Here is a 112549-nt window from a genome sequence, read left to right on the forward strand (position 1 = left end):
TGAAGAAGTTGGGGATACAACTCCCCAATTCTTGATGAAAATCATGTTCAGCAGCACGTTTTATGCTTTGACTGGAACATGATTTTGTAATTGATGGAAATTAGAACTTAATCAGATGTTCCTTAACATCCCCTTGCCAGTCCAGTGTGGCGTAGATTTCCAGCATCGGTTCCGATATTGGCTTGCCGGCTTCGACACGGGCGGGGATGAAGAAATACAAGCCGTCATCGAGTTCATAGTCCTTGATTTGGGAGATAAGCGCAGCGTCGTAGCGACGCCGGTACACGAATGAAGGCGCCGAGCGCCGGGAATCAGTTTCCAATTCCCGGACAGATGAAAATGGCGTGCCTTCCCAAAAATAGTGCAGTTGTATGCCACCTTCAGGCAACACGTCGATGTTGCAATGGTAAAGCGGGCCTAGCGGCTCGGAACGCGATGCTTCCCATAGTGCCTCCATCAATTGGCTGAAGCTGCCTTCATATTCTTGCGTGTCGGAAGTGAGATCGTAGATATCTGTCTTGACGCGATCCTTCTCACCCGAGGTGATTGAGCCGGAATACCCGATGAATCCACTATCGAGTTTGCAGCGTATCGTACCGGATGGCAGCGCGCCTTTGATGCTGGCTTTGAACCAGTCGCGCAGATGGGCTTCTGCTTGTTTCATGTGAGCTTTCCTTTGCAATACCGTCCAGCCAGAACTTGTACGATTCTGAAAATTAGCTATTGACGATGAGCGCGCATTTTATACCCGAGTATGCGGTTCGCCAACAGCGTTATGACAAGGTTGATATGTAAACGTTCATTTCAGTCCAATATCACCCCACCGATCCAAATCATGCAAGTCTGAACGTCCTGGAGTGTCAGCAGACATGTGCTTCCAGACGCGTGGCGTAAGCTGAAGCCTCTCCTGCGAAGAGTTTGCCATTTTTTGATTGCACATCATATCAAGAAATTTTGTGACGATATGCGGAAAGGGAGGTACATTGCAATGCGCCGTATGTGAACGCCATGCACGGCACAGATTATTTGCCCCGGGGTATTGTGAGACCCATGCGGCGCATTGCAATGCGCCCTACATCACGACGTTGATTAAAGGCCAGCGTATGCGGCCAATGGAAGCACTTGTTCGCGGCTGAAGCCGCTCCTACGAAAAGTTTACCGTTTTTGATTGAGCACCTATCAAGAAATCTTGGAGCATCATGCATCCCGCGCTACAGTAGCCAGAAGCATCACTACAATGCCATCACACCCTCATTCATTTACATCTGAAGCAATTGCAACACTGTTGCAAAATAATTTGAATTACTTTATGATCTGAAAAATGCAATTGTGTTGCAAATAGAGTTGAGATAACAAACCATGTGCGTGCCTGATGCATGGCGGATGCTGCCTGTTTGCTTGAGGTGTTGAACTGCTGAGCTGCAGTCTATATGCACGCGGTTCAGAGCCGGGAAATTGTGGAATACCAGAATGCATGCGGACTGATTTCAGTCTGTTTTTTTAAACCAATAATGCAACAAAGTTGCATTTACAAGTAGAAGCAGCGCCAGAATCTCCGCGCTTCTGCCTTTAAAAAAACTGGCCTGAATTGCGATCCTCTATCAACACTAAATAACGCATCACCAACATCACCAGCATCACAGCCTAACCAAACCCAGACACAGGACCCATCATGCCCAACCCTACGCTCTTGCCCGTCACCGTACTCTCCGGCTTTTTGGGTGCAGGTAAAACCACCCTGCTGAATCACATCCTCAATAACCGTGAAGGCAAGCGGGTGGCGGTGATTGTCAATGATATGTCAGAGGTGAATATCGATGCAGACCTGGTACGGCAAGGTGGGGCGGAGTTATCGCGGGCGGATGAAAAGCTGGTCGAGATGAGCAATGGCTGCATTTGCTGCACCTTGCGGGAAGACTTGCTGATAGAAATCCAGCGGCTCGCCAGCGAGCAGCGATTTGATTATCTGCTGATTGAATCAACCGGCATATCCGAACCCATGCCAGTGGCTGAGACCTTTACCTTCAGGGATGAAGAAGGCCGCAGCCTGTCTGATATTGCGCGGCTCGATACCATGGTCACGGTAGTGGATGCGTATAACTTCTTGCGCGACTATGCGTCGGGTGACAGCCTTAACCAGCGTGGTACATCCATGGGGGAAGAGGATGAACGCACCGTGGTCGATCTGCTGGTCGAGCAGATAGAGTTTTGCGATGTCATCGTCCTCAACAAGGCAGACATGGTCAGTGCTGCCGAATTTGAGCGACTGAGCCAGATCTTGCAGGCGCTGAACCCGCGTGCAGATATCGTGCCTTGCAGTTTTTCGAATCTGCCGCTGGAGCGGATATTGAACACAGGCCGCTTCAACTTTGAACAGGCATCTGCCGCACCAGGCTGGCTGAAGGAACTGCGCGGCGAGCATGTGCCCGAGAGTGAAGAATACGGCATACGCAGCTTTGCCTATCGCGCGCGCAGGCCGTTTCACCCGCAGCGTTTCTGGTCTTGCATACACCAGGGCTTTGCGGGTGTGGTGCGGTCAAAAGGTTATTTCTGGCTGGCGACGCGCATGGATATCGCGGGCGAATGGTCACAGGCGGGTGGCATTTGCCGTCACCATGAAGCAGGCTTGTGGTGGTCTGCTGTCAGCAAGGCAGAGTGGCCGCAGGATGCAGATTACCAGCAGCATATTTTAAGCAAATGCATAGAACCACATGGTGACCGCCGCCAGGAGTTGGTGTTCATTGGTGTGGATATGGATCAGGCAGCGATAGAAACGACGCTGGATGCCTGTCTGCTGACAAATGCGGAAATGGAGCAAGGGCAAGCAAGTTGGGCCAGCTATGACGACCCTTTCCCATCGTGGATGGAGACCGATGATGACGAAGACGACGAAGTCAACGAGAAGGTCACGCAACAAATGGAAGTAACAACATGAACAAACTGATCCCCCTCGCCCTGCTCGCTGCATTGCAAGCGACAGTAATCAACAGCAATGCCCACGAAGCCCATGTACACGGCAGCGCGACTGTCTTGCTGGCGCAGGATGGCAACAAGCTGACGCTGGAATTTGACAGCCCCCTGGATAATCTGCTGGGCTTTGAACATGCGCCGCGCACGGACAAGCAAAAACAGGCCGCCAAGGCTTTGCTTGATCTCATGCAAAAGCCGGATACCTTATTGAAACTCAATGCCGAGGCAGACTGCCAGCTAGCCACGGTGAAAGTAGTTGCGCCTGTGCTGCAAACCACAGTGGCTACGACGGCAGCCAAGGATGAACATGCAAACCTGCATGCTGAATATGAGTATGCCTGCACCAAAGTCGCCGCACTGAAGTCGCTGCAACTGAGCTTGTTTGATGCCTTCCCTGCGATACACAAGGTCGATGCGCAAATGGCAGGCGCGCGTGGGCAGGTAGCAGCAACACTGACACCAAAACAGCGCATGCTGGCATGGTGATGTCTGCAATAGAAAAAGACAGCAGCACTGCACTGAGCCTGAGCAACGTGCAGTTTCGCTGGCAGGCCGGGCAGGCAGCGTGTCTGGACATAGAAAACTTGAGCATCAGCAAGGGTGAAAGCGTATTCCTGTACGGACCCAGTGGCAGTGGCAAGAGCACGCTGTTGTCGCTGGCGGGTGGCATCATCACGCCGCAGCGTGGGCAGGTCACGGTGCTGGGTAGTGACCTGGGTGCCTTGTCTGGCGCAGCGCGTGACCGCTTCCGGGTGGATCATGCGGGATTTATTTTCCAGCAGTTCAACCTTATCCCTTATCTGTCTATGCTGGAGAATGTCTTGCTGCCTTGCCGACTTTCGGTAAGAAGGCAGCAACGTGCCAGCGCGGCGCATGGCAGCCCGCGCGAAGCGGCAGTGGCTTTGCTGGATACGTTGGGGCTGGATGTCCACCTGTATCAGCGCCATGTCACAGGACTGAGCATAGGCCAGCAACAGCGCGTGGCTGCGGCGCGTGCGTTGATAGGCCAACCAGAAATCATCATCGCTGATGAACCTACATCGGCACTGGATGCTGACAGGCAAAAAGATTTTATCGCGCTCATTTTGCAGCAATGCGCCAGCCATGGCAGCAGCCTGTTATTTGTCAGCCATGACCACAGGCTGTCCAGTCAGTTTAACCGCGAGCTGGACTTGCAAAAAATCAACCGCGTGGAGCAGCACTGATGTTTTCGCAGTTATTTTCGCAGTTACTATATTTCTTGCGACTGGCAGGCAAAAGCGCCTGGAACCGCCGCCTGACGCTAGGCCTGATGCTGTTCGTCATTAGCCTGTCGGTCTGCCTGCTGCTGGCGGTTGAGAGGTTGCGTAATGATGCGCGTGAAGGCTTTTCGCATGCCATCTCAGGCACTGACCTGGTCGTGGGTGCGCGTACCAGCCCGGTGCAACTGATGCTGTACGCGGTTTTTCGCATCGGTGCGGCGACCAATAATATTGCCTGGCAAAGTTACCAGGATTTGCTGCATGACCCGGCGGTGGCATGGGCCGTGCCGCTGTCGCTGGGTGACTCGCATCGCGGCTTTGCGGTAGTGGGTACCACGCCAGATTATTTCAGCCGTTTTCGCTATGGTGATGCGCAAAGCCTGCAACTGCGGGTGGGGCAGGCTTTTGTCGGGGATGCAGATCATTTGTTTGACGCCGTCATTGGGGCAGATGTGGCAGACAAACTGGGCTATCAGGTCGGTACAAAAATCACGCTCAGTCATGGTACTGGCGATGCTGCTTTGGCTGAACATGCCGACAAACCTTTCAAGGTAGTGGGTGTACTGGCACGCACGGGCACACCGGTCGATCACAGCGTGCATATCAGTCTGCAAGCCATGCAGGCCATCCATCTTGACTGGCAAGGCGGCGCACCCGTGCCGGGCTTTTCTATCGCCGCCGAGCATGCACGTAAGTTTGATTTGCAGCCCAAGGAAATCACTGCCGTGCTGGTGGGGCTGCACAAGCGCAGCATGGTGTTTCGTTTGCAAAGGCAGATTAATACCAAGAGTGGCGATGCCTTGCTGGCCGTGCTGCCTGGTGTGGCGCTGGATCAGTTGTGGCAAGTCATCAGCATCATTGAACGGGTCTTGCTGGCGATGTCTTCACTGCTGGTGGTGCTGGGCAGTGCAGGCTTGCTGGCGGTGATGCTGGCCAGCCTCAATGAGCGCAGGCGTGAGCTGGCGATTTTGCGTTCTGCCGGTGCCAGGCCGGGGCACCTGTTTTTGATGCTGATGGCTGAGAGCCTGGGCCTGACCATCGCCGGCGCCATCAGCGGCCTGCTCTTGCTTGATGTGCTGACGCTGGCGGGCAAGGACTGGGTACAGATGCATTACGGCATCCTCATCAAACCCTGCATTCTCAATGCGACAGAAATCCCATTGCTGGGCCTGGTGGTGCTGATGGGCATGCTGACCAGCCTGGTACCGGCCTGGCTGGCTTACCGTAATTCGCTGGCGGATGGACTTATGCCGCGCCTGTAAAAATGAGAGAACAACGATGAAACCAAAACATCAATCCCGCTTTGCTTACCAGTTCTGGCTGGGCAGCGCCTGCTGCATTTTATTCATGCTGACTGCCTGGCTGCTGATGACAGCCAAAGCGGCGGAACCCAGCGGGCAATATAAAGTCGGGGACAGGCTGCCGCAGAATAAAGCTGTAGGATCATCTGCATCAGCAGCGCCCGCCAGCAAGCCTGCACCCGCGCCTGCCGCCAGCGAAAGCTACAAGGAAATCCGCTGGGAAGCCCTGATCCCCAAGAACTGGGACCCCAGCAAGGACTTCAAGAACCTGGACATGAATTTCCTCAACGACGGTGACCCACGCGCCATGGCCGCCTTGCAAACCATGCGCGAAGCCTGGGACAAGGCACCAGTCGAAGCCAGCCTCAATGGCACGCGCATCAGGATACCCGGCTTCATCGTGCCGCTCGACGGCGAACGCGGCAAGCTGCGCGAATTTTTGCTCGTGCCTTACTTTGGCGGCTGCATCCACACCCCGCCACCGCCTGCGAACCAGATCATCGATGTGGTACTCGACAAACCCGCGAAGATACAGATGATGGACGCGGTATGGGTCAGCGGTGTGCTGGAGACGACGCGTAGTGATACGTCCATGGGTAGCGCGGGGTATCGCCTCAAGGGGATGAAGGTGGAGGTTTATGTTTATCCGAAGTAGGTTATGCGAACCGGAGCAGGTTAGGCCGGAGCGTAGGTTGGGCCGTGATGTAGGTTGGGCTACGCCTCATCAGCCCAACACTGGGCCTCAGCAAACGTATACGTCATTTAAACGCCGAGTGTTGGGCTGATGAAGCGTAGCCCAACCTACGCCCCGGCCCAACCTACGGTATTTCAACCTTTCAATCTCCGTCCCCAAATCGATTTTTCAATTTTCCCAGGAACACCCATGCACTACAAACACCTCACCCTCCTCATCGCCGCCGCATACCCCGTGCTCACCCACGCCCAGGACCAACCCCAAACCGAAGTCCTGATCAAAGCCCAAAGACAAAACTACCGCAGCATCTCCGCCACTGGTGCCACCAAGACCGATGCCTTGCTGGCTGACCTGCCGCAAAGCGTGCGGGTCTTGACGGCTGATCTGCTGAAAGACAATGGCGTCACCAGCCTCAACAATGCGCTGGACTTGACGAGCGGCATTGCGCGGCAAAGCAATCTTGGTGGTTTGTGGGACAGCTATGCCATGCGCGGTTTTACCGGCGACCCTAATTTTGGGTCTGACTATATGGTCAATGGCTTCAGTTCCAGCCGTGGTTACAATGGCTTGCGTGATACTGCGAGTACGCAATCCATCGAGATATTGAAAGGGCCATCGTCAGCCCTGTATGGCCGTGGTGAACCTGGTGGCACGGTGAATATCATGACCAAGAAACCGCGCTTCAAGCCTGAGTATGATGTTGACCTGACGCTGGCCAGCCACCAGACGTACCGCATCGCTGCCGACCTGACCGGGCCAGTCAGCGATAACTTCGCCTACCGCATCAATGCCGCAGCAGAACAGGCTAACAGCTACCGCGACACCATCAGCAGCAAGCGCAGCTTTGTCTCGCCTTCGCTGGTATGGCTGATAGGCGAGCGCACGACACTCTCGTATGAACTCGAAGCCAGTGAGCAAAAAACACCGTTTGACCGTGGCGTACTGGCCGTGAATGGCAAACTGGGCCTGATACCCAATTCCCGTTTTCTGGGTGAACCAGGCGATGGCCTGATGACGGTGAAGTCGCTGGGGCACCAGGTGTTTGTGCAGCATGACTTTAACCAGCAATGGTCGCTGCAAAGTGGCTTGTCGTATCGCGACAGTGCACTCAATGGTTACTCTACCGAGGCAAATAATCTGCTGGCAGATGAACGTACCTTGCGCCGCCAGCGCCGCTACCGTGATTTTTCTGCGACGGATAAATCTGCGCGGGTGGAACTGGTGGGCAAGTTTGACACTGCGGCCATCAAGCACCATTTCTTGCTGGGTGTGGACACCTATCAGTTTGATGACAGCCGCGTGCAGTTGCGCCGCAATCCATCGGCCACCAACGCCTATGCCATCGACATCTACAATCCTGTGTATGGCAAGACTGCCGACCCGCTGACGCTGTCTGTCAACACCCTGGAAAACCAGCGTGCACGTGGCCTCTACCTGCAAGACCAGCTTGATCTGGGCACGCAATGGAAGGCGCTGCTGGGCTTGCGCAGCGACCATTATGACCAGACCCTGACGAATTATCGCGCATCAGTCGCCAGCAGCCAGTCACTCAGTGCCACTAGCCCGCGTGCTGGCCTGGTGTATCAACCCATAGCAGGCATATCGCTGTATGCGAATGTCGCAAAAGGCTTCCGCCCAAATAGCGGCATCAGCATCAGTAACACAGCCTTCCCGGCAGAAGAAAGCCGCTCTTATGAATTGGGCCTCAAGTTTGATACGCCAGACAACAAGACCAGCGCCACCGTTGCGCTTTACCGTATCAAGAAAAGCAATGTGCTGACCACTAACCCGGTCAATACCGATTTCTCGATTGCGGCAGGTGAAGTCGGCAGCAAGGGGCTGGAGCTGGATGTGGCGGGCGACATCGCCACTGACCTGCGCCTGTCTGCCGCCTATGCCTACACCGATGCGACCGTCACCAAAGGCGACAACACCATCATCACTGGCAGCCGTTTTCCGAATGTGGCAAAGCATAGCGCCAACCTTATCCTGAGCCAGTTATTCACCATAGGCACAGCCAGGGCCAGCGTGGGTGCAGGTATCAATTATGTGGGTGAACGCCTGGGTGATGTGGCGGTGTCTTCCAGCTTTGTGCTGCCAGCTTACACAACAGTGAAACTCATGTCTTCTTACAGCCCGAGCAAAACCACGCGGGTATCGTTGAATGTGGATAACCTGTTCAACAAACGCTATTACGCCAGTTCGTATAGCCAGTTGTGGGTCGCGCCGGGAGCTGAGCGCAATGTCAGCCTCACTCTGCATCAACAGTTCTGATGGACGTGGCCGCTCAAAAAACCAGCCAGCGCATCAGCAGCATCGATGCGTTGCGCGGCCTGGCCATGATGATCATGATGTTTGACCATGTGCGCGAGACTTTCTTTTTGCATCAGCAAGTCAGCGACCCTATGGATGTGGGCCAGACTGCACCAGCATTGTTCTTTACGCGGCTGATGGCGCATCTGTGCGCACCGGTATTTGTATTCCTGACGGGCTTGTCTGCATGGCTGTATGCAAACCCGCCATCTGGCCCTCGCGATGCCGGCGGCTTTCTGATCAAGCGCGGTTTGTTGCTGGTGGCACTGGAACTGACGCTAGTCAATTTCGCCTGGGTCGGGCAATTTCCGCTTGCGACGATTTACCTGCAAGTGATCTGGGTCATCGGCCTTTGCATGATTATCCTCGGCCTGCTGCACAAACTGCCGCCGCTCTTATTGGGCATTCTGGGTTTGCTGATCGTCACTGGGCACAATGCCCTGGCTGACCTGAGTTTTGCACCCGGCACCGTGTCGCATGCCTTGTGGACCTTGCTGCTGCATCGTGGCTATCTCATCAATGATGCGGCAATCAACATCAAGGTCAGCTACCCTCTGCTGCCGTGGATAGGCATCATCTTGCTGGGTTATGTTGCTGGCCGTTTGTATGCCGCAGACATCAGTGCACAACGCCGCCAGCGCCTGCTGACTATCCTGGGCATCACTGCCCTGCTTATGTTTGCCGTGCTGCGCGGTATAAATCACTATGGTGAAACCCAGCCATGGCAAAATCATGGCAACAGCTTGCTGACGCTGATGTCTTTCTTCAACCTGACCAAGTACCCACCCTCGCTGGACTTTGCCTTGCTGACGCTGGGCATAGGCATGTGCTGTTTAGCCTTGCTGGAAAAATACCCAGGCAAGTTAAGCCGCATCGCCAGCGTGTTTGGTGGCGCACCGATGTTTTATTACCTGCTGCATCTGTATGTCTTGCTGGGTTTGCAGAAGATAATGCTTGCTGCATTCGGTGCCAACCATGGACAGAGGTTTGGTGTCGATCATGTCTGGCAAATCTGGTTGATTTCTGCTGCCTTGATACCTATATTGTATTATCCCTGCCGCGCCTTTGCGCGTTACAAGCGGCAAAGCGGGAAGGCTTGGATCAGGTATTTTTGATAGGTAGGGATCGCCCAGTAGGGTGCGCCGTGCGCACCGTCGTCGCATACAAAAACGGTGCGCATGGCGCACCCTACGAAACCCGCAAACATTGCATGTCAAGGCTGTAACCTAACCATAACGGGAGGCGCATTGTAATGCACCGCACGGATATTCAAGCTACCGTGGCAGGCAATCTTTGCTATACACAACGATGACATGCGGCGCATTGCAATGCGCCCTACCTTACGGCTACGCTTATAGCTATGATTCAGAATCTACCGGAGCAGGCGGACAAAACCACGCAAGGTCCAGCCCATCCCGCGCCATTGCGGCTTCATCGAGTATGGGGGCAAATGGCACGACAGCCTGCTGCTCCAGTCTGGCATACAGCTCTCCCGCAAAGCGGTGTGCATAGTCTTCTTTGGTGGAGCTGGTCTTGCCATCCCATCCTTCATCCGTGCTGCGTTTGTAATCGATATGATGGCCAGTCTCATGCAAGAGTGTGCGGTACAAAATCGTATTGCGCATGGCCTGGGTATCAGATGAAATTGAATAGCCCCGGCGGGTGCGGGTGATGACATGGCCATCTTGCTGCAAGCGCGCCAGCTCACGCTGGCTTTCCTGGCTCAGCGATTTTGGCCATGTATAGCCAGCAAGATTATGCGCCTCAATGACAATGGCGGCACCAGGCTGCTTGCTTATCTCAAACGAGAATATCGCCCTTCCCCAGCACGGACGCAGGATACGCTGCTTGCGCGTGGGCTGGCGCAGCACGATGAAATCAAAAGCAGATAAGGCTTCTGCCGGGCAATGCGCAAGCACCCTGCAGATATCATCGATGCTGCAGGCATAAAAACAGTCAGACCGGGTTGGTTCGACAAAGAAACGCATTTCGCGCCCGGCGATATCGCGCCTGACCAGCACATGCGTAGTGAGCTTTTCGTAAAAAATTTCGCCCCAGGCTTCGGGCACGACCATGCGGTTGTCATTGCCATGACCCTGGGATTTGGTGCCTATATTTTTATTTCTGCGGGTGGGGTTCCAGGCGCGGTGCATAGATCTTGAATGATGTAGAGAACAGCATCGATTCTAATGCAATGCGCGTGATGTCGCCGGGCAGGGTGCGCCGTGCGCACCGTTTTCCTGACACGGATATGGTGCGTCAAGACGCACCCTACGGGGTAATTTCTTCCCGACTCAATATTTGACGATATACGTCAGCGCAAAATACGGGGGCCGGTTTTCATGGGGTTGATCGCCGCCGGTTTTATCGGTGCCATTAATGGGGGTGTTATACCTGGTTTCATAGGGGAGGTCGGTGTCGTCATCACCTTCAAACGAACGGTTGTGCAAGCCAAAATTGCCGCCGTTGATGGTGTGTGAATGCGATGGCAGTTGCGCAGTAGTCAGCGTCACGGCTTCGTAGCCACCAGTTGCGCTGGTAGGATAGTTACTCAGGCCTGCGCCTTGTCCTGCACCGACAACAAAGCGGCTGCGCAGGTCTGGCAGGGCACCGTTGACCAATAATGGGTACAGGTTGGGATAAGTTGCCTGATCTACGCGCGAGCCATCGCAAAGCAACCAGCCATTCGGCGCGTTTTGCCCCAAAAAGCTGGTTACCGTGCCAACCGGCATGGCGATCAGGGCAACGACCAGGGCGGCTTCTGCGGGAGTATCGGTATCCAGTGTATATGTCATCATCCATTCCTTCTTGGGTTGAATTGCACGGCAAGGGTCTTAAGCGATATCGGGCATGAGCACAACCAGAACAGGTGCCATTAATTGGCACAAGAATAATTGTTAATTAATTAAATCTCAAGCTTAATTCGCAAATGACGTGCAAAACAGGGGAAAGATGATCATTACTATCTTCAAGGCAAGCTGTATTCAAAGCTGTAAAAATGCTGGCCTTCCTTGATGTCTATACCCATGCTGCCACTGATACCTGTCAGCTCGTCGGTACCAGAATCAGGCACGACCTGTATCGTCAATTGCGGCTGACCACGGTTCATGGTGCCGGTGTGCATGAGCACGAAGCTGCCTTTTTTGCCTGCCAGAGTGCCGCTCACCCTTTCTATGGCGACATAACCCGCTGAGCCCTTGATCTCGCCCATGGCTGACATCATCTCACCCAGGCTGTGGGCTTGCAGCTCACCATGGAATTGCTTGTCTATCGTCATGCGGCCCAGTTTTGCAGCCTCGATGCCCGTTGCGGCAGCTTGCGGGCTGAGCTTGACTTCAAATGTGCCGCTGACCTTATGCGTGTTTTGCATGCGCTGCTCCTTTACAATGGTGGATGGGGATGCTGCAGTTTGTGCCATGGACATACCAGTATACAGACAGAAAGTGCTGGCGACGACAATAGCGATAGTGCTGGATAGTATGGTTTTCATCTCTGCTCCCTATGGAAGAATACATGAACAGGATTACACCAGAGTCATCATGCACAGGATAGTAAAAACGCGACAAGAGGCACAGAGATGAACCAGCCTGCTTCGACAATCACCAGCACAGACGCCGGCCAGGCACGCGGCGTGCTACGCCCGGCCTTTAGCGAGGGTGAATTCCAGCACCATCGCCAACTACCCTCGCCCGCACTGGCCGGGCTGGTCGCGCATTACTGGTATGTGGCCTGGGATTTGCGCGGCCTGCCAGCGCAGGAGCAGGCCACCCTGCCACATCCGAATGTGCACCTGGTGGTGGAAAATGGCCAGGCGCGCATCTACGGCGTACATAGCGGGCGCTTTATGCGTACGCTACAAGGCAAGGACAGAGTATTTGGCATCAAGTTCAAGCCTGGCGGTTTTTATCCATTTTATCGGCAGGCGGTGGCGCAACTGGGCAATACATCCATTGATGTGAGCGCTTGTTTTGGCAAAGACGGTAGAGACTTTTGCGCGCAGATACTTGCCGCAGATAATGTGCAAGCCATGTGCGCTGCGGCAGAAACATTCTTGCTGCGTCACCAGCCGCCAGCCGATGCGCAAATCGACCGCATTAGCACCTGGATGACGCAAATAGAGCAAGACCGCAATATCCTCACCGTCGAAGACGTGATGGCAATCGCAGACCTGGATAAACGCAGCCTGCAAAGATTGTTCCAGAAATACGTGGGCATAGGCCCCAAGTGGGTCATACAACGCTACCGCCTGCATGAAGCCGTGGCCCAGGTGCAGACTGGCAAAATCCTGAGCTGGACAGCCCTGGCGCTGGAACTGGGTTACTTTGACCAGGCCCATTTTGTGCGGGATTTCAGGCAACTTGTGGGGATGACGCCGGGGGAATATGAAAAGAGTTTGCAAGGCATTTGAGATAGGATTGATGGGGGGGATTAATGCGGGTATTAATGCGAGGATGACTGCGAAGATGACTGCGAAGATGACTGCGAGGATGAATGTGGCAGATCAATCGGCAATCATGATTTATTTGCAAAATAATTAAGTTTACACTATCTTGAAATGACCATCCCTGTCCTGCCACAGGAGCGCACATGCAATATGACCCCAGCAAAACTGCCCTGTTCCATCCTGAATCCCAGCCTGCCCTGCTGGGCACGGCATTACCCTGGACCACCCATGCGATTTGTGCCGAGCTGGCGCGGCTGGCTTACTGGCATTATGAAAAAGGCGGGCAGGTGCTGGAACATTTCCAGGGCATATTGACGCAAGCTCAGTTTGGTGAGGCCAGCTTGTTGCTGGGTGCAAATACCCAAACCCAGGGCTTTGCTGTCATCAAGGGTGACACGGCCTATATTGCCTTCCGAGGTACGCAGCCGGATGACCCGACTGACATTCTTATCGATGGTTTGTTCTGGCCAGTGAACTGGCAGGGTGATGGCCAGGTACATGATGGTTTTTTGCGTGCCTACGACAGCATCGCCACGCAGTTGAATGACTGGCTGAAAAACTGTACGGCGAACAAAATCTATATCACCGGCCACAGCCTGGGTGCCGCCATCGCCACACTGGCCGCAGCCCTGCTGCCGGACAGTAGGCTGGTGACGTTTGGCTCGCCGCGGGTGGGCAATGCCAGCTTTGCGGCCATGTTTAAAAACCGCCAGGTCGATCGCTATGTGAATTGCGCTGATATCGTCACCATCCTGCCGCCAGAATCCGAATATTATTCCCACGTGCGTGGCATGCATTATCTTGACCGCCACGGCGCACTGATTGCTGCCGCCAGCAATCTGGACATGTTGCAAGACCAGACCATCGCCAAGGCAGATTATCTGATAGCCCACGCGTGGCGCAGTGAGAATGTCGGTTTTCGTTCAATGGCAGATCATGCACCTGTCAATTATGTGCATGCGGTGTTGGGTTTGTGAGTGTTCATTTCCTGTAGATTTCTGTAGGTTGGGCCGGGCCTCGCTAGGCTACGTTTCATCAGCCCAACACTGGGCCTATAAATACTTATATAAGGCATGCGGAATGAAGCAAATTCATGGCTTGGTCTTATATGCTAAGGTACGTTCTTTAACCGCCCAGTGTTGGGCTGATGAAACGTAGCCCAACCTACGAAACTACGTCCCTACATCACGGTTAAATTGTAGTTCGCTTGTTATCCCCAGGCCAATTCAGGCGAATACTTGTCTCACCTGTTCTCATCAAAAATGCTATCCTAAGCCATCGCATCACCCGACATCATCATGCCCGCCAGCCCGCAAAAACAATTCACCATGCTGCCCTGCCATTTACCCGGCGTAGAAGCAGTGCGGGCGCAATCCAGGCACAGCTTTGGGCGACATATGCATGAGCAGTTTGGCATAGGCGTGGTCGTGCAAGGCGCACAGAAATCCCTGAGTGGCGTCGGCATGGTCGAAGCCATGGCGGGCGATACGATTACCGTCAATCCCGGTGAAATCCATGATGGCACACCCATAGGTGATAGCGGGCGCTGCTGGCAGATGCTGTATGTGGAACCCGCACTGATTGCCAGCCTCATGGATGACATCACGGAAGGCAAGACTGCGCGGGCAGAATTTTTCCTGCCTGTCATGCGTGACAAACGTATCAGCCAGGCAGTGCAGACATTGTTTGCAACCATGACATCTCCACAGGGGACGCATGCATCAGCAGAAGAGCAGATGCTCATGCTGTTTGCCAACGTCATGCAGCCCGCAAGCCTGCTCAGCCAGGGTGTGCAGGGTGTGCCGTCAGCCATACAGCGTGCGCGCAGCCGCATTGATGATGATCCGACCGCCATCCTCAGTCTGCAAGATCTGGCGCAGCAAAGCGGCCTGAGCCGTTTCCAGCTCTTGCGTGCTTTTGCCAAAGCCACTGGCATGACGCCGCATGCGTATATCCTGCAACGCCGCCTGCACCATGCACGCCGCCTGATTGCAGCGGGCATGCCACTGGTACAAGTCGCGGTGGATAGCGGCTTTGCTGATCAGAGCCACCTGACGCGACTGTTCGTGCGTAATTTTGGGATATCACCCGGGGTATATAGCTCCAGGAGCTAGCCTGCAATTTTATTCAAGACGACGCCATTTCAAGCTGGCACGCTGTAGCCTTTCCATACAGGGTGAGGCAGGCGATGTCAGACAGATTCACAGGATATATATATTTGTCGCTGGCGATGATCGTCGTTGGCAGTACGGTAGTCGCCAGCAAAGTCATAGGCAGTGGCTTGCCGGTGTTCACCGCAACGGCGCTGCGTTTTGCCATCGCCTTTCCCTGCTTTTTATTCTTGATGCGCGTCACCGGCGCGCGACTGCCCAGGCTGGGCAAGCGCGACTGGTTCTTGCTGGTCTTGCAGGCGGGCGCTGGCAGTGTCGGCTACACCACCCTGCTCATCAGTGGCATGCACCTGACATCGGCGGCCGATGCCGCTGTGATCATCGGCACCCTGCCCATTGTCTCTGCCGCGATTGCCATCGTCTTGCTGGGTGAAAGACCGCAAGCCAGTTTATTGCTGGCTGTGTTGCTGGCGGGTGCAGGCGTGTTGTCGATCGCTGTGCGGGCGGAAGGGGCAAATGCAGGTGCTCAGCATTCACTACTGGGCAATGCCCTGATCTTTGCTGCCATTGTTTGTGAAGGCTTGTTCATCCTGCTGAATAAACGCCTGAAGACGGCAATCCCACCTTTAGCCTTATCGACCATCATGACGGGCCTGGGTCTGGCCTTGTCCATCATCCCCGCCGTGTTTGAAATGCCGTGGCAGACGCCTGTCACCAGCAAGGCAGTATGGGCCGTTGTCTATTATGCGATGGTGCCGACCGTGGCCGGTTTTTTGCTATGGTATGCAGGCGCGGCCAAAGTCAGTGGCAGCGAAGCCGCACTCTTTACGGCCCTGGCCCCGGTATCTGCCGTAGTGCTGGCAGTTGTGGTGCTCGGCGAAGTGGTCAGCAGCAGCCAGCTTACAGGCATCGCCTGCGTGTTGCTGGCGATAGGTGGGATGGCGTTGTTTGGCAACCATGGTAAGCGTGGGAAGGATGCGTAGGGTGCGCCGTGCGCACCATCAACGTGTCAAAAAAATGGTGCGCACGGCGCACCCTACTGATGTTTTCTCTCTACCCCGTTACTTGTAAAACGGTGTACATTATGCATCTGTCCAAACCAGCCAACAAAGATATCAGGAACGCGCCATGCTCATCAAAAAAGTGCTCCCGTTTTGCATCGCTTTATCCATAGGCGCATTGACATCCACTGCCAACGCGCAAAGCCTGTCACCGACTGAACAAAAAATTGTCGCTGCTGTGCAGGCCAGGTCAGAAGCCGCGCTGCAACTGCTGGAGCGCAGCGTCAACATCAACAGCGGTACACTCAATCAAGCAGGTGTACGCGATGTCGGCAAGTTATTCAGCAATGAGCTTGAGGGCCTGGGCTTCAAGACCAGCTGGTCTGAAATGCCAGCGGCCATGAACCGTGCCGGGCATTTGCTGGCAGAGCGTGAAGGCAAGCAAGGCAAGCGCGTGCTGATGATAGGCCATCTCGATACCGTGTTTGAAAAAGACAGTGCCGTGCAATTGTGGAACAGGCAGGGCAACCGCGTGCGCGGCCAGGGCGTCAATGACATGAAGGGTGGCGACGTCATCATGATAGAAGCGCTGCGCGCTCTGCATGCCGTGGGCGCACTCGACAATACCCGCATACAGGTCATTTTCAGCGGCGATGAAGAAAGCCCGGGTCACCCGCTTGCCACCGCCCGTAACGACCTTATCAACGCCGCCAAACGCAGTGACGTAGCCCTGGCCTTTGAGGGTACGGCGCTCGATAAAAACGGTAATGCCACCGGCACCGTAGGCCGCCGCGCCTCTGGCGGTTTTGTGCTGGATGTGACGGCTAAACAAGGCCATTCTGCCTCCGTGTTTGGCCACAATGGCTATGGCGCGATTTATGAAACTGCACGTATCCTCAACAGCTTTCGCGAACAATTGATCGAACCTGACCTGACCTTCAACCCCGGCAATATCGTCGGTGGCACCGAAATCAGTTACGACAACCTGAGCAGCAAGGGTACAGCCTTTGGCAAGACCAATGTCATCGCCCCCAGCGCCCAGGTACATGGCGATTTGCGTTACCTCAGTGTAGAGCAGGGCCAGCGCGCCAGAGACCGCATGAAAGACATCGTCAGCAAAAACCTGGCTGGCACCAGCGCAACGATACGCTTTAACGAAAATTACCCACCGATGTCCCCCACGCCGGGCAACTACGCCCTGCTAGACCTGTATTCCAAAGCCAGTTTTGACGCAGGTCTCGGTGAAATCAAGGCCATCCCACCGGGTGAACGCGGCGCTGGCGACATCCAATTCGTCTCGCCCTATGTCGATAGCCTGGATGGCCTCGGCGCCACAGGTAGAGGTGCGCATTCACCGGATGAAGACCTGGATATTTCTTCGATACAAAGAGCGACGATCAGGACGGCGATTTATTTGTATCGGTTGACGCGGTAAACAGGAAATAAAATTTACTGATCTTTTGTGCAGTGCCATCATCAGTATCTACTTATTTTATGAAGGCTAGGAAAGTCGATGTTTGAAGAGAAATTGAATCAATATGCTGGCTTGATCAATGCCCTGCTTGCAGAAAGTATCAAGTGCTCACCTGCTTCGTGGTCAGAAGGATTTTTGCACATGGATAGTGATGGCTTGAATATCAATTACAAACTCAAGAATGCAAAAAGTAATGACAAAGCGCAAATCAGTGGTCCTTTAAGAGATTTGTGCGAAGAAGTCTATGTCGTCATGCGGCAAAATGGGGACATCTGGCGAGATGCAACCCTACATTTTTTTAAGGCAGACCAGGGCTGGAATTATAAAATCAATTTCAATTATTCAAACAAAGCAATAAAGAAACCCTGGTGGAAATTCTTTGCAAGTTCTTTTGATGAAAGCCTTTTTGAGGGAGTGTGGTACTCACTATCCCATGATAAAAAAGGAAGACGAAAAATGATGTCACGCTCCTCTTTCGCTCTTGATGGCACTGCAACGATACATTTTAAGATCAAATCCTCAGACGGTGCAATTTATGAAGAACAAGAATCCGGCTCCTGGAATTTACATGATGGTGTCCTGGTAAGGCAGATGATAGACAACAAGTATGGCAGTGAAAGAAAAATTCAAAATCCGATGATGTCTCTTTCAAGAAGCAAGATGAAATACAAAGACTCCATCAATGGCGTTGTCTATAATTTGGAAAAGGAAAGCAGCAAATTGATAGCAAAATGGGAGGCCTTTCTTCCGTAAGAGATTTTGCTTATTTTCATTTAACGGAACTTGCACAGATGGATCCCAGCCTGCGCTGGGATGACCTGAATATTGATTGCTGATTTACAGACGAAAATGCTTCGATACGGTTATAGGAACAAGGTTTTCATGTCATTGCACGCCACCTTACCGCCATCAATTCAAGAAAACCATACTCCCCACAACCAGCATCACCATCACCAGCAAACCCCAGACAATAAATTTATTTGAATTTTTGGTCGCAGACTTTTTATGGTGTTCAATAACGATAGGCCATATCAATAGATAATCGATATAGGACTTATTGTTTCCCTTCTCGCCGCCTTTTAAAACCCGCGAGACGCGATAAAAACAAGGATAAACCCGGGCAGGAGCAAGACAATTCCAACTACGTTATAAGCATAGGGATAGGTCGATAGCCATGATAAAAAGCTTTGCATAAGATTTTCTAACTCACTCAGCACTACGGAATCTTAAGCTTAGCACCAATGGCACCGCCAGCGCATACACCAGCATCACGCTGAGCCAGATCGCCCCTGGCCATTGTGACCGCACGACAAAATACAGCGTAGAGAACATCAGCGGGCCAATGATGGACGCGAGGCTGACGGCGGATGCCAGCACGCCCTGGAATTGCCCCTGCATGCCCTCATCGACCATGCGGCTTGCCAGCGACTGCAAGGCCGGTATGCCGACGCCGCCCAGCACAAACACTGGCATGACGGCAAATACCATCCAGCCCTGTTTGGCAAAAGCCATGACGACCAGGGCCAGACAGGTACCCACAAAGCCGGTCAAAATGGTGCCGCGCTCGCCCAGCAGTTTGACTGCAGGACCGGGCAAGAAAGCTTGCGCGAGTGCCTGACACAGGCCATAGGTGCCTAGCGACAGGCCTATCCACAGACCGTTCCAGTGGATGGCATCATTGCCCCACAGTGACCAGCAGGTGCCATACACCTCGCCCGTCATGCTGAGGATGAAGAAGAGCAGGATCACGGGTAGCAGGTTTTTCATGCGCCACGTCCAGCGCAATGGGCGCAGCGGGTTGAGTGCTGCCAGGTCCAGCTTCTCGCGGCTGGGTGTGCGTGATTCTGGCAAGACAAAAAAGGCCATCAGCAGGTTGGCCGCATTCAGGATCGCTGCTGCAATGAAAGGCAGGCGCAGGCCATAGTCACCGAGCACGCCACCAAGGATGGGGCCAATGATGAAGCCTGCCCCAAACACGGCATTGAACAGGCCAAAGCGACGCGCCCGCTGGTCTTCTGGTGAGATGTCGGTGATATAGGCCATGGCCACCGACATATTGGCGCTGCTCAACCCGGCGATGGCGCGGCCCAGAAACAGCATCCAGAGTTGTGGCGCGAATGCCATGACGAGGTAATTGATGGCAGCCCCGGCCAGCGAGATCAGCAATACCGGGCGACGGCCCAACCTGTCACTCAATGCACCGAGCACGGGCGCAAAGACAAACTGCATCACCGCATATAGCGCAGTCATGATACCTATGTAGGGCGCGACATTGTCGCCATGGGTGACCTCTGCCAGCAGGCGCGGCAGGATGGGGAAGATCAGGCCTATGCCGACAGCGTCGAGACCAATGGCGGCGAAGATGACCGCCAGGGCGCGGTTATTGCCCGCCCGTGCGGCCTGTGTATGCTGGCTGCCTGTACTTGTTAATGTATTCATAAAATGAGTCTTTCTAAATATGTACTTAATATAAATATATACTGAGTACATTTAATATATGCTATGATGCCGTCCATGTCAAACCCTACCGATCTCCGCACCCGCAAACGCCTGGCCATGCGCCAGGGCATCTCTGATGCCGCCACCCTGCTCTTCCAGGAGCGCGGCTTTGATCATGTGACGGTGGATGAAATTGCAGCGGCGGCTGACGTGGGGCGCATGACGGTGTTCAATCACTTCCCACGCAAAGAAGACATGTTCTTTGACCGAGATGAAGAGGGGCGCGAAATGCTGCGCGAGGCTTTGCGCCAGCGCGACCCTGCTATTTCTCCAGTTGAAACCTTGCGCCTGCTTGCACATAAACTGGTGGCAGACGAAAGCCCTTATGTCAGGTTCGCCGCCGGTGCCAAAGGTTTTATCTCCCCAGGCAGCCAGGGCTTTATAGAAACCATAGAAGGCAGCGACACCCTGAAGGCACGCGCCAGGGCTATACGCGATGAGATAGCCCAGGTCGTGGCAGAGGCAATGGCCTTATCCGTCAAGCGCGAAGCTGGCGACACCGACGCCATACTGGCCGCCAACCTGTTGCTGGCGACATGGACGGTCGCACTGATACAGGCGCACCAAAGCTTCAGGCAAAAGCAGGATGCGGCAGAAGCGAAAGCGGTTTTTCTGGCGATAGTGGATAAAGGCAGTGCCGGGATCAAGGCGGCTTTAGCGGGGACGGTTTATGCTTGAGTTTAACTGCATGAATGCAGGAACCTGATGTTGCTGCGGCATCGTGATATCGCCCGTATCCATACTACTGAAGGCTACTCACTATCGTTGATAACGGCATTTACGCAGATGGATCCCAGCCTGCGCTGGGATGACCTGAATATGTGTTGCGGTGCTTTAAACTCCAGGGCTTCGATACGGTTATAAGAGCCGCACGTTCATTCTAAATTCGCACCCTGCTGACTGTTCCTCTGCGTTGAGTGGCCTTTACGTTTTGTCCGCACGGCTTTATCAGGCAATCATATCCCAATACTTTTGCGCCATTGCATCGTCCTGCTCTACGCCCTCGCCTTCTTCATACATGATGGCGAGTGTCTCGGCAGATTTTGGGTGCCCGGCTTCTGCGGCGCGTTTGTACCAGGCTACTGATAGTGCCATGTCTTGTTCTACATAACGACCAGTGGCATGGAAAGCACCGAGGTTGTACATGGCACGCAGTTGTCCAGCTTCGGCGGCGCGGCGCAGGCAGATGACAGCATTGTCGTCATTGACCTCTACGCCTATGCCCTGGGCATTGTAGATAAAGAGTTCAAACATGGCGTCGGCATTGCCCATGGAGGCTGCCTTGTTAAGCATTTGCGCCGATCTGACCGGGTTTTCATCGGTACCAAAGCCGTGGCAGGTGACTAGCGCTAACAGGTAGAGAGCATCGCTGTCATCCTGGTGTTGTATGCACCATCTATTGAGCAAGGCGAAGGATTGCTGCGCTTCTTCATCGCTACAGGTATCGCGTCGGTAAATCCAACGATAGTGCATCAGAGGCACAGCAGCATCTTGTTTACCTAGGGCGATCACTTCCAGCAAGACTTGTTCTGCGGCTGGAATATCGGCATCATCGGTAGGATTGCGCACCAGCCAGTCGGCCAAATGTATGCCTGCCTCTATCAGTCCAAGTTCAAAGGCCTTGCGCAAGGCCAGCGGAACCTGACGCGCTTCATCTAGTGAAAGGATGCCGATGCTGAGGTCACCGCGTTCTATCCTGCTAATCATGGCAAGAGACCATGCTTGCAGTTGATTGGCGTCTTCCGCCGTGGTGCTGGATGCTATCCATTGCGGCACATCTTTTGAATCTATGTTTTTTTGCATGTTGTCTCCATTTATTACGTGCTTGATGCGCCTGACAACAATCAAGACTTCCTCCCCTTCTCCAGCCGCCACTCCTTCTGACAATCCGCATAATTCGCAAACTCATAACTGACGCCTACTTCGCCGCGGTTGATGGCGTGGGCCTGGGCGAAGACGATGATGTTGAGGATGTTGTCGGGCAGTTCGCGTTCGGTTTTGCCATTGGCCCACAGGTAGCCGTAGCTGACCGAACCTTCTTTGAGGCCGACCATCCAGAATTGCGGGCGGCGGCTGTAGATGTCGGTTTTGACTTTGTCTTTTTTGAGGCTGGGTTTGCCGTATTGCTGTTCCAGCGCTTGCGCGATGCGGTCGGCGGCGGCTTTGATTTGTTCGCCTGTGCCACTAACGGCGGTGATGGTGCGCGATGCACCGACCTTGCAGACGCCGCTGATAGGTGCAGTGACGGCATAGTAGTCACTGAAATCATCTGCGGGTTTGGGTGGCTGACCTTCGAACAGATGCTTGGCTTTGCTGGATTTGACAAAGCCCAATTTGCTGGCGAGCTCAGTTTCGCTGATGGCCATGGCGAGGCCGAAGGGGCCAGGTTCTGTGGATGCAGGCGCGGCGTCTGGGATTGCTTCTGCGGCAGTGCTGGTTTCTATTGCGGATGCAAGCACGCTGGCGGGTTGCACTGCTACCGTGCTGGCAGTAGTGTTGGCAGTAGTGTTGGCAGTAGTGTTGGCAGTAGTGTTGGCAGTAGTGTTGGCAGTGGGGTCGGCAGTTTTTTTGCAGGCGACGAGGCTGGCTGTCGTCATCAACAGGGTAATGATGCAGAGGTGGTGGAGTTTATTTTTATGCTGCATCAGGCTGGGATGGATGTATGGATATGGTTTGCCAGGGTCGCTGCAATTTAATGATATTCGGGCATAAATTGCAATGGGTTTGATTTATTTACTTCTCACACATAAATAGGGACATGGTATCGCGTTCGTGGCTGAAGCCGCTTATGCTGGATATTTGTCTTGCGCACTGTACAGTACATCACCGTATTTGGCGTAAACACGATGAATTCCTGCCTGCGCAGGAATGACGATTTTGGGGGTATGCAAATAAGCGGGCGATGCGGTTTGTGTGAGCTTGTTTTGAGATTTTTTTGTGAGCTTTGCTGAGTACCTGAGAAGACTCTGTTAAGCGATCTATTTTCTGAGCGCGGTCTATCAATTCCCCTGCCCTATGCAAGGTCGCTCCAGCGCAGGCTGGAGTCTAGCGGCGTTGGTTGGTCTTGTTGGGCCGGGCCTCGCTAGGCTACGGTTTACCAGCCCAATACTCGGCGTTTAAATGACGTATACGTTTGCAGAGGCACAGTGTTGGGCTGATGAAGCGTAGCCCAACCTACGATATTCACGCCCTGTCCAGCGGTAATCTCGTCATCAAAAAATCCAGCAAGGCGGCCACGCGTGGGGGTATGGCTTCCTGTTTATAGAAAACTGCCCAGACTGGCTGCATCCAGGGCAGGCTGATGTCGGCCAGCACGGGTTTGAGTCTGCCGTGGGCGCGGTCGGCCATGGTCAGGAAGTCAGACAGACAGACTATGCCAGCGCCCTGCACGGCCAGGTGGCGCAGGGTTTCACCATTGCTGGCGCTGACTACGGGGTCTATGACATAGCCCTCAGCGCCTGTTGTACCATCTTGGACACCATCCGACTTGGGCAGCGGCCAGGTATTGAGGCTGACTGGGGCGGTAAAACCCAGTAGCCGGTGCTGTGCCAGATCAGCCACGGTTTGTGGTTCACCGTGGCGTGCCAGGTAATGCGGCGCGGCTACCAGTCGGATGCGGCTGCTACCGAGGCGGCGTGCGTGCAGGCTGGAATCTGTCAACTGGCCTATGCGTATGGCCAGGTCGGCGCGCTCTTCGATGAGATCGACAAAGGTTTCACCACTGACCAGTTCGAGCTTGATAAGGGGATAGGCATCCAGAAAATCTGCCACCAGCGGGGCCAGCAGATGATCTAGCGTGGGGGTGGCGGCATTTACCCGCACCAGGCCGGATGGTTGCGACAGGCGCGCTGTCAGTTGTTCTTCAGTGTCATCAATATCGCAGAGTATCTTCTTGGCTCTTTGCAAGAGCCAGTGGCCTTCTTCTGTTATCTCCAGCTTGCGGGTGGTGCGCGTCATCAGGGTCATGCCGAGCTGCGCTTCCAGACGCGAAATGCTGCGGCTGATGCCTGATGGGGTCTGCCCCAGGCGCTCGGCAGCAGCTGAGAATGAGCCAGTATCGGCCACTGCGACCAGGGCTTTCATGGTTTCCAGGCTTAGCATTATTGACTCCGAGTCATAAGTAAAGTGTAGCTTAAGCTATTTTTCTTTCTTCTGCATGGGCTCAGACTGCAGCCTGTTATTCATTCCCCCATGTATGGAGTCCTTATGCCCTTAGCCCTGTGGGCGCTGACGCTCAGCGCCTTTGCCATCGGTACGACAGAATTTGTGATTGTCGGCCTTATCCCCACCATCGCCAGCAGCCTGGCGGTGTCTGTTCCTTCTGCCGGTTTGCTGGTCAGCCTGTATGCGCTGGGTGTGGCGGTTGGCGCGCCAGTATTGACGGCGCTGACTGGCCGGGTGCCGCGCAAGCAGTTATTGCTGGGCCTGATGGCCTTGTTCACGATCGGTAACCTGGTGGCCTGGATGGCGCCCAACTATGCCTCACTGATGGCGGCGCGGGTGCTGACTGGCCTCGCGCATGGGGTGTTCTTTTCGATAGGTTCAACGATAGCCACTGGCCTAGTCGCCAAGGACAAGGCTGCCAGTGCGATTGCGTTGATGTTCAGCGGCCTGACAGTGGCGCTGGTGACGGGCGTGCCACTGGGTACCTTCATCGGCCAGCATCTGGGTTGGCAAGCGACGTTTTTGGCGGTATCGGCGCTGGGTGTGATTGCCTTTATTGGCTGTGCGATATTGATCCCTTCGACCATTGCCAGCAGCAAGCCCGCCTCTTTATTGACGCAAATGGCGGTACTCAAAAAACCGCGCCTGTTACTGGTATATGCGATGACGGCGCTGGGTTATGGCGGCAGCTTTATCGCCTTCACTTATCTGGCACCGATACTGCAAGACATCAGCGGTTTTAGCGCCAATGCGGTGGGCCTGGTCATGCTGGTGTATGGTGTCTCGGTCACTTTTGGCAATATCTGGGGCGGCAAACTGGCCGATAAAAAAGGCCCGGTGGCGGCATTGCAAATCGTGTTCGCCTTGCTTGCCCTGGTCTTGCTGGTGCTGACTTTTACTGCGCACAATAAATGGCTGGCCTTGCTGACGGTATTGGCCTGGGGCGCAGTGGCCTTTGGTAATGTGCCGGGTTTGCAGGTGTATGTGGTGCAACGTGCAGAGCAGGATGCGCCGCAGGCTATCGACGTCGCATCTGGCTTGAATATCGCTGCCTTCAATGTCGGTATTGCCTTTGGTGCCTGGGCAGGTGGCTTGATCGTCAGCCACATCGGCTTGATGCATACGCCTTGGATAGGTGCTCTGGTTGTGGTAGGCGCCTGGGGTTTGACGACGCTGGCAGGCAGGCTGGACAAGGCGGATGGAATAGATTTCGCCACAGGACAAACAAGGGTAGTTGCGATGCATTGAGGGTGTTCAGAAATGCGTCGGTTTTACTCCTCAGTAGCGACCACGTAAGTTGCGCCGTGCCTCGCCAACTACGTAGGTTGGGCCGGGCCTCGCTAGGCTGCGCCTTATCAGCCCAACACTGGGAATTTGAATGGGCGTATATGTTTGCAAAGGCCGAGTGTTGGGCTGATGAAGCGTAGCCCAACCTACAGGGTCGGCCCGCCTTACGGTCCACCCAATTTACGACCCGCCCCAACCTCCCCCACCATGCGCGCAGGACAAGATTGATGTGCATATAAAAAACCTTGGTAGAATTGCGCCTTTCTTTCCTTTGCTACGAGCGGGCAACCTTATCCATCCCCGCCTGTGCAAGCAATCCCCATACAAGCACTTTAATGAACATCTCCAGACTATCTCTGATTATTTTATTGTCCCTCGCCAGCCAGTTGCCTGCCAACAGCATTGCTGCTGGCCCCGCAAACCCTGCCAGCCTGATCGCGCCAAAACAAGTTGTCGCGGGTAAAACCCAGGGAGAATGGTCAAGTGCCTGGTGGCAGTGGGCGCGTTCATTTGATGGTGAAAACAATAGCCCGGTTGCAGACAAAACCGGTGAGTCCTGCCATTTCAAACAGCAAGGTCCGGTCTGGTTTTTGGCTGGCACGTATGGCACGCAAAGAACCATCAGGACTTGCACCGTCCCCAAGGATAAATATCTTTACTTCCCTCTGATTAATTACATGGTCAATTCAGGTGTGCCAGGCAAAATCAGTTGTAAGGGCGTCACGGAAGCTGTCAGGGAAGCCATTGATGGCATCCATATGCTGATACTGGAAATTGATGGCGTACGCGCCACAAAACTTGAAACACACAGACAAGTCAGCCCTGTTTGTTTTGACGCAGGTGCACTGACCGGCGGCAGGGTCAAACTCGACCCCTCTGCTGCTGACGGCTACTATGTCATGCTCAAGCCCTTACGCCCGGGCAAGCATACGATCAACTTTGGCGGACGTAGCAACGATATGTCGCAAGCAGTGACATATACATTGATCGTCGAATAAACCCTGGTCTCGCCTATGGTAAAAAACACCCGCGATGTGGGTGTTTTTTTAAAGGTGTCTGCCTGCAGAAATCATGCTGGCAAAGAATGGATATAGTTTCTTTTTTCCAGATCCGCTTTCGCCTTCGCAGAAACAGCGCCAGCTTCTTCACTACGTCCGGCAGCCTGCAATACCTTGATGATATTGCTAACCTCCTGAATAAACCTGTCCCTCATTCCATGCATGAAATCGTCCGTGGCAAGTTCTGGCCTGGACGCAAAGATTTTCATTGTTTCATCATGTTTTTCAAGCTTTCCATCATAGAGTGCTGGCGCATTATCAATATAAGTGGCGCAAACAAGCATGTGGGGTGAGGCCAGCAGTTCATCCCAGATGAAGTGGACGATTTCTCTGGCGAGCCTGGGGTCTGCATGATGATAAGCGATGAATTTGTCCAATACGGCTTCTTGCTGGCCAAGACAGGCACCTATAGAGGCATAGTCATGAAAATATTCCGGATTGCGTGACTGCTCCAGTGCAAGGATGCTGTACTCAAACTTTTGTTTAAGACGAATTCTGGCAGGCTCATATTCCTGGCCCAATTCCACCCATCCAAAAAGACAGTACGACAAGCGGACACCATAGAGCGAACCCTTGTCCTCATCCAGCGCATGCTCAAAAAACCATTCATAAGATGCCAGCGACGTCTCATATTCTTTTGCAGCATGCGCCTCCATCGCCTTGTCAAGAACTTGTTTTGCATGCTGGTTATGGTCGTTCATCAAGTGATTTTTCTCTGCGGTTGAGCTGCCATGTATGCCTCATGCATATGAGGCCTGCATAAGCTAAACATAAGCTAAATTATCTTCTTCTATTGTAAGAACTGCTGCTTCTTTCAGGGTCAGGCAGGCCCAGTAATTTGACTTCGATATTCTTGGCGTCTTGCGGTGGTACCTTGTCGTTGAAGTTTTGCTTCAGATAGGACCACATATCTTTTTCCAGCACTTCACATTGCAAGACAGCGCGGCTTTTACGGGTATCCCTGTGGCTATATTCGAGATCATCGACTTCTTGCGATGACTCTCTGTATTCCCTACGCTCCCTGTAAGTTCTATAACTGGTGCTGACGTTGTCGTTGGCGCGCTCTTTAATAAACTGGTTCTTCGGTATGGTGCAGTTTTCCTTGAAGTTGGTCATCAGGGTGCGATCTACGCTGACATCGCATTGACTATACCTGTGCTCCAGCACCCAGCAGCTTTTGCCGGTATCGCGGTCTTTTTGCATGGCCGTGATCTTGCGCAGTGTGGCGTCGTTTTTGACTTCGGTCGCGTTGCTGCCTATCTTGGCATTGCAGGGTTGGTCAGTAAATATCGTTTCACCGGAAGGCGTCACACATTTGCGCACCTCGGCCTGCGACAGGCTGGGCCAGGCAAAAACCAGGAAAGACAAACAGGCCAGAAATGTTTTTTTCATAATATAAAGTGACGGTGAACAGGTTTTATTGTCTTTTAATAATCAAAAGGGCAATGCACGCGCGTAAAACAAGTGCAGATTATAGCCCAGGCTACAATTGGTTACATTTGAAATTGTGATGGTATTTGCTTATCTATTTTGTCAAGTCAGCCCTGCCAACCAGGGTAACAAGCTGATATGCAGTAAAAATCTCGCCATGCTGTCCAGCCGGGCTGGCATAAAACCAGCACATTGACTGCCTGTTTTTTCTTTGTTAGGATCGCCCCATATCACTGGAAACAGTGACGTAAGCGTTTACGTTAGCCAACGCGCAAACAAATTTGTCCTGCATTTGCAAGCAGATTTGTCGCGCCATGGATAATGTATATGCGATTACTATCACGACTGCTGTCTCAGCTCCTCCGCAGATTCTCTGCCTCTATCCGCATTTTTACGAATGCACCTCTTGCCACTGCTGTTGGCCTTTTCCTTTGTTTTTTTGTCGGCTTTGCTGATGGCGTAATCATGCCGTTTTTTGCCCTGTGGGCAGAAAAAGATGCGGGCATTTCTGCCAGCCACATAGGCTTGCTGCTGGCTTGCTATTCTGGCGGTGAATTGCTGGCCACGCCTTTGGTTGGCGGCATTGCCGACCGAGTCGGGCGCCGCCCGGTCTTGCTGATCTCCACAGCAGGCGTGGGGCTGGGCTTTGCAATACTCTACTTTACCCATGGTGTATGGGCATCCGCCCTGGTGCTGATCTTGATAGGGGCGTTTGAAAGCGTCTTGCACCCCACTATCTCTGCCGTCATTGCCGATGCCATACCGGCTGAGCAACACCGTTATTACTTTTCCATCGCCCGCGTCATGTCGAGCGCAGGCCGTGTGGCTGGCCCGGCAGTGGGCTCTGTGCTGGCGCTGTTTTCGCTGGGTGCCGTGTTCCTCGGGTCTGCGCTGGCGACACTCATCAGTACGTTGATCATTGCGCTGTGGCTGCCAGAGACACTGACAAAAAATTCCATTCCCGATGATGAGGATGAAAGTTTGATCGGCATCCTGCCCGCCTTCCGGGATGCGCGTCTCGCGGGTTTGCTGCTGTGGTCCATGTGTCTGCAGATATCGGCAGGCTGGTTAAGTTCAGTCTTGCCGCTGTATGCGGTCGATGCAGGCACCCTGACACCTTCGCAGATAGGTTTGCTGTTTACTTATGCTGCGGTACTGACGGTGCTGTTCCAGTTGAAGATCAGCGCTGTTCTCGCGCATGTGTCTAATTTCAGGATGGTGATTGCCAGCGGCTGCGTGCTGGTAGGCGCTTTTATCTGCCTGCTGTTTTCATCCAGTCTGGCGGCGCTCGTACTCGGCGTGAGTTTGCTGTCGCTGTCGCAAATGCTGTTTGGCCCTTTGCTGCCCACCCTGATCATGGAGCTGGCACCTGCGCACGCACGGGCAACTTATATGGCAGCCGCATCGGTAGCGGCAGATTTGAAAGATACCGTGGGCCCGGCAGCGGGCACATCCCTGTATGCAATTGCCGTACGCCTGCCTTGGATGGTGGGGATACCTGTTGCGGTGTGCGCGACGCTGGCGCTGGCGTTTAATGTGAGGCGGTTTGGGCGAAGGATGGCTCCGTAGGTTGGGCTACGCCTCATCAGCCCAACACTCGGCCTCTGCAAACGTATACATCATTTAAAAGCACAGTGTTGGGCTGGTAAAGCGTAGCCCAACCTACACTCCGGCCAGCCCTGCACTTGGCCCAATTCACGAAAATTAATCAACACAAACCAATAATCACAAAATCAAAAACATCATGACCACAAATACCAAACACCACATCGAACGCCTGCGCTGGGAAAAACGCCGCAGAACCCTTCGCGTCATCGACGTCACACGCTTGACACCCAATATGCAGCGCATTACTTTTCAATCAGATGATCTGCAAGATTTTGCCAGCCTCGCGCATGATGATCACGTCAAAATATTGCTACCCGTCGCCGGTGACGCAGACAGCTTTGTTACACGCGAATATACGCCGCGATATTTCGACACACGGGCGCGCACGCTGGTGCTGGACTTTGCGTTGCACCAGCACGGGCCAGCCAATGCATGGGCGATGCAGGCAAAAACCGGCGACACGCTGATTGTCAGCGGGCCGGGTAAATCCATGGTCGTAGCAGATGACTTTGACTGGTATCTGCTCATCGGCGATGCCACTGCCCTGCCCGCAATCACAAGGCGTGTTGAACAATTGCGCGCAGGCGGGCATGTCACCAGCATCATCATGCTTGCTGATGCGGCAGATAAACAGGCGTGCGTGACTGCAGCCAACTGGCAAGCGCAATGGTTGATACGCGATCAGGATTCCGCCAATGATGAGCAGGCTTTGCTGGCAGCAGCCGCTGCTTTTACTTTTCCGCCTGGCGATGGTTACATGTGGATAGCTGCCGAAAAACAGGCTGCGCGGGCATTGCGTACTTATATGGTAGAACAGCGCGGGCAACCAGAAGCATGGATGAAGTCGTCAAGTTACTGGTCGCTCGAAGAATGATGTGTGTTGCAAAACGATGCTGACACCATTTTTTTGCACCCCCATTTGTAAGTTTTCTGTAACAGGGAAATCAATTTGTTTCTTACAAACTTGTCACAATCAAGTTGAGCACTAAACAGGGTTTTCTTTTTTGAGGATGGATTAAATGACTGCGGGTTCATTTGTGCATTTGCGGGACGTTTTTTGTCAGCGGATTCAATCAGCAAAATTAGCAATGGTGTTTACTGACAAAGTTCCTTGAGCATACACAAGATTCCTGCGCATTTTTTTTTGCGATCAAATCAAAACTGGGTACTTTTGCGGACACTGGCTTGAACACATCCGCCATTAACTTCCCGCTGATTACTAAATCCCCTCCCCTTCAAGGGGATGTCGTCGGGGTTTCACAAAGCATGCTTTGTGCCGACAGAATCTAAGCCGCCTATGAGCGGCGCAGTGGACAGCTTAGGGTGGGGATGGGTTTCGGTTGATTAAGCTGCAATCAAGTTTCATAAGAACCCCATCCCCATCCCAACCATCCCACCGCGCCGCTTGCAAGCGGCTTGGAAATTTGCGGCGCAAAGCATGCTTTGCGAAACCCCGCAAATCTCCCCTTGAAGGGGAAGGAGAAAAACATGTGCATCTGCATGAAGTTGCGCAATTCTCCAAACGCACAAAAACTGGAAAAGTTTCCACTCCCAAGTGCAATCCCGTGCATGCCTCAAATGGGATGCTTTCCAAAAACTGACCAATTATGTCAGCCGACTGACAAAAAATGAGATGTACCACGCCCAATTTTGGGGCAGTGCAAATGACTGATAGCTTACCTTTTTGTTAGCTATCACCTACCTTTTGGTGATTTGTTTAGTGACGCCCGCTGGCTTGCAAGTGGCATGCTGATTAGGTACTGTTGCGCTTCGACGAACCAGGAAACCCGTTCCTGGCGTTGCTCTCTTTATAGAATTCATCGCACTACCAGCGCTTCACCTGTCTGCACATGCACAGACATGCAGTACGCAATACAACAGGATGTGGACTACCTGCCACATGCAAATATAAAACGTACCAACCAGGAGTTCTTACGTGAAAAAAATATCCAACCGCATGACGGCCATCTGCCTGGCCTCATCGCTATTATGTTTACAACTGGCAGGCTGTGGTGGGTCCAGCAATGCTGATTCTGCACAGAACGGCGCGGGCGCGACGCCCATGGCTGCGCCACCGCAAGCAGCACCGGCAGAAACCGCACTGACACCTGTGACAGCGACTGCCAGTTCCGTTGAACGTGGCGACCTCTCTGCGCTGGCAGCGATAGACCATAACGATAATACGCGATGGGGCAGCGGCTTCACGGATGACCAATACCTGACGCTGGACTTTGGCAAGACAGAAACCATTACCCGCGTGCGCATACAATGGGAAAACGCCCATGCCACGCAATATCTGTTGCAGGTGTCTGACAATAATAGTGACTGGACCACGATCAAGACCGTCGATAACAGCCAGGGTGGTGTCGAGGACCTGACTGACCTGAATGGCAAAGGCCGCTACCTGCGCGTGAAGGGTATCAAGCGCTCTACCCAATATGGCTATTCCATCATAGAGATACAGGCTTTCTCTGGCACGCCGGTCACACAACCTGGTACCGATCCAACTCAGCCTGGCCAGCCCAGCCAACCAAGCAACCCTGGCCAGATCGATTTGAGCAAACCTGGTGTTGCCGTCAAGCCTGTCGCTGCGACTTCCTCTGCCGTAGAAAACCAGGCAATGTCAGCCGCCATGGCGATCGATGGCAAGGCCAATACCCGCTGGGGCAGCACTTCAGAAGACGGTGCCTGGATACAGTTTGACTTTGGCAGCAAGACACCCGTCGGCTACATGAAGCTGGTATGGGAAAACGCCTATGGCAAAGAATACGCGTTGCGCGTATCCGACGATGGCCAGACCTGGACGCAACTGCGCTATGTCAGCGGTGGCAAAGGCGGTACGGAAGAATTCTTTAACCTCGGTGCAAACGCCCGCTACATACGCCTGCAAGGCGTGGCGCGTGCGACCCAATACGGCTACTCGCTGTTTGAAGTTGAATTCAAGTCACCAGGCAGCGACAACACCCTGCCTGATGCAGCGACCACCGCTTTGAAATTCCCAAGCAGTGGCAGTGGCTGGGCACCTTTGCCTGCCGCCGCAGAACCGCTGGAAAGCCTGCAATTCACTCTGCCTGACGGCACCCTGGTCACGCGCTTTGGTGCACGCGGCCTGGCACGCCATGGCCGTGAACGTGGTGAAGAGTGGAATGAAATTGGCTACGGCCCGAATGAAACTATCGATGCTGTCACCGGCCTGCCAGTTGATAAAGGCCCGGGCAATTACCTGACCTTTGTGCCGCAATACTTCAAGAACCGTACCTGGGGTTTTGAGATCATCGACAATAGCCGTGTGGCAGGCGTGACCAAACCTGTGCTCACTGTCAATCAATACAATACTGTCGATTTTCTGCCGGGTGGCGTCGCCTTCTTCCGTGGTTTTGACCGCGTTGGTGTGACGGGTTATGGCTGGATGAATCCGGGTGAACTGGTCGATCGCAATGTCGCCATCTGCAAACCTGTACCCTACCCTGCCAACAACAAGCTCAGCAGCCCTGACGGTGTGAATGGTGCATGTACCTTGCGCGTGAAAGATTATCCTGGACATAGCGACCTGGATGCAAACGGCTTCCCGAATGGCAAGAATATCCCGGCACGTCCGCTGGTGGCAGGTGACATCATCGAAGTTTCGCCATCCATGTTCTCCACGCCTGAAGGCATGGCTGTCAAGGGCGACAACGGCGGTGTACGTTATTACTCAGCCGAATGGATTTATGTGGTCGGCTCTGGCCTCAAGCCATGGTATGGCGTGCAACCGCGCTTGAACTCGGTGCCTTTGCCGGAAGATACTTTGTCGGGTGGCCAGGGTTCGGTCTCGTACAACTATTCTGACAATGGTCTGTTCATGTTCCAGCAGCCACACAATAATGCGGGTATGCAAAACATACAGCGCTTTGTTGAAGGCCGTCGCCTCGTGCATACCAACTTTACGACCGGTGACCATAATGAGAATGGTAATGACCGTTACCAGCAAGCCGTAGGTTTGCAGGGGCCGCGTTTCAACCAGTCTGCCTGTATTGCCTGCCACGTTAACAATGGCCGCAGCCCTGCACCTACCGCCATCAACCAGCGTCTCGACAGCATGTCAGTCAGGGTAGCAGCCACTAATGCAGCAGGCCAGCAATTGCCGCATCCGCAATATGGCACTGTGGTACAGATGAATGCCTTCTCCAGCAGCGGTGTGCCGCAAAACTGGGGTACCAATGTCAACGTCGCCGGATTTGAAACCCGCACGACCAAGCTGGCCGATGGCACCACGGTAGAGTTGCGCAAACCTTCACTAGCATTTGAAGGTGCAGTACCAACCGTGTATTCGCTGCGCGCTGCCCAGCCGATGATAGGCATGGGCTTGCTTGAAGCCATACCTGAAGCAGACATCCTGGCCCGCGTGCGCTCTGCACCCGATGCTGATGGTGTCGTTGGTATTGCCAACTATGTGTTTGAACCAGAGACCGGTGCAGTACGTGTAGGCCGCTTTGGCTGGAAGGCATCCAAAGCAACCCTGCGTCACCAGGCTGCGGCTGCGCTGTTGCAGGACATGGCTGTCACTTCACCAAGCTACCCTAACCGTAGCTGCACGACAGACCCGGCTGGCTGTGCTGCCGCACCTGCGCAAAAAGGTATCTCGGAAGCTGACCTGCAATCCATCACCCGCTACCTGGGCTTGGTGGCAGTGCCTGCACAACGCAGCATCTCCAGCGGCTTCCCCAAAGGTGTAGCACCGATGGATGAGCATGTCGTCAATCCGCAGCAAGTCAGTACTGGTGCCAAGGTGTTCCAGAATATGCGTTGTTCAGCATGTCACACGGTGGAGATGAAAACTGGTTCAGGCCATTTGCTGGCGGAATTGCGCAACCAGACCATCAAGCCATACACAGACTTGCTGCTGCATGACATGGGCACAGGTCTGGCCGACAAGCTGGTAGAAGGACAGGCCCAGGGCAATATGTGGCGCACCTCGCCACTGTGGGGCATAGGCTATACCGACAAAGTCATGGGCAATAACAGCAAGGTCGGCTACCTGCACGATGGCCGCGCCCGCAACCTGACCGAGGCCGTACTCTGGCACGGTGGCGAAGCAGACAAGGCACGTCAGCGTTTTGAAGGCTTGTCTAAAGCAGATCGCGATGCAGTACTGGCTTTCCTGAAGTCTTTGTAATCACCCGGCACTAAGTGCAACGGCTGCTGAACAGATGCATGTTCAGCAGCCGTTTTTCTTTTTTGCACGAATGTAGCTACCCTGTAAGAGCGGCTTCAGCCGCGAATGCTTGAGCAGCCACATCCCATGCTACGGCCCAGTTGTTCACGGTTAAAGCCGCTCCTACAAGCCTTGCCGACTGCACGCCCGACAAGACTGTTGTATAGTTTCCACTCGCTTAATGAGAAAATTTATGAGAAAAATTCATGAGAAAAATTCGTGAGGAAAATGTATGACTAGTCTGACTGGAAAAACCGCAGTGATCACCGGTGCAGGACGCGGCCTGGGTGCTGCGCTGGCAATCTCACTGGCAGAAGCAGGCTGTAAAGTGATTTTATGTGGCCGCAAACTTGCACAGCTAACCGACACCGCCAGCACCATACAAAACCTGGGGCATGAAATGCCGGTATGTATGGAAACCGATTTGGCCGATATGCACAGCGTGCAGGCCACCATCGATACGCTGAGCAAATCGCACACCCACATCGACCTGCTGATCAACAACGGCACCATGTGGCTGGAAGCCAGGGAGCAAGCCTACACAGCAGCCGAAGTACTGGGCGTCATCAATTCTGCCGTCACTGGCACCTTCCTGCTAACCCAGGGCCTGCTGCCGCTGCTGCGATTATCAAAAGGCGCAGACATCCTCACCATAGGCTCCATCAGCGGCTTGCCAAATGCGAGGATGCAAAGCGTCTCCGTCCCCTTCTACGCCGCCAAACGCGCCCAGGCCGGCCTCGCAGACGGCTTCCGGCAAATGCTGGCAGGCACCCCGATCCGCTCCATCAGCGTACACCCACCTTATCTTGATGACGTAGCACCGCAGCAGCCGGAATGGGATGCAGTGTTTGATCGCAAGAAAGGTGAGCGTGCGACCAGCAAGGATGTGGTTGATGCTGTTCTGTTCGCGCTGACGCGGCCGCGGCATATTACTTTGTCGGTGATACTGGATGCGGATGAGGGTGGGGTGTTTGGGTGAAGTTTTGGCTACCGGCAGTTTTGGGATACCTTATAACACAACGTGCTGTCAATACGAAAAGCGCAAAATCTGACTGCTCATCACAGAGGGACAGAGAATGCTGGCCGGGAATATGCTCCTCGGCATCTCTTGGTGGCTTAACATGCATAGGATTGTGTGGCGATAATCGTACCCACCTGGACTGCCCAAAGTTTTAAAAATATATCTATCTCCATGACTAATTTTTTGCACAAAATATGCAATACTTACTGCCACATTAATGGCTTAAATGACAATTTGATTCGATTCTGGACTGGCTAAATGGGGGCGATGAAAGTGAGCACAGTAAAAATAAGGGCGATTCGATTTCATAATTTTAAGTCACTCAAAGATTATAGTGTCTCTTTTCATAGCACAAACATCCTTGTTGGCCCCAACAATGCCGGAAAATCGACCATTATCAGCGCATTACGCATATTGGAAGTCGCGTTAAAACGTGCGAAAAGCAGGAACCCCGAGAGAATTCATATAGCTGAAGGCAAATATAGCTACGGTCACTTTATTTCAGTAGCTCAGCTTGGCATTTCACTAGAAAACGTAGCGTCAGACTACAACTCTGAAGATAGCACAATAGAATTTAGGCTTTCCAATGGAAATAAACTTTGCTTATTTTTTTCCAGTGACGGCACTTGTATTTTACATTGGGAGAACGATGGACCAGCGGTTACTACTGTAGCTAGATTTCGAACTGAGTTTCCTATTTCCATTCAAGTTGTGCCTGTACTCGGACAACTAGAACACAACGAACCCATCGTTAACGAAGCCACTGTTACTGAATCGTTAAATAGTCATAGAGCCAGTCGGCACTTTAGAAATTATTGGCATTACTTTCCAGAGGGTTGGGAAGAGTATTCAACGCTAATAGCATCAACTTGGCCCGGTATGGTAATCGCGAAACCAGAAATCGACTATCAATCTAAAAAACTCACAATGTTTATTGAAGAAGATCGAATCGCACGTGAGATCTATTGGGCTGGTTTTGGATTTCAAATTTGGTGTCAGTTATTAACTCATATTTCCAGAGCTTCAAAATCAACTTTGCTAGCTATCGACGAACCAGAGATTTATTTGCATCCCGATGTACAAAGGCAACTACTCATCATTCTTCGCCAGTTGTCCACAGATGTATTACTCGCTACTCACTCAGTCGAAATTATTGGTGAAGCCGATCCGAGCGAGATTTTATTGGTACAAAAGGGAAGAAAAGCCGCACAACGACTTGAGGACGTAAGTGGAATGCAGCTTGCATTAAGGTCCATTGGTTCAGCACAAAATGTTACTTTGACTCATTTAGCACGAACAAAAAAAATTGTCTTTGTCGAAGGCTTTAATGATTTTAAGACGTTGCGACGTTTCGCGATCAAATTGGGATACGCTGAATTATCAGTTGGAAATGATCTTACTCCATTCGAATCTGGAGGATTTACGACTTGGGAAAAAGTTAGATCATTTGCATGGGGTATAAAAAGTACTATCGACGTGAGCATGAAGATTTTTGCAATTTATGATCGAGATTATTTTTGTTCTGAGCAAATAGAAGCTATGTCTGAAGAATTGAAAAAAGAACTTTCAGACGCACAGATTCTTTCGCGAAAAGAAATGGAAAATTATCTATTAAATATTGATGTTCTTCAAAGAGTTTTGACCTCACAAATTGATAAAAAAAACAAAGGAAAAGGCGCATTCGACTTTGCAGGGAAATGTACTGAGCAATACTTGCAAGAAATTACTGAAAAAGAAAAACTTGATATTCAAGCCCAGTATATTTCAAAAAAACTTGAATATCACAACAAGTCAAGCAAAGATCGAAGCACTTTAAGTAAAGAAGTTCTTCAGGAATTTGAATCTAAGTGGTCAAATATACGTGAAAGAATGAAAATAATCCCTGGAAAAACTGTTTTGCGAGAACTGAGAACACAAATAAAGGAAGACTATGGAGTAAATCTAACGGATGTACAAATAATAAGTGAATTTAAAAACGAAGAAATCCCATTTGACCTTAAAAATTTAATCTATAGACTCGACGAATTTCGGAAGGCGAGCTGATAAGTTCAAATAAACTCTTAACAAAACGCGGAAGGCGACTAGCTTTTCGCAATCGCACGCCACCGCCACTCAAAAATATTTCTGCAAATCCGCAATCTTCAATCTCGTTGCCATTTTTTTCTGGTCTGCCTTCAATTCTGCCAGGGCTGATTTCAGCTCGCTTTCTGTCGGCCTCAAGGGTTTCAAGTTGGGGCCGAGGACAGGGATGATGCGGCGCTTGACATAGCGACTGCCGGCAGTAAGCAATTGCCAGCCTATCACCAGCAAGGCGATGATGGCGCAGGCGAGAAAGATGATAGCTTCATCAAAAGGCAGGATTTTTGTTAACAATACAGGGACGATGGTAACGAGAAAAAACGAACCGAGCAGTGCCAGGCTGATGCCCGTGTCTAAGTGGGTCTGCCCTATGCGCATTTCTACCAGAGGCGACAAGAGGTGGAAGGGTGTCCTGATCATGATGGCGCGCTCTTGCGGCGTCAGCAGGGCTGGGGTTTTCATGACTTTTTCTTCGAGGTCCAGCCTGTCTTTATACACTTCCGGCAAGCTTGGGAAAGTCGTCTTCATCAGCTCAGCCAGCGACTGTTTTTTCTTGGATAGTGTCAGATACCCATCAGGATTGGCATTGAGCAGCGTTTTGCATTGCTGGCATTCGCGATCATGGCTGACCAGTTCCCCGTCGCCTGAGGTAATGTAATACACGTGGCTGGCCAGGCCAACGCGGATGAGCTTGAATACCTGCGGCCCGCGGCAAATAGGGCAAAAATCGGCAGCATAGCCAATATTTTTGCGTACATGTGTTTTCCCCCAGATGATGAGCACGGCTTCCCCTTCTTTGTTTTATTTTGTCTTGTTTGATATCAGCATCATGCTTGCATAATGTGTGCTGGCATTATATCCACGATTTATTATCCGCCAGTCAAAAATCATTGCAAAAACACAAAATAATAAGAGTCTTACATTCATATATTTCAGTGATGTGAAATATACGAATGTAAGACCCTATAACAACTTATTGATTGGACATAGAGATGCTATCGAATTATTTCGGCATTGAACTGCATGCTTGCGATCTTTTCATTTCTTGGGGACACGGTTTTGTACGATTACGCTTTGCTAATCGTACCTACGGGGGCTTCTGCACCTTGCGAATTTCCTCACTATTTCTGCTCAACAAAGTCGAGTGATATTTCGCTCAGATAAGGCTGTGCCTGGATTACTGCAGGCAGGCTAGATTTGATTTTTTGTTCGCCAAGTATGGCCTTGGGTGCATTTTTATCAGTACGTAGCTGAAAGCGGAAATGCGGGGTGCAGTCGCCAGACGGTTTTGAAAAAACGCCATCATTGAAGCTGGTGACGTGGCCGCCGTAATCCCAGCCAAAGCCGTACAGGGTGAACGGTTTGCCGTTCTGTTTTTCTACTGCCTGGATGGAATCGAGTATCTTCAAGCCTTGATAAGTCCACTGACTTTTTTCGACATTAATATTGACGGAAACAAGGCGGGTCATTGCGTCATCATCAAAGTACACTTCTACCCTGTAGGGCTTCATCAGGTTTTGGGGATAAAGCACCAGTACTTTTTGAGTTGCCCCTTCCGCGCCATCCACTTCCTGCACCGTGGTGTTTCCTGGATAGCGTTTCTTCAGGCTTTGTGCGGTATCGCCTTTCTTTACCGGATTCTGGCAGGAGAGCGCCAGGTCTGCGGGAGCAGCAGGTTTATCGGCTGCATAGGCACAGGGGGAACTGGCAAGCGCGATGGCTGTACATAAGAACACGGCTGGTTTCAATGATGGATTCATGGTGCTTATTTCTCGAAAGTTGATCACACGATGCGGTAGTCTTGCCCTTCATTACGGCTTATCAGGTATTTTCAGTTACGGCAATCTGGCAAGGTAGTAAAGTTCTGCTTAAGCGCCAGCTTGACCATGATTCTTGATACACGAAAGCCAGATGAATGATATGCCTGTTTTGTGTTTATGTGAACCAGACTAAAGTTCAGGTCGCTGGCTGTATATTGCAACGATACCCCAGAAAAGGATTCGACCTGCTGCAACACGTTCAGGCGGGTAAACGAAAAAGCATAAGACCTGAAAGCTCACCACAGAGACACAGAGACACTGAGAAATACTTGAGTCAGAAAATTTATTCCTGCCTCCGCTATGAGCCTACCGAAGTAGGGTGCGCCGTGCGCACCGCTCTCATTATCAGCAATTTTTTAGAAACAATTACTTCGCGCGCAGTGATATCTGCATGCACCTGAGATGGTGCGCATGGCGCACCCTACCAGAGAAAATCGCCTCAATCTGCTATTGCTTCAGCTTAACAGACCGCTGTCAGTACGAGCATTCACTCCCCCGCATCCAGATACCCAAACACCGCCCTCCTCACCCGCTTGCGCAAATTGGCTGCGCTGGCGGGGGATTCTGAACCAGCCCGCGCCCCTGCTGCATCGACCAGACCCTTGATGATGCCCATTAAATCGGCCATGACTTCTGCATCGTTTGCACCTTCTGGCATATCAGCCTGAGAGAGTATGTCGTGCACGGTTTTGCGCAGGCGGGCGGATTGGCGTTTGAGGTCTGCGGCGACGGGCAGGCGAAGTTCTTCTGCATCGAGTATTTTTGCCAGCGCCGGTCTTTTTAGCTGGTGGGTGATGGCGACATCGATCAAGTCTTCCAGTGCCTTGCGGCCACCCTGTTCCAGATCTATTTTCTCGGCATCTTCAACCAGTGCGGTGGTTTGCTCCAGTATCAGCGCCCTGCTGATGGCGTCTTTTGAAGGGAAGTACTGATACAGCGAGCCTATGCTGACGCCAGCCTTTCTTGCCACGGCATTGGTGGAGCAGGCACTGAGGCCTTCAGTTTCGAGAATGTGAGCAGCAGCTTGCAATATGGCTTCTACGGTAGCGACAGAGCGGGCTTGTGTGGGGCTTTTACGAGGGGCCAGCGGGGTGGCGGCCTTCTTGATGGGCTTGGTCATGAATGCGAGTTTCCAATATGAGCGATAACTCATATTATATCTCTACTTTGTTGAACACAACGAACACAATGAACTCAAGGAAGGCAAATAATCATGCAAACACAATATGAAAACGATCAACAGTTATTAAACGCCACCGTCATCGCCGTGCGTCAGGCGGCTGACCTGCTGCTCCAGCGTTTCAAGCCAGATGCACGTCCTGCAGACCTGCCGCAACTGCTGACGATGATAGAAGACAATGACACTGCCGTGACCGCGCAATTGCGTGATTCTTTACTGGCTGTGCGCCCAGGTGCACGATGGCTGGACGATGAAAAGTCCAGCGGCCCCCTGCCTGCTGGTGAATGGTGGGTGGCTGACCCGGCAGAAGGCAATGTCAACCATATCCACGGCACGACTGAATGGGCGGTGACAGCAACACTGGTACGTGACAATGTGCCTGTGCTGACGGTAGTTGCTGAGCCGCTGGCGGCAAAGCTGTATACAGCAGTGCGCGGTAGCGGTGCTTATATGAACAGCCAGCCACTGCATGTATCGCAAAAACCTAGCCTGGCAGCGGCCCTGGTCAGCACTGGCCAGGCTACCCCGGGTGAAGGCAAGCTGGCTTACAGCAAGATAGGCCAGTCTGTCACGGCCATGCTGGAACATGCCCTGCTGGTACGCATGGCTGTGCCTGCGACCATGCAACTGGTACAGGTCGCCAGCGGACAACTCGATGCATTCTGGCAGCACGGCAATGTCTTGTCCGGCCTCGTCAGCGGTGCCTTGCTGGTGACAGAAGCCGGTGGTCAGGTAACAGACTGGACAGGCCAGCCCTGGACTTTATCCAGCCCGAATTTTATTGCCAGCGCGCCTGTCATGAATGGCCAGTTGGTAGATATCTTGAAAAACATATAAACAAAATAAATCAATAAAAGAAAAGAGAATAATATGATGAAAGAATACGCAGTAGTCGGTGCCAGCAGCGGCACAGGTTTGGCCATCACCCGTTTGCTGGCCAGTCAGGGTCACACTGTGCGTGCCATTGCACGCAAACCACCCGCAGCAACAGAATTGATCAAGCCCGTCGTTGCCGATGTGGGCAAGCCGGAAGCCATAGCCGCAGCACTGGCAGGTGAGCTGGAGGCAGTGTTTTTTACGGTGGATATCCACAAGGCATTTGCGCCAAAACAGCTGATACGCTCGGTGATGTTTGATGGTTTCGTGAATGTGCTGAATGGTGTACAGCGTCACGCAAAACCACCACGCATTATCCTGTTGTCGGTCATGGGGCCGGGCAAACCTTCACTGACCTGGCTTCTGTTAAATTTGGCTAAGCGCGGCATGCAAAAGAATATAATGGACAGGGAGCAGGCACTTGTCGATAGCGACCTGCCTTATGTGATACTGCGTGCGCCACGCCTGGTTGATGTACTGGAAAATGGAATTGAAACGACCAGGCCAGCAACTGCCGCCATGCTGTCTGCCCAGGCTGATCACCGACTGGACATGAGGCGCACGATAGCAAGGCCAGACCTGGCTGCTGCCATGGTCTCCGCCGCAATTTCAGCACCAGAAAACAGTGTGTGGGATGTGTATGCCAATGATGCGGGGCCAGTGCCTACATGGTTAAGATAAGGATGCAGGCATGATGCCCATGGCGACCATTTGCTTGCGTGACTCCTGCAATTCTTCAAAGAGCCATGCACGCAAATGCAGCAAGGGTGCCCAGTTGCGCAGTGCGGGTGGATAGACGAGATAATAGCGTTGCCGCACATCGTGCCGGGCGATCACTTGCGAGACTTGCACCAGATTGCCATTTACCAGCGCATCCACCGTATAGACGCCACGGGCCAGCGCCAGCCCCAGGTCATGCTCTGCGGCCTGCAACATGAGGCCAGTCTCGGCAAAGCTGGCAACCGGCACGACCTTGCCCTTGATGCCTGCTGCATCCAGCCAGCGCTGCCATACCAGCGGGTCGCCCAGCAGGGGTTCGCGGGCGATTTGTTCTGCTGTGTAATCCTTGAGCCTGTGCGCTGCATGAGGTGAGCCGACCACCAGCAGGGGCAAGTCCAGGTCTGACAACATCTCAGCCTCCAGCCCCTGCCAATGGCCGTTACCAAAGCGTATGCCGGCATGCAGGTCTTGCGACTGCAAGTCACGGCTTTGCTGGGTAGCTTCAATACTCAGGCGGATATTCGGGTGACGTTCGCGCCAGTGGCCTATGCGTGGCAACAACCAGCGCTGGGCAAACGAGGGCACAACAGTGAGGCGCAGCACGGTGTCGGCACCGGCGCTTTCTCCAGCCCTGGCGGCCCTGGCACCGGCTTCCAGCCCATCCAGTGCTGCATCTACGCTTTGCAGGAAAATCTTGCCAGCCGCATTCAACAAAACCCGCCTGCCCTGTCTTTCAAACAAGGCAAACCCTAGCTGCTGCTCCAGCGCGCTGATCTGCTGGCTGATGGCGCTGGGTGTCAGGTTCAACAGTGAAGCAGCAGCACGCAAACTCTGCAACTGGGCAGCGGCACGAAAAGCAGGGAGGAATTGCAAAGGAATACGCATTATTGATTAGCTATGCTTACCAATTCATTAAAAATGATTGCTTTTGAGATGCACTTAATTAAATTAATCTTACCAGACCAGAGGACTTTACAGAAAACAGTATGCATCGCCGCCAGTTTTTGCTCGCCACTGCGCTGGGGATAAGTGCTGAACAATCCACAGGCCAGCCAGCACCTCAGTCTGAATATAAACAGCAAGGACCCAAAATGAAAATCACACCATGGCATGCACCATTAGACGCCTCGCAAGCAAATGACCTCATGCAAAGATTAAGCAATGCACGCTGGGCAGATGCCATTGTCGATGACTGGTCATATGGCACGTCCACGCAGCCGCTACGCCATCTGATCGATTTTTGGCAAACGCGGTATGACATCAATGAGGCGATAAGCAGGCTCAATGCGCTGCCACACTACCAGGCTGAGATAGATGGTTTTCATATTCATTTTTTATATTTCAAGGGCAGGAGTAAAACTAAAAAGCCGCAACCGCTGCTGCTGAGCAATGGCTGGCCTTCTAGCTTTGTCGAATACACCCGGCTCGCGCCCATGCTGGCTGATCCTGGCAGCTATGGAGGTAATGATGAAGATGCCTTTGATGTGATCCTCCCTGCCCATCCCGGCTTTGGTTTGTCTGAGCGCCCGTCCATACCCAAGCAGGTGCAGACCATAGACCTGTTTCACCGCCTCATGCATGAGGGGCTGGGTTACAGCACCTATATGGTATCCGGTACAGACGTTGGTGCAGGTGTGGCAACCCGCATGGCACTGAAATATCCGCAGGCCATCAAGGGCATACATCTGTCGGCAGTGGTAGAGCCACCGGGCATAGCCAGTGCCACTGACCTTAGCAAGGCAGAGCTGGCTTATATGGACAGAGTAAAACAATGGAGCGACAAGGAAGGTGCCTACCTGCATTTGCAGGCAACCAGACCGCAAACCCTGGCCTATGCGCTGAATGACTCACCGCTGGGCCTGACGAGCTGGATACTGGAAAAATTCAGGAACTGGAGCGATGCCGGTGACAATCTGTTTGAAGTTTTCCCTGAGCAGATGCTGCTGGATAACCTGCTGCTGTACTGGGCTACGCAAACCATAGGCTCGTCCATGCGGTATTACTATGAGGCGCGTCACTTTCGTCCGGCCTTGCAGTTGAGCGACAGGGTCAGCGTGCCGACGGCGGTATGCATGTGGCCGAAGGAGCTAGTAGTCGCCCCCAGAGAATGGGCAGCGCGTTTTTATAATCTTGTCCAATACACCAGCCCAGCTCGAGGAGGGCATTTCCCGGCATGGGAGCAAACGCAGGCTTATGCTGAAGACTTGCGGCAATTCAGCCGTGCCTTGAGTTAAGCATGTTAGCAAGCGTGTTTGTGATGGAACTTTATGCCTTAAAAATGGCCTGACACTCTGAAGACTTAAGTGCACAACATTAGGTGCAAACTTATCGAGAATTTTTGTTAACAGATTGCCCATGACTAAAATACTGCCCGCCCTCATCCTGACTTTTTCGCAGATCGCTGTTACAGAACTGGTGCATGCTGACACAGGCCCTAAAGCAGCAATGCCTGCGCCACAGATAGAAGCGCCGCGTGACCGGATATTTCATGGTGTCATGAAACTGGATGTGGATGCCTCGGATACGGTACACAAGATCATCCGTGTGCGGCAAAGCATACCCGTGCAAAAAAGTGGCCACATGGTCTTGCTGTATCCTGAATGGGAGACCACCAGCCATGCAGCTACGCAAACGGTCGCAGACCTGGCAGGTTTGAGCATCATGGCAGGTGATACAAAGCTGGAATGGCAACGTGATGCGGTGAACCCGTATGCTTTTCATATCACCGTGCCAAAAACTGCGCGTGAACTGAAGCTGGATTTCCAGATACTGCCAGCCAGCCGTGGTTTGTCGCCAGACATATTGAAATTGCAATGGTCAAAGCTGGCGCTGTATCCGGCGGGCTGGTATCTGCGCAATATTGCCAGCACCGCCTCCCTCACCCTGCCTGAGAATTTTCAATTCGCCACTTCGCTGGATAGCGATGCAGTCAAGGGCAAGCAGATCAGCTTCAAACAAAGCAGTGTTGACAAACTCATGGATGCGCCTGTCTATGCAGGGCGGTATTTCAAACGGGTAGAACTCACGCCTGCGGGTGCGGCTGTGCCGGTACGTTTGAATATGTTGGGCGACTCTGAGGCTGCGATTGCCATCACGCCAGAATTTTTGGCCAGGTATCAGGCCATGGTGGCGGTTGTTCCTAAACTGTTTAAGGGTCAGCCTTATCCGCATTTTGATTTTCTGGTGACGTTGTCGGATACGATATTTTCTGGCGGTGGTGCCGAGCATTCAGAATCGACAGAGATTAATCTGCCCGCTGATTTTTTCGCGAATGCCGATGCACAATTACGCATTGCCAGCCTGCATCCGCATGAATATGCCCATGCCTGGAATGGCCGCTACCGCCAGCCTGCCGATTTATGGACGCCCAACCTCAACCTGCCCATGCGCGGCAGCCTGCTGTGGATGTATGAGGGGCAGACAGAATTCTGGGGCCGCATACTGACTTCGCACCTGGGTTTCATGACGCGCCAGCAAAGTCTGGATGCACTGGCGATGGATGCCGCCTTTGTCAGCGCCCGCGTGGGCAGGCAATGGAAGTCACTGCAAGACAGCACGATAGACCCCATCTATATGGCAGGCGGCAAGGCCGCAGTGCGCTGGCGCGACTGGCAGCGCCGGGAAGATTATTACGTCGAAGGTGTGATGCTGTGGCTGGATGTAGAGATGCTGATGCGCGAACGTTCATCCGGCAAATTTGGCCTGGCTGATTTTGCTGGCAAGTTCTTTGGTGGCGGCAAGGCGAACAGTGCCATCAGCACCTATACCTTTGCGGATATCTGCAAGGGCCTGAACCAACTCGTGCCTTATGACTGGGCCACCTATTTCACCACCCGTCTGCAAGCCCATGATACCAGCCATGCACTGGATGGCCTGACACGCAGCGGCTATCGCCTGATTTACACCGATGAACCCACAGACTATTTCACGAAGATGGAAGTGGATGCAGGCGCGACGGATTTTTCTCATTCGCTGGGCCTGACCGTCAATAGCAAGGGCGTGGTCAACAGCGTGACATGGGAAGGCCCGGCCTTTCGCGCTGGCATCAGCCTGGGTGCGCGCTTGCTGAACGTGGGCAAGGAAGCGTATTCGGATACGGTATTGAAGCAGGCCATCAAGGCGGCAGCGGTATCGAAGGAGGCGATAGCGCTGACTTTCATGGCGGATGGTAAAACGCGTACTGTTGCGATCAACTATACCGGCTCGCTGCGCTACCCGCGTCTGGAGCGTATTCCTGGTACGGTAGACAAGCTCGAAGGCTTGTTGAGTTTGCCTGTTTATGTGGGTGGGTGATTGCGGGTGGGCCGGGCCTCATCAAACACGTAGGTTGGGCTACGGTTTACCAGCCCAACACTGGGCCTTTGATAAACGAATACGTAATTTATAAGCCGAGTGTTGGGCTGATGAGACGTAGCCCAACCTACGAAACTGAACGTGGTTAAGGAAGCGTTTTCGGATATTGTATTGAAACAGGCGACCAAGGCTGCTGCCGTATCAAAGGAGGCGGATAGAGCTGACTTTTATGGCGGATGGGAAAACGCGTACCGTTGCGATCAACTATACCGGCTCACTGCGCTACCCGCGTCTGGAGCGTATTCCTGGTACGGTGGACAAGCTCGAAGGTTTGTTGAGTTTGCCTGTGTATGTTGGTGTGTGATCAGCGCGCATACCGCTTTAGTTTTGAAATTGCATGTTCGAAAATGGAAAAACATATTATTGACTGACTAAGCACTCTTCTATATTATACAAAAAAATCTCAGGAAAACAGGAATGGCCAGACCAAGAAGTGAGGACAAGCGTAATGCCATCATGGTGGCAGCAACTGGTTTGATTGTCAGCCAGGGACTGAGTGCACCAACATCCATCATCGCCAAAACCGCTGGTGTATCCAATGGTTCCTTGTTCACTTATTTCGAGACCAAAGCAGATTTATTTAATGCACTCTATCTCGAATTGAAGAACGAGATGGCCACTGCTGCAATGAATGGGCTGCCTGCAACCGGGCTGCGCGATCAGGTATTTCATTTATGGACAAACTGGATGGAATGGGCAAGTGTCAACCCTGAAAAGCGACGGGCGCTGGCGCAACTGAGCGTTTCGGAAGAAATCACGCCTGCCAATCGCATCGCAGGGCATCAGGCCATGGCAGGTATCGCTGGCTTGATGGAGCAATGCCGTAGCAGAGGTTCTTTACGCTATGCGCCCATGGGCTTTTTTGTTGGAATCATGAACTCATTGGCAGATGCCACGATGGATTTCATGATCCAGGATCCTGCCAACGCAGCGACGCATAGCCAGACCGGGTTTGAAGCATTGTGGCGCGTGATCAGCTGATTTTTTTTGAATTTTTAATGACTGACTAGTCAAACATTTAAATAAAGGAACGATAATGAAAACTGTTTTAGTGACTGGTGGCAGCGGTTTTATTGCGGGCTGGACCGTTGTTGAATTATTGAAGCGCGGCTACCTTGTGCGCACAACTGTACGTAGCGCCGCCAAAGTAGCGCTTTTACGTACGCAAATATCAGATCAGCTACGGGCACAGCCTGATGGCGATACAAGGCTGACATTTTTCGTTGCGGATCTTAACAACGACGCCGGATGGGATGATGCCGTTGCTGGCTGCGACTATGTAATCCATGTTGCCGCGCCGGTGGGTGTTGATGCACCACGTGATCCAGAAGTGCTGATCGCGCCAACCCGTAATGGCGCTTTGCGCGTGCTCCGTGCCGCCTGCCAGGCAAAGGTTCGGCGCGTAGTGATGACCTCTGCCATTGAAGCTTGCAGGCCAGCGATGAACAGTGCTGATGGCATTTTCGATGAAAGCCTGTGGACTGATACAAGTGATGCCATGCTCGGACCTTACCGTCTCGCCAAAACCCTCGCAGAGCGCGCAGCATGGGATTTCATGTCTGGCCAATCCGGGCCAACAACGCTAACGACCATACTTCCGGCTGCCGTGCTTGGACCGGTTTTCAGTGCGCATTACTCACACTCACTGAATCTGATGCAACGCATGCTGAGCGGCAGCCTGCCCAGATTGCCGCAGCTGGGTTTCTGTGTCGTTGATGTCCGTGACGTAGTTGATCTGCACATCAGCGCCATGCTTGCCCCCGAGGCCGCAGGTGAGCGCTATATCGCCGCCAGCGAATGGATGTGGCTGGCCGAGATTGCCGGGGTCTTGCGGTCAAACCTCGGGAACAGCGCACAGAAAGTACCAACAAAGGCAATGGCAGATTTTTTGTTTCGCACTGTCGCGCTATTTAATCGCCCCATGCAATTTGTCACGCCATTGCTGGGTCGCAAACATGTTTTTACGTCCGACAAGGCAAAGCGCATGCTGGACTGGAATCCGCGCCCTGCGGCTACGACTATCGTCGATTCTGCCCAATGCGCGATTGCACTTGGGGTGGTATGACACATTAATTTCATACGCAAGCATTGCTGGCGCATTGAAAAACTCAGCTATCGTATTGGGTAAATGCGTAGGCGGTGCGTATCGCTTCCGCCAGCGCCATGCTCGCTGCACTGGCCCCATGCGCGGGCATGCGCAGGCTGATGGCAAACTCATCGAGCAATGGCAAGCCAGCCTCTTCGCCGAATATATCCAGCCCCGGCGGCACCGTTGATGGCAGCAAGGCTGTCACGGCCAGGTCTGCCTGCACGGTAGCGCTGATGGCTTCCATGCTGGGGTAATCGACGACATTGCGCCAGTCTATGCTGGCCCTGGCGAGTTCGCGCACTACCGTGGGTTTGAAGACGCAGGTTTCTGACACCAGGCAAATCGGCAATGGCCGTTTTTGCCAGGCACTGCCATCGCGCTTGCCTGCCCAGACTGGTCTTTCCAGTGCCAGCAGCTCTCCTTGAGCAGAGCCAGCAGGTGCTTCAATGATGGCCAGATCCAGCAGGCCGCTGTCAAAGTTTTTCATCAACTCAGTGGATGAACCTGCGAGCAGGGATATCTCTACCTGCGGATAGGCTTTGACAAAGGCAGGCAGGATATTCGGCAGGTGCATGACCATCAGGTCATGCGGCACACCGAGGCGCACTGTGCCTGCTACTTCGGCCAGCATCATTGATGCGAGGATGGCGTCATTCATTTCTACCAGGCTGCGCGCCTTTTGCAGCAAGACCTGTCCTTCCGCTGTCAGGCTGACACCAGACCTGGCCCTGTCCAGCACGCGCTTGCCGATCATGTCTTCCAGCCGCTTGATTTGCTGGCTGACAGCGCCCTGCGTCATGTGCAACCTTTGGGCGGCAAAGCTCATGCTACGGGTTTCTGCGACATGCAGGAAGGTCCTGAGCAAGCCTATGTCGAGGTTTTTCATGGGCGGCGATCAATCATTAGACTTTGTAATACCTTGCATTATGAATATTCGATTTATTAATGACTCTCTGCTCACTATAGTAGCCCAATGCAGTCTTTTGAAGGAAACCCACCATGAAATTGTTACCCCGCACTGCCCTCACTTTCATCCTGACCATCACTATAGCAAGCACTATGACCATGACTAATCCCGCTACCGCCGCTGTCCCATCCCCTGTCGATTTTCAATCCCATTACCTCAGCAGCGCTGAAGACAAACAGGCCATAGCGCGTTTGCTGAACAGCTATACGACGTCTGTCAGCACGGGTGATGGCAAGACCTTTGCCACGCTGCTACTGGATGAGCAAGTGCCTTTCATGGCGGTGCGTGGCGTCGCAGATATCGCCAATACTGGCGCTAGCATCGATACCCGCCGTTATGCGGATTTTCGCCAGAGTGTATTTTCCAGCGGGCGCAAGCTGGAGCAGGCTTTTTACAATGTCGATATCAAACAGGATGGCGCACTGGCGCAAGTGTCGCTGGATTTTGTGACCAAGGAAGCAGGCACCCAAAAAGGTGGCTTTGGCTGGAAGCTGCTGCACCTGCTGAAGATCAATGGCCACTGGAAAATCGCCAGCGAGTTTTATACCGTGCGGGCATTGCCGTCTGAATGAATAGTTCCTTAGTACTCACCATGTGCCCAATTTCCGAGATATGCATCGAAATCACACAGGCTGAGCCACTCACTCATCACAAGAACCTTGATTGGGTACCTAGGCAAGATGGGGGATTTGTAAGTATTGTGTAACAACAAAACCAATTTGTTTCCAAATATCCCGATTAAGACCCGTCATTTGCTGGACGATCCATTTTTTGTATGCGAGCACAAGCCGTTGGACGGCACTTCAATCTTCCAGTTGCTTGTGCTCTGCGTCAAATTTTTTTTGTGCTGCACGTATCTGCACGCAATGCTTCACAGACCAGATGCGCAGTTCATTGATGATGGCAGCAAGCGATATGCCTAGCGGGGTAATCTCATATTCCACCGTCACTGGCACAGTGGCATATGCGGTTCTCTCTATCAAACCGAAGCGCACGAGCTTCTTTAAAGTTTGTGCCAATACTTTTTGGCTGATGCCTCGCATGTCTCTTTTCAGCTCATTAAATCGTATGGGTGATTTGACTACACGTGCCATGACGAGCACTGACCACTTGTCAGACAACTGGTCCAGAACTTCGATGATGGGGCAATCGGCCAGGAAGGCGTCGCTCAATATTTGTTGCCGCATGGTTACCTCTTGGTGACTTGATTACAACTTGGTGGCTCCTTGAAACAAGGTTGGCAATTATGTACCGTTGCGCCTCAGCAAGTAAATAGCTGAAAGACGCATTGCTTGCATCAAGCTTCATTTGCTGTCTGCGCTCATTAAAGAACAGTGATGCCGTTTGAAAAATTGCCCTACTTAGAGTGAACCGGTCAATTTCAGTTCCGCAGTTTTTTACGCTCTTTTTTATATGTTCGCAAATCTGCTTTTGATCTATTGGTCCACTTACTTTCTGAATTCAAGAAATAGGTGAAATCATTTATCTGATTTTCTGATTGATATGCTTAGACATTAAAACATTAAGGAATGCAAAGATCGTAATGCGTTTTTATTGGCTTGTTCTTCATAGGTGCGTAGAACAAGAAATTATCTGCTGAAGTTTTACCTCATCCGTCTCAATGGCTTTAAAACGAGGAGTTCATAAGTGAAAAAAATATTATCAAGTCGAATGACGATTATCTTTCTGACTTCGCCGCTGCTGGCGTTCTATCTGGCTGGCTGTGGCTCCAGCAGCAGTTCAAACCAGGGAGACAAAGGGGGAAAAGCAGCACCTCCCCCCATCGCAGCGGGAGTGGCAAGCTCATTAGGTGGGGCCGATCTGCAATCTCTGGCAGATGCATCGCGCCTGATGCACCAGGCGACGTTCGGCCCCACGCTGAAAGGTCTGGCAGAAATCCAGCAATCAGGTGCAAGGCAATGGATTATCAATCAGTTTGGAAAGACCCCCACGCAATACACGGTCGGCAATGAATTCATCGATAAAGTATCCGGCGGTTGTGCAGGCGGTAGCAACTTCGATGAACACTTCACGGCAGATCACTGCGGACGCGACAATATGACCAGCGACCCGCTGGTGTGGGAATTCTATCGTCAGGCCATCAATGCAGATGATCAATTGCGTGGCCGGGTCGCGTTAGCACTGTCCGAAATTCTCGTTGGCATGGGTGAAGACTCTGATCACACCTATGGCATGCGCATTCATCAGCAGATTTTCCGCGACCAGGCTTTTGGCAATTACTTTGATATCTTGCGATCATTTTCGCTCAGCCCGGTCACTGGCGACTTCATCAACTCTGTCAATAATGATGGCGTGGACCCAAATCAGAATTATGGCCGTGAATTTTTACAATTGTTCTCCGTCGGCCCCTGCCTGCTGAATCATGATGGCAGCTTGCAGCAAAACAAGTGCAAGCCTACCTATACAGAAGAAATCGCATTGAACTACGCCTATGCGTTTTCTGGCCTGACCTACCCTGCGGGCGGTTACTCGCGCTACACCACCCGCAACCCCAATTCCTGGAACAATTCTTACTATGCAGGGCCTATGGTGCTCATCGATGCCAAGCACGATGATCCCGCGGCCATCTCCAGGGGTGACAAGCGTCTGCTGTTATCTGATGTAACGATACCCGCGTCGCGCAACGCGAAACAGGCCTTTGATGCGGCCCTGCAGGCAGTGCAGGCGCACCCTAACGTCAGCCCCTTCATCAGCAAGCTCCTGATACAGCGCCTGGTGACCAGCAACCCCAAGCCAGCCTATGTAAGCCGTGTGGCAGATGCATTTGATAGCGGCAAATTTGGAGATATAGGAGCAGGTAAGCGAGGTGATATGAAGGCTGTTATCGCCGCCATCTTGCTTGACCCGGAAGCACGCGACAGCGCCAGCGCCGCTGACCCTGCCTTTGGCAAGCTCAAGGAACCTATCGTCTACATGAGCTCCTTATTCCGTGCTCTGGAAGGCTCTGTCACTGATGGTCGCCAGATGGGGCGACATAGTGCAGGTGAAGATCTGGGGCAACTGGTTTTTGATTCGCCAACCGTATTCAATTTCTTTAAACCAGATGCGTCATTGCCAGGCGCCAACCTAAACAAGCTGGTCGGACCAGAGTTTGAAATCAACGGTGCCAACGAGCTTTTTGCACGCGCCAATTTTGATAATTATCTGGTCTTTGACCAGTACAACGAAGGTACAGGCATCTTGCCTGATTGCGATACCGGCCTTAAGCGCTCAAATGGCAAATGTCCTCTCGCTGCAGATGGCCAGCAGCGCTACAACTCTCCATGGGATTTGGGCACCAGGCTGGAATACAAAAGCCTGGTCGCGCAGGCAGCAGACGCAAACAGCCTGGTACGCTGGATGAACGCCGCCTTTGCTGCAGGTGGCTTGCCTGAGGCGGATATCAAAACCATCGTTGATGCCATCAGCAAATGGACGCCAGCCAGCGATACGGCCAATAACGGCAAACTCGTGAAGACCTATAAGAGCGATTATTTAACCGAGCGTGTGAAGCTGGCTCTGTATCTGATCCGCAAGTCTGGGTACTATCAAATTCAACGCTAAGGAGCATCCCTATGAATCGTAGAAATTTTTTAAAGACTGGCGTTGCTTCGACGATAGGCAGCATGGCTACCGGCGTTTCAGTATTTTCATATACCGATGCAAATGCACAGAGTAATGACTACAAGGCGCTTATTTATGTCTATATGGTGGGAGGCAATGATGGTTTCAATTGCTTTGTGCCCATGGATGAGGCAATTTATAAAATATACAACCAGTCCAGAGGAGGTGCCGACGGCGTGGCGTTGCGCCGCAATGCTGGCGATGCAGGTATTGGTGGCGATAATGGGTTGCTGATTCCACTGGATGGGCCAGAACATCTGGGCATGCATCCATCCATGAAACCATTGCAATCCTTCTGGAATGACAAGAGCATGGCCATCATCACGAATGTGGGCCCTTTGGTCAGGCCTGTTACCAAGGCTGAATATGCCGGTCTGGTCAGGGATGGTGACAGCAGCCAGATCCCGAATCAACTGTTTGACCATGGCGGACAACAGAACTGCTGGCACAATGCCATGGGTGACCCCAAGGTACAAAGTGGCTGGGGTGGCCGTGCCTTGCAAAATGCGGGCATAGGCAAATCATACTCATTTGCAGGTGACAAACGCTGGGGCCAGGCACCAAGGGTTGCGCAATTGCGTTTGTCTGGTACTGCGCTCAGTTATGACGACAATGCCATCAAACAATCTGGTGTAACGACGACATCGCGGCTGGACCTCATCAAGATGCTGGTTGGTTCAGCCACAGCTAGCACTTCAGAGTTCGTCAAGGCCTGGGGTGACCAGGAAAAATCTACCATCGATGTCAATGAAACCATCAGCCCATTATTTTCAGGTACGCCTGCAGCTGAAATTGCGGCAGGGTTTGCATCAGCCAGGGACGTAGGCTTTGTAAGGCATCTGCGACGTGCTGCCACCATAATCAGTGCCCGTTCAAAACTGGGCGGTGTACGCGACATTATCTGTGTGGGAACAGGGGATTTTGATACCCATTCCAACCAGTTGCAAAGACATCCCATTTTATTGCGCGATATGTCAGAAGCCCTGGCGGGTTTTACCAGCACCATGCGGCTGATGGGCTTGTCCGACAAGGTCACTGTCATGACGGCGTCTGACTTTGGGCGTTCGTTAAAACCAAACAGTAGCAATGGTACTGACCATGCGTGGGGTAATTGCCAGCTTGTGCTGGGAGGTGCCGTGCGTGGACAAAAATCCTACGGCACCTGGCCCGACTATGCACTCGGTGGCGCTGACGACAAAGGCAGTGGGCCAAATGCAAAAGGCCAGTTCATCCCTACAACATCGGTCAACCAATATGCGGCCACGGTACTGGACTGGTTTTTGCCCAACAGCCAGTTGGGTAGCACGCTGCCTGACCTTGCCAATTTTACGGTAAAAAATCTGGGCTTCATGAAACCGGGGGCCTAAGCTGCAGATGAGCTGCAGATACGTTGCAGATGTCTTGCACATTCAATGATCGTCAAACGGAGGAAAGGAGCGAGCAAGCAATCAGCGGTAAACATAATGACGGCAGTTGATGCTCTTAGCAAGCGGCTGATCCGTCATTGGCATTTAAAAATTTATCAGGAGTACCTATGAAAGTCATTATTAATTGCGCCGTTGTCATCGCGCTCGCCCATGGAATTTTGTTGTCACCGGCGAATGCTGGCCCGGTTCCGCCAGCACCACCAACACGTCCGGTGACAGCAACGCCACCACCGCCACCTGTACGCCCGGCATTGCCAACACCAGGCAATGCCAATGGTACGTCAAGCACCAATAATAACGTTGTTGCAGGAACTCCAGTGACGACGACCAGCAATGGCAATACCACAACGGTCAATTGCAGTTCTGGCAGTAATTGCAGCGTTTCAGGTAAATGAACGAAGCGCTGACTTCATAAAAACTGTGTATACAGTACCTCGCGGATGCACCCGGCATTTCTTTATTACGCAGGATGCATCTGTCTTTATAGACTATCGCATCCCTTGCACTGGATGTAGCAGTAGACACTAAAGCAAAAAAACTCCTTCGGATTTTTTACCACATGCTTGTAAATATAGATATTCACCCCGGCAGCAAAGAAGATGGTAGTCAGATCAATCTCAAGATACCGGTCACTACCCAGATATCAACGACCGATATAAATGTATCCAAACGAGGAAATCCAAAAAATAAGCACTCGTCCACCAGTGACGAAGTTCTAGCATGGCATGTATTGTTAAAGCAAGGTCGTGGCCAGGCTGCACTGGATGTCACGCGTATCTCTGCCATGGAAGAAATGCATGCAAATGGAGAATTTGCTGAGCTGGTACGCAGTCGTCCCTTGCTGATGTTATTGCGGCTGCAACGCTGGGATGAACTTTTTCAAGAACCTGTTGCCCAAGGCAGAAGAGGAATCGCCGCTATCTTGTATTTTTTTGCCAGAGGTGTAGCTTTTGCACGCATGGGTAATCTGGCCTGTGCAACAGATGCGATGAAAAGGCTGGAGCCCATTGCCAGCACCATCGCTGGCTCGCACGCAAAAGATGAACCACTGGACAAGACCATGTGCAACCTGGCATTGGTCACGCGTGAGCAATTGCGTGCAGAAGTGGCGCTGGCAGAGGGCAAGACGGAGGCAGCACTGCGGCACCAAAAGTCAGCAAGCATATTTGCTGAATATCTGGAGCACGCCCAGCCACCAATCTTGGCAGATAACAGCATGCTGGCACTCGCCAACATGCAGATGCGGGTACAACTATGGCCGGATGCTGAACAGACTTACCACAAATATCTCACTCAACATCCTGCATGCGGCTGGGCACTGCAAGGACTGATCCACGTCGCGACTGCGCAAGGCCGTGAGGCTGAAGTCAAGAAATTGAAACTGGATCTGAGTCGTAGTTGGTCTGAAGCCGATGCGTCGCTGTTAAACCAAGCATAATTTTTGAGAAGTCCATGGCTCTTCAAATTTTAAAAAATTAGGCACTTTCACAAGGTCAACAATGAAGAATCACATGGCAGGTAAATTACAGATATCACTACCTCATCAACTGCACAAGCTTGCAGCCAGTCTGGTCATTATTTGTGGCATGGTATTTGCCAACGCATCGCCTGCTTTGGCAACGACGACTGCAATTGATACTTCCCCAGGAATCGGTGTCAAGTTGTATGCACTGGACTGTGGCCGGGTAGAAATGACAGATATGGACTTTCTCGCTGACGATGGTTCATTGAAGGGCGTCCCCGGAAAATCAGTCGTCCCCTGCTTCGTGATCCGGCACCCGCGCGGTGACCTGATGTGGGACACAGGTTTGCCAGACAGCACCAGAGACAAGACACCGGCCCCGGGAGCAGCATTTCGCTTTACACTAAAGCAGACGCTGTCACAACAACTTGCCCTGATAGGCTTGAGCCCGGCAGGGTTCAAGTACGTATCCTTTTCACATCTGCACTTTGACCATGCGGGCAATGGCAATTTGTTTGCAGGTTCCACATGGATAGTCGACAAGAATGAATTAAAGAATGCTTTTTCCGCCACCGCAAAACAACGTGGTGAGAGCGTGCACTATGACAAACTCAAATCCACCAGGAAAATTATCATGCCTGCCCAGCGCCCCTTTGACGTATTTGGCGATGGCACGGTGACGATACATCACGCACCTGGACACACGGCAGGACATACCATCCTGCTAATAAAAACTGCGGCCAGTGGCGCCGTTCTGCTGACGGGTGACTTGTGGATCGTCAAGGAATCACAAGAACGCAGATTGATCCCCATCTATAACTTCAGCAAAACACAGACTTTGCAATCCATGGATTATGCAGAAGCCCTGGCCAGCAAGAACAAGGCGCGCATCATCAGACAGCATGTGATCGAAGATTTTGACAAACTGCCGGTGTTTCCTGCTGCGCTGGAATAACCCAAGATCAGGAATAGCGAAACATCTTGTAAAGCCAGTCAAAAGAAACCCGCTTTAGACGTCTTCAGGAAATCGTTAAAAATCTCTACCGTCCAATCTACAAAAGCACGGGTCTTTCGGGCCATATTTTTATTGGAGCTAAAGGCAATATGCACTGGCAATGCCTCACTGCTCCAATGCGGTAAGACAGGCACCAATGCACCGCTCAGCAAATGTTCACGTGCCAGGAATTCATACGTAGACAATATGCCCAAGCCTGTCAGGGCTGCAAGCAAGGCTGCATTCGAGTCGTTTACCCATAGCAGCTGCTTGCCGTCAAGGAGCAAGGTTTCATCAACCAGCGTTAACGGGTATTCTATCTCCTTATTACGAAATTGGTCATCTTGGCTATTCAATAGAACGCGGTACTTTCAATAAAGTCACAGGTGACATTACTATAGACCAGGAAAAGAAGACAGGATCTGTCGACATCACGATAGAGACCAGCAGTCTTAACTCAAACTGGGCGGAGCGCGATACCGAATTGAAAGGCAAGAACTTTTTCAACGTTGAACAATTCCCGAGCATGACTTTCAAATCCAGCAGCGTAAAATATATTGGAACAGCGATCACTACTGTCGAAGGCAAGTTGACACTATTGGGAGTGAGCAGGCCTGTCACTTTGACGGTAAGTCAGTTCAAATGCGCCCCTCATCCGCTGCTGAAGAAATTCTGGTGTGGTGCTGAAGCATCGGCTACCATCAAGCGCAGTGAATTTGGCATGACCGCTTACCTGCCGGTCTTACCTGATGAAGTGAATCTGGTGATCCCGATTGAAGCCGGGCAGATGTGATCTTGATCCGCATCCATTTTTGCCAAGTCCGCTCTGAGCAATCATGGAATGGAAAAGGTGGATGAGCAGACAGCTATCCACCTTTTAATTTCGGTCTGTAATAACAGCGATACTAGCGCGCCGCCAGTCCACTACGCGGCACGATCGCAAATTCTGGCAATGCAGTGTAATCAGGCAAGACACTGCGTTGCATGAATTTTTGCCAGGCTGCGGCACCGCCAGTAAAACCAGAATCTGCTGCATACGCCAGGGCGGGCTGCATGTTCGATGGATAGCCGGTAGCTATGCTTGAATAACCTGTCATCTCACCCACCTTCAATCCCAGCGCTTTTGCCATTTCCGGGCTATTGCAGGCCATGCCAGCCACGACAGGATTACGACTGGCCTCATACGCCTGCCCAAACGTGGTGTACAAGGGTGCAGTCGCGCTTGCCCTGAGGTTAAGGCTGTAGATGCCGCCAAAAATCCAGCAGTAATCAGGTGCCAGCATGCGGTTCACCGGGAACCTGGCTTTCCAGCTCAGTAGTGGCTGGGCCTTGCTGAAGCCCAGTTCAGCAGCACGCCCGGCTGCCGAGGTGAAGAAGTCATCCATCCACGGTGCTATACCGATATTGCTGTTGTAAACAATCGCACCCGGGCCGGTGATGGCACCAAAGATATTGGCTGTCGCATTATTGCTATAGGTGGTGTTGTAGTAATCCAGATTGTTCGACAATATCCTGGTGAACTCGGCCTTGAGTACATCGTTGTCAGGCGTAATATAGGCGGTCTCGGCCAGGTTGCGTATATCCCAGGCCTGCACACGCACGTTCGACTGGAAGATCAGGCCCTGGACATTGGCGCGATAACCGGGGTTGGTCTGGAACACATCCCACATGGCCCAGAACTGCATTTCCTCAAGGTGATAATAATCACCTGTGACCAGGTAAGGCAGGTAGCTGAAGGCTGGTGTATGCGCAGCATCTGCAATATTAGGGTTGCTGCAAGTACCGCCACAGACCGGGAAAGCCTCGCGCTGCCTGGTGGCAGGGTTGTAGGTGTCACCCGGATTACCAAGTATGGTCATGTAAGGATAATCATGCAGGCTGATGGGCTTGTCGGTCTTTTGATCGCGGTAATGGGCAGACCAGCTGCCAGCCAGGTCTGCCGTCGCCAGTGTGGCGTCTTTGGCGCGCTTGTCCATGCTTAGCAGGTACGCGGCAGACCAGCCAGGCATGAGGCCAATATCCGGCCTGCCACCAGTAGTGGGCATGCCAGGTTCCGCCAGGCCCGGCCCCATGGGCTGGAACTTGACGCCGCTCATGAGGTTTTTCATATTGTTCAACGCTGTCTCGGAAATGGCTATGCGCTGGTCATAATTGGGCACGGCCTTGCTGGCGATGAGGTAGGCCTTGTTATGGGCGATATGGGTTTGCGGTGCATTGCCCCACCAGAAAGTCTTGCGCCAGCGGGTGTGATGAAAATGCGTCAGATTGGCTTGTGAAAACACGCTCTGGCCACCGATGACAACCTCGGCATCATAAATAAAATTTTGCGGTGCAGGTTGATAGGCCCAGTCATTTTCTATCGTCATATCGACCCTGGCCTTGCTATAGCCGGTATAAGAGCGTATTGCAAAGCGCGCATGCAGATGGGGATGGGTCAAACCAGTGGAATCATACAGCGGCGCAGACACCAGCCATTCACCCGTTTGTGAACCACTGAGCCAGTCTTGCACCTTGCCACTCCTGAGCGCCTGGTCAATTGACGCGGTATACAACCTGCCCGCTATCGTGATATTCACGCTACCATTGAAACCGGCATTGAGCAAATCGGCAGGCTTGGCAACCTGGTTTGCAGGTGGTGCCAGAGGAGCCAGTTTCAATTGCAGGCTTTGCGGCGCACTCTTGCTCAGTTGCGGCAAGACCGTGCTGATAATGGCATGGCGCACCGAGCCATCGGCATGCCTGGCCTTGACATCGACCTGCAATGAAATGCCCACCCCGCTGCTGAGCTGACCTGCCAGACTGGCACCGGCTGGCACATCACCGACGGCAAAAGTCTGGCCGAAAGTGACGGGAACATTGCTCTGCACAGTATCAACCGTGCTGCTGATACTGACATCAGGAAGTGAGGTGTTTGTAACGCTACTGGTCTGGGCAAACGCAGAGGATAGCGCAAGGGCGAGCAAGCCCACGGCTGCGCATGCAACCGGAATTTTCTTTGACATGGTGAATTCACTTTCGATTGTGAAAGGGTGAGAAGAGCACAGCAACAGTGCCGCGTTGAGCCACTGAATAGTAGTCAAAAAATACAGCAGTCACATGACCGTTCATCGCCAGAAACCTACCAGTGGTGCATAAAAATGCAGAAACAAAATACAGTGCAACCAAACACACAAATGGATACAAATTGTTGCAACTTTAAAAACATCAAGCGGCTAAGATGGCCCACCCAATCTGAACTTGACTAGCATGACTTTGCCTCACACTGCTGTATCTGCAATCTCAACAAACATGCGTACGACAATATGTACGACAATGCGAACGCGCACGCTGGCGGGCCTGGGTCTGGTCTTGCTGGCTACCGCGTGCAGCAAAAATACCGACAATGCGCCCGCAACGACAGCAACCCAGCCGGTTGCCGCCAGTCAGGTACAAGTTGCGCCTGTTCCTGTTACTGCGCCCGCAGCGGCCTCTGCCCCCACAGCAAGCGGTTCAGACAAACTGCAAGATTACATCGCCTGCTATAACCAGCTCGACAGAAATGCCCATCGCAGCATTGCGCGTTACGCGAGCTGGGTCAAGAACATGGAAACTGGCCCCAGCGGAAAAGAAAACGTGGTGTATGGCCTGTATAAAATCGATGTCGATGAGATAGCCAAATGCCAGGCCAGCTTTGCCCAGGCAGGCAAGGCAGCACCGGGCAAACTTGATGTGGCGGCTACGGCTTACATCAACAGCCTGGCAGAGTTGGGCACACTGGTTGCCGATGCCGACCAGTATTACAGCCGCGACAACTACAAGGATGATGCCTTTGCCAAGGGCAAAAAAATGCATGCGCCGCTGGCAGCAGCGATGAAGCTGTTTGAAGAAAAGAGCAATGTCTTTTCTGATGAAATCGAAGCAGAGAACGACAAGGTACTCGATGCAGAAATGCAGCAACTTGAAAAAAACGAGGGCCGCCAGTTACCCTATCTGCAAATGGCCCTGATGAGCAAGGCCAAGCACCTGATACGCCTGATAGGTGAAGAGAAATTCGATGCAGCCACTGCGGCCAAGGCACTGGCCGAGTATGAAAGCCTGACTGACGAAGCGATAGCCTATGTCAAAAAGAATAGTGAAAGTGCCGCCAGCGGCTGGTCCAGCCTGGAGAGAGCCAGCGAAGAATATCGCAAAGCCGCCAAAGAACGCGTGCGCCGCATCCGTGACAAAGTGCCCTACAGTGAAGGCGACAAGATGATGCTCAAGCCAGGTTCAGCCTGGATGGTAGAAGGCAGCCAGGAAAAAGTCACCAAGGCCTACAATGAATTGATAGAAGCGAGTAACCGCATGCACCGCTAAGGTCGATTAATTATACAAAATTGAGCATAAAAATAAGCATACACAATTAAGCATTCACGATTTTTTTACTCATGCGGGATTTTTTCAAGCGCGCATCGTTACTCTGCAGACATGGAGTGCGTTTGAAGAAGCCCCACATGAACCCTACCCGGTAGTACTCCAGGTCCCCATCTGGAGTTGCTCTTTACAATGCCCTTGTAGTCTGAGGGCATTTTTTTATGGTTTTACAGGTTTGCATTGCGCGGCCTGTTTATCCACTGCGGCCTTGTCGCCAAACAGCAATTTCACCCCGCATTGCGAACCGAACATTCTTGTTTGGTCATGCCCTACGCCGTCCACATCGAGGTAATGATGGTTGCTGGCTGGCAGGGCTTTGGCGACTGGAGTTTGCTTGCCCAGGTATTGTTCATAGGCCCAGTAAGCATGGGCACGGTCATAGCGCGTTGGCCCTTCTGCCTCGGCACCGCAAGACTTGTCGAGTACGCGGTGGTTCGGATCAGTATCCAAGCTGCCAACCAGATAAGTGACCTGTCTTTGCAGGTGACGGCTGTATAAATCCAGGCCAGTCATGCCCTTGGCATAGGGCACCATGTTTTGCATGCCATAGCGGTAGTCATCATAGGCGGGGCACACTGATTTATCGTAAAGCGCAAAACCAGTGGATGCTGGTCGCTCAGGCGTGAAATACAGATACGATGAGGGATTCGCCACCACATATTGCACATCCAGCCCCCGCGCCCGCAAGGCTTCATCCACATGATTCAGGACAGCATAACGGTGTATCAATTGCCCGCCACCAGAATGCCCGGCGAAAGTGATTTTCTTTAGCTGAGGCAGACGCGACTTGTCGGCCAGTAGTTGGGCGATATCATCGATGACCTGCAATGAACTCAAACCCGCCTGCGTGCCTGTGCCCGGCAAGGCAGAGTCACCGCCAGTCCAGCCCTGCACAGACCAGACCGGCATGCCATCAAAGCCGGTATCAGGTTTGCCCGGAAAATTAGGCGCAATCACCAGCACTTCATCCCCGGAGCGGCCAGATGCCTGCAACAAGGCCATCGCCGCCGCATAATAATCATCGCCATTACGCTGTATGCCATGCTGGACGATGATGACTTCACGTATCGTATCCAGTTTTCCATCGAGCCTATGATTGGCATACACCGGAAAATCATACCCGGCCTGCTGACCAGGCACAGGAAGATGCAAACGCTGCCAGGCAGGTGCGGCACTGGCAGGCTGCACAAGACAGCAAACAACCAGCGTCGAAGATGCCAGCTTGCAAAAGAAATTAGATGCTTTCATGCCTGCCTCTGCGTTATTTGTATGGTGGGAATGATAGCATTGCCATGCGATTCAAATTTACCGCAGCCTGCCCATTTTGGAAATGAAATGTAATGAAAAGTAGCATCGTATGTATCGCCACAGCCTTGCTGCTGGTCTCAGGCAACAGCTTCGCGCAAGATACAGCCAGCAATACCCGCCGGCTTGTCTCGCTGGCCCTGGTCAATTTTCAATACACAACGGCGGATGAAATCGAGGCTTTTTGCACCCGCCTTGATCCCGCCTACAGCCCACGCTTCGCAGTAAAAAGACTGGAGTGGGACAAAAATATCAAGACCATGTACGCGATGATGTCTTTTGCAGTCGGGCGCGCAGGAACTACCGACAAGGCAACTGGTGACAAGGCCACATCAGGTTTGCGCTCACAGTTTGAAAAAGGTATGGAAATGTCTAAAGAGCGGGCCAACAGCGCCAAGCCTGAGTATGAAATCCCCGCACAGTGGAAAGAAATGAAATTGGGGAAAAATATAAAAGAAGACGTGCAACGCGCAATGTCTGGCCTGGATGAGAATGAGCAAAAGCGGCGCTGTGATTTTGTACTCACACAAAAAGGGATGCCAGCAATACCACCGAAAGAATTACCCTGATTTGGATTGATGCTCTGTAGGGTGCGCCGTGCGCACCATTGCTTCGACTAGCCTCATCACCCCGGTGCGCACGGCGCACCCTACCAAAGTCTGATCAAAGTCTGATGATTCGCTTTTCAGCATCTCAAAAAACTCATCCCGCATTACGGATGAAAACCATCCAACCGTCATGCCGGACTTGATCCGGCATCCAGCGGCTTTCGTCGAACACTTGTGCTCTTGTTCATGAATGAAAAGCTGCTCACTGTTTTCCATGAACCCCAAGGATTTTCCAGCCCGGGTTAAACGACACTGGATGCCGGATCGAGTCCGGCATGACGATTGTGGAGCCATGGGTAAAACCAGGTAAAGAGCTTTTTAGTGTCTGGATGAATGAAAATCTTGCAACCCGTACCAGACTTCATCTGATATCTGGTAGAAAATCCAGACGCTGTGTAAAAACCATCCATAAGTGCTAGCATATACCTCATGGAAGCGAGCACACCGCCATGAGCAAGAAAAACACCGACTGGATACGCCAGGCGCCAGGGTCTGCCCGGCTGGAACGTATCGAAGCTTATTTTTCAGGCAATGCCTATGCCATGCACAAACATGATACCTACGCCATAGGCAGCACGCTGGCGGGGGTGCAAAGCTTTGCCTATCGTGGCAGCAAGTGTAACAGCCTGCCTGGCGGCACCATTGTCCTGCATCCGGATGAGGCACATGATGGCCAGGCAGGCACTGGCGATGGCTTTCATTACCGCATGATCTATGTCGAGCCTGCGCTGATACAGCAAATCCTGGGCGGCCAGGCTTTACCATTTATCAAGAACGGCATTTCCACCGATCCACGCCTGTTTGCCGCCACCCTGCCACTGCTGCAAGCCATGGACAAACCCATGGATGCGCTGGAAGAACAAGACGCGCTGTTCGACCTGGCTCATGCCATGCACACCTGCTCAGACAAACTCGCTGGCGCAGCGACAAGTAAATTGCATTTTGATTACCAGGCCGCTGAACGGGCGCGTGAGTATATCCACAGCGCCATGGCCGACAACATCACCCTCGATGAACTGGCCGGGTACAGCGGCCGTGACCGCTGGAGCCTGTCACGCGATTTCCGCCTGCTGTTTGGCACCAGTCCCTATCGCTACCTGACCATGCGCCGCCTTGACCTCGTAAAAAGCCTGCTGATGCAAGGTTACACGCTGGTCAACGCCGCACTGGCTGCCGGGTTCAGCGACCAGAGTCATATGAGCAAACACTTCAGCAAGGCCTTTGGCCTGACACCTTTGCGCTGGTTGAACATGCATGGCAAAGCATCCCGGCCTTAAAACCTGACGCACAAACGTACAAGAATTGCTGTGGCAGCTTGCGTATGCTGGGGCTTTTCAAACAAAAGCCAGGGATGCCAGCCATGAATACCGTAGCAGTCAGCGACAGCAAAACCTATCACAGCATTAATTTTGCCAACAAGTTCAGCCTGTTTAGCGAACAGTGGTCACAAAAAGTCATCGCCGAGATGAATGACTATCAATTCAAAGTCGCCAGACTGCAAGGTGATTTCATCTGGCATGACCATACTGATACCGATGAAAGTTTCATCGTCCTCGAAGGCCAGTTACGCATCGATTTTCGCGATGGCCATGTACTGATATCCGCAGGTGAAATGTTTGTCGTACCCAAAGGTATGGAACATAAACCCAGTGCAGAACATGAAGTCAAACTCTTGCTGATAGAACCACGTGGCGTGGTCAATACCGGTGATGAGGGTGGTGAGCGTACCAGTGAACTGGATGTGTGGATTTGATTTTGGGGTTTTGTTCCGGGTTTTGTTCCGGTTTTTGGTGCTGGGTTTTATCGTACACCTTAAAAAAATATCCAGCTCATGCAAAACAGCAATCTAAAAGTCGTCATGCCAGACTTGATCTGGCATCAAGCGGCTTTCGTCGCATACTTGCGGTCCGGCTCATGAATAAAATGCAACACATTGATTTTGCATATGTTCCAAGAATTTTCAGGCCCGGGTTAAACGACACTGGATGCCGGATCAAGTCCGGCATGACGGGATCGGGGGTTATTTGTCTATCTTAAGCACTGCCGTCTTTGACCTTTTGAATTCACACGCACAACTTACGCAACACGATCATTCTTGGCCGAAGCTTGCAGAGTGCGCCGTACGCACACCACCTCGCAGGCAAGTCATTACTTAATTATCACGCCATTGGCGCAAGATATCGATCAAATACCTCATGCAACTTCTCCAAGTCTATATTCGCCGGAACAATTTGATCCTGCGATTTAGCTGAACCATGAAGCACTGTAAAAATCGCCCAATCCATTTTGAGCAAGTACTCATTGTCTTCTATAGCGTATATGGCAGCTTCCACCATATCATGCACTTTGCTCAATTCGGGTATCGTAACTCCGCCATTATCATGGAATTTTTTATTACTCACATTAATACTTGCAGGCCAAAGAGAAATTACCCTCTGGAACACCACATCAAAATTTTCTTCACTTGACATATAAATTCCAGTTCATCAATCACTGTTTTGCCAAATCAAAACCATTTCGGCCCGAGGATCTGAGCCTTCACAAAATGGTACCCACGTATACTCTGATTTAATACAAACGTGTATCCAGGCTTCATACGATTCCTTTAGACGGTTAGGAGCAATGCAAAGCCAGTCAAGTTTATGCCGCTTAAATATGGCATCAATATCTTCCGCGTCTCTCTCGCTAAGACCCGAACGACTATGAGCTGGCAAGAAGTAGCTGGCCAATTCATTTTCTGCTTCATATGAAGCTTCTATCGGTACAAGGTAGCCTTCTAAAGAAGGATGAAAACACGCAGTGCCAGCACATTGATGGGTGTATTCAACTCCGGTTGGGTGATGGACGATGAGATACAAACCTCTTATTTCCGGAATTTCCACATCAATCAACTTACGCTTTTCACTCTCAAGCACAATTTTACGGGCAGCAGACGTACGTGGCGAAAATGTATAAGGTGGGAAATTACTACTCTGCGACTTTGCTATAGGTTTGGTTGCAATTGGCACCTCGTCTTTGATACCCAGTAGTTTCTTTAACCAACTCATTCTGTATTCTCGTTTGAAATTGCATCTATCTTATTCTTAAGCTACTCAGAGAAGGCGATATTGCCAAGGTTGCTTAAAACAAATAATTAACATTAAAGCATGTGCTATTCCAGGTGGACAATAAATTTCTGTACGCGACATCTTCAAAATTCTGTAGTATATTACATACTACAAACTTAAAATTGCTTAAAAATAACTTTACTTATCATTTAATAACACCCAACCCAGCATGCCCATCCCCGCCAGCACAGCCCCATTAAGCCGCTCCCTCGCCCGTGAAGAGGTCTATCGCAGCCTCAAGCAATGGATCATAGAGTTGCAGCTCGCGCCTGGAGAAATCTTACGTGATCAGGAACTGGCCTTGCAGCTTGGGGTATCGCGCACGCCTGTGCGTGAGGCCTTGCGGCAACTGGAGGATGAGGGTCTGGTCATTACCAGCTTTCATAAATGGACCAAGGTCGCACCTTCAAGGCTGGAAGAAATTATCGAGCTGTACCCGGTCGTCGCCGCACTCGAAGCAACGGCGCTGGAGCTGGCAGCACCCCGGCTGGCTGAAGCTGATTTACAGGAACTTGAGACTGTCAATGCGGCGCTCGCGCAGGCTATTGCGGCACATGCGCATCAACGTGCGACTGAACTCGATGCGCAATTCCATGCCATCATCGTGCGAGCCAGCCAGAATGCGGAGATAGAAAAGCTGCTGGCGAATCTGCGTCCGCGCATTAAACGCATAGAGCTGGCGCATTTTGGTGACCAGCGCATGGCACCGCAATCGATACAAGAACATAAAACTATCATCGCTGCGCTGCGTGCTGGTGATACGCAGACAGCAGTGCAGGCCATCAAACAAAACTGGGCTCTGCCACCGGATTTATTGCAAGTGATAGCAACTACTGTCCCCACATAAATCTATAAGCCCCTTTCTAAGCCCGCTTGTCAATTTTGGAGTAAACCATGCCATCTGCCCTGCTCATCATCGATTTTCAGAATGCAGTTTTCATCGACCCGCCAGCCCATAGGGCAGACGAGGTACTGGCGCGTATCAGCGAATTGATTGCAAGGGCCCGCAAGGCCAACATACCGGTGGTGTATTTGCAGCATAATGAAGCGGGTACCGCGTGGGAAAAAGACAGCGACAGCTGGCAATTCCCTGCCGCCATCGCACCTCAGCCCGATGACTACGTTTGCGCCAAGCAGCACAGCAGCGCCTTTCAGCAAACCGGCTTTGAAGCCGGGCTTGCTGAACGTGGCATAACTGAAATTTTTGTCTGTGGTTATGCCAGCGAGTTTTGTTTAGACAGTGCAATACGGCAGGCAGCGGCGCTGGGTATCAAAACCAATGTCATTGCCGATGCCCATACCACGCGCAACCGCCCTCACCTGGATGCAGCTACCATCAGCAATCACCACAACTGGGTATGGAGCGAAATGGGGCAGATCAGCGTGATACCGGCTGCGCAACTGCCATTCTGATCAGCGTTTGGAGAGAATAACCATGACTGACATCAGTACCAGACTGGTCAAACCTGCCAGCGATATCCCGGATGGATTTGCGTCGTTGTCGCAGGGCGTATTCCATGCATCGACTATCGTCTTCCCGGATGTTGCCTCCTTCCTGCACCGACAGGCGCAGGCACATACGGGTTATAGCTACGGGCAAAATGGCACGCCCACCCACTATGCGCTGGCAAATAAATTGTCTGAGCTTGAAGGTGGTGGCCATACCGTGCTGGTGCCGACTGGCCTGGCAGCGGCAGTGCTGGTTAACAGCATGCTGCTGGGTGCGGGCGACCATATGCTGCTGCCAGACAGCATTTATGGCCCGACGCTGGAAACCACCAAAACCCTGTTTGCCAAATGGGGTGTGCGCCACAGCATTTACCCCAATGATATTGGCGCTGGCATCGTTGATTTTTTTGAAGACAATACCAAACTGGTGTGGACAGAAAGCCCTGCCACTAACAGCATGGAAATGCAGGACATACCCACCATCGTTGCGGCTGCCCATGCGCGCCAGATCAAGGTGGTGATGGACAATACCTGGGCCACGGCACTGGGCTTCAGGGCGCTGGATGCCGGTGTCGATTTCAGCATACAGGCGCTGACCAAATATGTGGGTGGGCATTCTGATTTATTGATGGGTGCAGTCAGCACACGCGATGAAGCAAGCTACCATGCCCTGCGTGATACGGCAGAACTGCTCGGTTATTACGTCGCCCCCGATGAATGCTTTCTGGCGCTACGCGGCTTGCCGACGCTGGCCTTGCGGCTAGAAAAGCAATATGCGTCTGCCCTGCGCATCGCAGAATTTTTACAGAAGCATGCAGCGATAGCCCAGCTCAATTATCCACCACTGCCGGGTGATACTTATCACCATTTATGGAAACGCGATTTCAAACTGGGCAATGGCTTGCTCTCTTTCAGCTTGAAGCAAGACAATCTGCCAGCGATAGAAAAGTTTGTCGCCGCACTACAGCTATTCACGCTGGGCAATAGCTGGGGTGGCGTACACAGCCTGATTGCTGTTGCGCCACAGCGCGCCCCAAAAACCGGCTGGCTGCTGCGCCTGCATGTGGGGGTGGAATATGTCGATGACTTGCTGGCTGATCTTGAACGGGCATTGTCTGCTTTTGCCTGAAGTGATGTCGCAGGTGAAACCCCATCATAAACTGACATCTGCAAAATAAGACTCAAACCAAACAAGACTAAAACCAGGCATGCTACAACCATGAATGAAAGCATTGACCAGTTCCCTCAAACACCTGAGCCTGTGAAAGAAGGCGCGCAACGCCTGCATTTGCAACTGCAGGTAACAGCGGATTTTTGCGCTGCCCTGGAAACAGAATTGGCAGCAATGATGCATGAACGTCTCACGGCATTTCGCCAGCGCTTCAGACGCAGTAAATTCCAGCTACGCATGCAGAGCTCATTAAAATATGTGGTCGCTTTGGGGCTATGTCTGTCAGTAGCCATGATTTACCTCGACAGTATCAGCAGACAGAGTATCAAGCTGGATATCGCTTTTTTCACCTTGTTTTCAGTCGCTTTTTTCCTGACAAGGGATATGAACAAGTTCATCGCCAAACGCGACAATATGGTTAAACCCTACTGGCGATGGCTGGCAAGAAGCAGGGCTTCCAGCATGCTCAGAATCGCAAAAAAAACCAAACCCTTCATGGCCGAATATGAATTACGCGATGATGTCGTCGTGTACTAGCGCATCACCAACACCGGCAGCAAGCTTGCCTGGACCAGAAGCCTGAAGCACTGCTACCTCAGCGGGCAACATGCGACTTTGCTCTACAAAAAAGAAACCTCGCTGTATCCTTATATACTCATCATGCACGAAGCACCGCAGGAATTGGCATTGTATCTGGATATGCTGGGACTGCAGTGTATTAACAGCACCGAAAGTATATAGATTTGTAGGGTGCGCCGCGCGCACCGGCTCACTATCAACAATGGTGCGCATGGCGCACCCTACCCAAATTACAAGTGTCGTCGCCAGCGTAATAAATTTAAGGCACCTTCCAATGCGACGTATGCAGGTAATGTACACGACGAAGATATTTCAAATATAGAAAGTCCATCATGAACCAGCACAGCAAAAAGTTCTTCATGCTCCACGAGGCGGCAATCGGGCCGCCCGGGGCAATGAGGAACTGCCATGAAAGATCTCTCTCGTGCTTTGCGCAGGCATCATGCTGCGCGCCTGAAAAAGAAACGTCAGTATTATTTTTATAGTTGGAAAGAAAAACTCAGCGCCTTGCGCCTGGGTATGGTCTTGCATACACCAACAACCTGCAGTTGCTATATGTGCGGCAATCCGCGCAAGTATTTCAAGGAACGCACCATGCAAGAAAGACGCTGGATGCAGGTAGTTGAATAAGCGAATGTTAGCGGTGTAAGTTCAGTATAACTGCTGGCAGTCATCGGACAGAAACTCAGAATGTAATCTGGGTTTCTGTCATTTCCTTGCGCTACGCGCGTACGATTACGCGATGCCATTCGCACCTACGAATTGATTTGCTTCAAAATTCTGCGTGCCTCATCATGCGTATCAGATATGACATTGTCTGATACAAGGGATATATTCAAATATTTAACTGCTTGGGCTCTACTTTGCTTTGTTCCTCTATCGATGCAAATTTTTGCCAAAGCAATTGCAGCGTCACCGTCGCCGCTATGTAGAGCTTTTAAAAACCAATAAGAAGCACGCTTTACATTGCCCAGATTACGATACCAGACACCGATATTCATAAAAGCGCAAATGTCCTTATTTTTTGCAGCCTTTTTATACCAGAGCAATGCCATATCCTTATTTTGAGGCACGCCGACACCTTCGTCCAGGAAATAGCCGATAGTGTTATACGCATAAATTTCGCCCTGATTGGCCGCTAAATTTAGTAATTCAAAAGCTTTTTCGTTTTCTCCGCGGTCCCATGCATCGTTGGCCTGGTCAAATAAACTTTGAGATGAATTCTCGTCCGCCTTAATCATCGCATTTTCTTTCAATTCAATTTAGATGACAGGTCAAGACATAAAAATATCAATCGTCATCATAAAATCATGCGTACGATTACGCTTTGCTAATCGTACCTACAAACAATGCCTCAGGACGCCGACAAAATCTCCAGCAGCCGCGCAAAACCTGCCGGAATTTCATGCGTCTGATCAGGTGAATAGAGCACATTCAAGACCTGATTCTCCGTATCAAGATCAACGACGTCAATTGCCAACCAGTCTTTGAACCAGAAATCGATCGTGCCGATTTTAGAGGATGATGACAATTCCAGTCTTTTCAAATCACCAAAATCCCCTTCCAGATATTCAGTCCAGGTCAGGACATAGGAAGCGGGGATCAGGGGTTCTACAAGTTCCTTGAAATAGGCAAGGTGTTCGTTCATATACTAGTGGACTGTAACAGTGGAAACCGGGAACACGCATCTTATCCTGAACCCATCGCCGGTGTCACAAATACGGAGTGATATTGCGCATGGTGCGCTCCACATAGTCTTCTTTCTCACCGACCGGCGCAACATAGTGGATGGCGCTTTCTGCGGCTTCTGCTCCCGCCAGGCGGGCAATGACCCAGGCTGCCAGGTATTGCGACGCCAGGCAGCCACCTGCTGTGGCGACATTGTCTTTGGCGAAGAAGGGCTGGTTCAGGACTTCAACACCTGCTGCCTGCACCCAGGGTTTGGTAGTGAGATCAGTACAGGCTGGCACGCTGCCCAGCAAACCCAGTTTGGCCAGCACCAACGTGCCGGAACATTGTGCGCCCAGGATTTTCCGCGCTGGATCAAGTTGCAGTTGCGCCATCAGGGCGGCGTCTTCCACCACTTCTCGCGTGCGTATGCCGCTGCCGATGATGACGGCGTCTGCTGCATTTGCTTCCTGCAGGGATATCTGCGACTCCAGCAAGACTCCATTCATGGAACGCACCTGCGCTGCAGGACTGGCGATAGACACGCGCCAGCCTGGTGTCTTGATGCGGTTCAAAATACCCAGGGCGATCAGGGAATCAAGTTCATTAAAACCTTCAAATGTCAGGATGGCGATGTGCATAATCTCTCTTTGGGTTTGCAATGGTGATGAGGCATAATAAGCTGGCAAAACAATACAATCAAATAATTGTCATGGATACGCTTTAGTATGTCGCTGAGCCGCTATAAACAACTCGTCGATACACTCGCCAGCGAGATACGTTCTGGCCGCCTGGCACCAGGCACACGCCTGCCCACGCACCGCAAACTTGCTGCAACACATGGCCTGGCGCTGGTCACGGCCAGCCGCGTGTATGCAGAGCTCGAAACCATGGGTCTGGTCAGTGGTGAAACCGGGCGCGGTACCTTTGTGCGGGAAACGACGCTTGCACCCGGCATGGGCATAGACCAGCATGCGACTGCGACAGGGATGACTGACCTTAATTTTAATTATCCATCCCTGCCGGGCCAGGCAGAATTATTGCGCACCGCCTTGCGCCAGCTGGCATCTTCAGGTGATATAGATGCACTGCTGCGTTACCAGCCGCATGGTGGCAGACAACATGAGCGTGCCGCCATGGCACGCCATCTTGCGAGTCGTGGTCTTGATGTCTGTGCTGAGCAAATAGCCATCGTCAGCGGTGCGCAACATGGGCTGGCCATAACCGCCATGGCCTTGCTGCAACCCGGTGATGTGGTTGCTGTAGATGCGCTGACTTATCCCGGCTTCAAAGTTGTTGCACAAGCACAGCACCTCGAATTGCTACCGATTGCAATGGGCAAAGATGGCCCCGACCTGAGCGCGCTGGAAAAACTATGCAGGCAACGCAAGGTGCGGGCGATTTATACCATGCCCACCATGCACAATCCCCTGGGCCTGGTCATGGGCCTGGCATGGCGGCAAGAGCTGGTGCGCATCGCCCGCAAACATGGTTTGCTGATCATGGAAGACGCTGCTTATGCGTTTCTGGCGACCAGGCCACCTGCGCCACTGGCGGCACTGGCACCTGAGCTGACGGTGTATATCTCAGGATTTTCCAAGAATATTTCTACCGGGCTCAGGGTGGGTTATATCGCCGCCCCGACGCAACACCTGCCCGCGATTGAACGCGCAATACGAGCCACGACCTGGAACACACCTGCACTGATGACCAGCCTGGTGTGCAACTGGCTAGGCGATGGCACGGTAGCCCGCCTTGAAAAAGAAAAGCGTGTTGATGCCAAAGCCAGGCAAGTCCTGGCTGGTAAAGTACTGGCTGGATTTAATTACATCAGCCATCCGGCATCGTATTTTATCTGGCTGCCGCTGCCAACAGAGCTGCGCGCAGATCAGATAGCCATGGCACTGGAACGCGAGCAGATCGCCGTCTCAACGGCAGAACCCTTTGCCACCACAGAACAGGTGCCGCATGCATTGCGTCTGGCACTGGGCTCGGTGGAGATGGATGTGCTCAAAGTGGCGCTGGAGAAGTTCAGGCAGGTGTTGGCGCGGTATGTGTATTGATCAGGAATGATCAGGGGATGCTGGGATGCTGACCAAGCCGCTGCCGCATGAGATCAACGAAGGCATCCAGCGTAGGTTGTGGCCCGGCACCCAGATTGGCATTCGTACCCATGTCATCAATCTCGCGCAAGACCGTGCCGCCACCCATGGAGGTTTGGCCTAATACATAGTAACGGATATGCTGGCTGGACTTGTTACGCACGATGCCCGAGAAATGCGGTGCCAGCACCCAGGTACCTGCGCTTTGCTTGACTTCTTCCAGCGACTTGCCCGTCAGATCAACCGGCGTGGCCTGGGGATAAGCCAGCACCAGCAGAGTATGGTTGGCATCAAGTTCACACTGATGCCAGCGGTATTGCGTGGCTTCTTCATGCAAGCTGGGGATTTCCTGCGCTTTGCAGCCAAGGTGGTAAAACAGGTAGTGGGAATTCTCGTCGGCTTTTTCGACAATATCAAACAATTGCGCTGCCTGGCGAAAGACATAATGCGGCAATATCTGGTAGGCGATGTTATAAGACAATTGCTCCAGCGAAGTGCGTGCGGCTGGCTTGCTTTTGAAAAAATCGAATAGTCCCATGGTATCGCCCCGGATTTTTTGTATGTTTTCTCTTTGTCTCGCAAGAGACAGGATTGCAGATGAAACCATACGGGCGGGAGTTTTGTCAATTAAGCAGATTAGGCACGTGGGCAACAGAGACAAATTCTTTGTAGGGTGCGCCGTGCGCACCGGGTTTATTGATGACAAAGACCGGTGCGCATGGCGCACCCAGCGTGTCATTTTTTCCTGTTTCTACGTGGATGTAGAAAAGCTGCGAGCCATAGGACGCATTGTAATGCGCCGCATGTGTGTGCGATAAACGGCATAGGATTTTCGCCCGGGTTGTTGTACAACCATACGGCGCATTGCAATGCGCCCTACGTCACGGCATCCATTACGCTTGTAGCATCAGGGTTAACCAAGCCTAAGCTGCATCCAAAAGAAGCAACTTGCTCAAATCCGTACTCTCTACCAGGGCTTCATCCAACCCTTCGTTCCAGTCGCCCAGGGTTTCGTCGGCAAGAAAACCAGCGACTTCCATCAATTGGTGTTCATCATATTCTTCAGCAAAACTGTCCTGCACTTCACCCATCACCGCCGCAAATTTTTTATCCTTGCGCAAGGCGTTCAGGAAAATTTCTGAGACCTGCGCATATTGCGCTTTGCCCTCGCCTGCATAGATGCGGGCGAATTCGCGTAATTGCCAGGCAGATTCAGGATGAGGCAAAATCGCCAGTGCAACGCTGACAAAATCCTCAAGCACGATTTGCCGTTTGAAGCCATGACGATAGATGGCACGCAAGACATTTTCACCACTATTCTGGCCATCGGCGCAAACACGCGCTGCCAGCAAAAACAGTGTCTGTTCTGTATAGCCGTATTTTTCAAAGAGTTTATCGATGAGCCTGTAATGATAGGTCTCATGGCCCATGTACCAGTTGAACAGGAGCCTGGCGAATTGCGGTATATAGTTTTGATCAGCCAGGGCCAGTTCTGCAATGGCATAACTGCCTCTGGGATGAAATTCATCTTGCCAGGCATGACTCTCATGATTGACCTGGCTCACATATTGCGATACCAATGATCTCAGGGCAGCAAACTTTACCGCTTCATGGAAGAAGGCACGTTCATGGACGATGGTGTCGCCATGCCTGAAGATGATCTTGTAATCACTGGACTGTTCTCCATTACCAAGATCAAGAAATTTTTCCATGTCAGATGTAGCAGCAATCAATTGCTCGCAGGCCGTTTGCAGGCCCGCCTCATCCATCTGTATATCTATGGTGAGGACCAGCCAGTCACCAAAATTTTTCCTGTCACCTGCGTGTCGCCAGCGTTGCATCTGCCATCTCCATCATGAAATCGTGGATGGATTATGCCAGAACAGCAGGATTTGTTAGAAGAAGGCACATGTGTGCGCAAAGAATGACGCAGAATTTCTGCCCGGGATATTGTGAAACCACGCGGCGCATTGCAATGCACCCTACGTCACGGCTATAGTGAAGAGCATGCATATTCCCAGTAGGGTGCGCCGTGCGCACCGCTCCGTGAAGTTTGAATAAGTTAGCAGGCGGTGCGCACGGCGCACCCTACAAAATCAAAGCGCTTCCAGCGCGCGTGCCAATATCTCCACATCCTCCTCAGTGTTCAGATAAGAAAACGAAGCCCGCGCGATGCTGTGCAAGCCACGCACCTGCATGTCCAGCGGTGTGTAGGGCACGCCGTTTGCACCTATATAAATGCGTTGCTGGGCGAGTTTGTTTTTCAGGCTCATCGCATCATGCCCTTGCAAGTTGAACGAGACTATGCCGGATCGTGCGCCGTCCCCCAGATCATGCAGGCTGATGGCCGGTATGTTTGCCAGACGTTGGCGGCAAGATGCTGCCAATGCGGCGCTGACAGCGCCCAGCTGGGCGACGCCCGTGTTCAGTGCCAGCCTGACCGATTCTGCCAGACCCAGTTGCAGGGCGATTGCGGCTTCGCTGGTTTCAAAGCGGCGGGCGTCATTGCGCAGATGTGTTTCATTTGCCGCAATGGGGGCAGACGAGACATCGACCCAGACTGGCTCCAGCTTGTCGAGAAATGATTTGCGCACATACAGCAAGGCGGTGCCGCGTGGCCCGCGTAAGTGTTTGCGGCCTGCGCTTTTTAGCACATCACATTGCAGGGCTTTGACATCAACCGCTATTTGCCCCATGGCTTGCCCGGCGTCGATGAGGTAGGGCACGCCAGCCGCGGCGGCGATATGGCCAACGGCAGCGGCGTCATTGATAAGGCCACTATTGGCGGGTAGCCAGGTCAGTGAAATCAGGCGTACATGTTTGTCGATCATTTGTGCCAGGGCATTTGCATCGACACTGCCATCTGCTTGGCTGGGGATAGTCTCTACCGTCGCACCCGCGCGCTGTGCGGCACGCTGGTAATTGGCGAGGTTGCCGCCCCACTCCTGTCGCCCTGTCAGTATTCTGTCGCCCCGCTTTAATTCTGGCATGGCGGCAAATACACTGCCAAAGGCACTGGAGCCTGAGCTCATGAGGGCGACTTCATCGCAGCTGGCATTGATCAGTGCTGCTGCATCTTCGCGCAGGCTTTGCAGTCTGTCAGCCACCAGCAGGGCAGCCTCCATGGGGCCGACCTGCGCTTCGAGATCAAGGTGGGCGTGTATGGCTTGCAGGGCAGCCCGTGGCAATAGCGAGGCACCGGCATGATTCAGGTGCGTGCCTTGATCAAGGCCGGGTGTTTGCGCACGTAACTGCGCGAGTTGTTCAGTAGTGAGCACGCTTTTGATCACGGGCTTGATCATGCGGCCACCAAAGTGACTATCGCATCGACTTCCACCGCTGCACCCGTTGGCAGGCTGGAGACGCCTATTGCCGTGCGGGCATGGCGGCCACGCTCACCGAGGACAGCAACGAAGAGATCAGATGCGCCATTGGCTACGGCGCTATGGCCATCAAAGTCATGGCTGGCGGCGACGAATACGCCCAGGCGCTGCACCTGTGCTATGCGCTCTATGTCACCACCGGTGACTGCATCAATGACGGCCAGCAGGCGCAGCGCTGCCATTTGTGCTTCTTTGTGTGCTGCCTCGACTGAACCACCCGCACCCAGCACGCCGTCTTTGGCTGTGCCTGGATTGCCTATCTGCCCGGCGATGATGAGCTGGTTGCCTTGCAGAGTGTAGCTGAGATAATTTGCTGCCGGGGCCTTGACGGGTGGCAGGGTGAGACCAAGTTCTTGCAGTTTTGTTGTGATGCTGGACATGCTGTTTCCTTAAACAAGTTGAGAATTGATGGACAATAAAAGCTTGCCTTGCGTACCGCGTTCTGCCAATGCCGTATGGGCCTGCGCCACATCTGCCAGTGCATATTCGGCATGGATGCGCAGCTTGACCGTGCCAGTGGACAGGTAATCAAACACCTTGCTGGCATGCGCCTGCAAGACCGCCGGAGTCGTCAGATAATGCGGCAAGACAGGCCGTGTCAGGGAGATGCTCTTACGCATGAGTTGCAGGACATCGACAGGATCAGGCTGGCCGCTGGCGGCACCAAATAAAATGACATGGCCGCAAGGGGCGACGACATCCAGGCTTTGGGTGAAAGTACTTTTACCGACGGAATCAAACACCACATTAACGCCACGCTCCTGGGTTTTATCGCGGATGTGGGCAACCCAGTCTTTGCCATCTTCATACGCCACTGGCTGTGCACCAACGCTGCGCAGCCAGTCTGCCTTGCTGGCGGACGATGCCGTGCCAAATACCGTCAAGCCGCGTGCCACCAGCAATTGCACCAGCCAGCCGCCAACACCGCCAGCGGCAGCGTGTACCAGTACCGATCCGGATGCTGGCAGGCGAGCGACATCGTCAGTCAGCATGATGGCAGTCAGGCCGTGCTCTATGGCGGCGCAGGCATCACGCAGGCTGACAGCATCGGGTATGCGTATCAGATGCGCGGCAGGCACGGCCACCTGGCTGGCATAAGTGCCCTGTACACCTGTGGTATAGGCTACCCTGTCGCCCGCGTGCCAGCCGCTGCCCGCCGGTGCGCTGGCGACGATGCCTGTGCCCTCTATGCCCATGGGCCAGGGCTGTTTAACGCCGGGGTAGCGGCGTTCACGCTGGTAGATATCAACAAAATTGATACCCGCCCATGCTGCATTGACGATGACCTCACTTGTGGGCGTGGGTGCAGGCACATCCTGCAAAAGCAATTGCTCAGGCCCGTCAAACTGGTTCACGATGATCGCCTGCATGGTCTTTCCTCTGTCAAGTTTCGATGGGCTAATTATTGTCGTAATATAGGCAGACAAAAAACGATACTTTCGCAATATGAAAGTGAGGAAAATTCAATATGCAAGGAAAACTGCCACCCCTGTTCACGCTGCAAGCCTTTGAGGCGGCCTCGCGCCTGGGCAGTTTTAGCAAGGCTGCCGATGAACTGAGTCTGACACCGGGTGCCATCAGCCGCCAGATACGCCAGCTTGAAGACTGGAGCAGCCTGACCCTGTTCAAGCGCCAGGGCCCCAAAGTCAGCCTGACCGATGACGGCGCAGCCCTGCTGACTCGCCTTGCCGGCCCCCTGTCTGCCTTGCACCAGGCGATTTACCCACCGGCAGATGCAGCAACAAAGACCCTGCACATCTCCACCCTGGCATCCATCGCCAAAGAATGGCTGTTGCCACGCCTGGCCAGCTTCAGTGCGGCCCACCCGCATATACGCCTGATCATTGATACCGACTACGCACTGGTGCGCCCTGCCCCGCGTGTGGCCATGGTGGCGATACGCCACGGTGCCAGGCAAAGTACAGACCAGATTTGCGAGACCTTGTTCACCGACCGCTTATTGGCAGTGACATCGCCAGAACTCAGGAGCAGGCTGGGTACAGACGCGCGCCTGTGGCCAGCATCAATGATGCTGCAACACCTGTCACTGGACCCGGCCCAATGGCTGGCTGCCGCTGGCCTGCCTGAGGACTTCAGCTTGCAAGGCCAAGCCTATAACGATGCCGATGTCTTGCTGGAAGCTGCCCAGCGCAGCCAGGGCATCGCCCTGGGCCGCCTGTCGATAGCATGGAGACGCCTGCAGGCTGGCAGCCTGATACTGGCTAACAATACCATCTGCCCTAGCTCTCGCGACAACCTGCTGGTCTTGCGGGAAGATAGTGCGGCACTGCCCGAGGTGCTGGCCTTTACCACCTGGCTACGTGAGCAGGCCAGGCTGTGGCAGATGGAAATGGACAAATTCGACAGCATGCATCAGGTCGGGCAGGGATGATAAGTATCTCAGTGTGCCCACAAAGCTATCACTGTGATGGAACTGATTGCTTTAATTGACAGATTAATGCGTGAAACAAGCAGCCAGCGCTCAACGCGATGCCCTGTGACGCTGACGAAAATCCAAATGAAGTTTACAATGGAGGAAACTTCATCTCTGCAATATGGTCTCATGTTCATACAAGCGAGATTTTACAAACGCAATTTCAGGGCCTGTTGCAGTAATCCTGATTCGATCAATTCGAGAGTGGCGTCATGAAACCAGTGAACAACACCATAGATATAGCCAGCCTGAGCGCTATTGTGGGCATTACGGCCTTGGCCGGCTTGCTGTTTTTTAATATCCATGAAACCGGGCAGGCTGCTGTCGCCGGCCTGCAGGCCAGCAATGCCGCCAAACTGGCCGCAGGCAATGCCAGACCAGCCTCGCGCCTGGTCGGCAAAGCAGAATGGTCACAATTAAGCGCAGCCCAGCAAAAGACCCTGTCCCCGCTGCTAAGCCAATGGGGCAAGCTTGACGACAAGAACAAGGCAAAGTGGATCACCATCGCCGACCGCTACCCGGGCCTGAAACCTGAAGAACAAAAACGCATACAAAAGCGCATGGAACTGTGGGCGCAACTGAGCCCAGAGCAAAAACAGATTGCCCGCCTGAACTACGCACAGGCCAAGAAAATCGAGACTGCCCAAAAAACCAGGCAATGGGAGCTGTATCAGCAATTGCCAGCAGAGAAAAAACAACTGCTGGCCAGCGGGCTACCTCTACAGCTCGCCCCCGTGCCAGCTCCCAAAACCCTGGCCGATACGATTACGGCAGCCAGTACAGAAAACGTCGCTGCATCTGCCACCGAGCAAAGCTCAGCCTCAGCCAGCCAGTCTGCTGACCTGGAGGTAACGGCGTCTCCCGCCAGCCATGGTGATTTGCCGGTTGCGAAGTAAGCTCAAAAGCCAGCACGCTGAAAATACCCCGGCCTGAGTTAATCTCATTCCGGGGTATTTTTATGAGTGCCTGCTCCATAAGGCACTTAATGGTGCCCATCTCATCCTTACCGTGCCGACTTCGCATAAGCATCAAAGATATCTATCAGCAGGCAACATGAAATTTTCAAGCAAACTATACACAGCCTTGCTCTTGTGCGCATGTGCAAGCATTAACGCCAACGCCGACAACAAGACAGCCCCGGCTTTTTGCGAACAGCTAAAAGCATTTTCAAGCGACTTGAAAATCGATCAGAGCCGCAGCATTACTTTCTTTGTCCGCCATGTCGATATCCTCTCGTATCAAAGAGTATGCAAGCAGTATAAAGCAGACGACAGAGCAGACGACAGAGCAGACGACAAAAGCAGAGCATTTTGTAACTGGTTGAGCAAAAACAGTTCGGGCGAATTCATGGCTGCCAATGTCACCAGAGCATTGTCATGCGTAACGGGGAGCACTAATTTTTTTGGCAGACCAATGGAAATTAAAGAACTCAAAGGAAAATTGACTGCCTTTGAGCCTTTTCAAGACATGCCGGACATCATCATCGACTTCAAGTACTCTTTTGATGTACTTGCAAAAGACGAAGAAAATTATTTCACGATTACGGCACGCAGAGTGAAGCTGGAAGAAGATTGAGGGTATTTTTCCCGCATCATGGCAACTGGTGTTTTGCCATGCCTGTAAATCAGGAACATGCTACTTGCATCCTCAACAGATTAATGTAATGCTAAAGCATCACACTTCCACCAGGATGCCATCATGTTTTTTTCAACTTCAGCCAGACCAGACGAAGACAGTGATCGTTTATTGGGCATGAATATGACACCCTTGATCGGCGTTATTCTGGTGCTGATAATGGTAATGCTCATTGGGGTACCAAGGCAGCGGGATATGTTGCTATGGAAACTGTCAAGCCTGGCAAATGTTAGCTGCGACGGCATGATGGAAATATCCGTGACACAAATTGCTATAGATTTTGATGACAGCATATTGTGGGACGGGCATGTGATATCTCTTGAGGAAATGCAAACCCGCTTGTCGCAGATAAATAAGACCGAAGCGTTGCCGCCAGCGGTATATTTGAAACCAAGCTTCATGACCAGCCACGCGAGCCTGGTATCGGTTACCAATGGCATACGGCGCAGCGGAATAGACAAGATACGTCTGGAGATAAGTGAGTTCAGGACGGTGTCATAAAGACGCAGGGCTTATGCCATATCTTTATTCAATAAGCATGTACCCGCATAGGCCCCAGTTTGACTATGCTTACTTTGTTCTTTTCTATGAATGCGATCATCTGCGCCTTTTTTTCTGCGCTTGCTTTTCCGAATTTAAAGCTGTAGTAGGCAACGGTGAAAGACAGGGCTATCACACCCGTGCAAGCGGCGACAAACCACCATGCGTCGCGGTCGATTGGGCTGCCGGACAATATGATCAACATAGATAAAATCGACACAATAATCACAGCACCTATCAGCAACCTCAAATATGCAAAGGCGATAGATTTGAAATTGATGGGAATACGCAGGGCATGCGTATTGTCGATCACAATATAGCTGCCCTGATAAACCAGAGGTATCAAAGAAAAATGATGGGATCGTGTCGCTATATGCAAGTGACGATCAACGGACTCAACCTGCCCAAAGAATTTGGTACCATAAAACATCCTCTACACTCCAGTGAAATTTGCGCACAGTATCAACCCGACGTTGCCGTGCCAGCCATAATTGCGATGCCGATCTTACTAGCTTTAACAAGTGCAGGCAAATGAAGTAACGGTCTGTCGCATTAATGCCGTGACCGTAGGGCGCATTGTAATGCGCCGCATGAGAGCGTTGCAAACGAGGGAGAAATATCGATGCTGTACATGCCGCGTACATGCAGGCATTGCGATACGTCTTACCTACTGCAAGGCGTATTGCAGTGTCATGGAATTGATGATCAACTCCAGGTAGGGTGCGCCATGCGCACCGGGATTTTCTTGGTGTATGCAAACAGCGGTGCGCATGGCGCACCCTACTGAACTAGGGCTTTTACGCCCACCAGGTCTGAACACTGCATGCTGCATCAATTGCCTTTATAAATCCCTGCTTCGAGCGTGTAGTCACCGCTGCGTACATAGTAGGTGGATTTATTTTCCAGTTGTTTGGTGACGGGGTTGTTGTAGCGGTAATCGACCCAGCCCTTGCCCTTGGATTTTGCGCCTTCGACGATTTCCTTGCGGAAGAGTTTACCGTCTGCATCTGGCAAGACAATCATGTTTTTGCCTACCAGCTTGGGATTGACGGGATGGGCGAGAGTGGTGCCATCCAGACTGCGCACGACGAGATAAAGATCGCCTTTGATGAATTCAGGATTTTTGTTATTGACCTCTTTAATGAGCGCTTCAATACTGTTTTTCTTGACATAGGCCAGACCTTTTTCAACCATATCGATAGCATCAGACGGGTTGTCCGCATAGGCATTCGGAAAAATCATGGAACTTAACAAAGCCAGAAAAATCAGCGCGAAACGTTTCATGGTGTCTCCCTTTATGGTATTGATATTGGTATTGGTCTTGGCTCAGTATAGGCAAGTCGCATGAGTGAGACAAGCTATATTGCAGAAAAGCCGCATGGACAATGCGACAAATGCGGGGAAAATTCAGACACTCTGATTTAGCATGTCTTTTCAGCACAGCCAGTGGAATATCCCTCAGGCTTGTTATATTTTCATGCAAACTCAGGACGCTTTCATTATGCAACTACTCTACCAAACCCATTCCCCCTATGCCCGCAAGGCATTGGTATTCGCCCATGAAGCTGGCCTGGCCGGGCAGATAGAAGTCATCCATCATGAAACCAGCCCGACCAATCGTAATGAAGCTGTGTATGCGCAAAACCCTTTGGGCAAGGTGCCAGTGTTGGCTCGGCCCGGCTTGCCGCCGCTGTTTGATTCTGACGTGATTTGTGAATATCTTGATACCCTGCACACTGGCAGGCCCTTGATCCCGCGCAAGGGTGAGGCGCACTGGCATGCCTTGCGGGTGCAGGCGGTGGCCAAGGGCATGGCAGATTCTGGCATCGCCGTGCGCTGGGAAACCTCGCGCCGCCCGGAAGCCCTGCGCTACCCGCCGCTACGTGATGGTCATACGCAAAAGCTGCTGGCCAGCTATGACTGGCTGGAGCAAGGGCTGGATGTGGATGACCAAGTCCATATCGGCCACATCGCCGTGGCAACATCCTTGAGCTGGCTGGAATTTCGTGGCTTGCCCGGGTTCAGGGATGGTCGCCCCAGGCTGGTGGCATGGTATGAAACATTCATCAACCGCCCGTCCATGCTGGCGACGCCTCTGTCAGGTGAAACCCAGGACTGAGCTGTATTTATTCAGCCTCGTCGAGTGGCACAGGGATAGTCAAACCGCGCTTGACCAGACCCAGGCTGACATTGGTGGTGAAGCGCCTGACGTTGACATTCTCTTGCATGAGGCGCGACATCAGGGCATCAAAGGCTTCCATATGGGGTGCGGTGACGATGAGGACAAAATCAACTTCGCCGGTGACGTAAAAGGCTTGCTGTATATGTTCCTGCTCATTGAGCCAGGTGCGCAGTTGCGCCAGCAGTTCTGGCCGTTCGCGCTCAACTTCGAGTGAGACGATGAAAAAATTCGGACGGCCAATTTTAAGCGGATCAACGATTGCAGCATCACGCAGGATGACACCCTGCTCACGCATGCGGCGCAGGCGTCTTTGTATGGCAGATGGTGACAGCGGCACCTGTTCAGCCAGGCGCTCAGCTGCCAGGCTGGAATCTTGCTGCACGAGATTGAGTAACTGGCGGTCGAATCTGTCAAGTTGCATGGTGAACAGGGGCTGAGGCAAAAGTCATCATGACCTCAGCCTGGCGGGAAATTGAAATCACGCCTGACAGCGGCATAGCCAGGGTAAGCAGCACTCCTGGCGAAACTCATCTCTTCTGATTGCCACAAGTGGATCATGTCATTGCCTTGCGCAAAGAACAGGTAGCCCGTTTTTGTAAAACCCAATACATCGAACTTGCGGGACCATGGCCCAGTCATATACACACTGGTCTGGCCAGTTTTGCTTATCTTGTGGATCAAGGGCCGATGTTTATCGTCCCAGTTACCACCGAAATAAATATTACCCTCGGCATCAATAGCCAAGCCGGTGGAGGGTGTCGCCAGCTTGTGGAACACTGCACCTTTGCCGCTCTGATCATACCTGCTGATCTACCCGTCATTGCATTCAACCACAAGATCATTGCCATGCGCACTGATGTAAACGGGGCGGTTGATGGCAGCCAGATCACGCACCTTGCCCTGCTGGTCTATCACTTTCAGCATATTGGCCCCGGTATCGGCGACATATAAAAGATTGTCGCTGCCAAATGCGATGCCATTGGGCCTGCCAAGGCCGGTTGCAAAGACACGCGTCCCTGTATCACTGGCAATGCGGATGGATCCTGTACCGCTGTCGGCAAAATACAGTTGATTATCGGCATCAAACGCCAGCCCGGCAGGCGCATTGGCATCGGGTCGCCATCACGCGCGTGCTTGACGTCTGAAAATCGGTTTTGACTATGCAGTTAAGTGTGCTTGAAGTACTGAATATTGTCGTCGTGTCGTTTGCCATAATGAATAAGCCAGTAAGTAGGATAGCTAAGGTTAAGGAGTGAGGGTAATTATTCTACAATCAATTACGTGGCAGGTCTGCGCCTGCAAAGATTATTTATCGGCCGCTTTATTTACGTGCTCTTGCCTTGACAGGAAAAGCCAGGTTAAACACCTGGCGCGCCAGTGGGTGCGCATCTTCTGGCAACCAGCCTTCGTAATAGGCGGCGATGGCTTCGAGTATGTCGCGGCGGGCGAGTATGGTATTGATCTGCTCGATGACTTGCTCGCCAAACGGACCTTTGGAACAGGCAGCATAACCGGACAGGAAAGCCGGTTGCTCTTGCAGCGGATAGAATTTTAGATCGACAAAATCAACACTGTCGCGGTTGTTGAGGAAATTGGCTTCATACGGGTAGCCGAGGATGAGGTTGACACGGCCCAGGGCATTCATCTGGAACAGGCTTTTTGCGGCATTTGGGGCGCTGTTCAAAAAGATATTTTTCTTGCCTTTGTAGGTCGCCAGCAGATCGTCTATCGCTGCCCCGTAGCTGCGGCCACTTTGCACACCGACAGTCAGCACTTCGTCTTCAAGCAGCTTGCTGAAATTGAGTTTATCACCGGCGAGCAGATAAGGGCGCAGTTGGGCAATTTGCGCACGCGGTATCATGGCACCGGGTGGTATCTGGGCAAAGAATGGCGTGGAGAAAACCATGGTTTTTTCACGCTCGGCATTTTTGAACAGGCCAAGCGCGCATGCATTGCCTTCATCCCTGAGCATGAGCTCGAGACGCTTGAGTGGCACGTTGATGAACTTGTGCTGGTAGCCCGGCAGGTTGGGAATAAGATGGCGTTGCAGGGCCAGATCAACAATGCCCTCCCCCTTGCCCGGCCCCTCGGGTATATACAGGGGTGGCAAGGGAAAGACGTACCAGTTGATCTCGCTGGCGGCCTGACTTGCAGCCTGACCTGCAGCCTGACTTGTACCCTGTATCATGCCACTGGCAAGCAAGCTGGCGATCAGGGCGGTGCCTTTGATCCACTTTCCTGCACGCGCTGATAGATATGAAACAAGCTGCATCCACCCTCTCCCTGGTCACCGTTACACAACAACATCGTGCCAGTATGTCACATTTTGTCAGTTTGACAAAGATAGTGGAGAGGTGCTTTTGTAGGGTGCGCCATGCGTACCGTTTTTGTTCAACATGATTCAAAGACGGTGCGCACGGCGCACCCTACTGCGATACCTGCGTTACGCAAAATCCCCATCTGTCGATACCGACAAGACCCGCCATTGCTGCAACTCTTGCTGGTGTTTTTCGAGGCTGGCACCAACAATCTCTATCGCGTCTGAACCTGCTGCATAACGTAATGGTGGTTCTGCCAGATTGCTGATGGTTACCACAGCAGCCCCCAGTTTGACAGGGTCACCGGCTTGCTGGTGATTGTAGCTGGCAAAAGTTTCACGGCTGTTGATACCATTGCTGGCATAGTCAGCGATGGCTTTATCACCATAGCGTACCGAAGTCTGATCCAGAAAATCAGTGCGGAAGAAGCCAGGTTCAACGATGGTGATGTGTATGCCAAAGCGTGCCACTTCCAGCGCCAGCGATTCTGAAAAACCTTCTATGGCGAACTTGCTGGCGCAGTACACCGATGCGCTTTCAAAACCGGCGACACCGCCTATTGATGACAGGTTAAAGATATGCCCGCGTCTTTGCTCGCGCATCACCGGCAAGGCGGCGCGGGCCATGTTCATGCTGCCATACACATTGGTGTCGAATTGCTGGCGTATCTCTGCCGTGCTGATTTCTTCAAACAGACCCAGCTGACCATAGCCCGCATTATTGACCAGCACATCGAGGCTGCCAAACTGTGTGCAGGCTGCCTTGACGGCTGCTTGTGCCTGGGCTTCATCATTGACGTCAAGTGTCAGTGCCAGCACCTTGTCACCATAGCTGGCGAACTGGCTTTGCAGTTTGTTGATATCGCGGCCAGTGACAACGACCTTGTCGCCAGCATCGAGTGCGGCTTTGGCGATGGCTGCGCCTATGCCACGGGTGGCACCAGTAATTAACCAGGTTTTTTGTTTCATGATCTGCCTTTCAAGGATGACCGCTGATTGCGGAATGTAGCCATGATAGGCAGCCTGCGTCATAAGCTAAATGCCGGAAACTTTCTGATTCTTGCCTAATCCTATTTCTGGCAGCAATTCGGCGAGCAAAGTGCCCAGGATTATTGCTATGATGAATGCCTGTTCCTCTCTGGTCATCCATAAGCAAAACACACAAGCAAGATACAAGCAAAATATAAGCAAAACATGCAAAACAAGGACGACATCAATCAGCAACTGGCCACTATGGTCGCCACCATGGCGCAGCAGGAAGGTTTTACTGCATCTGCACTCGACTATGTGCATTTCATGCGTAGCGAGCAAGCCTACAGCCGCACGCCGGTGATGTATGAACCCTGCATCTGCATCATCGTGCAGGGGCGCAAACGGGCCTATCTGGGTGAAGCGATGTACACCTATGATGCGCGGCAATACCTGGTCGTATCTGCTCCCATGCCTTTTGAAGCGGACACTGAGGCGAGCCCCGAGCAACCGATGCTGGGCATACACCTGGGCATACAACAGACGCTGGCAGCCGAACTGGCACTGGCAGTGCAGGAAGCGCAGCAGTTGCAAACCGATGTGCCTGCCAACGCCACAATTACCCCCACCTTCATGTATGCCACCGAGGTGGATGATACCCTGGCAGCCGCCGTGTTGCGCCTGTTGCAGGCACTGGCATCACCGCTGGAAGCCAGGATACTGGCACCTGCCATCGTGCGAGAAATTTATTTCCGCATCCTCATGGGTGAACAGGGTGCAGCAATGCGGGCGGCATTGAGCCAGGGCAGTCATTTTCAAAAAATCACCCGTGCCTTGCGCAAAATACACGATGGCTTTAGCGACAAGCTTGATGTCGATAGTCTGGCGCGTGAATCGGGCATGAGCCTGCCCGCCTTTCACCTGCATTTCAAGCAGGTCACAAGTACCACGCCTATCCAGTACATCAAGGCCATGCGACTGCACAAGGCGCGCCTGTTGATGATACGTTCAGGCATGAATGCCTATACCGCATCGAATACCGTGGGTTATGAAAGCAGCTCGCAGTTCAGCCGTGAATTCAAGCGCCTGTTTGGCCGCAGCCCGCTGGAAGAAGTCAGGCAAATGCGCAATGTCTTGCGCATGCATGAAGGGGCTGGCTTGTCTTAATCAAAATACAAGGTAAAATAATCCTGTCCCCGAGCCTGTCTATCTTCAGCAAGGAGTTTCCCCATGGCGATTACCATAGTCAACAATACTGGCTACGAAGCGTTTCTCACCATCAACAAAGGCGACCTTGTCATTGCGAACTGGGCGCGTACAGAGAGTGGCCACACGCTGGAGATCCCCACCCATATCATAGGCACCATCCTCGCCAAGGCCAACTTCCAGAACCGGGAATACGTGTCAGACAGGATGCAGTTGAACGACACCGCCGCTTATATCGCCCAGATCGAGCAGGACCTGGAAAACAAATCTTATGTCTTGCGCGTGGTGGAAAGCGGCAGCAGCGCACCACCATTCATGCAGTTGTACAAGACCTGTACACCGCCAGTCAGTTTCATCATCCAGATGCATGGCCTGTTCGAGCAGGAAATCACTCAGTCACGCGGCTTTATTCCCTACAATTTGCGCAGCGGGCCCGCTTATACACTGCAAGCCGTCATCAATGGCATCACCCTGCCACCTGTGCATTTCAGTGACGAGAATGCGACGATTACAGCAGAGACGGTGCAAAATGATCCCGCCGCAGGTTTTTACAGGCTGAACGTGGCGCAATCCAAAACTTGAAAGCCAGGGGCAAACCATGAGTACATCCAACGCCTGGTTTTATTGGGCCGCCCTGTCGGCGATGTTTGCAGCCATGACCGCTATTTTTGCCAAGATAGGCATACAGGGCGTGGATTCTGACCTTGCCACCCTGATCCGTACCGCTATCATCATCGTCGTGCTGTCGCTGTTTGTGGTGTATGCCGGTAAATGGGCAAACCCGCTTGAGCTGTCTGGCAAGACGTGGCTGTTTCTGACTTTGTCTGGCCTGGCTACGGGTGCCTCATGGGTATGTTATTTCCGCGCTTTGAAGCTTGGTGATGCATCCAAGGTCGCGCCCGTAGATAAATTCAGCCTGGTGCTGGTGGCGGTATTTGCTTTTGCGTTTCTGGATGAACGGCCATCCTTGCGGGAATGGGCAGGTATAGGCATGGTGGCGGGCGGGGTTTTGTTGTTGGCGTTCAAGCGGTGAGGTTGTTGCGAATCTCTGCTTCGTTGCCGGGCATTTGTAGGGTGCGCCGTGCGCACCATTAGCACGTAGGTTGAGCCGGGCCTCGTTAGTCTATTGGGTATCAGCCCAACACTTAGCATTTGCAAACGTGTACGTCATTTGGACGCCGAGTGTTGGGCTGATGAAGCTTAGCCTAGCGAGGCCCGGCCCAACCTACAACATTGGAATTACGATTTTGTAGGGTAATGCACCGTGCGCACTAGCAGCTTGTAGGTTGGGCTACGGGTTATCAGCCCAACACTGTGCCAATGGTAAACGTATACGTTAGTCAACCGCCCAGTGTTGGGCTGGTGAAGCTTAGCCTGGCGAGGCCCGGCCCAACCTACAGAATTACCGACGTTCAAATATCCCTTACTTCAAACTCGCCTTCAACTCACTACCTGCCTGCAGCATCGCTGAGCGCACTGCCGGTACTTTAGCCAGCACATTCAACAAACCAAAATCATGAATCATGCCCTTGTAGCGCACTGTCGTGACCTTGACTCCTGCGGCATCGAGTTTGCGGCCATAGGCTTCGCCTTCATCGCGCAGGACATCGAATTCTGCGGTTTGTATCAGGGCTGGTGGCAGGCCTGTCAATTGCTCATTAGTCGCACGTAATGGTGATGCGTAAATCTCCTGACGTTTGGCTGCGTCAGTCGTGTAATTGTCCCAGAACCATTTCATCATATTGCGTGTCAGGAAGTGGCCATCAGCAAACTGCTTATAGGATTCATTATTGAAGTCGGCATCTGTTACCGGCCACAACAGAATTTGTGAACGCAGTTTGGGGCCGCCCTTGTCCTTGGCCATGAGGCTGACCACCGCCGCCATATTGCCACCTACGCTGTTGCCTGCGACAGCCAGACGACTACCATCAACCTGGATTTCCTTGCCGTGTTCAGCGACCCACTTGGTAGCGGCATAAGCCTGTTGGATGGCAACGCCATAACCAGCTTCTGGTGAAGGCGTGTAGTTGACGAAGATGGCAACCGCGCCAGATTCTGCGACCAGGTCGCGCACCAGTCTTTCATGGGTAGGATAATCGCCGAGTACCCAGCCACCACCGTGAAAATACATAAAGCCGGGCAAGGTTTTTTTGATGCCAGCCGGGCGCACGATCGTCAGTTTGATGTCGCCACCATCGACCTTGATGATTTTTTCAGATACATCGGCAGCAGGCAATGTCAGCTTGACGCCAGCCTGTGCACCGACCAGTACGCCACGTGCATCAGCTACTGGCAATTGTTCCAGCGGCTTGCCGCCTCCCGCTTCCAGCGCTTGCAAGAAGGCCTGGGTAGTCAGCTCAACACCGGGGCTGCCTGCTGCAAAGGCATTGCTGATGGAGAGGCTGATGGCTGTTGCAGCGAGCAGGGATTTCAGGTGTGTCATGGTCATTTCCTTTTCATGTTATGGCAGTGTGAGTACTGCGCGGTGACTACGTTGGGGTGCTACAAACTGGTTTTCTTTCTTCTTGCTAAAATCTTTTTCCAGACTTTTCTAGCCATGAATTTAAATAATTAACTATTAAATAGTGCGCTATATATTTGCAAAACTGCTGAAGATGTAACAAACTCCCGGGCAGACAAAATCGCCCATGCTTAAAGTGCCAGTAGCTATCTCTTCAACATCAGCCATGTCTGTAATATCCCGTAGGAGCGGCTTTAGCCGCGAACATTCAGCCGTGTCGATTATTCATAGTGATCAAGCATTCGCTGCTAAAGCCGCTCCTACGCCATCAATGCAAATCAGCACAAATAAACATAACAAACTATTAAATAGCACACTATATATTTAATATTCAAAAAATCTCTGAACTACCCTCACACATTCTTCATCAATGCCGCCCTCAGGTTCAATATCTCTTGCTTGAGGTCACGCGCCTCATCGGCTGAACATTCTGTTGCACACAAGACCGAAGTTGGCAAACTGGCTGCCTGCTTGCGTAAATCACTGCCTGCTTTGGTCAGTGATATGATGACCTGGCGCTCGTCTGCTACTGACCTGACACGGGTGATCAGTTCCTGCGCTTCCATGCGTTTAAGCAAGGGCGTCAGCGTGGCTGAATCCAGTATCAGGCGCTCGCCTATGTCATTGACGATTTGCTCATCCTGTTCCCACAAGACCATCAGCACCAGGTATTGCGAATAGGTGATCCCCATTTGCTTGAGCAATTTGCGGTACAGCTTATTCATGGCCAGCGAAGTCGAATACAGGGCAAAACAAAGCTGGTCACCGAGTTGCGGCGTTGCGGCTTGCTCTGCTTTTGCTGCTGATTTGACGTTTGCGGTTTTCATGCTTTGCATTTTAAATAGCGCACTACTTATTTGCAAGCTATTTTTAAAAATATTTTTCGATGGAAATCGCAGGACTACATGCAGGCAAGCCTGAGAAATTCTTCTTTCCTCTACGCTAGCCCCGTTGTCTCCACGGCACGGCAGGGGACTCCTGCGGCCAGCGCTGGGTGACATGACACTCGCCGGCGAAACAAACACTGCTTGCAAGAATCAGGGCTCAGGTACGCACGATACGCAAGTCCGGGCGTTTGTGTGACACATGCTCGGTCACCATTGCACTGACCACCTGCAATTGCGACTTCGCCTTGTGCCCTGCGCCAGGTTTGAATCCATTACTCAGGTGCGTCAGATGGCTGGCATGCTGTTCCATTAATTTTGCAGCTGTCATGGCGGTGCCGAGCAGGATAGCGTCCTTGCGGCTGGCATAGTCGAGATCACTGACGGCATGCCTGATCTGTCTGAGGTTTGCTTCCTGTTTTTTGCCTGCGCCATCGATTCCTGCCATGAGCTTATTCGCATGCTGCAGGGCGAACAGCAACTTTTCTGCATCGGCATTGTTCTGGCTGGTCAGCCTGCCAGCGCGGTCAAGGCTTTCCCATGACTCATTGAGCAGGTTCTTGATTTCATGCACGGCACAGGCAGCGCCTTGTGCAAGGCCGCGCACTTCAGATGCGACGGTGGCAAAGTGCAGATCGCTGCCCTCAACCCGTTCTGCCACCTCAACAGCCTTGCCTTCTACCGTACTCCTGAGCACTGCGGTATCAAGCTGAAAAACAAGTTCATCTATGACCTGGATGTTGGTGTCCAGCTTGTCCCAGGCATGCCGCAATTCTGTCATGGCAGCCATTGCCCCGCTGCCCGCCTGCGCTTTTTTATTGGCAAGTTCGCTGGCTTCGTCAGCAAGCTGCATTGCCTGGCGCGCCTGCTCTGAATTCTGGCGTATAGTTGTGCTGAGGTCCCGGGCGGCCAGGCTAATCTGCGTATGCGAGGCGGACTGCTGATCCATGCGTGAGGACAGTTGCGCATTGCTACTCTGTATTTGCACGGATGTCCTGACAATGCTGCCAGTATGGAGATGCATGTCCTTGCCGATTTTTTCCAGCCCTCTTTGCAGTTGCTGCAGTGAGGCCAGCAAACTGGCATCGTCATGCACATCTGGTGTGATACTGACAGCATAATCACCATCTGCTATTTGTCTGGCTATTTGCGCTGCATAAGCAGGCTCACCGCCGAGCTGCTGGTAGATCACATGGATGAGGAAATAAGCCAGTGCTGCTGACAGCGCCAGGCCCAGGACTATGGCGGCCCACATCAGATTGCTTATCCTGGCATAGTCAGCCTCGGCGCTGCCGTATTCTTTATTGAGTGCATCAAGTTGCAGGGTGCGCAAGCTGTCCATGGCGCTGATGACGGGGCCATTGAGTTTGTCTGCAGCCTGGTTGATTTCGCGAAGGCTGGCCATGTCTGCGGCCTGCATGGCCTTGATCGCGGGCAGGGTCACGGCATGCTCAAAGCTGAGCCGTGCTGCACTGAGTTCGTCAGCTTTTTTCCTCGCATCCGTGGACATGGGGAGTGTTGCAACATCCAGCCATAACTGCTCTATGGTACGACTGTCGTGTTCTATGGTATCGGCACCCGTCCTGAGTTTTCCGGCATCCGGCTCTGCCAGCGCTGCCAGGATGGCGTGCCGGTTTGCCAATAATAATTTGTCCATATTGGCGAGTTTATAAAGGCCCAGGCTGCGCTCTTCATGGCTACTTTTCAAGCTGTCATGCGAGGCTTTCATCGCATACAGACCTGTCAGCCCCAACAACAGCATGAATGTACTCATGATACCCATCACCAGCATGAGTCTGGTTTTCAACGTCGTCTTCATTGCCCTGCCCCGGTCGCGAAACTATATAAATAAAATAGCAAAATCAAGTATCAAATGTCCTGCACGCTGAACTCTTGTCATGTTTTTATTTTTTTGACGCGATGCTTGCCGGAATTTATTTACTGCATTAGACCGAAAGGTATAAGAGAATTGCCTGATGGAAAACCGTATTTAGCAATGTTTGACCGTATGCAATATGAATTCACATTCCTGCAGAATTATCGTCGTCAGTATCTGCATAAACTGTGCTCCACGGCTTGTTCTTTCAACAAATTGGCCAGTGAAGGATCAGGTCAAGGACAAGCATGCGAGGATATATTCAAAATTGCTGTCAAAAAGTTCTTCTTATGTGTGCTATCGAACTGTTAAGAATTGCATGTGCGCGCATGCTCTGTTCTCTACTCACCCAGAAGGACAAGATAATGATTGATACTACTTCAAGTACTTACATCCCTAGTGACCCAGCCAATGGTCATAAAGGTCCAGGCCCTGAACTGATGGGTGCCAACACTCTTACGGGTAATAATGTAGTCAATCAGGCCGATGAAAATCTAGGTGACATCAAAGAAATCATGCTGGACATGCGCACTGGCCGTGTTGCCTACGCGGTCGTGGCTTTTGGTGGCATTCTGACCATAGGCGAAAAACTGTTTGCGGTACCGTGGTCTGCACTGACGCTGGACACTATCAACAAACGCTTTGTCCTGAACATAGAAAAGAGCCGTTTTGAAAATGCGCCTGGCTTTGATTCTGATCAATGGCCAGATATGGCAAACCAGGCCTGGGCAGATTCCATACACAGCTACTACGGCATGACCGTTTGACTGCATGACGAAGCGCTGCAGGCACAGATCGCAGGGGTCAGGATGACGACCCTGGTCTATGAACAGCAGCATTTCGTTTTTGTGGATGATGAATAGAATAAATGAATAGAATAAATTGGCGCTACAGGCTAAGGCTTTTGTGGCGCCATTTTCGTTAATGAATTACAAATTTTCATTGCAAGACTCATAGATTGTTTCCCACAAGGTCTCTCCTTGCTTATCTCTTTCCGGTAGTTCAAACCGGCGCTAAAAATTTATTTTCTTTGTGCGCTATCGAACTGATCACATCCATTGCCACGCACATACTGAAAGCTCCAATGCTTTGAAGGAAAAGATAATGATTGATATTAATTCCAACATTTACGATACAGGCCAAGGCAACAATGCGCATAAGGGCCCTGGCCCTGGTTTGATGGGCGCACGTACTCTGACAGGTGACAATGTCGTCAACCACGCTGATGAAAATCTGGGTGAAGTCAAAGAAATCATGCTTGATACTCATACCGGAAAGATAGCCTATGTGGTCGTTGCTCACGGCGGCTTGCTGGGTATAGGCGAAAAACTGTTTGCCATACCGTGGTCTGCGCTGGCGCTGGACACAGTCAATAAACGCTTCATCTTGAACATAGAGAAAAGCCATTTCGACAGTGCGCCTGGCTTTGATCCCGACCAATGGCCAGACATGGCAGACGAAATTTGGGTGGATTCAGTGCGCGCCCATTACAGCACGAAAACATGAAGTGATGATGAGCTAATAAGCTAACAATCAAGAGAACAGGAGAACACCATGGATTACACAGAAATGCAATTTGCCTTCAAGGTATATGAAAAAGCCCTCAACAAGCGCAGCCGTCATCTGATACGCACGCCGGAATCGGTACGCGAAGCAGAAGAAGCAAAATACACGCTGCAAATGGCCGTCAATGATGTGCTGGCCGAGACCCGTGAAGTTGCCAGCATGATCAGGAGCAGCAGGTATTAAATAACTTACTGAAGTAAAGCTGAAGCAAGTTGTTAAAGTAACTTGCTTCCTCCCAAAAAAATAACAGTCTTTTTGCAAAGACTGTTATTTTTTTATATTGATTCCTTGTATTGCAAGCTTAATTCACAGGTTCACTTTTTCGCTGTTTTGAGTAAAGCCTCACAACCGCTGGGCTGATCCGGCCCGGCACTTACCAGGGGCAGTAGCGCGGCAAATGGGGTCAGCAAGGCCAGACCTATGGCACCGCCAGCACGCAAGGCCATCACGCCCTTATCGACCGACACTTGTGGATGCAAGAATGAGCCGCGCACATATAAAGGTGCGCGCAAGGAGAACACACGCAAGCCTTTGCTATTGGGTTTGATGGTCAGGTCCAGATCTTCCTTCTGCAAATTGATACTGCCGCTGATATCGATCAAGGCTTCGTCGGTATCAATAAGGAAGCTGCGTGCATTCATTTGCCCATCGGTCACGGCAAAATCAGCAAGCATGCAATTCAGTTTGACCTGCTTGTCACCGGACAGGCGGGTCAGGATGATATTGCCTATATTCAGCCCCATTTCTTCCAGCAAGAGTTTGCTGACCGAGCCATGGTCTATCATGCTGCTGAGTTCACCATTCGAAGACCCGAGCAGGACAGCTACGGAATTGCCAGTGGCAGTCAGATTACCGTCAGCATTGATCTCGCCTACTGTCAGCTTCGATGCGGCCAGTGTGGGGATAAATTTTTGCAACTGTATATGCCTGGCAGTGAGCCGCATTTTTGCCCGTATGGCATGCGCCTTGGTCTCTTCACTGTCCTCTTCATTTACTTTGTTCTTGGCACCGCCACTGCCATCAAGGGTAATGAATGCCTGCAATTGGCCACCTGCCAATTCAAAACTCAGTGGCTGCATGGTGATGACACCATCCTTCAGTATCAACCTGGTTTGCAGTTTGTGTATCGGCAGCTCTTTCTGGCGTATCAGTTTGTTGGCGCTCAGATTGACGTCTGCATCAATACTGCGCCAGCGTTCGGTACGGAAATTTTCTACCGGCAAGATTTTGTCCGTTGGTTGGACCGCAGCCATGCCGCGCTTGGCCTTGCTGGCATTGGAGTCGGCACCGACCAGCGGTCCCAGATCGGCAGATTGCAGTACTTGGGAACTCATATTGCCTTGTAACAGGGGGCGCTGTTTGTCGGCCCTCCTGGTCTGGTAATCAAGACTGCCAGCGAGGTCGCTGGTGCCTACCTTGCCTGTGAATTTTTCATATTTCCAGTGATTGTCGATTTTGCCCAGGGTCGCACTGAGGCGGCCTGCTGTGCTGTATGCCGGGGTCTCAGGCAAGACCAAACCTGTCAGCGGATACAGGCGCGCCATGCTGTTACCGGTGATCTGCAATTGCATATCGACTGCGGCCAGCTCGCTGGGTTTGGTGACACTGCCTTCAACACTAACCTTGGTCTGGCCCATTTGCACTTGCGCCATGATGGGGAAAGGCTGAGTCTGGTGCTGCAGACTCAGGATAGCACCCGCCTTGCCGCTGCCAGTGACGGCTTCACCATATAGCTTACCCTGTAGCTTCCAACTGATACCGTAATTGGCTTCTGTGGCCAGGCTCTCTATATCGACATTGATATCAGCATGGCGGATGGCATCCACATAATGCAGCTTGCCCTTAGCAAGTACCACCCTGCGCAATTCCAGCCGCCATGGGGACGCACTGGTACTTTTTTTGAAGGTCCAGTTATTGCTGCCGTCAGCAAAGCGCTGCAGTGACAGACTGCTGTCCTGAAAGCGCAGCAAGGGTACCTCAAGACGTTTGTCGAGCAGAGCCAATGGGTTCAACGAAAACGAGACCTCATTGATCTGCGCCATGTCTTCTTCTACAGGTGTCACGGCTACGGGTTTTACGTTGTTTTTTTCTGTGACTTTTTCTGTGACTTTTTCTGTGACTTTTGCCGTGGCCTTTGATGCCGCATCCTTAGCATCCTGGCCATCTGGCGGCTGGCCTATATGGATATCTTGCGCCTGAAGATGTGGCCACGGTATTTTGCCGCGCCAGCCTGTCGCGGTCTCAGGCCCGCTGAGTTGTTTTTCCCAGCTGAGTGCCAGGTTGCCACGTATGCTGAAAGGCCGCCCCATTGCTTCACTAGCGCGCTCGTTGAGCCAGGGTTTTGCGCGGTTCCAGTCCATATTGAGCAGGATCACCACGGCAACGGCAAACACGACGACGATGCCAGAAAGTAGCCAGAGGCTGATACGCAATATTTTATTGTTGGATTTCATGGATGATCTTTTTTTTTGCCAGCCTCAAGACTACTGCAAATTGGTATCGCTCTATGTACGCCAGCGTACTGAAATCATCGTGGCACAGGCTTATAAAGTAGGCAAGGCGAAAGAATTTGCTTCAACTAGCTGTCTTTCACATCCTTAATAAACTTAATTCAAGGGTATTTCAAGCTTAATTTAACAGGAAAAACATCATGCATGAAATCAATAGCAATCTACGCAATGGCATGGACACCGCAGCCATCCGCGCAGCAGCCAGGAATCTTGATGACGGTGCAGTGACCAATGGCTATCAAGGCAATCGCGAAGAAGTCATCGCCATGCTCAATGGTGCACTGGCTACCGAACTGGTCTGCGTGCTGCGCTACAAGCGCCATTACTACACGGTGTCTGGCATACACAATGGTCCTGTCAAGGCAGAGTTCCTGGAGCATGCGGCAGAAGAACAGGCACACGCCGATTTGCTGGCAGAACGCATCGTCCAGTTGAATGGCAAACCTGACTTCAACCCGGCTTCGCTGACTGAGCGCAGCCATGCCGAATATGACGATACCGAAGACCTGGCATCAATGATCAAAGCCAACCTCATCGCCGAACGGGTCGCCATAGAATCCTATCGCCAGATGCTGGCAAAAATCGGTGACAGCGATCCGACGACAAGGCAGATGCTGGTCGGCATCATGGCAAAGGAAGAAGAACATGCAGATGACATGAGAGATCTGCTGGAGTAAACAGCAACAGGAATATGGCAGCACCCTGGCAACAAAGTGAACAAGCAGTCTCAGACACTAAACCCTTAATTCCCTCTAGATAAAGGAAACTATCATGCTCGAATCTGACTTCAAATCTGTCAACAAAGACATCAAAGTATTGCTCAAAGACGCACAAGGCCTGTTTACTGCAGCGGCTGCACTGACCGGCGAAAAAGCCGATGAAATGCGCGCACGCGGCATGAAGATGGTCGATACCGCCATGCAGATGACACAAGATGCACAGCAATCCGTGATCGCTGCTGGCAAACAGGTGGCGGTAACTACCGATAACTATGTCAAGGAACACCCATGGGGCACGCTGGGTACTGCCGCTACAGTCGGCCTGCTGGTAGGCTTGCTGTGCAGCCGCAAATCCTGAAATCCTGAACGGGCAAGCTCTGGAGATTCTCCAGAGCTTCTGATTCCCTCATCAAAAGCAGCCAGGTATCAAGGCTGCTTTTTTCTTGTCTGCGCTGCCAGCGTAATCTGTTCTACACAAAATACCCGCAATTGCTGCAAGACCTGGGCTACCGCCTGATTGCTGGCGAGCACGCCGCCATAAGCATCTTCGCTTGTCGTGGCAATGCTGATACTGAATTCACGCCAGGCAATGACCTGTTGGCTCTGGCGGTCTGACAAATGGGCGCGCAGCTTGAGCTGGACGTGGCTGGGTTTGCTGCTGAAGTCCTGTTGCAGGCTCAGCAGCTCCAGGTCCAGGCGGTAAGTCGTCAGCGTCGCATTGGGGGCCTGCAGAACAGCCTTGAACATGCCGGTCGATTCCAGAGCTGTTGCCACAAGGGGCATGAGCATCGCAGCGGGTGGTTTTTGCCACTGGCTTTGCTGGAATTCTTCTACCTGAAACGGCTGGCGCGTGTAAAGCATGCGGCTGGTATCAAAGCCGGCTGCCGCACGGATATTGCCAACCAGGATACTGGCTGTCACATTGGCGGGTGCGACTGAACTGCCGGGTGCGCTTGCCTCAAGCCGGTAAACTGCCACTGGTGGCACATTTGCAGGCTGCAGGGCCGAACAGGCCGTCAGGGCGAGCGCCAGGACAGGTATGAGGCTGCTTGCGGGTAAGTGTTTCATGGTGTCGCTCCCTTAGTTTCGCATTTAGTTTTATTTAGCTTCATTTGGTTTCGCCCGGCCCTGCCGGTGGTGCTTGCCGCCCTCTGATCAGGCTGCTGGGATTATGTTCTGTCTGCTCTATGAGACGGGTCATGGAAGCGGACAGCGTAGTCAGCTCCGCCATCAATCTTTGCAGGTCTGGCAAGGTATCGCTGCTCAACTGGCGTACACCGCCACCAAATTCATCTGCGGCTTTTCTGGTGCTGTCGCTGGCCTGGCCAGCCTTGTCGGCCATGCTGGCAAGGGCATCGGCGCTCTTGCCTACGCGCTGGAACAAGCCATCGATCTTGGCACTGGCCTGGGCGGTATTGGCAGTGGTGATGGCAGCATTGCTGATGGCCATCCGCATGGCATTTTTTTGTGAAGCCAGAGCATCCATGACGGCTGAGGTGTCATGCAGGATTTTGCCAAAGGCGGCACGGTTTTCATCATTCAGGACAGCATTGACATTGGCGGCTGTACGGTCAAGATTGGCCAGCACTGCACTCAGGACATTTTCCAATCTGGCACTCAGGGATGGTTTGGTTGGTATCTGCGGATAAGTCTGGCCTTCCCTGGCCTGCAACAGCGGCGCTGTCGGTGAGCCGCCGCTTAATTCTACATAGGCAATGCCAGTCAGGCCCTGGGTTTTGAGCACGGCCAGGGTATCAGTCTTGATAGGGGTACCGGCGATGATGGAGAAAACCAGTTGTACCTGTTGTGGATTACCAGGGTCAAGATTGATATTACGCACCTTGCCGACATTCACGCCCTGGTATTTGACTGGCGCATCCAGGTTCAGGCCTGCCACCGATTCACTGACGATGGATTGATACAAAATGGTTTGCTGGCGCTTGCCGAGCCCGACTGACAGCCACAGCACGGCAGCGATCAGCAACGCGCCCAGGGCCAGGACAAAGGCACCGACGGCGGTATAATTTACTTTGGTTTCCATGGGTTTTCCTGTGTGTGCTGATGTTGATTTTCTTGTTGATTCAGTTGCTTGTTTTCTTCATTCCTGGCATCGCCTTCATGACCTGATTTCTGCTCAGATTGCTGCTGTGCCGCCCGGCCACGGGCGCCATCAAAATAATCGCGTATGACGGGGTGCTGCAGTTGCGATAATTCTTCCATGCTGCCTACCGCGAGCACCTTGCCTTCGCCCAGCACGGCAACTCTGTGTGTGACTTGCCATAGCAAATCCAGGTCGTGGGTAATCATGACGATGGTGGGCTGGTATAGCTCATGCAAATGACGCAGCAGGCTATCAAGCCCACCGGCACTGGCCGGGTCGAGGCCAGCGGTTGGTTCATCAAGGAACAGGAGTTCCGGGTCCAGCGCCAGTGCCCTGGCCAGTGCCGCCCGCTTCAGCATGCCGCCGCTTAATTCAGCCGGATAAAGGCCGGCAGCCTCCGGCTTCAGACCACTGAGTGCCAGCTTCAGGGCGGCGACATCATTGATGCTTTTATCATCGAGCTCACTGTGTTCACGCAAAGGCAGGCCTATGTTTTCTGCAACGGTCAGGGTGCCGAACAAACCACCTTTTTGAAACATCACGCCGCAGCGCTGTCGTAAAGAGCTGGCCTGCTCATCGCTAACACCGGCAAGATCCAGGCCCAGCACTTTGACCGTGCCTGAATCAGGCTTATGCAACAAAATCATTTCACGCAGCAAAGTTGATTTGCCTGATCCGCTACCGCCAACGATAGCGAAAATCTCGCCACGGCGTATCTGCAGGTCCAGGCCTTGATGCACGATCTTGTCGCCAAAGCGGGTGCACACTTGCTCCATGTCGATGGCGTATTCATACTCTTGCGCCGGGTTGGTGGACTGGTTTGCGCTCATTAAAGTCCCAGCAAATTAAAGATGACCGAAAACACCGCATCCAGCACGATGACAATAAAAATCGCCTGCACCACACTACGGGTAGTCTGGCGGCCGACGCTGTCGGCATTGCCCTTGGTGCGGAATCCTTGATAGCAGCCAATGATGACGATGATCATCGCAAACACCAGCGATTTACCCAGGCCTATGAGCAGGGTCTTGAGCGGTATTTCGGTGGCAAAGCGATCGATAAATTCATGCATGCCGACATCAAGCTGGCTGGCCGCCATGAGCATGCCACCGATGATGCCGATAAGATCAGCAAACAGGGTCAGCAAAGGCAGCGCCAGCATCAGGGCCATCAACTTGGGCAGGACCAGCAGTTCCATGGGTTTGATGCCCAGGGTTTGCATGGCATCGATTTCTTCTGTCACGACCATGGTGCCTATTTGTGCCGCATAGGCAGAACCAGAACGCCCGGCAATAATGATAGCAGTGATCAGCGGGGCAAATTCTCGCAGCATGGCGTAACCCAGCAATTCAACGACAAAGATATTGGCGCCATAATGCTTGAGCTGGTCAGCGCCCTGGTAGGCAATGACTATACCGAGCAAAAAAGAAGTCACGCCAACGATGGGCAGCGCCTCAAAACCTGCCAGCTGGATATTGTGCAAGATAGCGCGGCCACGCCAGCGCCGCGGGTGCAGCAGCACGCCCAGCAGGCTGACAGCAGTTTCACCGATGAAGGCGAGCAGAGCCAGATTGTCCTTGAATACCTCCACCGTAGCCCTGCCGATTTTCTCTAGCCTGCCCGGTGCTTCAACGACGGGACTGGTATCCTGCGGCAGTGGGCCCAGCCCATCCAGCATTTGCTGGTATTGCGCTGGCCAGCCTTGCATGCTGATCTGCACACCGCTGTCACGTAATTTTTTCAAGCGAGCTTGCAAGACCCAGGCCGTGATGCTGTCTATCTTTTGTATTTGTTCTCCGTGCAGCTCGACGCTATCTGGATGCCGCATGAGCAGGCCATCAAGCTGGCGCATGACGTTGCCGAGCTGGCAGACTGTCCAGGTACCAGAAAATTGCAGTACGCCAGGCGCAGTTTGCAGGATGCGTGCAGGCATGCGGGCCGGATCATTGGCAGCCTCACGGCTGATGACTTTGCTTGCCACCTCAGTGACAGGTTGTATGGGACTGGTAGGAGCAGCAGGCATGATGGATTCTTTTTATTTGCACATATCCAACAGCTTGCCGTTTTGCAGAGACTTGATCTGTGCGCTGGCGTACTCAGAGAGAACAGACGATGAGCAGACGATGAGCAGGCGATGAACAAACAAGCACTTACCCAAAACCACTCCAGCGACCCATTACAGTATTTGTATGAAGATTTGCATTTTCATGCGCCTACCTTGTGGGCCACCGTTTGTGCTGGAGTGGTCTTGCGTAAATGCTCTTTTTTCATCCAGTTTATTCACTGCGCTTTTTGATCAGATTTTGTCAACAAGCTCATCAGTAAGAATTAACTGACATCATGATGGCAATTTTTCTCCCCTGCGTCCGTGCGCTGGCGAACAGACGTTGAAGTGGCCGTGCATCACGATGCAGATGTGCTTCAGACAAAAAAATAGTGAGCAAATTGTTGAGTAGCAGGAGAATCAAGAACAGCGTCAAGAAGAGCTTAAAAAAGAGCTTCAACACGCTTCAAAACAATTTGTTTATCTGTCTGGATGCAGCATTCTTAAACCCTGTGCCTGAGCATCAAGCTTGCGCACTCTTAAAGGAAAAAATCATGCTCTATACCATCGCTGTTATTTTATTGATCATGTGGCTGCTTGGCATGGTGTCGGCTTACACCATCGGTGGCTTTATTCATATCCTGCTGGTCATCGCTATCGTCATGATACTGGTTCGTGTGATCCGCGGCGAGCGACTCTGAAGCCTTTGCTCTCCACACTCGGGTCGCTGCTGAAACGTGGCATTTCCCTGCCACTGCTGTTGCCGGACATCGTCCGTATTCTGCAGCGTACCCTGAGTGAATGGCTACGCCACCGCGCCGCTAGCAAGGGCGCGGCACTGGCTTTCTACACGCTGTTTTCGATGGCGCCTATTCTGATACTGGTACTCGCCATTGCCGGTTTTTTCTATGGCCAGCAAGCAGCACAGGGACAGTTATTCCATCAGTTGCAAGGCTTGGTCGGGCACACCAGTGCCGAGGCCATACAGGCCATGCTGGCGGGTGCACGCAATGAATCCGAAGGACGGTTGGCAACCCTGATCGCCAGTGGATTATTGCTGGTGGGTGCCACCAGTGTCTTTGCCGAGCTCAAGGAAAGCCTGGATGAAATCTGGCAAGTGCCACGTAAAACCGACAGCAGCATCTGGAATTTGCTGCGTACCCGCCTGCTCTCATTTGGCCTGGTGCTGGTACTGGCATTTCTGATGCTGGTGTCACTGGTCATCAATGCCGTACTGGCGGCGCTTGAGTATTACTGGAGCGGTAGCCAGATTGCTATTTCCCTGGTGTTCCTGCCTCTGTCCGCAATGACCAGCTTTGCGGTCATTGCCAGCCTTTTTGCGGTGATCTTCAAGATGCTGCCACAAGTGCGGCTGTCGTGGAATGATGTCTGGGTGGGGGCGCTGGGCACGGCCGGCCTGTTCCATGCAGGTAAATATGCGATAGGCCTGTACATAGGCAATAGCGGTGTCGCCAACAGCTTTGGTGCAGCCGGATCAATGATCGCGATCTTGTTGTGGGTGTATTACTCGGCCCAGATTTTCTTGCTGGGTGCAGAATTTACCCGTCAGTATGCGTATGCTCTCGGCAGTTTGCAGGATCAAAAGCAAACTGCCACAGCGTAACAACATTCTATAAATACCCTGCTGTAAGAGTACCACCTGACTTATTTTGCAGTCACTCTCCAGATAATATTACCGACATCGTCTGCTACCAGCACTGCACCCGCAGTATCCACAGCGACACCAACAGGGCGGCCTCTGGCCTTGCCATCGGCAGTCAGAAAACCTGTCAGCACATCTTGCGGGGTGCCTGCCGGTTTGCCATTGACAAATGGCACGAAGATGACTTTATAGCCGCTATGCGGCTGGCGGTTCCACGAACCATGCTGGCCTATGAAGGCACCACCTGCATAACGCTCTGGCAGCATTTTTGCGTTATAGAAAGTCAGGCCAAGCGACGCCGTATGCGCACCCAGGGCATAGTCAGGGGCGATGGCTTTGGCAACCAGATCAGGCCTGGGCGGTTTCACACGTACATCCACATGCTGGCCAAAATAACTATAGGGCCAGCCATAGAATGCGCCGTCAGTCACCGAGGTCATATAGTCGGGCACGAGGTCATTGCCAAGTTCATCCCTTTCATTGACTGCAGCCCACAAAGCCCCGCTTTGCGGTTGCCAGGACAGGCCATTGGCATTGCGCAGACCGCTGGCAAATACACGCATGCGGCCAGTGGCGATATCAATCTCATGAATGGCCGCACGGCCTGCTTCCTTGTCCATGCCATTTTCGCCGACATTGCTGTTCGAACCTACCGAGACATACAGGCGCAAACCGTCGGGGCTGGCAATCAGGTCCTTGGTCCAGTGGTGATTGATTTTACCGGCGGGCAGATCAACCAGCTTGACGCCGGGCGCGGTGATCTGTGTCTGCCCGCGCTGGTAGGGATAACGCATGATGGCATCGGTATTGGCGACATACAGATAGTCACCCACCAGCGCCATGCCAAAAGGAGAATGCAGGCCTTGCAGGAACACGGTACTGGTCACGGCTTTGCCCTGACCGTCCATGCCGCGCAGCAGTGTGATGCGGTCAGCACTTTTTACCTCGGCTCCGGCAGATCCCTTGACCAGAGATTCTGCCCATTTCTTGACACGCTTGAAGCCGCTGACGGTATCGTGGACTGCTGGTGCATTGCTCTCAGCCACCAGCACATCGCCATTAGGCAAGACATGCAGCATGCGCGGGTGATCCAAGCCATATGCGTAAGCAGAGACAGCCAGGCCATCTGCGGCGACAGGTTTCTCCCCTCCTGCCCAGCCTATGGCCTTGGCAATATTCACAGTGGGCAGCAGTTTTTTATCCGGTTCAGGCAAAGTGGGCTGGCTGCCAAAACCTGGCGCGTCTGCTGCAAACACAGTTGCCAGTACGCAGCTTTGCATGCTTAAAAAAACGCAAGTACGGAGGAGGTGTGAGTGGGGACGGTGGCGCTTCATGGCATGCTCCTGGACAGAAACTGTGTTTCAACTATGCCCGGCGATGTTCAACCATGAGCAACTTTGAGCAATATAGAAACACCGACCTATCCTGGATGTCTGTTCGTCATCTCACATTGATGACATGAAGAAAAACTCCTATTGTGTAATCACAAGGCTAGGCGAGCCAGCTACGGCCGAGTCAGGAGAATTTTGCTCATCTCTCATTAAAAGTATAAAAGGAATAACAAATTACCTTTTAGTTATTGAAATTACATTACAGTTGACCAGAATCACAGCTAAATCCCGCCACTATTTGGCTTCCGACATATTTGCTTACAAATGTACATAAAGTGTCACTCAATTAATATTGTTAAACAATGTAAACTTGATAGTATTGCTGCTGGTAAATAGATTTAGAGATGGCGAGCTAGCCAGAAGCTAGGATTTGACCATTTTTTTTGCAAATGAACACAGCATTTCTACACGTAGTAAAAGACCCGGAACTGGCCAGAGATTTGAGCCGGATTGCGGATGATTTTGACATACTCGGTTTTTTCCATCACTTTGGCAGCTCCTGTTTTGGCATGTCAGCCATGCTGGCACAGATACTCACAGCTAAAGGTTATCAGGCCAAAGTACAGGGCTGCTATGGCGAGATCAGGCAGGGTAATGACGTTTTCTACTTAGGCTATCAGGGCTTTGCCCATCAGGGACAAAAAGAAGGCCATGCAGTTTGTCTGGTGGAAGATAAATACCTCATCGATTTTGGCCTGGGCTCACTCAAAAAGCACTATGCAGCCAACTTCAGGCCTGCACTGGTCAGCCCGCTGCACAGCAATGCCGGCGGGACTGGTGTGATTGCCCACCTGTCACTGGACGATGGCAGTGATATGGTCTGGCGCACCGACTGGATTTCCCCCATGGTAGAGACTGAACTGCTGTCGCAGGCAGCGGCCGTGCAAAGGGTTGTGGCGGTATTTGATGACTTTCAAAGAAACCGTGTTGCCCATCTGGTCAAAAAGCTGTTTATCGATAAAGATGCTTCTCCCGCAGACCATGAATTGCTGGTCATGCGTCATCCCCATGGAGAAGTCATCAACACACTGACACCACAGCAACGCGTCGCCTGAGCTGCTGTAAATTTCCCTCTGGACTTCCTTTTGAATTGCCAGTGCAACTCAGCACTGACTAAGCACTGGTCAAGCCATGCAGAGATGGTTAAGATCAATACAAATCATCTCTCATTAAATCAAATCTTGCCGCAAGTCACCTTTTGAAAAGGATATAGTGACAGCTTCATGTTAAATTATTGATCTCAAACGGTTTTTCATTCCAGACCCTGCCCTGTGGGAAAGCAAGATGACAGAAACGCGTGAAGACTTACCAGCACCGGCGCAAGCAGCGCCTGCGAGGTCTATACGCAGTTATTTGCTGATGCTGGTACTGGCCATCTCTTTGCCACTGCTGGTGGTGATGGCATTTGGCATTTACTACGATTTTCAGCAATCGACCAATTTCACCAAGACCACCCTGAAGACCATGACCAGCGTCATGATCAAGAACACCCACAGCAAGCTGGACCAGGCGCACAAGATCATGGCGGGGGTTGCCAGCCTGCCGCTGGTGAAGCAATTACAGTTACAGGACTGTCCTGAAAAAATGACCAACCTGGCCAGCCTCGACCCCGCCTACTCACGCCTGGCCATCGTCGATCTGCAGGGCACTATCCTGTGTAGTGCCCGCGACATCCCCGCTACCGTGGTCAAGGATATGATCAACGTTGCCGAGTTTGCAGAGACCGTCAAGAGCGGGCACCTGACTATCTCAACACCACACAAGGTACAGGCGTCGTCCCCGTGGAGTACGATCATGAGCCTGCCTGTGCATAATCAGACAGGCCAGATCATCGCCGTAGTGGTCTTGTCGCTGGATGTGAATTTCTATGATCCCGGCATTCCTGACGAGTTCTTGCCAGAAGCCAGCCGCTTTGGCTTTTTCAGGGATGATGGCATTCTGGTCTGGCGCAATTTGGACCCGGATAAGGTCATAGGCACCCGCCCAAATTCTGAAGCCGCCAGGCGTATCGTTACCACACGGAAAGGCGAATTCGAGAGCCTGGCAGTAGATGGTGTGACGCGCTTTTTCTCTGTCATGCCCATGCCTGAATATGGCATGATCGCCTTTGTCGGCGTACCGGCAGACACCATCTTTGCCCAGGCCAGGACGCGTGCTGCCGAAGCCATTTTGCTGGCTGTGATGATGATCAGCCTGCTGTGGGCCGTTGCACGCGCTTTCGGTCAGCGCATCACCAGACCCATGACCTCACTGGAAAGGGTTGCCCGTGCGGTGCAACGCGGCAACCTCAGTGCCAGGGCCAGCCTGACAGGGCCTGGCGAATTGCAGGCAGTGGCGAATGAGTTCAACCGCATGCTGGCTGCACAACAGCATAGCGATGAATTATTCCGCGCCTTTCTTGACAATAGCGCCATCGTCGCCTGGATCAAGGATGAAGAGGGCCGCTACCAGTTTGTCAGTGATAATTTCTTGCGGCGCTTTTCTTTCCAGGCAAGCCAGGTCATAGGCAAGACGGATCACGACATTTTGCCTCCACAGATTGCCGACAGCTATCGTGCCAGTGACCTTGCCCTGCTCGCCAGTGGCGAACAGAATGAAGCTATCTGGCCGTCAGATAATTCTGATGAAAGCGTCAATTGGTGGCTGGTCAACAAGTTTGTGTTTACCGGCTCGGACGGCAAACGCCAGCTTGGCGGTCTGGCGGTGGATATCACCGAACGCAAGCGCATGACCGACCTTGATGAGCTGATATTGCAAACCGCCATGGATGCATTCTGGCTGGTCGATAAGAATGGCAATCTGCAAGCTGTCAATGAAACTGCCTGCAGCATGATGGGCTACAGCCGTGAAGAAATGCTGAAACTGAATGTCGATGATGTCGATGTACTCGATGAATATGAGGGCAAACTGGTACATGACAGACTCGACAGCGTACGCCGCGCCGGTGCCCAGCAATTCGAGGCTAGGCACAGGTGCAAGGATGGTCATATCATCGATGTAGAAATCTCGGTGCGCTACCTGCCCGGCCAGGAATTGTTCCCGGCTTTTGTACGAGATATCACGACACGCAAGCAAGCCGAGCAAAGCCTGCACCTGGCAGCCACCGTGTTTGAATCGCATGAAGGCATGTTCGTCACGAGCGCCAACAAGATCATCCAGCAAGTCAACCGCGCCTTCACCGAGATTACCGGCTACAGCCGTGAAGACGCAATAGGACAAAGCCCCAAGATTCTCAATTCTGGCCGCCACGACCAGGATTTTTTTGCCGACATGGATGTGCATCTGGGCATGAGTGGGTCCTGGCAAGGCGAGATATGGAACCGCCACAAGGATGGTCATATCAGCCCGCAATGGCTGGCCATTACCGCCGTGTATGGCCGCAATAATGAATTGCTGCATTATGTCGGCACCCTGGTCGATATCTCCATGCGCAAGGCGGCAGAAGATGAAATCAAGACCCTGGCCTTTTATGACCCGTTGACCCGCCTGCCCAACCGCCGCCTGCTGACCGACCGCCTGCAACAAGCCCTGCTGGCCTGCGCCCGCAGCGACCGCAAGGGCGCGTTGATGTATATCGATCTCGACAATTTCAAAACCCTGAATGACACCCAGGGCCACTACAAGGGCGACCTGCTGTTACAACAGGTATCCGAGCGCCTGACCAATTGCGTACGCGAAGGCGACACGGTGGCGCGCATAGGCGGCGACGAGTTTGTGCTCTTGCTGGAAAACCTTAGCGAATTGTCCCATGAAGCAGCCAGCCAGATAGAAATGGTGGGCAAGAAGATACTCACTGCATTGAACCAGCCGTATGACCTCGAAGGCTATGAATGCCATAGCACGCCCAGCATAGGCGCGACCCTGATTGCCGATCACGAGAATGGCTATGAAGAGTTGATGAAGCAGGCTGACCTCGCGATGTATGCAGCCAAGACCGCAGGCCGCAATACCCTGCGCTTTTTTGACCCTGCCATGCAGGCCGTGGTCAGCTCACGTGCCCAGATGGAAAAAGAATTGCGCGATGCCTTGCGCGAACAGCAATTGCGCCTGTTTTACCAACCCCAGGTTGGCCGCGATGGAGAGTTGCTGGGAGCAGAAGCCCTGGTGCGCTGGCAACACCCGCAACGCGGCATGATCTCACCCGCAGAATTCATCCCGCTGGCTGAAGCCACCGGCCTGATCCTGCCACTGGGCCAGTGGGTCTTGCGCACCGCCTGCATGCAATTACTGGATTGGGCCAACGACCCTGCCAGTGCGAAACTGACCATTGCCGTGAATGTCAGTGCCCGCCAGTTCAGGCAGATCGATATCGTTGAACAAATCCTCGGCATATTGCATGACACCGGGGCCAACCCGCAATTGCTGAAACTGGAATTGACAGAAAGCCTGCTGGTCGATGATGTAGAAGAAACCATCATCAAGATGGAGCAACTGAAAGCCGCCGGCCTGTGCTTCTCTCTTGACGATTTTGGTACGGGCTATTCTTCCCTGACTTACCTGAAACGCCTGCCGCTGGATCAGCTCAAGATAGACCAGTCCTTCGTTCGCGATGTCCTGACTGACGCCAATGATGCTGCCATCGCCAGGACCATCGTCGCCCTGAGCCAGAGCATGGGCCTGTCCGTGATTGCCGAAGGCGTGGAAAGCGCCGAGCAGAGGGATTACCTCGCCAGCCAGGGTTGCTTTGCCTACCAGGGCTATCACTTTGGCAAACCAGTCCCTATTGCTGACTTCAACACGGCCCATCTTGATCAGCCTGGTCTGCCCTGATCTTGCGGTAATGGCTTAAGTCAATGATAAGTCAGTGAAGTGCAAATGCAACGACTGACGCGGCTGACACGATGGGCCAGGCTAAGCTGGTTTGCGTAGTGCCCGCCCTACTCCAAGGCCCAGCAAAGCAAAATTCAATACAGCAATCAGCGCCGCAAAAAATACAAACACCAGCCAGGGCAAGCCCTGCACGCTGAAGGGTGAAAACAGCGCCGCAAATTCCCTTGCATCTGAATACATGCCATTGCGCAAGGCTTCATACTGGAAGATATAGCTGGTATCACTGAAGGCCGAGTAACACATGACGATGCCCAGACATTGCAAGACCAGCCGCTGCCAGGCGTCTGAGGCACGCATCAGCATGACAGTCATCAGTATCAGGCTGATAGGCAAGATCAGGCCCAGCAAATGCGTGGCATGCCATTGCGCCAGTATGGGATAAGTGCTGCTGCTCATGAATACGGGCTTGATCATGTAATAAGCACCGCAAATAAAGAACAGCAACAGGATCAGGTATGCTATCCGCAACTTCCTGGCCCGGGTCGAAACCATCAGCAAGATGCTGCCAAACACCGCTGGCCCCAATAAACCGCCCAGCAAGACCAGGCCTTGCCAGCCACCGCTGGTAATGGCCGCACCGCCATCACCATCCATCTGGAACCAGTAAAACGAACCTCCACTGAGCAGGCTGGCCAGCCCGTGCCCCATTTCATGCACGAATACCCCCATATAGCGCAGAGGCGCAGTCAGCCAGTACAGTAAATACGCCTGGACAGGCAATAGCAGCGGCAAGACTATCCACAGCAGAAAAAACAGCGCCATCAACGACAGCAACATGCGCCTGTGCCCCAGGCCGCGGTTACTGGCACCTTGTTGCGGGTCATACGGCGTCTGCTCGGCTGCCATGGGTATTCCTGATGAAAAATATTGGCAATAGTGTAACCCAAGATACTTATTTTCCCAGTGCATCCCCGCCAAGCCATGCATGAAAATGGCAGTAGTTCAGCCAAGGCATACTGCGAGGCAATAGAAAAAGCTGCTGAACATAGTAAAATTACGTCATACCTCCTTACTGGAAATTTGCATGCCCAAGAAAAACGAACTGACCCTGCTGATGGCAAAAGTTCTTTTAAAACTCACTTCCGAATCCCCGCAAGCCTGGGATCAGTCGTATTGCCGTTTTTTAGCGCAAGATCAAACCCGGCCCGGCTTTGAGTTCGTCATACGCTGGGGCAGAACCATCTACACCTTGCCGGTACAGCCTGAATACACCGATTTGCTGGCACCGCTGATGCAATCACTGTTTGATGAAATGCAGGTCGAGACCACGCACAGACCCATACTCGCCGTGTTGACGGTAGATTCAGCAAAAGCCTATAAACTCAAACTTGAGTACAACAATCCACAGGCGCATGAAATCAGCGTGCAGGCGCTGGGGACGGCTGCTTCGTATTTTGCGAAAGATGAGGTTGATGTGCCGCCGCGGGATCAATTCAGATTTTAAAATGATGCGTCCTGGTTCAAGGCAGTTATATAGGGCGTATTGCAATGCACCTCCCGTTACGGCTACGAATAATCATTTGCTATCATCCCAATAAATCAAGTAATGCTACTATGTCATGGCAACACTTTTTATCAAGCCTGACATTCCATGAACAAGAAATTACTGATACTGGATCTGGACGAAACCCTGATCTTCGCAACGAAGAAACAACTCGCGCATAAAGCTGATTTCTGCTTCTTTTCCTATCACGTTTATCTGCGCCCGCATGTCCGGGAATTTCTTGCGTTTTGTCTTGAGCATTTTGACTGCGCCGTCTGGACATCGGCATCCGAGAGTTACGCCGCTGTCATCGTCAAACATCTGTTTGGTGAAGAGCCGCCATTAAAGTTTGTCTGGGCCAGGCAACGCTGCACGCGTGTGTTCGACCCTGAATACCAGGACTTTGAATGGGTCAAGGATTTGAACAAAGTCAGGCGGCGTGGCTATATGCTGGAGCATGTCATCATGCTGGATGACACACCCAAGAAACTGCGCCGCAATTATGGCAATCT

The 112549-nt window shown here is 52.4% G+C and carries 111 protein-coding genes and 1 pseudogene (1 of these 112 cut by a window edge); 64 read left to right on the forward strand and 48 right to left on the reverse strand.

Annotated elements, in window-relative coordinates:
- Positions 1–100 precede the first annotated feature (100 nt).
- Entirely contained in the window at positions 101–664 is a 564-nt protein-coding gene (locus ACO0LI_RS14895) for a hypothetical protein (protein ID WP_423033300.1), read from the reverse strand.
- A 1008-nt stretch (positions 665–1672) separates the two neighbouring features.
- On the opposite strand from ACO0LI_RS14895, the gene zigA reads away from it, so the two are divergent.
- The 7 genes from zigA to ACO0LI_RS14930 all read left to right on the forward strand — a co-directional run bounded on the left by zigA (position 1673) and on the right by ACO0LI_RS14930 (position 9634).
- Positions 1673–2935, forward strand: a complete 1263-nt coding sequence (gene zigA / locus ACO0LI_RS14900; RefSeq protein WP_423033302.1) for a zinc metallochaperone GTPase ZigA — start codon at positions 1673–1675, stop codon at positions 2933–2935.
- Complete coding sequence (locus ACO0LI_RS14905; protein ID WP_423033304.1) at positions 2932–3456, forward strand: DUF2796 domain-containing protein; 525 nt, start codon at positions 2932–2934, stop codon at positions 3454–3456. Before zigA ends, ACO0LI_RS14905 begins: the two co-directional genes overlap by 4 nt.
- The gene (locus ACO0LI_RS14910; RefSeq protein WP_423033306.1) at positions 3456–4175 is read left to right on the forward strand and encodes an ABC transporter ATP-binding protein; all 720 of its coding nucleotides are present in this window, start codon (positions 3456–3458) and stop codon (positions 4173–4175) included. Before ACO0LI_RS14905 ends, ACO0LI_RS14910 begins: the two co-directional genes overlap by 1 nt.
- Positions 4175–5473: an ABC transporter permease gene (locus ACO0LI_RS14915; RefSeq protein ID WP_423033308.1), complete on the forward strand. Its 1299-nt coding sequence runs from the start codon at positions 4175–4177 to the stop codon at positions 5471–5473. Before ACO0LI_RS14910 ends, ACO0LI_RS14915 begins: the two co-directional genes overlap by 1 nt.
- 16 nt (positions 5474–5489) lie before the next feature.
- Complete coding sequence (locus ACO0LI_RS14920) at positions 5490–6167, forward strand: DUF3299 domain-containing protein (protein WP_423033310.1); 678 nt, start codon at positions 5490–5492, stop codon at positions 6165–6167.
- Between the two features lie 228 nt (positions 6168–6395).
- Positions 6396–8480, forward strand: coding sequence for a TonB-dependent siderophore receptor (locus ACO0LI_RS14925; protein ID WP_423033312.1), 2085 nt, complete (start codon positions 6396–6398; stop codon positions 8478–8480).
- Complete coding sequence (locus ACO0LI_RS14930; protein ID WP_423033314.1) at positions 8480–9634, forward strand: DUF1624 domain-containing protein; 1155 nt, start codon at positions 8480–8482, stop codon at positions 9632–9634. Before ACO0LI_RS14925 ends, ACO0LI_RS14930 begins: the two co-directional genes overlap by 1 nt.
- Positions 9635–9877: 243 nt before the next feature.
- Here the strand turns inward: ACO0LI_RS14930 and ACO0LI_RS14935 are convergent, their stop codons facing one another.
- The 3 genes from ACO0LI_RS14935 to ACO0LI_RS14945 all read right to left on the reverse strand — a co-directional run bounded on the left by ACO0LI_RS14935 (position 9878) and on the right by ACO0LI_RS14945 (position 12009).
- The gene (locus ACO0LI_RS14935; RefSeq protein WP_423033316.1) at positions 9878–10672 is read right to left on the reverse strand and encodes a hypothetical protein; all 795 of its coding nucleotides are present in this window, start codon (positions 10670–10672) and stop codon (positions 9878–9880) included.
- 141 nt (positions 10673–10813) lie between these two features.
- The gene (locus ACO0LI_RS14940; RefSeq protein WP_423033318.1) at positions 10814–11314 is read right to left on the reverse strand and encodes a phage tail protein; all 501 of its coding nucleotides are present in this window, start codon (positions 11312–11314) and stop codon (positions 10814–10816) included.
- A gap of 173 nt (positions 11315–11487) precedes the next feature.
- A complete protein-coding gene (locus tag ACO0LI_RS14945; protein WP_423033320.1) occupies positions 11488–12009 on the reverse strand; it encodes a DUF3224 domain-containing protein in 522 nt (173 codons plus the stop codon).
- Positions 12010–12096: 87 nt separating this feature from the next.
- Between ACO0LI_RS14945 and ACO0LI_RS14950 the strand changes: the two genes are divergently transcribed.
- The 6 genes from ACO0LI_RS14950 (at position 12097) to ACO0LI_RS14975 (ending at position 18302) form a co-directional block, all read left to right on the forward strand.
- Positions 12097–12927: a DUF6597 domain-containing transcriptional factor gene (locus ACO0LI_RS14950; RefSeq protein ID WP_423033322.1), complete on the forward strand. Its 831-nt coding sequence runs from the start codon at positions 12097–12099 to the stop codon at positions 12925–12927.
- A gap of 179 nt (positions 12928–13106) precedes the next feature.
- A complete protein-coding gene (locus ACO0LI_RS14955; protein WP_423033324.1) occupies positions 13107–13940 on the forward strand; it encodes a lipase family protein in 834 nt (277 codons plus the stop codon).
- A gap of 321 nt (positions 13941–14261) precedes the next feature.
- Entirely contained in the window at positions 14262–15077 is an 816-nt protein-coding gene (locus ACO0LI_RS14960) for an AraC family transcriptional regulator (RefSeq protein ID WP_423033326.1), read from the forward strand.
- 74 nt (positions 15078–15151) lie between these two features.
- On the forward strand, positions 15152–16057 hold the full coding sequence (locus ACO0LI_RS14965; protein WP_423033328.1) for a DMT family transporter: 906 nt from the start codon (positions 15152–15154) through the stop codon (positions 16055–16057).
- Positions 16058–16202: 145 nt separating this feature from the next.
- Positions 16203–17510 carry a M20/M25/M40 family metallo-hydrolase gene (locus tag ACO0LI_RS14970; protein WP_423033330.1) on the forward strand — a complete coding sequence of 436 codons (1308 nt, stop codon included), beginning with the start codon at positions 16203–16205 and terminating at the stop codon, positions 17508–17510.
- A 78-nt stretch (positions 17511–17588) separates the two neighbouring features.
- Positions 17589–18302 carry a hypothetical protein gene (locus ACO0LI_RS14975; protein ID WP_423033332.1) on the forward strand — a complete coding sequence of 238 codons (714 nt, stop codon included), beginning with the start codon at positions 17589–17591 and terminating at the stop codon, positions 18300–18302.
- A 453-nt stretch (positions 18303–18755) separates the two neighbouring features.
- Here ACO0LI_RS14975 and ACO0LI_RS14980 read toward each other — a convergent pair whose 3' ends face one another.
- Positions 18756–19988, reverse strand: a complete 1233-nt coding sequence (locus tag ACO0LI_RS14980; protein ID WP_423033334.1) for a TCR/Tet family MFS transporter — start codon at positions 19986–19988, stop codon at positions 18756–18758.
- A gap of 75 nt (positions 19989–20063) precedes the next feature.
- Here ACO0LI_RS14980 and ACO0LI_RS14985 point away from each other — a divergent pair, with 75 nt between their 5' ends.
- Positions 20064–20726: a TetR/AcrR family transcriptional regulator gene (locus ACO0LI_RS14985; RefSeq protein WP_423033336.1), complete on the forward strand. Its 663-nt coding sequence runs from the start codon at positions 20064–20066 to the stop codon at positions 20724–20726.
- A 270-nt stretch (positions 20727–20996) separates the two neighbouring features.
- On the opposite strand, the gene ACO0LI_RS14990 is transcribed toward ACO0LI_RS14985, so the two are convergent.
- From ACO0LI_RS14990 to ACO0LI_RS15000, 3 genes are all read right to left on the reverse strand, one after another.
- A complete protein-coding gene (locus ACO0LI_RS14990) occupies positions 20997–21851 on the reverse strand; it encodes a tetratricopeptide repeat protein (protein ID WP_423033338.1) in 855 nt (284 codons plus the stop codon).
- A gap of 41 nt (positions 21852–21892) precedes the next feature.
- Positions 21893–22693, reverse strand: a complete 801-nt coding sequence (locus ACO0LI_RS14995; RefSeq protein WP_423033340.1) for a hypothetical protein — start codon at positions 22691–22693, stop codon at positions 21893–21895.
- A gap of 538 nt (positions 22694–23231) precedes the next feature.
- Positions 23232–24149, reverse strand: coding sequence for a LysR family transcriptional regulator (locus ACO0LI_RS15000; protein ID WP_423033342.1), 918 nt, complete (start codon positions 24147–24149; stop codon positions 23232–23234).
- 105 nt (positions 24150–24254) lie between these two features.
- Here ACO0LI_RS15000 and ACO0LI_RS15005 point away from each other — a divergent pair, with 105 nt between their 5' ends.
- Both ACO0LI_RS15005 and ACO0LI_RS15010 read left to right on the forward strand, forming a co-directional pair.
- A complete protein-coding gene (locus ACO0LI_RS15005; protein WP_422954426.1) occupies positions 24255–25460 on the forward strand; it encodes an MFS transporter in 1206 nt (401 codons plus the stop codon).
- 374 nt (positions 25461–25834) lie between these two features.
- Positions 25835–26497, forward strand: a complete 663-nt coding sequence (locus ACO0LI_RS15010) for a hypothetical protein (protein ID WP_423033344.1) — start codon at positions 25835–25837, stop codon at positions 26495–26497.
- A gap of 71 nt (positions 26498–26568) precedes the next feature.
- Here the strand turns inward: ACO0LI_RS15010 and ACO0LI_RS15015 are convergent, their stop codons facing one another.
- Entirely contained in the window at positions 26569–27213 is a 645-nt protein-coding gene (locus tag ACO0LI_RS15015; protein ID WP_423033346.1) for a hypothetical protein, read from the reverse strand.
- A gap of 124 nt (positions 27214–27337) precedes the next feature.
- The gene (locus tag ACO0LI_RS15020; RefSeq protein ID WP_423033348.1) at positions 27338–27949 is read right to left on the reverse strand and encodes a hypothetical protein; all 612 of its coding nucleotides are present in this window, start codon (positions 27947–27949) and stop codon (positions 27338–27340) included.
- 366 nt (positions 27950–28315) lie between these two features.
- On the opposite strand from ACO0LI_RS15020, the gene ACO0LI_RS15025 reads away from it, so the two are divergent.
- The 5 genes from ACO0LI_RS15025 (at position 28316) to ACO0LI_RS15045 (ending at position 37854) form a co-directional block, all read left to right on the forward strand.
- On the forward strand, positions 28316–29557 hold the full coding sequence (locus tag ACO0LI_RS15025) for an MFS transporter (RefSeq protein ID WP_423033350.1): 1242 nt from the start codon (positions 28316–28318) through the stop codon (positions 29555–29557).
- A 175-nt stretch (positions 29558–29732) separates the two neighbouring features.
- Positions 29733–30470 (forward strand): siderophore-interacting protein, encoded by a 738-nt coding sequence (locus ACO0LI_RS15030; RefSeq protein ID WP_423033352.1) that lies wholly within the window; start codon positions 29733–29735, stop codon positions 30468–30470.
- Positions 30471–31553: 1083 nt separating this feature from the next.
- Positions 31554–34751 (forward strand): di-heme oxidoredictase family protein, encoded by a 3198-nt coding sequence (locus tag ACO0LI_RS15035; RefSeq protein ID WP_423033642.1) that lies wholly within the window; start codon positions 31554–31556, stop codon positions 34749–34751.
- A gap of 271 nt (positions 34752–35022) precedes the next feature.
- Positions 35023–35769 carry an SDR family oxidoreductase gene (locus tag ACO0LI_RS15040; protein WP_423033354.1) on the forward strand — a complete coding sequence of 249 codons (747 nt, stop codon included), beginning with the start codon at positions 35023–35025 and terminating at the stop codon, positions 35767–35769.
- 300 nt (positions 35770–36069) lie between these two features.
- A complete protein-coding gene (locus ACO0LI_RS15045; protein WP_423033356.1) occupies positions 36070–37854 on the forward strand; it encodes an ATP-dependent nuclease in 1785 nt (594 codons plus the stop codon).
- Positions 37855–37923: 69 nt separating this feature from the next.
- On the opposite strand, the gene ACO0LI_RS15050 is transcribed toward ACO0LI_RS15045, so the two are convergent.
- The 3 genes from ACO0LI_RS15050 to ACO0LI_RS15060 form a co-directional block, all read right to left on the reverse strand.
- Positions 37924–38673: a hypothetical protein gene (locus tag ACO0LI_RS15050; RefSeq protein ID WP_423033358.1), complete on the reverse strand. Its 750-nt coding sequence runs from the start codon at positions 38671–38673 to the stop codon at positions 37924–37926.
- Between the two features lie 338 nt (positions 38674–39011).
- Entirely contained in the window at positions 39012–39650 is a 639-nt protein-coding gene (locus tag ACO0LI_RS15055) for a hypothetical protein (RefSeq protein WP_422952899.1), read from the reverse strand.
- A 547-nt stretch (positions 39651–40197) separates the two neighbouring features.
- Positions 40198–40863, reverse strand: a complete 666-nt coding sequence (locus ACO0LI_RS15060) for a TetR/AcrR family transcriptional regulator (RefSeq protein ID WP_423033360.1) — start codon at positions 40861–40863, stop codon at positions 40198–40200.
- Between the two features lie 60 nt (positions 40864–40923).
- Between ACO0LI_RS15060 and ACO0LI_RS15065 the strand changes: the two genes are divergently transcribed.
- Positions 40924–41727, forward strand: a complete 804-nt coding sequence (locus ACO0LI_RS15065; protein ID WP_423033362.1) for an inositol monophosphatase family protein — start codon at positions 40924–40926, stop codon at positions 41725–41727.
- A 33-nt stretch (positions 41728–41760) separates the two neighbouring features.
- Positions 41761–42447, forward strand: a complete 687-nt coding sequence (locus tag ACO0LI_RS15070; RefSeq protein ID WP_423033364.1) for an NAD(P)H-binding protein — start codon at positions 41761–41763, stop codon at positions 42445–42447.
- On the opposite strand, the gene ACO0LI_RS15075 is transcribed toward ACO0LI_RS15070, so the two are convergent.
- Positions 42439–43371 carry a LysR substrate-binding domain-containing protein gene (locus ACO0LI_RS15075; protein ID WP_423033366.1) on the reverse strand — a complete coding sequence of 311 codons (933 nt, stop codon included), beginning with the start codon at positions 43369–43371 and terminating at the stop codon, positions 42439–42441. The genes ACO0LI_RS15070 and ACO0LI_RS15075 overlap by 9 nt on opposite strands.
- 206 nt (positions 43372–43577) lie before the next feature.
- Here ACO0LI_RS15075 and ACO0LI_RS15080 point away from each other — a divergent pair, with 206 nt between their 5' ends.
- The 5 genes from ACO0LI_RS15080 (at position 43578) to ACO0LI_RS15100 (ending at position 48904) form a co-directional block, all read left to right on the forward strand.
- Positions 43578–44720 carry an epoxide hydrolase family protein gene (locus tag ACO0LI_RS15080; RefSeq protein ID WP_422952905.1) on the forward strand — a complete coding sequence of 381 codons (1143 nt, stop codon included), beginning with the start codon at positions 43578–43580 and terminating at the stop codon, positions 44718–44720.
- Positions 44721–44841: 121 nt separating this feature from the next.
- On the forward strand, positions 44842–46779 hold the full coding sequence (locus ACO0LI_RS15085; RefSeq protein WP_422952906.1) for a peptidase M61: 1938 nt from the start codon (positions 44842–44844) through the stop codon (positions 46777–46779).
- Between the two features lie 229 nt (positions 46780–47008).
- Positions 47009–47143 carry a hypothetical protein gene (locus ACO0LI_RS15090; RefSeq protein WP_422952907.1) on the forward strand — a complete coding sequence of 45 codons (135 nt, stop codon included), beginning with the start codon at positions 47009–47011 and terminating at the stop codon, positions 47141–47143.
- 113 nt (positions 47144–47256) lie between these two features.
- A complete protein-coding gene (locus ACO0LI_RS15095; protein WP_422952908.1) occupies positions 47257–47820 on the forward strand; it encodes a TetR/AcrR family transcriptional regulator in 564 nt (187 codons plus the stop codon).
- Positions 47821–47875: 55 nt separating this feature from the next.
- Positions 47876–48904, forward strand: coding sequence for an NAD-dependent epimerase/dehydratase family protein (locus tag ACO0LI_RS15100; protein ID WP_422952909.1), 1029 nt, complete (start codon positions 47876–47878; stop codon positions 48902–48904).
- A 43-nt stretch (positions 48905–48947) separates the two neighbouring features.
- Here ACO0LI_RS15100 and ACO0LI_RS15105 read toward each other — a convergent pair whose 3' ends face one another.
- Positions 48948–49814: a LysR family transcriptional regulator gene (locus ACO0LI_RS15105; protein ID WP_422952910.1), complete on the reverse strand. Its 867-nt coding sequence runs from the start codon at positions 49812–49814 to the stop codon at positions 48948–48950.
- 113 nt (positions 49815–49927) lie between these two features.
- Here ACO0LI_RS15105 and ACO0LI_RS15110 point away from each other — a divergent pair, with 113 nt between their 5' ends.
- Positions 49928–50467 carry a hypothetical protein gene (locus ACO0LI_RS15110; protein WP_423033368.1) on the forward strand — a complete coding sequence of 180 codons (540 nt, stop codon included), beginning with the start codon at positions 49928–49930 and terminating at the stop codon, positions 50465–50467.
- Between the two features lie 231 nt (positions 50468–50698).
- On the opposite strand, the gene ACO0LI_RS15115 is transcribed toward ACO0LI_RS15110, so the two are convergent.
- Entirely contained in the window at positions 50699–51082 is a 384-nt protein-coding gene (locus ACO0LI_RS15115) for a winged helix-turn-helix transcriptional regulator (protein WP_422952912.1), read from the reverse strand.
- A 484-nt stretch (positions 51083–51566) separates the two neighbouring features.
- On the opposite strand from ACO0LI_RS15115, the gene ACO0LI_RS15120 reads away from it, so the two are divergent.
- The 5 genes from ACO0LI_RS15120 (at position 51567) to ACO0LI_RS15140 (ending at position 57363) form a co-directional block, all read left to right on the forward strand.
- A complete protein-coding gene (locus tag ACO0LI_RS15120) occupies positions 51567–53459 on the forward strand; it encodes a DUF1800 family protein (RefSeq protein WP_422952913.1) in 1893 nt (630 codons plus the stop codon).
- Positions 53460–53470: 11 nt separating this feature from the next.
- A complete protein-coding gene (locus ACO0LI_RS15125; RefSeq protein WP_422952914.1) occupies positions 53471–54886 on the forward strand; it encodes a DUF1501 domain-containing protein in 1416 nt (471 codons plus the stop codon).
- Between the two features lie 167 nt (positions 54887–55053).
- The gene (locus tag ACO0LI_RS15130; protein WP_422952915.1) at positions 55054–55341 is read left to right on the forward strand and encodes a hypothetical protein; all 288 of its coding nucleotides are present in this window, start codon (positions 55054–55056) and stop codon (positions 55339–55341) included.
- 164 nt (positions 55342–55505) lie between these two features.
- Entirely contained in the window at positions 55506–56384 is an 879-nt protein-coding gene (locus ACO0LI_RS15135) for a hypothetical protein (RefSeq protein ID WP_422952916.1), read from the forward strand.
- Positions 56385–56457: 73 nt separating this feature from the next.
- Complete coding sequence (locus ACO0LI_RS15140; RefSeq protein WP_422952917.1) at positions 56458–57363, forward strand: N-acyl homoserine lactonase family protein; 906 nt, start codon at positions 56458–56460, stop codon at positions 57361–57363.
- 38 nt (positions 57364–57401) lie between these two features.
- Here the strand turns inward: ACO0LI_RS15140 and ACO0LI_RS15145 are convergent, their stop codons facing one another.
- Positions 57402–57758 (reverse strand): LysR substrate-binding domain-containing protein, encoded by a 357-nt coding sequence (locus tag ACO0LI_RS15145; protein WP_422952918.1) that lies wholly within the window; start codon positions 57756–57758, stop codon positions 57402–57404.
- Positions 57759–57793: 35 nt separating this feature from the next.
- Between ACO0LI_RS15145 and ACO0LI_RS15150 the strand changes: the two genes are divergently transcribed.
- A complete protein-coding gene (locus ACO0LI_RS15150) occupies positions 57794–58195 on the forward strand; it encodes a YceI family protein (RefSeq protein ID WP_422952994.1) in 402 nt (133 codons plus the stop codon).
- A gap of 112 nt (positions 58196–58307) precedes the next feature.
- On the opposite strand, the gene ACO0LI_RS15155 is transcribed toward ACO0LI_RS15150, so the two are convergent.
- Positions 58308–60404, reverse strand: coding sequence for a hypothetical protein (locus ACO0LI_RS15155; protein WP_422952919.1), 2097 nt, complete (start codon positions 60402–60404; stop codon positions 58308–58310).
- Between the two features lie 310 nt (positions 60405–60714).
- On the opposite strand from ACO0LI_RS15155, the gene ACO0LI_RS15160 reads away from it, so the two are divergent.
- Positions 60715–61737 (forward strand): YiiG family protein, encoded by a 1023-nt coding sequence (locus ACO0LI_RS15160; RefSeq protein WP_423033370.1) that lies wholly within the window; start codon positions 60715–60717, stop codon positions 61735–61737.
- Positions 61738–61953: 216 nt separating this feature from the next.
- On the opposite strand, the gene ACO0LI_RS15165 is transcribed toward ACO0LI_RS15160, so the two are convergent.
- Positions 61954–63042, reverse strand: coding sequence for a hypothetical protein (locus ACO0LI_RS15165; RefSeq protein WP_422952921.1), 1089 nt, complete (start codon positions 63040–63042; stop codon positions 61954–61956).
- A 92-nt stretch (positions 63043–63134) separates the two neighbouring features.
- Between ACO0LI_RS15165 and ACO0LI_RS15170 the strand changes: the two genes are divergently transcribed.
- Positions 63135–63668, forward strand: coding sequence for a hypothetical protein (locus tag ACO0LI_RS15170; protein ID WP_422952922.1), 534 nt, complete (start codon positions 63135–63137; stop codon positions 63666–63668).
- Here the strand turns inward: ACO0LI_RS15170 and ACO0LI_RS15175 are convergent.
- Positions 63660–63932 carry a hypothetical protein gene (locus tag ACO0LI_RS15175; RefSeq protein WP_422952923.1) on the reverse strand — a complete coding sequence of 91 codons (273 nt, stop codon included), beginning with the start codon at positions 63930–63932 and terminating at the stop codon, positions 63660–63662. The two genes, ACO0LI_RS15170 and ACO0LI_RS15175, sit on opposite strands and share 9 nt — an antisense overlap.
- 224 nt (positions 63933–64156) lie before the next feature.
- Here ACO0LI_RS15175 and ACO0LI_RS15180 point away from each other — a divergent pair, with 224 nt between their 5' ends.
- Both ACO0LI_RS15180 and ACO0LI_RS15185 read left to right on the forward strand, forming a co-directional pair.
- Positions 64157–64984, forward strand: a complete 828-nt coding sequence (locus ACO0LI_RS15180; RefSeq protein ID WP_422952924.1) for an AraC family transcriptional regulator — start codon at positions 64157–64159, stop codon at positions 64982–64984.
- A gap of 83 nt (positions 64985–65067) precedes the next feature.
- Positions 65068–65460, forward strand: a complete 393-nt coding sequence (locus ACO0LI_RS15185; RefSeq protein ID WP_422952925.1) for a cupin domain-containing protein — start codon at positions 65068–65070, stop codon at positions 65458–65460.
- Between the two features lie 406 nt (positions 65461–65866).
- Here ACO0LI_RS15185 and ACO0LI_RS15190 read toward each other — a convergent pair whose 3' ends face one another.
- Together ACO0LI_RS15190 and ACO0LI_RS15195 are read right to left on the reverse strand one after the other, a co-directional pair.
- The gene (locus ACO0LI_RS15190) at positions 65867–66178 is read right to left on the reverse strand and encodes a hypothetical protein (RefSeq protein WP_422952926.1); all 312 of its coding nucleotides are present in this window, start codon (positions 66176–66178) and stop codon (positions 65867–65869) included.
- A gap of 15 nt (positions 66179–66193) precedes the next feature.
- Entirely contained in the window at positions 66194–66754 is a 561-nt protein-coding gene (locus ACO0LI_RS15195; RefSeq protein WP_422952927.1) for a DUF6210 family protein, read from the reverse strand.
- A gap of 229 nt (positions 66755–66983) precedes the next feature.
- Between ACO0LI_RS15195 and ACO0LI_RS15200 the strand changes: the two genes are divergently transcribed.
- The 4 genes from ACO0LI_RS15200 (at position 66984) to ACO0LI_RS15215 (ending at position 69971) form a co-directional block, all read left to right on the forward strand.
- Entirely contained in the window at positions 66984–67661 is a 678-nt protein-coding gene (locus ACO0LI_RS15200) for a GntR family transcriptional regulator (protein WP_422952928.1), read from the forward strand.
- Positions 67662–67708: 47 nt separating this feature from the next.
- Positions 67709–68227, forward strand: coding sequence for an isochorismatase family protein (locus ACO0LI_RS15205; RefSeq protein WP_422952929.1), 519 nt, complete (start codon positions 67709–67711; stop codon positions 68225–68227).
- A gap of 22 nt (positions 68228–68249) precedes the next feature.
- The gene (locus ACO0LI_RS15210; RefSeq protein WP_422952930.1) at positions 68250–69392 is read left to right on the forward strand and encodes a trans-sulfuration enzyme family protein; all 1143 of its coding nucleotides are present in this window, start codon (positions 68250–68252) and stop codon (positions 69390–69392) included.
- Between the two features lie 90 nt (positions 69393–69482).
- The gene (locus ACO0LI_RS15215; protein ID WP_422952931.1) at positions 69483–69971 is read left to right on the forward strand and encodes a hypothetical protein; all 489 of its coding nucleotides are present in this window, start codon (positions 69483–69485) and stop codon (positions 69969–69971) included.
- Here ACO0LI_RS15215 and ACO0LI_RS15220 read toward each other — a convergent pair.
- Entirely contained in the window at positions 69945–70226 is a 282-nt protein-coding gene (locus ACO0LI_RS15220) for a hypothetical protein (RefSeq protein WP_422952932.1), read from the reverse strand. The genes ACO0LI_RS15215 and ACO0LI_RS15220 overlap by 27 nt on opposite strands.
- A 195-nt stretch (positions 70227–70421) precedes the next feature.
- Between ACO0LI_RS15220 and ACO0LI_RS15225 the strand changes: the two genes are divergently transcribed.
- Positions 70422–70643 (forward strand): hypothetical protein, encoded by a 222-nt coding sequence (locus tag ACO0LI_RS15225; protein WP_422952933.1) that lies wholly within the window; start codon positions 70422–70424, stop codon positions 70641–70643.
- A 125-nt stretch (positions 70644–70768) separates the two neighbouring features.
- Here the strand turns inward: ACO0LI_RS15225 and ACO0LI_RS15230 are convergent, their stop codons facing one another.
- From ACO0LI_RS15230 to ACO0LI_RS15240, 3 genes are all read right to left on the reverse strand, one after another.
- Positions 70769–71269 carry a tetratricopeptide repeat protein gene (locus ACO0LI_RS15230; protein WP_423033372.1) on the reverse strand — a complete coding sequence of 167 codons (501 nt, stop codon included), beginning with the start codon at positions 71267–71269 and terminating at the stop codon, positions 70769–70771.
- 98 nt (positions 71270–71367) lie between these two features.
- Positions 71368–71661 carry a hypothetical protein gene (locus tag ACO0LI_RS15235; protein WP_423033374.1) on the reverse strand — a complete coding sequence of 98 codons (294 nt, stop codon included), beginning with the start codon at positions 71659–71661 and terminating at the stop codon, positions 71368–71370.
- Between the two features lie 64 nt (positions 71662–71725).
- Positions 71726–72322 carry a DJ-1/PfpI family protein gene (locus ACO0LI_RS15240; RefSeq protein WP_423033376.1) on the reverse strand — a complete coding sequence of 199 codons (597 nt, stop codon included), beginning with the start codon at positions 72320–72322 and terminating at the stop codon, positions 71726–71728.
- Positions 72323–72409: 87 nt separating this feature from the next.
- Here ACO0LI_RS15240 and ACO0LI_RS15245 point away from each other — a divergent pair, with 87 nt between their 5' ends.
- Complete coding sequence (locus ACO0LI_RS15245) at positions 72410–73744, forward strand: PLP-dependent aminotransferase family protein (RefSeq protein WP_423033378.1); 1335 nt, start codon at positions 72410–72412, stop codon at positions 73742–73744.
- Positions 73745–73754: 10 nt separating this feature from the next.
- Here the strand turns inward: ACO0LI_RS15245 and ACO0LI_RS15250 are convergent, their stop codons facing one another.
- The 5 genes from ACO0LI_RS15250 to ACO0LI_RS15270 form a co-directional block, all read right to left on the reverse strand.
- Complete coding sequence (locus tag ACO0LI_RS15250) at positions 73755–74321, reverse strand: hypothetical protein (protein ID WP_423033380.1); 567 nt, start codon at positions 74319–74321, stop codon at positions 73755–73757.
- A gap of 385 nt (positions 74322–74706) precedes the next feature.
- A complete protein-coding gene (locus tag ACO0LI_RS15255; protein WP_423033382.1) occupies positions 74707–75624 on the reverse strand; it encodes a hypothetical protein in 918 nt (305 codons plus the stop codon).
- A gap of 255 nt (positions 75625–75879) precedes the next feature.
- On the reverse strand, positions 75880–77085 hold the full coding sequence (locus ACO0LI_RS15260; protein WP_423033384.1) for an aminotransferase class V-fold PLP-dependent enzyme: 1206 nt from the start codon (positions 77083–77085) through the stop codon (positions 75880–75882).
- Positions 77082–77546 (reverse strand): RidA family protein, encoded by a 465-nt coding sequence (locus ACO0LI_RS15265; protein WP_423033386.1) that lies wholly within the window; start codon positions 77544–77546, stop codon positions 77082–77084. The genes ACO0LI_RS15260 and ACO0LI_RS15265 overlap by 4 nt, the downstream gene beginning before the upstream one ends.
- A gap of 9 nt (positions 77547–77555) precedes the next feature.
- Positions 77556–78536 carry a quinone oxidoreductase family protein gene (locus tag ACO0LI_RS15270; protein ID WP_423033388.1) on the reverse strand — a complete coding sequence of 327 codons (981 nt, stop codon included), beginning with the start codon at positions 78534–78536 and terminating at the stop codon, positions 77556–77558.
- A 98-nt stretch (positions 78537–78634) separates the two neighbouring features.
- Between ACO0LI_RS15270 and ACO0LI_RS15275 the strand changes: the two genes are divergently transcribed.
- The 4 genes from ACO0LI_RS15275 (at position 78635) to ACO0LI_RS15290 (ending at position 81736) form a co-directional block, all read left to right on the forward strand.
- The gene (locus ACO0LI_RS15275) at positions 78635–79558 is read left to right on the forward strand and encodes a LysR family transcriptional regulator (RefSeq protein ID WP_423033390.1); all 924 of its coding nucleotides are present in this window, start codon (positions 78635–78637) and stop codon (positions 79556–79558) included.
- 254 nt (positions 79559–79812) lie between these two features.
- Positions 79813–80496, forward strand: a complete 684-nt coding sequence (locus ACO0LI_RS15280) for a DUF3106 domain-containing protein (RefSeq protein WP_422952946.1) — start codon at positions 79813–79815, stop codon at positions 80494–80496.
- A 451-nt stretch (positions 80497–80947) separates the two neighbouring features.
- Positions 80948–81175 carry a hypothetical protein gene (locus ACO0LI_RS15285; protein WP_423033392.1) on the forward strand — a complete coding sequence of 76 codons (228 nt, stop codon included), beginning with the start codon at positions 80948–80950 and terminating at the stop codon, positions 81173–81175.
- 123 nt (positions 81176–81298) lie between these two features.
- Positions 81299–81736, forward strand: coding sequence for an ExbD/TolR family protein (locus tag ACO0LI_RS15290; RefSeq protein WP_423033394.1), 438 nt, complete (start codon positions 81299–81301; stop codon positions 81734–81736).
- A 28-nt stretch (positions 81737–81764) separates the two neighbouring features.
- Here the strand turns inward: ACO0LI_RS15290 and ACO0LI_RS15295 are convergent, their stop codons facing one another.
- Complete coding sequence (locus ACO0LI_RS15295) at positions 81765–82205, reverse strand: hypothetical protein (RefSeq protein WP_423033396.1); 441 nt, start codon at positions 82203–82205, stop codon at positions 81765–81767.
- Between the two features lie 401 nt (positions 82206–82606).
- Complete coding sequence (locus ACO0LI_RS15300; protein ID WP_423033398.1) at positions 82607–83059, reverse strand: cache domain-containing protein; 453 nt, start codon at positions 83057–83059, stop codon at positions 82607–82609.
- Between the two features lie 217 nt (positions 83060–83276).
- On the opposite strand from ACO0LI_RS15300, the gene ACO0LI_RS15305 reads away from it, so the two are divergent.
- Positions 83277–83894: a glutathione S-transferase family protein gene (locus ACO0LI_RS15305; RefSeq protein ID WP_423033400.1), complete on the forward strand. Its 618-nt coding sequence runs from the start codon at positions 83277–83279 to the stop codon at positions 83892–83894.
- Positions 83895–83901: 7 nt separating this feature from the next.
- Here ACO0LI_RS15305 and ACO0LI_RS15310 read toward each other — a convergent pair whose 3' ends face one another.
- The 5 genes and pseudogenes from ACO0LI_RS15310 to ACO0LI_RS15330 form a co-directional block, all read right to left on the reverse strand.
- Positions 83902–84378: an Lrp/AsnC family transcriptional regulator gene (locus tag ACO0LI_RS15310; RefSeq protein ID WP_423033402.1), complete on the reverse strand. Its 477-nt coding sequence runs from the start codon at positions 84376–84378 to the stop codon at positions 83902–83904.
- Between the two features lie 35 nt (positions 84379–84413).
- Complete coding sequence (locus ACO0LI_RS15315; RefSeq protein WP_423033404.1) at positions 84414–84734, reverse strand: hypothetical protein; 321 nt, start codon at positions 84732–84734, stop codon at positions 84414–84416.
- 153 nt (positions 84735–84887) lie between these two features.
- Positions 84888–85049 (reverse strand): annotated as a pseudogene (locus ACO0LI_RS15320) (hypothetical protein); the annotation flags it as partial.
- Between the two features lie 229 nt (positions 85050–85278).
- Positions 85279–86229 (reverse strand): TIGR02285 family protein, encoded by a 951-nt coding sequence (locus ACO0LI_RS15325; RefSeq protein WP_423033406.1) that lies wholly within the window; start codon positions 86227–86229, stop codon positions 85279–85281.
- Between the two features lie 171 nt (positions 86230–86400).
- Positions 86401–87243, reverse strand: a complete 843-nt coding sequence (locus tag ACO0LI_RS15330) for an oxidoreductase (protein ID WP_423033408.1) — start codon at positions 87241–87243, stop codon at positions 86401–86403.
- 225 nt (positions 87244–87468) lie between these two features.
- Here ACO0LI_RS15330 and ACO0LI_RS15335 point away from each other — a divergent pair, with 225 nt between their 5' ends.
- The 3 genes from ACO0LI_RS15335 to ACO0LI_RS15345 all read left to right on the forward strand — a co-directional run bounded on the left by ACO0LI_RS15335 (position 87469) and on the right by ACO0LI_RS15345 (position 89482).
- Positions 87469–88410, forward strand: a complete 942-nt coding sequence (locus ACO0LI_RS15335) for an AraC family transcriptional regulator (RefSeq protein ID WP_423033410.1) — start codon at positions 87469–87471, stop codon at positions 88408–88410.
- 63 nt (positions 88411–88473) lie between these two features.
- Positions 88474–89031: a hypothetical protein gene (locus tag ACO0LI_RS15340; RefSeq protein ID WP_423033412.1), complete on the forward strand. Its 558-nt coding sequence runs from the start codon at positions 88474–88476 to the stop codon at positions 89029–89031.
- A gap of 16 nt (positions 89032–89047) precedes the next feature.
- Complete coding sequence (locus ACO0LI_RS15345) at positions 89048–89482, forward strand: EamA family transporter (RefSeq protein ID WP_423033414.1); 435 nt, start codon at positions 89048–89050, stop codon at positions 89480–89482.
- Positions 89483–89872: 390 nt separating this feature from the next.
- Here ACO0LI_RS15345 and ACO0LI_RS15350 read toward each other — a convergent pair whose 3' ends face one another.
- From ACO0LI_RS15350 to ACO0LI_RS15360, 3 genes are all read right to left on the reverse strand, one after another.
- Positions 89873–90892 carry an alpha/beta hydrolase gene (locus ACO0LI_RS15350; protein WP_423033416.1) on the reverse strand — a complete coding sequence of 340 codons (1020 nt, stop codon included), beginning with the start codon at positions 90890–90892 and terminating at the stop codon, positions 89873–89875.
- A gap of 431 nt (positions 90893–91323) precedes the next feature.
- Positions 91324–91797: a MarR family winged helix-turn-helix transcriptional regulator gene (locus tag ACO0LI_RS15355; protein WP_423033418.1), complete on the reverse strand. Its 474-nt coding sequence runs from the start codon at positions 91795–91797 to the stop codon at positions 91324–91326.
- Between the two features lie 217 nt (positions 91798–92014).
- Complete coding sequence (locus ACO0LI_RS15360; RefSeq protein WP_423033420.1) at positions 92015–93673, reverse strand: Tar ligand binding domain-containing protein; 1659 nt, start codon at positions 93671–93673, stop codon at positions 92015–92017.
- 422 nt (positions 93674–94095) lie between these two features.
- Here ACO0LI_RS15360 and ACO0LI_RS15365 point away from each other — a divergent pair, with 422 nt between their 5' ends.
- The 3 genes from ACO0LI_RS15365 (at position 94096) to ACO0LI_RS15375 (ending at position 95479) form a co-directional block, all read left to right on the forward strand.
- Entirely contained in the window at positions 94096–94497 is a 402-nt protein-coding gene (locus tag ACO0LI_RS15365; RefSeq protein ID WP_422952965.1) for a PRC-barrel domain-containing protein, read from the forward strand.
- Between the two features lie 337 nt (positions 94498–94834).
- Positions 94835–95236 carry a PRC-barrel domain-containing protein gene (locus tag ACO0LI_RS15370; RefSeq protein WP_423033422.1) on the forward strand — a complete coding sequence of 134 codons (402 nt, stop codon included), beginning with the start codon at positions 94835–94837 and terminating at the stop codon, positions 95234–95236.
- Between the two features lie 48 nt (positions 95237–95284).
- Complete coding sequence (locus ACO0LI_RS15375) at positions 95285–95479, forward strand: hypothetical protein (RefSeq protein ID WP_422952967.1); 195 nt, start codon at positions 95285–95287, stop codon at positions 95477–95479.
- Between the two features lie 131 nt (positions 95480–95610).
- Here ACO0LI_RS15375 and ACO0LI_RS15380 read toward each other — a convergent pair whose 3' ends face one another.
- Positions 95611–97749 carry an AsmA family protein gene (locus ACO0LI_RS15380; RefSeq protein WP_423033424.1) on the reverse strand — a complete coding sequence of 713 codons (2139 nt, stop codon included), beginning with the start codon at positions 97747–97749 and terminating at the stop codon, positions 95611–95613.
- 197 nt (positions 97750–97946) lie between these two features.
- Here ACO0LI_RS15380 and ACO0LI_RS15385 point away from each other — a divergent pair, with 197 nt between their 5' ends.
- Together ACO0LI_RS15385 and ACO0LI_RS15390 are read left to right on the forward strand one after the other, a co-directional pair.
- Complete coding sequence (locus ACO0LI_RS15385) at positions 97947–98483, forward strand: ferritin-like domain-containing protein (RefSeq protein ID WP_423033426.1); 537 nt, start codon at positions 97947–97949, stop codon at positions 98481–98483.
- Between the two features lie 94 nt (positions 98484–98577).
- Complete coding sequence (locus ACO0LI_RS15390) at positions 98578–98883, forward strand: DUF883 family protein (protein ID WP_423033428.1); 306 nt, start codon at positions 98578–98580, stop codon at positions 98881–98883.
- 68 nt (positions 98884–98951) lie between these two features.
- On the opposite strand, the gene ACO0LI_RS15395 is transcribed toward ACO0LI_RS15390, so the two are convergent.
- From ACO0LI_RS15395 to ACO0LI_RS15410, 4 genes are read right to left on the reverse strand one after another with little or no spacing between them, the layout of a single operon-like run.
- On the reverse strand, positions 98952–99593 hold the full coding sequence (locus ACO0LI_RS15395; protein WP_423033430.1) for an ABC-type transport auxiliary lipoprotein family protein: 642 nt from the start codon (positions 99591–99593) through the stop codon (positions 98952–98954).
- Between the two features lie 40 nt (positions 99594–99633).
- Complete coding sequence (locus ACO0LI_RS15400; protein ID WP_423033432.1) at positions 99634–100566, reverse strand: MlaD family protein; 933 nt, start codon at positions 100564–100566, stop codon at positions 99634–99636.
- Complete coding sequence (locus ACO0LI_RS15405; protein ID WP_423033434.1) at positions 100551–101456, reverse strand: ABC transporter ATP-binding protein; 906 nt, start codon at positions 101454–101456, stop codon at positions 100551–100553. The genes ACO0LI_RS15400 and ACO0LI_RS15405 overlap by 16 nt, the downstream gene beginning before the upstream one ends.
- Positions 101456–102649: an MlaE family ABC transporter permease gene (locus tag ACO0LI_RS15410; RefSeq protein ID WP_423033436.1), complete on the reverse strand. Its 1194-nt coding sequence runs from the start codon at positions 102647–102649 to the stop codon at positions 101456–101458. The genes ACO0LI_RS15405 and ACO0LI_RS15410 overlap by 1 nt, the downstream gene beginning before the upstream one ends.
- Before the next feature lie 575 nt (positions 102650–103224).
- On the opposite strand from ACO0LI_RS15410, the gene ACO0LI_RS15415 reads away from it, so the two are divergent.
- Both ACO0LI_RS15415 and ACO0LI_RS15420 read left to right on the forward strand, forming a co-directional pair.
- Complete coding sequence (locus ACO0LI_RS15415; RefSeq protein WP_162043001.1) at positions 103225–103371, forward strand: lmo0937 family membrane protein; 147 nt, start codon at positions 103225–103227, stop codon at positions 103369–103371.
- Positions 103372–103427: 56 nt separating this feature from the next.
- Complete coding sequence (locus ACO0LI_RS15420; RefSeq protein ID WP_423033644.1) at positions 103428–104294, forward strand: YihY/virulence factor BrkB family protein; 867 nt, start codon at positions 103428–103430, stop codon at positions 104292–104294.
- Between the two features lie 41 nt (positions 104295–104335).
- On the opposite strand, the gene ACO0LI_RS15425 is transcribed toward ACO0LI_RS15420, so the two are convergent.
- A complete protein-coding gene (locus ACO0LI_RS15425) occupies positions 104336–105613 on the reverse strand; it encodes a PQQ-dependent sugar dehydrogenase (RefSeq protein ID WP_423033438.1) in 1278 nt (425 codons plus the stop codon).
- Between the two features lie 500 nt (positions 105614–106113).
- Between ACO0LI_RS15425 and ACO0LI_RS15430 the strand changes: the two genes are divergently transcribed.
- Both ACO0LI_RS15430 and ACO0LI_RS15435 read left to right on the forward strand, forming a co-directional pair.
- Positions 106114–106779: a hypothetical protein gene (locus tag ACO0LI_RS15430; RefSeq protein ID WP_423033440.1), complete on the forward strand. Its 666-nt coding sequence runs from the start codon at positions 106114–106116 to the stop codon at positions 106777–106779.
- A 229-nt stretch (positions 106780–107008) separates the two neighbouring features.
- Complete coding sequence (locus ACO0LI_RS15435; RefSeq protein WP_423033442.1) at positions 107009–110494, forward strand: EAL domain-containing protein; 3486 nt, start codon at positions 107009–107011, stop codon at positions 110492–110494.
- Positions 110495–110575: 81 nt separating this feature from the next.
- Here the strand turns inward: ACO0LI_RS15435 and ACO0LI_RS15440 are convergent, their stop codons facing one another.
- Positions 110576–111400 (reverse strand): M50 family metallopeptidase, encoded by an 825-nt coding sequence (locus ACO0LI_RS15440; protein WP_423033444.1) that lies wholly within the window; start codon positions 111398–111400, stop codon positions 110576–110578.
- A gap of 178 nt (positions 111401–111578) precedes the next feature.
- On the opposite strand from ACO0LI_RS15440, the gene ACO0LI_RS15445 reads away from it, so the two are divergent.
- Both ACO0LI_RS15445 and ACO0LI_RS15450 read left to right on the forward strand, forming a co-directional pair.
- Positions 111579–111998, forward strand: a complete 420-nt coding sequence (locus ACO0LI_RS15445; protein WP_422952979.1) for a hypothetical protein — start codon at positions 111579–111581, stop codon at positions 111996–111998.
- Between the two features lie 147 nt (positions 111999–112145).
- Positions 112146–112549: the 5' portion of an NIF family HAD-type phosphatase gene (locus tag ACO0LI_RS15450; RefSeq protein ID WP_423033446.1), read on the forward strand. The gene runs 163 nt beyond the window's last position; 404 of the gene's 567 nt are visible here — the first part of the coding sequence; the start codon lies at positions 112146–112148; its stop codon lies beyond the right edge, outside the window.

The organism is Undibacterium sp. Tian12W, assembly GCF_049339405.1.
Taxonomy (GTDB): Bacteria; Pseudomonadota; Gammaproteobacteria; order Burkholderiales; family Burkholderiaceae_D; genus Undibacterium.

What these genes read in the sequence shown, in the direction of transcription:
- ACO0LI_RS14895 (WP_423033300.1), bottom strand. Translation starts at nt 664, where the DNA reads ATGAAACAAGCAGAAGCCCATCTGCGCGACTGGTTCAAAGCCAGCATC.
- zigA (WP_423033302.1), top strand. Translation starts at nt 1,673, where the DNA reads ATGCCCAACCCTACGCTCTTGCCCGTCACCGTACTCTCCGGCTTTTTG.
- ACO0LI_RS14905 (WP_423033304.1), top strand. Translation starts at nt 2,932, where the DNA reads ATGAACAAACTGATCCCCCTCGCCCTGCTCGCTGCATTGCAAGCGACA.
- ACO0LI_RS14910 (WP_423033306.1), top strand. Translation starts at nt 3,456, where the DNA reads ATGTCTGCAATAGAAAAAGACAGCAGCACTGCACTGAGCCTGAGCAAC.
- ACO0LI_RS14915 (WP_423033308.1), top strand. Translation starts at nt 4,175, where the DNA reads ATGTTTTCGCAGTTATTTTCGCAGTTACTATATTTCTTGCGACTGGCA.
- ACO0LI_RS14920 (WP_423033310.1), top strand. Translation starts at nt 5,490, where the DNA reads ATGAAACCAAAACATCAATCCCGCTTTGCTTACCAGTTCTGGCTGGGC.
- ACO0LI_RS14925 (WP_423033312.1), top strand. Translation starts at nt 6,396, where the DNA reads ATGCACTACAAACACCTCACCCTCCTCATCGCCGCCGCATACCCCGTG.
- ACO0LI_RS14930 (WP_423033314.1), top strand. Translation starts at nt 8,480, where the DNA reads ATGGACGTGGCCGCTCAAAAAACCAGCCAGCGCATCAGCAGCATCGAT.
- ACO0LI_RS14935 (WP_423033316.1), bottom strand. Translation starts at nt 10,672, where the DNA reads ATGCACCGCGCCTGGAACCCCACCCGCAGAAATAAAAATATAGGCACC.
- ACO0LI_RS14940 (WP_423033318.1), bottom strand. Translation starts at nt 11,314, where the DNA reads ATGACATATACACTGGATACCGATACTCCCGCAGAAGCCGCCCTGGTC.
- ACO0LI_RS14945 (WP_423033320.1), bottom strand. Translation starts at nt 12,009, where the DNA reads ATGAAAACCATACTATCCAGCACTATCGCTATTGTCGTCGCCAGCACT.
- ACO0LI_RS14950 (WP_423033322.1), top strand. Translation starts at nt 12,097, where the DNA reads ATGAACCAGCCTGCTTCGACAATCACCAGCACAGACGCCGGCCAGGCA.
- ACO0LI_RS14955 (WP_423033324.1), top strand. Translation starts at nt 13,107, where the DNA reads ATGCAATATGACCCCAGCAAAACTGCCCTGTTCCATCCTGAATCCCAG.
- ACO0LI_RS14960 (WP_423033326.1), top strand. Translation starts at nt 14,262, where the DNA reads ATGCCCGCCAGCCCGCAAAAACAATTCACCATGCTGCCCTGCCATTTA.
- ACO0LI_RS14965 (WP_423033328.1), top strand. Translation starts at nt 15,152, where the DNA reads ATGTCAGACAGATTCACAGGATATATATATTTGTCGCTGGCGATGATC.
- ACO0LI_RS14970 (WP_423033330.1), top strand. Translation starts at nt 16,203, where the DNA reads ATGCTCATCAAAAAAGTGCTCCCGTTTTGCATCGCTTTATCCATAGGC.
- ACO0LI_RS14975 (WP_423033332.1), top strand. Translation starts at nt 17,589, where the DNA reads ATGTTTGAAGAGAAATTGAATCAATATGCTGGCTTGATCAATGCCCTG.
- ACO0LI_RS14980 (WP_423033334.1), bottom strand. Translation starts at nt 19,988, where the DNA reads ATGAATACATTAACAAGTACAGGCAGCCAGCATACACAGGCCGCACGG.
- ACO0LI_RS14985 (WP_423033336.1), top strand. Translation starts at nt 20,064, where the DNA reads ATGTCAAACCCTACCGATCTCCGCACCCGCAAACGCCTGGCCATGCGC.
- ACO0LI_RS14990 (WP_423033338.1), bottom strand. Translation starts at nt 21,851, where the DNA reads ATGCAAAAAAACATAGATTCAAAAGATGTGCCGCAATGGATAGCATCC.
- ACO0LI_RS14995 (WP_423033340.1), bottom strand. Translation starts at nt 22,693, where the DNA reads ATGCAGCATAAAAATAAACTCCACCACCTCTGCATCATTACCCTGTTG.
- ACO0LI_RS15000 (WP_423033342.1), bottom strand. Translation starts at nt 24,149, where the DNA reads ATGCTAAGCCTGGAAACCATGAAAGCCCTGGTCGCAGTGGCCGATACT.
- ACO0LI_RS15005 (WP_422954426.1), top strand. Translation starts at nt 24,255, where the DNA reads ATGCCCTTAGCCCTGTGGGCGCTGACGCTCAGCGCCTTTGCCATCGGT.
- ACO0LI_RS15010 (WP_423033344.1), top strand. Translation starts at nt 25,835, where the DNA reads ATGAACATCTCCAGACTATCTCTGATTATTTTATTGTCCCTCGCCAGC.
- ACO0LI_RS15015 (WP_423033346.1), bottom strand. Translation starts at nt 27,213, where the DNA reads ATGGAGGCGCATGCTGCAAAAGAATATGAGACGTCGCTGGCATCTTAT.
- ACO0LI_RS15020 (WP_423033348.1), bottom strand. Translation starts at nt 27,949, where the DNA reads ATGAAAAAAACATTTCTGGCCTGTTTGTCTTTCCTGGTTTTTGCCTGG.
- ACO0LI_RS15025 (WP_423033350.1), top strand. Translation starts at nt 28,316, where the DNA reads ATGCGATTACTATCACGACTGCTGTCTCAGCTCCTCCGCAGATTCTCT.
- ACO0LI_RS15030 (WP_423033352.1), top strand. Translation starts at nt 29,733, where the DNA reads ATGACCACAAATACCAAACACCACATCGAACGCCTGCGCTGGGAAAAA.
- ACO0LI_RS15035 (WP_423033642.1), top strand. Translation starts at nt 31,554, where the DNA reads ATGACGGCCATCTGCCTGGCCTCATCGCTATTATGTTTACAACTGGCA.
- ACO0LI_RS15040 (WP_423033354.1), top strand. Translation starts at nt 35,023, where the DNA reads ATGACTAGTCTGACTGGAAAAACCGCAGTGATCACCGGTGCAGGACGC.
- ACO0LI_RS15045 (WP_423033356.1), top strand. Translation starts at nt 36,070, where the DNA reads ATGGGGGCGATGAAAGTGAGCACAGTAAAAATAAGGGCGATTCGATTT.
- ACO0LI_RS15055 (WP_422952899.1), bottom strand. Translation starts at nt 39,650, where the DNA reads ATGAATCCATCATTGAAACCAGCCGTGTTCTTATGTACAGCCATCGCG.
- ACO0LI_RS15060 (WP_423033360.1), bottom strand. Translation starts at nt 40,863, where the DNA reads ATGAGTTATCGCTCATATTGGAAACTCGCATTCATGACCAAGCCCATC.
- ACO0LI_RS15065 (WP_423033362.1), top strand. Translation starts at nt 40,924, where the DNA reads ATGCAAACACAATATGAAAACGATCAACAGTTATTAAACGCCACCGTC.
- ACO0LI_RS15070 (WP_423033364.1), top strand. Translation starts at nt 41,761, where the DNA reads ATGATGAAAGAATACGCAGTAGTCGGTGCCAGCAGCGGCACAGGTTTG.
- ACO0LI_RS15075 (WP_423033366.1), bottom strand. Translation starts at nt 43,371, where the DNA reads ATGCGTATTCCTTTGCAATTCCTCCCTGCTTTTCGTGCCGCTGCCCAG.
- ACO0LI_RS15080 (WP_422952905.1), top strand. Translation starts at nt 43,578, where the DNA reads ATGAAAATCACACCATGGCATGCACCATTAGACGCCTCGCAAGCAAAT.
- ACO0LI_RS15085 (WP_422952906.1), top strand. Translation starts at nt 44,842, where the DNA reads ATGACTAAAATACTGCCCGCCCTCATCCTGACTTTTTCGCAGATCGCT.
- ACO0LI_RS15090 (WP_422952907.1), top strand. Translation starts at nt 47,009, where the DNA reads ATGGCGGATGGGAAAACGCGTACCGTTGCGATCAACTATACCGGCTCA.
- ACO0LI_RS15095 (WP_422952908.1), top strand. Translation starts at nt 47,257, where the DNA reads ATGGCCAGACCAAGAAGTGAGGACAAGCGTAATGCCATCATGGTGGCA.
- ACO0LI_RS15100 (WP_422952909.1), top strand. Translation starts at nt 47,876, where the DNA reads ATGAAAACTGTTTTAGTGACTGGTGGCAGCGGTTTTATTGCGGGCTGG.
- ACO0LI_RS15105 (WP_422952910.1), bottom strand. Translation starts at nt 49,814, where the DNA reads ATGAAAAACCTCGACATAGGCTTGCTCAGGACCTTCCTGCATGTCGCA.
- ACO0LI_RS15110 (WP_423033368.1), top strand. Translation starts at nt 49,928, where the DNA reads ATGAAATTGTTACCCCGCACTGCCCTCACTTTCATCCTGACCATCACT.
- ACO0LI_RS15115 (WP_422952912.1), bottom strand. Translation starts at nt 51,082, where the DNA reads ATGCGGCAACAAATATTGAGCGACGCCTTCCTGGCCGATTGCCCCATC.
- ACO0LI_RS15120 (WP_422952913.1), top strand. Translation starts at nt 51,567, where the DNA reads ATGACGATTATCTTTCTGACTTCGCCGCTGCTGGCGTTCTATCTGGCT.
- ACO0LI_RS15125 (WP_422952914.1), top strand. Translation starts at nt 53,471, where the DNA reads ATGAATCGTAGAAATTTTTTAAAGACTGGCGTTGCTTCGACGATAGGC.
- ACO0LI_RS15130 (WP_422952915.1), top strand. Translation starts at nt 55,054, where the DNA reads ATGAAAGTCATTATTAATTGCGCCGTTGTCATCGCGCTCGCCCATGGA.
- ACO0LI_RS15135 (WP_422952916.1), top strand. Translation starts at nt 55,506, where the DNA reads ATGCTTGTAAATATAGATATTCACCCCGGCAGCAAAGAAGATGGTAGT.
- ACO0LI_RS15140 (WP_422952917.1), top strand. Translation starts at nt 56,458, where the DNA reads ATGGCAGGTAAATTACAGATATCACTACCTCATCAACTGCACAAGCTT.
- ACO0LI_RS15155 (WP_422952919.1), bottom strand. Translation starts at nt 60,404, where the DNA reads ATGTCAAAGAAAATTCCGGTTGCATGCGCAGCCGTGGGCTTGCTCGCC.
- ACO0LI_RS15160 (WP_423033370.1), top strand. Translation starts at nt 60,715, where the DNA reads ATGCGAACGCGCACGCTGGCGGGCCTGGGTCTGGTCTTGCTGGCTACC.
- ACO0LI_RS15165 (WP_422952921.1), bottom strand. Translation starts at nt 63,042, where the DNA reads ATGAAAGCATCTAATTTCTTTTGCAAGCTGGCATCTTCGACGCTGGTT.
- ACO0LI_RS15170 (WP_422952922.1), top strand. Translation starts at nt 63,135, where the DNA reads ATGAAAAGTAGCATCGTATGTATCGCCACAGCCTTGCTGCTGGTCTCA.
- ACO0LI_RS15180 (WP_422952924.1), top strand. Translation starts at nt 64,157, where the DNA reads ATGAGCAAGAAAAACACCGACTGGATACGCCAGGCGCCAGGGTCTGCC.
- ACO0LI_RS15185 (WP_422952925.1), top strand. Translation starts at nt 65,068, where the DNA reads ATGAATACCGTAGCAGTCAGCGACAGCAAAACCTATCACAGCATTAAT.
- ACO0LI_RS15190 (WP_422952926.1), bottom strand. Translation starts at nt 66,178, where the DNA reads ATGTCAAGTGAAGAAAATTTTGATGTGGTGTTCCAGAGGGTAATTTCT.
- ACO0LI_RS15195 (WP_422952927.1), bottom strand. Translation starts at nt 66,754, where the DNA reads ATGAGTTGGTTAAAGAAACTACTGGGTATCAAAGACGAGGTGCCAATT.
- ACO0LI_RS15200 (WP_422952928.1), top strand. Translation starts at nt 66,984, where the DNA reads ATGCCCATCCCCGCCAGCACAGCCCCATTAAGCCGCTCCCTCGCCCGT.
- ACO0LI_RS15205 (WP_422952929.1), top strand. Translation starts at nt 67,709, where the DNA reads ATGCCATCTGCCCTGCTCATCATCGATTTTCAGAATGCAGTTTTCATC.
- ACO0LI_RS15210 (WP_422952930.1), top strand. Translation starts at nt 68,250, where the DNA reads ATGACTGACATCAGTACCAGACTGGTCAAACCTGCCAGCGATATCCCG.
- ACO0LI_RS15215 (WP_422952931.1), top strand. Translation starts at nt 69,483, where the DNA reads ATGAATGAAAGCATTGACCAGTTCCCTCAAACACCTGAGCCTGTGAAA.
- ACO0LI_RS15220 (WP_422952932.1), bottom strand. Translation starts at nt 70,226, where the DNA reads ATGCGCACCATTGTTGATAGTGAGCCGGTGCGCGCGGCGCACCCTACA.
- ACO0LI_RS15225 (WP_422952933.1), top strand. Translation starts at nt 70,422, where the DNA reads ATGAAAGATCTCTCTCGTGCTTTGCGCAGGCATCATGCTGCGCGCCTG.
- ACO0LI_RS15235 (WP_423033374.1), bottom strand. Translation starts at nt 71,661, where the DNA reads ATGAACGAACACCTTGCCTATTTCAAGGAACTTGTAGAACCCCTGATC.
- ACO0LI_RS15240 (WP_423033376.1), bottom strand. Translation starts at nt 72,322, where the DNA reads ATGCACATCGCCATCCTGACATTTGAAGGTTTTAATGAACTTGATTCC.
- ACO0LI_RS15245 (WP_423033378.1), top strand. Translation starts at nt 72,410, where the DNA reads ATGTCGCTGAGCCGCTATAAACAACTCGTCGATACACTCGCCAGCGAG.
- ACO0LI_RS15250 (WP_423033380.1), bottom strand. Translation starts at nt 74,321, where the DNA reads ATGGGACTATTCGATTTTTTCAAAAGCAAGCCAGCCGCACGCACTTCG.
- ACO0LI_RS15255 (WP_423033382.1), bottom strand. Translation starts at nt 75,624, where the DNA reads ATGCAACGCTGGCGACACGCAGGTGACAGGAAAAATTTTGGTGACTGG.
- ACO0LI_RS15260 (WP_423033384.1), bottom strand. Translation starts at nt 77,085, where the DNA reads ATGATCAAGCCCGTGATCAAAAGCGTGCTCACTACTGAACAACTCGCG.
- ACO0LI_RS15265 (WP_423033386.1), bottom strand. Translation starts at nt 77,546, where the DNA reads ATGTCCAGCATCACAACAAAACTGCAAGAACTTGGTCTCACCCTGCCA.
- ACO0LI_RS15270 (WP_423033388.1), bottom strand. Translation starts at nt 78,536, where the DNA reads ATGCAGGCGATCATCGTGAACCAGTTTGACGGGCCTGAGCAATTGCTT.
- ACO0LI_RS15275 (WP_423033390.1), top strand. Translation starts at nt 78,635, where the DNA reads ATGCAAGGAAAACTGCCACCCCTGTTCACGCTGCAAGCCTTTGAGGCG.
- ACO0LI_RS15280 (WP_422952946.1), top strand. Translation starts at nt 79,813, where the DNA reads ATGAAACCAGTGAACAACACCATAGATATAGCCAGCCTGAGCGCTATT.
- ACO0LI_RS15285 (WP_423033392.1), top strand. Translation starts at nt 80,948, where the DNA reads ATGGCTGCCAATGTCACCAGAGCATTGTCATGCGTAACGGGGAGCACT.
- ACO0LI_RS15290 (WP_423033394.1), top strand. Translation starts at nt 81,299, where the DNA reads ATGTTTTTTTCAACTTCAGCCAGACCAGACGAAGACAGTGATCGTTTA.
- ACO0LI_RS15295 (WP_423033396.1), bottom strand. Translation starts at nt 82,205, where the DNA reads ATGTTTTATGGTACCAAATTCTTTGGGCAGGTTGAGTCCGTTGATCGT.
- ACO0LI_RS15300 (WP_423033398.1), bottom strand. Translation starts at nt 83,059, where the DNA reads ATGAAACGTTTCGCGCTGATTTTTCTGGCTTTGTTAAGTTCCATGATT.
- ACO0LI_RS15305 (WP_423033400.1), top strand. Translation starts at nt 83,277, where the DNA reads ATGCAACTACTCTACCAAACCCATTCCCCCTATGCCCGCAAGGCATTG.
- ACO0LI_RS15310 (WP_423033402.1), bottom strand. Translation starts at nt 84,378, where the DNA reads ATGCAACTTGACAGATTCGACCGCCAGTTACTCAATCTCGTGCAGCAA.
- ACO0LI_RS15325 (WP_423033406.1), bottom strand. Translation starts at nt 86,229, where the DNA reads ATGCAGCTTGTTTCATATCTATCAGCGCGTGCAGGAAAGTGGATCAAA.
- ACO0LI_RS15330 (WP_423033408.1), bottom strand. Translation starts at nt 87,243, where the DNA reads ATGAAACAAAAAACCTGGTTAATTACTGGTGCCACCCGTGGCATAGGC.
- ACO0LI_RS15335 (WP_423033410.1), top strand. Translation starts at nt 87,469, where the DNA reads ATGCAAAACAAGGACGACATCAATCAGCAACTGGCCACTATGGTCGCC.
- ACO0LI_RS15340 (WP_423033412.1), top strand. Translation starts at nt 88,474, where the DNA reads ATGGCGATTACCATAGTCAACAATACTGGCTACGAAGCGTTTCTCACC.
- ACO0LI_RS15345 (WP_423033414.1), top strand. Translation starts at nt 89,048, where the DNA reads ATGAGTACATCCAACGCCTGGTTTTATTGGGCCGCCCTGTCGGCGATG.
- ACO0LI_RS15350 (WP_423033416.1), bottom strand. Translation starts at nt 90,892, where the DNA reads ATGACACACCTGAAATCCCTGCTCGCTGCAACAGCCATCAGCCTCTCC.
- ACO0LI_RS15355 (WP_423033418.1), bottom strand. Translation starts at nt 91,797, where the DNA reads ATGAAAACCGCAAACGTCAAATCAGCAGCAAAAGCAGAGCAAGCCGCA.
- ACO0LI_RS15360 (WP_423033420.1), bottom strand. Translation starts at nt 93,673, where the DNA reads ATGAAGACGACGTTGAAAACCAGACTCATGCTGGTGATGGGTATCATG.
- ACO0LI_RS15365 (WP_422952965.1), top strand. Translation starts at nt 94,096, where the DNA reads ATGATTGATACTACTTCAAGTACTTACATCCCTAGTGACCCAGCCAAT.
- ACO0LI_RS15370 (WP_423033422.1), top strand. Translation starts at nt 94,835, where the DNA reads ATGATTGATATTAATTCCAACATTTACGATACAGGCCAAGGCAACAAT.
- ACO0LI_RS15375 (WP_422952967.1), top strand. Translation starts at nt 95,285, where the DNA reads ATGGATTACACAGAAATGCAATTTGCCTTCAAGGTATATGAAAAAGCC.
- ACO0LI_RS15380 (WP_423033424.1), bottom strand. Translation starts at nt 97,749, where the DNA reads ATGAAATCCAACAATAAAATATTGCGTATCAGCCTCTGGCTACTTTCT.
- ACO0LI_RS15385 (WP_423033426.1), top strand. Translation starts at nt 97,947, where the DNA reads ATGCATGAAATCAATAGCAATCTACGCAATGGCATGGACACCGCAGCC.
- ACO0LI_RS15390 (WP_423033428.1), top strand. Translation starts at nt 98,578, where the DNA reads ATGCTCGAATCTGACTTCAAATCTGTCAACAAAGACATCAAAGTATTG.
- ACO0LI_RS15395 (WP_423033430.1), bottom strand. Translation starts at nt 99,593, where the DNA reads ATGAAACACTTACCCGCAAGCAGCCTCATACCTGTCCTGGCGCTCGCC.
- ACO0LI_RS15400 (WP_423033432.1), bottom strand. Translation starts at nt 100,566, where the DNA reads ATGGAAACCAAAGTAAATTATACCGCCGTCGGTGCCTTTGTCCTGGCC.
- ACO0LI_RS15405 (WP_423033434.1), bottom strand. Translation starts at nt 101,456, where the DNA reads ATGAGCGCAAACCAGTCCACCAACCCGGCGCAAGAGTATGAATACGCC.
- ACO0LI_RS15410 (WP_423033436.1), bottom strand. Translation starts at nt 102,649, where the DNA reads ATGCCTGCTGCTCCTACCAGTCCCATACAACCTGTCACTGAGGTGGCA.
- ACO0LI_RS15415 (WP_162043001.1), top strand. Translation starts at nt 103,225, where the DNA reads ATGCTCTATACCATCGCTGTTATTTTATTGATCATGTGGCTGCTTGGC.
- ACO0LI_RS15425 (WP_423033438.1), bottom strand. Translation starts at nt 105,613, where the DNA reads ATGCAAAGCTGCGTACTGGCAACTGTGTTTGCAGCAGACGCGCCAGGT.
- ACO0LI_RS15430 (WP_423033440.1), top strand. Translation starts at nt 106,114, where the DNA reads ATGAACACAGCATTTCTACACGTAGTAAAAGACCCGGAACTGGCCAGA.
- ACO0LI_RS15435 (WP_423033442.1), top strand. Translation starts at nt 107,009, where the DNA reads ATGACAGAAACGCGTGAAGACTTACCAGCACCGGCGCAAGCAGCGCCT.
- ACO0LI_RS15440 (WP_423033444.1), bottom strand. Translation starts at nt 111,400, where the DNA reads ATGGCAGCCGAGCAGACGCCGTATGACCCGCAACAAGGTGCCAGTAAC.
- ACO0LI_RS15445 (WP_422952979.1), top strand. Translation starts at nt 111,579, where the DNA reads ATGCCCAAGAAAAACGAACTGACCCTGCTGATGGCAAAAGTTCTTTTA.